This is a genomic window from Variovorax sp. GW823-FHT04B03 (genome assembly GCF_058796495.1).
This window is the reverse complement of sequence record NZ_JBXAIT010000001.1, coordinates 1,304,724-1,411,625: the sequence shown is the minus strand read 5'-3', so window position 1 is coordinate 1,411,625 and position 106,902 is coordinate 1,304,724. Positions and strand designations below refer to the sequence as shown.

At 68.9% G+C, this 106,902-nt stretch carries 111 protein-coding genes, 1 tRNA gene and 1 pseudogene (2 of these 113 running past the window's edge); 54 read left to right on the top strand and 59 right to left on the bottom strand.

What is annotated here, in order from left to right; all coding sequences use genetic code 11:
* Both AC1RAD_RS06470 and AC1RAD_RS06465 read left to right on the top strand, forming a co-directional pair.
* Positions 1-75 carry the end of a response regulator transcription factor gene (locus tag AC1RAD_RS06470; protein WP_492734222.1) on the top strand. 756 nt of this gene lie to the left of the window's left edge, so 75 of the gene's 831 nt are visible here — the last part of the coding sequence; its start codon lies off the left edge, out of view; the stop codon is at positions 73-75.
* A gap of 571 nt (positions 76-646) precedes the next feature.
* Positions 647-3,664: a transglycosylase domain-containing protein gene (locus tag AC1RAD_RS06465; protein ID WP_492734221.1), complete on the top strand. Its 3,018-nt coding sequence runs from the start codon at positions 647-649 to the stop codon at positions 3,662-3,664.
* Positions 3,665-3,725: 61 nt separating this feature from the next.
* Here the strand turns inward: AC1RAD_RS06465 and AC1RAD_RS06460 are convergent.
* The 5 genes from AC1RAD_RS06460 to AC1RAD_RS06440 form a co-directional block, all read right to left on the bottom strand.
* A tRNA-Ser gene (locus AC1RAD_RS06460) sits at positions 3,726-3,815 on the bottom strand.
* A 57-nt stretch (positions 3,816-3,872) separates the two neighbouring features.
* The gene (serS, locus tag AC1RAD_RS06455) at positions 3,873-5,204 is read right to left on the bottom strand and encodes a serine--tRNA ligase (RefSeq protein WP_492734220.1); all 1,332 of its coding nucleotides are present in this window, start codon (positions 5,202-5,204) and stop codon (positions 3,873-3,875) included.
* A gap of 63 nt (positions 5,205-5,267) precedes the next feature.
* Complete coding sequence (locus AC1RAD_RS06450; protein WP_492734219.1) at positions 5,268-6,224, bottom strand: threonine/serine dehydratase; 957 nt, start codon at positions 6,222-6,224, stop codon at positions 5,268-5,270.
* Between the two features lie 5 nt (positions 6,225-6,229).
* Positions 6,230-7,198, bottom strand: a complete 969-nt coding sequence (gene ispH, locus AC1RAD_RS06445; RefSeq protein ID WP_095743996.1) for a 4-hydroxy-3-methylbut-2-enyl diphosphate reductase — start codon at positions 7,196-7,198, stop codon at positions 6,230-6,232.
* Entirely contained in the window at positions 7,195-7,638 is a 444-nt protein-coding gene (locus AC1RAD_RS06440; RefSeq protein ID WP_062469447.1) for an FKBP-type peptidyl-prolyl cis-trans isomerase, read from the bottom strand. Before AC1RAD_RS06440 ends, ispH begins: the two co-directional genes overlap by 4 nt.
* 107 nt (positions 7,639-7,745) lie before the next feature.
* Between AC1RAD_RS06440 and radC the strand changes: the two genes are divergently transcribed.
* Together radC and AC1RAD_RS06430 are read left to right on the top strand one after the other, a co-directional pair.
* Positions 7,746-8,423: a RadC family protein gene (gene radC, locus AC1RAD_RS06435; RefSeq protein WP_492734218.1), complete on the top strand. Its 678-nt coding sequence runs from the start codon at positions 7,746-7,748 to the stop codon at positions 8,421-8,423.
* Positions 8,423-9,088 carry a Smr/MutS family protein gene (locus tag AC1RAD_RS06430; RefSeq protein ID WP_070061513.1) on the top strand — a complete coding sequence of 222 codons (666 nt, stop codon included), beginning with the start codon at positions 8,423-8,425 and terminating at the stop codon, positions 9,086-9,088. The genes radC and AC1RAD_RS06430 overlap by 1 nt, the downstream gene beginning before the upstream one ends.
* A gap of 24 nt (positions 9,089-9,112) precedes the next feature.
* Here the strand turns inward: AC1RAD_RS06430 and AC1RAD_RS06425 are convergent, their stop codons facing one another.
* The 4 genes from AC1RAD_RS06425 to fabV all read right to left on the bottom strand — a co-directional run bounded on the left by AC1RAD_RS06425 (position 9,113) and on the right by fabV (position 14,218).
* The gene (locus AC1RAD_RS06425; RefSeq protein WP_492734557.1) at positions 9,113-11,167 is read right to left on the bottom strand and encodes a bifunctional 2',3'-cyclic-nucleotide 2'-phosphodiesterase/3'-nucleotidase; all 2,055 of its coding nucleotides are present in this window, start codon (positions 11,165-11,167) and stop codon (positions 9,113-9,115) included.
* A gap of 152 nt (positions 11,168-11,319) precedes the next feature.
* Entirely contained in the window at positions 11,320-12,543 is a 1,224-nt protein-coding gene (locus tag AC1RAD_RS06420; RefSeq protein ID WP_492734217.1) for an NAD(P)/FAD-dependent oxidoreductase, read from the bottom strand.
* A 31-nt stretch (positions 12,544-12,574) separates the two neighbouring features.
* Complete coding sequence (locus AC1RAD_RS06415; protein WP_447741765.1) at positions 12,575-12,994, bottom strand: group II truncated hemoglobin; 420 nt, start codon at positions 12,992-12,994, stop codon at positions 12,575-12,577.
* 27 nt (positions 12,995-13,021) lie between these two features.
* The gene (fabV, locus tag AC1RAD_RS06410) at positions 13,022-14,218 is read right to left on the bottom strand and encodes an enoyl-ACP reductase FabV (RefSeq protein WP_492734216.1); all 1,197 of its coding nucleotides are present in this window, start codon (positions 14,216-14,218) and stop codon (positions 13,022-13,024) included.
* A gap of 191 nt (positions 14,219-14,409) precedes the next feature.
* Between fabV and AC1RAD_RS06405 the strand changes: the two genes are divergently transcribed.
* The 5 genes from AC1RAD_RS06405 (at position 14,410) to AC1RAD_RS06385 (ending at position 18,516) form a co-directional block, all read left to right on the top strand.
* On the top strand, positions 14,410-15,237 hold the full coding sequence (locus AC1RAD_RS06405; RefSeq protein WP_062469113.1) for an ABC transporter substrate-binding protein: 828 nt from the start codon (positions 14,410-14,412) through the stop codon (positions 15,235-15,237).
* A gap of 121 nt (positions 15,238-15,358) precedes the next feature.
* Positions 15,359-16,054 (top strand): amino acid ABC transporter permease, encoded by a 696-nt coding sequence (locus tag AC1RAD_RS06400; protein ID WP_099792089.1) that lies wholly within the window; start codon positions 15,359-15,361, stop codon positions 16,052-16,054.
* A 13-nt stretch (positions 16,055-16,067) separates the two neighbouring features.
* The gene (locus AC1RAD_RS06395) at positions 16,068-16,778 is read left to right on the top strand and encodes an amino acid ABC transporter permease (protein ID WP_095743981.1); all 711 of its coding nucleotides are present in this window, start codon (positions 16,068-16,070) and stop codon (positions 16,776-16,778) included.
* On the top strand, positions 16,775-17,518 hold the full coding sequence (locus tag AC1RAD_RS06390) for an amino acid ABC transporter ATP-binding protein (RefSeq protein ID WP_062469108.1): 744 nt from the start codon (positions 16,775-16,777) through the stop codon (positions 17,516-17,518). The genes AC1RAD_RS06395 and AC1RAD_RS06390 overlap by 4 nt, the downstream gene beginning before the upstream one ends.
* A complete protein-coding gene (locus tag AC1RAD_RS06385) occupies positions 17,515-18,516 on the top strand; it encodes an isopenicillin N synthase family dioxygenase (protein ID WP_492734215.1) in 1,002 nt (333 codons plus the stop codon). Before AC1RAD_RS06390 ends, AC1RAD_RS06385 begins: the two co-directional genes overlap by 4 nt.
* Before the next feature lie 23 nt (positions 18,517-18,539).
* Here AC1RAD_RS06385 and AC1RAD_RS06380 read toward each other — a convergent pair whose 3' ends face one another.
* Together AC1RAD_RS06380 and AC1RAD_RS06375 are read right to left on the bottom strand one after the other, a co-directional pair.
* On the bottom strand, positions 18,540-19,208 hold the full coding sequence (locus AC1RAD_RS06380) for an HAD family hydrolase (RefSeq protein WP_062469103.1): 669 nt from the start codon (positions 19,206-19,208) through the stop codon (positions 18,540-18,542).
* A gap of 85 nt (positions 19,209-19,293) precedes the next feature.
* On the bottom strand, positions 19,294-20,634 hold the full coding sequence (locus tag AC1RAD_RS06375) for an MFS transporter (RefSeq protein WP_070061504.1): 1,341 nt from the start codon (positions 20,632-20,634) through the stop codon (positions 19,294-19,296).
* Positions 20,635-20,824: 190 nt separating this feature from the next.
* Between AC1RAD_RS06375 and cyoA the strand changes: the two genes are divergently transcribed.
* From cyoA to trhA, 8 genes are all read left to right on the top strand, one after another.
* Positions 20,825-21,850, top strand: a complete 1,026-nt coding sequence (gene cyoA / locus AC1RAD_RS06370; protein ID WP_062469097.1) for a ubiquinol oxidase subunit II — start codon at positions 20,825-20,827, stop codon at positions 21,848-21,850.
* Between the two features lies 1 nt (position 21,851).
* Positions 21,852-23,858 (top strand): cytochrome o ubiquinol oxidase subunit I, encoded by a 2,007-nt coding sequence (gene cyoB, locus AC1RAD_RS06365; protein WP_492734214.1) that lies wholly within the window; start codon positions 21,852-21,854, stop codon positions 23,856-23,858.
* Positions 23,851-24,492 (top strand): cytochrome o ubiquinol oxidase subunit III, encoded by a 642-nt coding sequence (gene cyoC / locus AC1RAD_RS06360; RefSeq protein WP_062469091.1) that lies wholly within the window; start codon positions 23,851-23,853, stop codon positions 24,490-24,492. The genes cyoB and cyoC overlap by 8 nt, the downstream gene beginning before the upstream one ends.
* Positions 24,489-24,911, top strand: a complete 423-nt coding sequence (gene cyoD / locus AC1RAD_RS06355; RefSeq protein WP_062469089.1) for a cytochrome o ubiquinol oxidase subunit IV — start codon at positions 24,489-24,491, stop codon at positions 24,909-24,911. The genes cyoC and cyoD overlap by 4 nt, the downstream gene beginning before the upstream one ends.
* Positions 24,911-25,735 (top strand): SURF1 family protein, encoded by an 825-nt coding sequence (locus AC1RAD_RS06350; protein ID WP_492734213.1) that lies wholly within the window; start codon positions 24,911-24,913, stop codon positions 25,733-25,735. Before cyoD ends, AC1RAD_RS06350 begins: the two co-directional genes overlap by 1 nt.
* The gene (locus tag AC1RAD_RS06345) at positions 25,719-27,113 is read left to right on the top strand and encodes an ATP-binding protein (RefSeq protein WP_492728771.1); all 1,395 of its coding nucleotides are present in this window, start codon (positions 25,719-25,721) and stop codon (positions 27,111-27,113) included. Before AC1RAD_RS06350 ends, AC1RAD_RS06345 begins: the two co-directional genes overlap by 17 nt.
* Complete coding sequence (locus AC1RAD_RS06340) at positions 27,110-27,673, top strand: response regulator transcription factor (protein ID WP_159274905.1); 564 nt, start codon at positions 27,110-27,112, stop codon at positions 27,671-27,673. Before AC1RAD_RS06345 ends, AC1RAD_RS06340 begins: the two co-directional genes overlap by 4 nt.
* 62 nt (positions 27,674-27,735) lie before the next feature.
* Positions 27,736-28,443, top strand: coding sequence for a PAQR family membrane homeostasis protein TrhA (gene trhA, locus AC1RAD_RS06335; protein ID WP_492734212.1), 708 nt, complete (start codon positions 27,736-27,738; stop codon positions 28,441-28,443).
* Positions 28,444-28,453: 10 nt separating this feature from the next.
* Here the strand turns inward: trhA and AC1RAD_RS06330 are convergent, their stop codons facing one another.
* From AC1RAD_RS06330 to AC1RAD_RS06315, 4 genes are read right to left on the bottom strand one after another with little or no spacing between them, the layout of a single operon-like run.
* The gene (locus AC1RAD_RS06330) at positions 28,454-28,678 is read right to left on the bottom strand and encodes a SlyX family protein (protein WP_062469081.1); all 225 of its coding nucleotides are present in this window, start codon (positions 28,676-28,678) and stop codon (positions 28,454-28,456) included.
* A 48-nt stretch (positions 28,679-28,726) separates the two neighbouring features.
* Entirely contained in the window at positions 28,727-29,620 is an 894-nt protein-coding gene (locus tag AC1RAD_RS06325) for an SDR family NAD(P)-dependent oxidoreductase (RefSeq protein ID WP_492734211.1), read from the bottom strand.
* Between the two features lie 50 nt (positions 29,621-29,670).
* Positions 29,671-30,171: a DUF1097 domain-containing protein gene (locus AC1RAD_RS06320; protein WP_492734210.1), complete on the bottom strand. Its 501-nt coding sequence runs from the start codon at positions 30,169-30,171 to the stop codon at positions 29,671-29,673.
* Between the two features lie 36 nt (positions 30,172-30,207).
* On the bottom strand, positions 30,208-30,966 hold the full coding sequence (locus tag AC1RAD_RS06315) for an SDR family oxidoreductase (protein ID WP_492694142.1): 759 nt from the start codon (positions 30,964-30,966) through the stop codon (positions 30,208-30,210).
* A gap of 125 nt (positions 30,967-31,091) precedes the next feature.
* On the opposite strand from AC1RAD_RS06315, the gene AC1RAD_RS06310 reads away from it, so the two are divergent.
* From AC1RAD_RS06310 to AC1RAD_RS06300, 3 genes are all read left to right on the top strand, one after another.
* Positions 31,092-31,988 carry a LysR family transcriptional regulator gene (locus AC1RAD_RS06310; RefSeq protein WP_492734209.1) on the top strand — a complete coding sequence of 299 codons (897 nt, stop codon included), beginning with the start codon at positions 31,092-31,094 and terminating at the stop codon, positions 31,986-31,988.
* A 474-nt stretch (positions 31,989-32,462) separates the two neighbouring features.
* Positions 32,463-35,594, top strand: a complete 3,132-nt coding sequence (locus AC1RAD_RS06305; RefSeq protein WP_492734208.1) for a metallophosphoesterase — start codon at positions 32,463-32,465, stop codon at positions 35,592-35,594.
* Between the two features lie 87 nt (positions 35,595-35,681).
* Positions 35,682-36,866 (top strand): hypothetical protein, encoded by a 1,185-nt coding sequence (locus tag AC1RAD_RS06300; RefSeq protein WP_492734207.1) that lies wholly within the window; start codon positions 35,682-35,684, stop codon positions 36,864-36,866.
* 13 nt (positions 36,867-36,879) lie between these two features.
* Here the strand turns inward: AC1RAD_RS06300 and AC1RAD_RS06295 are convergent, their stop codons facing one another.
* Positions 36,880-38,406 carry an MFS transporter gene (locus AC1RAD_RS06295; protein ID WP_492734206.1) on the bottom strand — a complete coding sequence of 509 codons (1,527 nt, stop codon included), beginning with the start codon at positions 38,404-38,406 and terminating at the stop codon, positions 36,880-36,882.
* A gap of 125 nt (positions 38,407-38,531) precedes the next feature.
* Between AC1RAD_RS06295 and AC1RAD_RS06290 the strand changes: the two genes are divergently transcribed.
* The 3 genes from AC1RAD_RS06290 to AC1RAD_RS06280 are packed head-to-tail and all read left to right on the top strand — an operon-like array spanning position 38,532 to position 40,071.
* Positions 38,532-39,434, top strand: coding sequence for a LysR family transcriptional regulator (locus AC1RAD_RS06290; RefSeq protein ID WP_492734556.1), 903 nt, complete (start codon positions 38,532-38,534; stop codon positions 39,432-39,434).
* 44 nt (positions 39,435-39,478) lie between these two features.
* The gene (locus tag AC1RAD_RS06285) at positions 39,479-39,751 is read left to right on the top strand and encodes a type II toxin-antitoxin system Phd/YefM family antitoxin (RefSeq protein ID WP_070061494.1); all 273 of its coding nucleotides are present in this window, start codon (positions 39,479-39,481) and stop codon (positions 39,749-39,751) included.
* On the top strand, positions 39,748-40,071 hold the full coding sequence (locus tag AC1RAD_RS06280; protein WP_492734205.1) for a type II toxin-antitoxin system RelE/ParE family toxin: 324 nt from the start codon (positions 39,748-39,750) through the stop codon (positions 40,069-40,071). Before AC1RAD_RS06285 ends, AC1RAD_RS06280 begins: the two co-directional genes overlap by 4 nt.
* 39 nt (positions 40,072-40,110) lie before the next feature.
* Here the strand turns inward: AC1RAD_RS06280 and AC1RAD_RS06275 are convergent, their stop codons facing one another.
* The 3 genes from AC1RAD_RS06275 to selD all read right to left on the bottom strand — a co-directional run bounded on the left by AC1RAD_RS06275 (position 40,111) and on the right by selD (position 45,440).
* Entirely contained in the window at positions 40,111-41,577 is a 1,467-nt protein-coding gene (locus tag AC1RAD_RS06275) for an AAA family ATPase (RefSeq protein WP_492734204.1), read from the bottom strand.
* Positions 41,578-41,683: 106 nt separating this feature from the next.
* Positions 41,684-44,200: an ABC transporter permease gene (locus AC1RAD_RS06270; protein ID WP_492734203.1), complete on the bottom strand. Its 2,517-nt coding sequence runs from the start codon at positions 44,198-44,200 to the stop codon at positions 41,684-41,686.
* Between the two features lie 160 nt (positions 44,201-44,360).
* Positions 44,361-45,440: a selenide, water dikinase SelD gene (selD, locus tag AC1RAD_RS06265; RefSeq protein ID WP_492734202.1), complete on the bottom strand. Its 1,080-nt coding sequence runs from the start codon at positions 45,438-45,440 to the stop codon at positions 44,361-44,363.
* A gap of 111 nt (positions 45,441-45,551) precedes the next feature.
* Between selD and AC1RAD_RS06260 the strand changes: the two genes are divergently transcribed.
* From AC1RAD_RS06260 to mnmH, 5 genes are read left to right on the top strand one after another with little or no spacing between them, the layout of a single operon-like run.
* Positions 45,552-46,415, top strand: coding sequence for a putative selenate ABC transporter substrate-binding protein (locus AC1RAD_RS06260; RefSeq protein ID WP_062469048.1), 864 nt, complete (start codon positions 45,552-45,554; stop codon positions 46,413-46,415).
* A gap of 13 nt (positions 46,416-46,428) precedes the next feature.
* Positions 46,429-47,253 carry a phosphonate ABC transporter ATP-binding protein gene (locus AC1RAD_RS06255; RefSeq protein ID WP_492734201.1) on the top strand — a complete coding sequence of 275 codons (825 nt, stop codon included), beginning with the start codon at positions 46,429-46,431 and terminating at the stop codon, positions 47,251-47,253.
* Positions 47,250-48,086: a PhnE/PtxC family ABC transporter permease gene (locus tag AC1RAD_RS06250; RefSeq protein WP_492734200.1), complete on the top strand. Its 837-nt coding sequence runs from the start codon at positions 47,250-47,252 to the stop codon at positions 48,084-48,086. The genes AC1RAD_RS06255 and AC1RAD_RS06250 overlap by 4 nt, the downstream gene beginning before the upstream one ends.
* Positions 48,083-48,880, top strand: a complete 798-nt coding sequence (phnE, locus tag AC1RAD_RS06245) for a phosphonate ABC transporter, permease protein PhnE (RefSeq protein ID WP_492734199.1) — start codon at positions 48,083-48,085, stop codon at positions 48,878-48,880. Before AC1RAD_RS06250 ends, phnE begins: the two co-directional genes overlap by 4 nt.
* Before the next feature lie 35 nt (positions 48,881-48,915).
* On the top strand, positions 48,916-49,983 hold the full coding sequence (gene mnmH / locus AC1RAD_RS06240) for a tRNA 2-selenouridine(34) synthase MnmH (RefSeq protein ID WP_492734198.1): 1,068 nt from the start codon (positions 48,916-48,918) through the stop codon (positions 49,981-49,983).
* Here the strand turns inward: mnmH and fdhD are convergent.
* From fdhD to modB, 7 genes are all read right to left on the bottom strand, one after another.
* Entirely contained in the window at positions 49,920-50,825 is a 906-nt protein-coding gene (fdhD, locus tag AC1RAD_RS06235; protein WP_492734197.1) for a formate dehydrogenase accessory sulfurtransferase FdhD, read from the bottom strand. The two genes, mnmH and fdhD, sit on opposite strands and share 64 nt — an antisense overlap.
* A 19-nt stretch (positions 50,826-50,844) precedes the next feature.
* Positions 50,845-51,135: a helix-turn-helix domain-containing protein gene (locus tag AC1RAD_RS06230; protein WP_062479014.1), complete on the bottom strand. Its 291-nt coding sequence runs from the start codon at positions 51,133-51,135 to the stop codon at positions 50,845-50,847.
* Positions 51,132-53,474: an FdhF/YdeP family oxidoreductase gene (locus tag AC1RAD_RS06225; RefSeq protein ID WP_492734196.1), complete on the bottom strand. Its 2,343-nt coding sequence runs from the start codon at positions 53,472-53,474 to the stop codon at positions 51,132-51,134. Before AC1RAD_RS06225 ends, AC1RAD_RS06230 begins: the two co-directional genes overlap by 4 nt.
* Positions 53,475-53,552: 78 nt before the next feature.
* Positions 53,553-53,729, bottom strand: a complete 177-nt coding sequence (locus AC1RAD_RS06220) for a hypothetical protein (RefSeq protein WP_492734195.1) — start codon at positions 53,727-53,729, stop codon at positions 53,553-53,555.
* 34 nt (positions 53,730-53,763) lie between these two features.
* Positions 53,764-54,552 (bottom strand): ABC transporter ATP-binding protein, encoded by a 789-nt coding sequence (locus tag AC1RAD_RS06215; protein ID WP_492734194.1) that lies wholly within the window; start codon positions 54,550-54,552, stop codon positions 53,764-53,766.
* Positions 54,549-55,298: a molybdate ABC transporter substrate-binding protein gene (gene modA, locus AC1RAD_RS06210; RefSeq protein ID WP_492734555.1), complete on the bottom strand. Its 750-nt coding sequence runs from the start codon at positions 55,296-55,298 to the stop codon at positions 54,549-54,551. The genes AC1RAD_RS06215 and modA overlap by 4 nt, the downstream gene beginning before the upstream one ends.
* 37 nt (positions 55,299-55,335) lie before the next feature.
* Complete coding sequence (modB, locus tag AC1RAD_RS06205; protein ID WP_070061481.1) at positions 55,336-56,025, bottom strand: molybdate ABC transporter permease subunit; 690 nt, start codon at positions 56,023-56,025, stop codon at positions 55,336-55,338.
* 115 nt (positions 56,026-56,140) lie between these two features.
* Here modB and AC1RAD_RS06200 point away from each other — a divergent pair, with 115 nt between their 5' ends.
* A complete protein-coding gene (locus AC1RAD_RS06200) occupies positions 56,141-56,380 on the top strand; it encodes a hypothetical protein (RefSeq protein ID WP_235926764.1) in 240 nt (79 codons plus the stop codon).
* A complete protein-coding gene (locus AC1RAD_RS06195; RefSeq protein WP_492734193.1) occupies positions 56,377-57,060 on the top strand; it encodes a nitroreductase family protein in 684 nt (227 codons plus the stop codon). The genes AC1RAD_RS06200 and AC1RAD_RS06195 overlap by 4 nt, the downstream gene beginning before the upstream one ends.
* Here AC1RAD_RS06195 and tsaA read toward each other — a convergent pair.
* From tsaA to apbC, 4 genes are all read right to left on the bottom strand, one after another.
* Positions 57,021-57,518, bottom strand: coding sequence for a tRNA (N6-threonylcarbamoyladenosine(37)-N6)-methyltransferase TrmO (tsaA, locus tag AC1RAD_RS06190; protein WP_159274924.1), 498 nt, complete (start codon positions 57,516-57,518; stop codon positions 57,021-57,023). The two genes, AC1RAD_RS06195 and tsaA, sit on opposite strands and share 40 nt — an antisense overlap.
* A complete protein-coding gene (locus AC1RAD_RS06185) occupies positions 57,515-57,862 on the bottom strand; it encodes a winged helix-turn-helix domain-containing protein (protein WP_062478989.1) in 348 nt (115 codons plus the stop codon). Before AC1RAD_RS06185 ends, tsaA begins: the two co-directional genes overlap by 4 nt.
* A gap of 52 nt (positions 57,863-57,914) precedes the next feature.
* Positions 57,915-58,865, bottom strand: a complete 951-nt coding sequence (locus tag AC1RAD_RS06180; RefSeq protein ID WP_492734192.1) for a LysR family transcriptional regulator — start codon at positions 58,863-58,865, stop codon at positions 57,915-57,917.
* Positions 58,866-58,941: 76 nt separating this feature from the next.
* Positions 58,942-60,033 carry an iron-sulfur cluster carrier protein ApbC gene (apbC, locus tag AC1RAD_RS06175; RefSeq protein WP_062478984.1) on the bottom strand — a complete coding sequence of 364 codons (1,092 nt, stop codon included), beginning with the start codon at positions 60,031-60,033 and terminating at the stop codon, positions 58,942-58,944.
* A 107-nt stretch (positions 60,034-60,140) separates the two neighbouring features.
* On the opposite strand from apbC, the gene AC1RAD_RS06170 reads away from it, so the two are divergent.
* On the top strand, positions 60,141-61,346 hold the full coding sequence (locus tag AC1RAD_RS06170; RefSeq protein ID WP_492734191.1) for a patatin-like phospholipase family protein: 1,206 nt from the start codon (positions 60,141-60,143) through the stop codon (positions 61,344-61,346).
* 31 nt (positions 61,347-61,377) lie between these two features.
* Here AC1RAD_RS06170 and AC1RAD_RS06165 read toward each other — a convergent pair whose 3' ends face one another.
* From AC1RAD_RS06165 to AC1RAD_RS06155, 3 genes and pseudogenes are all read right to left on the bottom strand, one after another.
* Positions 61,378-62,637, bottom strand: a complete 1,260-nt coding sequence (locus AC1RAD_RS06165; RefSeq protein WP_370869605.1) for a M20 family metallo-hydrolase — start codon at positions 62,635-62,637, stop codon at positions 61,378-61,380.
* Positions 62,638-62,652: 15 nt separating this feature from the next.
* Positions 62,653-63,822, bottom strand: a pseudogene (locus AC1RAD_RS06160) (diaminopropionate ammonia-lyase); the annotation flags it as partial.
* A gap of 28 nt (positions 63,823-63,850) precedes the next feature.
* Positions 63,851-65,032: a M20 aminoacylase family protein gene (locus tag AC1RAD_RS06155; protein WP_492734190.1), complete on the bottom strand. Its 1,182-nt coding sequence runs from the start codon at positions 65,030-65,032 to the stop codon at positions 63,851-63,853.
* An 88-nt stretch (positions 65,033-65,120) separates the two neighbouring features.
* Between AC1RAD_RS06155 and AC1RAD_RS06150 the strand changes: the two genes are divergently transcribed.
* Positions 65,121-65,594 carry an Lrp/AsnC family transcriptional regulator gene (locus AC1RAD_RS06150; protein ID WP_095743953.1) on the top strand — a complete coding sequence of 158 codons (474 nt, stop codon included), beginning with the start codon at positions 65,121-65,123 and terminating at the stop codon, positions 65,592-65,594.
* Between the two features lie 6 nt (positions 65,595-65,600).
* Here the strand turns inward: AC1RAD_RS06150 and AC1RAD_RS06145 are convergent, their stop codons facing one another.
* The 4 genes from AC1RAD_RS06145 to AC1RAD_RS06130 form a co-directional block, all read right to left on the bottom strand.
* The gene (locus AC1RAD_RS06145) at positions 65,601-66,056 is read right to left on the bottom strand and encodes a hypothetical protein (protein ID WP_492734189.1); all 456 of its coding nucleotides are present in this window, start codon (positions 66,054-66,056) and stop codon (positions 65,601-65,603) included.
* A gap of 84 nt (positions 66,057-66,140) precedes the next feature.
* Complete coding sequence (locus AC1RAD_RS06140) at positions 66,141-66,842, bottom strand: YceH family protein (RefSeq protein WP_492734188.1); 702 nt, start codon at positions 66,840-66,842, stop codon at positions 66,141-66,143.
* Between the two features lie 47 nt (positions 66,843-66,889).
* Positions 66,890-67,615 (bottom strand): phosphodiester glycosidase family protein, encoded by a 726-nt coding sequence (locus AC1RAD_RS06135; protein WP_492734187.1) that lies wholly within the window; start codon positions 67,613-67,615, stop codon positions 66,890-66,892.
* Positions 67,616-67,638: 23 nt separating this feature from the next.
* Positions 67,639-68,670, bottom strand: a complete 1,032-nt coding sequence (locus AC1RAD_RS06130) for an isocitrate/isopropylmalate dehydrogenase family protein (protein WP_492734186.1) — start codon at positions 68,668-68,670, stop codon at positions 67,639-67,641.
* A gap of 226 nt (positions 68,671-68,896) precedes the next feature.
* On the opposite strand from AC1RAD_RS06130, the gene metG reads away from it, so the two are divergent.
* The gene (gene metG / locus AC1RAD_RS06125) at positions 68,897-70,993 is read left to right on the top strand and encodes a methionine--tRNA ligase (RefSeq protein ID WP_492734185.1); all 2,097 of its coding nucleotides are present in this window, start codon (positions 68,897-68,899) and stop codon (positions 70,991-70,993) included.
* 20 nt (positions 70,994-71,013) lie between these two features.
* Here metG and AC1RAD_RS06120 read toward each other — a convergent pair whose 3' ends face one another.
* Positions 71,014-71,685 carry a GntR family transcriptional regulator gene (locus AC1RAD_RS06120; protein ID WP_062478945.1) on the bottom strand — a complete coding sequence of 224 codons (672 nt, stop codon included), beginning with the start codon at positions 71,683-71,685 and terminating at the stop codon, positions 71,014-71,016.
* 58 nt (positions 71,686-71,743) lie between these two features.
* Between AC1RAD_RS06120 and AC1RAD_RS06115 the strand changes: the two genes are divergently transcribed.
* Genes AC1RAD_RS06115 through AC1RAD_RS06100 form a run of 4 tightly spaced genes read left to right on the top strand, consistent with a single transcriptional unit; the run spans position 71,744 to position 74,923 of the window.
* Positions 71,744-72,499, top strand: a complete 756-nt coding sequence (locus AC1RAD_RS06115) for an enoyl-CoA hydratase/isomerase family protein (protein WP_492734184.1) — start codon at positions 71,744-71,746, stop codon at positions 72,497-72,499.
* A 42-nt stretch (positions 72,500-72,541) separates the two neighbouring features.
* Positions 72,542-73,516, top strand: coding sequence for a Bug family tripartite tricarboxylate transporter substrate binding protein (locus AC1RAD_RS06110; protein WP_062478940.1), 975 nt, complete (start codon positions 72,542-72,544; stop codon positions 73,514-73,516).
* Positions 73,513-74,712 carry a CaiB/BaiF CoA transferase family protein gene (locus AC1RAD_RS06105; protein WP_369644461.1) on the top strand — a complete coding sequence of 400 codons (1,200 nt, stop codon included), beginning with the start codon at positions 73,513-73,515 and terminating at the stop codon, positions 74,710-74,712. Before AC1RAD_RS06110 ends, AC1RAD_RS06105 begins: the two co-directional genes overlap by 4 nt.
* Positions 74,699-74,923, top strand: coding sequence for a hypothetical protein (locus tag AC1RAD_RS06100; protein WP_369644462.1), 225 nt, complete (start codon positions 74,699-74,701; stop codon positions 74,921-74,923). Before AC1RAD_RS06105 ends, AC1RAD_RS06100 begins: the two co-directional genes overlap by 14 nt.
* A 7-nt stretch (positions 74,924-74,930) precedes the next feature.
* Here AC1RAD_RS06100 and AC1RAD_RS06095 read toward each other — a convergent pair whose 3' ends face one another.
* Positions 74,931-76,643, bottom strand: coding sequence for a hydrogenase maturation protein (locus AC1RAD_RS06095; RefSeq protein WP_492734183.1), 1,713 nt, complete (start codon positions 76,641-76,643; stop codon positions 74,931-74,933).
* Between the two features lie 134 nt (positions 76,644-76,777).
* Between AC1RAD_RS06095 and AC1RAD_RS06090 the strand changes: the two genes are divergently transcribed.
* Entirely contained in the window at positions 76,778-78,457 is a 1,680-nt protein-coding gene (locus AC1RAD_RS06090) for a SulP family inorganic anion transporter (RefSeq protein ID WP_492734182.1), read from the top strand.
* 3 nt (positions 78,458-78,460) lie between these two features.
* On the opposite strand, the gene AC1RAD_RS06085 is transcribed toward AC1RAD_RS06090, so the two are convergent.
* A complete protein-coding gene (locus tag AC1RAD_RS06085) occupies positions 78,461-78,964 on the bottom strand; it encodes a hypothetical protein (RefSeq protein WP_062477116.1) in 504 nt (167 codons plus the stop codon).
* A gap of 39 nt (positions 78,965-79,003) precedes the next feature.
* Here AC1RAD_RS06085 and AC1RAD_RS06080 point away from each other — a divergent pair, with 39 nt between their 5' ends.
* From AC1RAD_RS06080 to AC1RAD_RS06050, 7 genes are all read left to right on the top strand, one after another.
* Entirely contained in the window at positions 79,004-79,210 is a 207-nt protein-coding gene (locus tag AC1RAD_RS06080; protein WP_062477114.1) for a DUF3460 family protein, read from the top strand.
* Between the two features lie 68 nt (positions 79,211-79,278).
* On the top strand, positions 79,279-80,115 hold the full coding sequence (locus AC1RAD_RS06075; protein ID WP_056578351.1) for a segregation and condensation protein A: 837 nt from the start codon (positions 79,279-79,281) through the stop codon (positions 80,113-80,115).
* Positions 80,116-80,135: 20 nt separating this feature from the next.
* Positions 80,136-81,719, top strand: a complete 1,584-nt coding sequence (gene nadB / locus AC1RAD_RS06070) for an L-aspartate oxidase (protein ID WP_487847815.1) — start codon at positions 80,136-80,138, stop codon at positions 81,717-81,719.
* 72 nt (positions 81,720-81,791) lie between these two features.
* A complete protein-coding gene (gene panB / locus AC1RAD_RS06065; protein WP_492734181.1) occupies positions 81,792-82,697 on the top strand; it encodes a 3-methyl-2-oxobutanoate hydroxymethyltransferase in 906 nt (301 codons plus the stop codon).
* A 19-nt stretch (positions 82,698-82,716) separates the two neighbouring features.
* The gene (gene panC / locus AC1RAD_RS06060) at positions 82,717-83,559 is read left to right on the top strand and encodes a pantoate--beta-alanine ligase (RefSeq protein ID WP_492734180.1); all 843 of its coding nucleotides are present in this window, start codon (positions 82,717-82,719) and stop codon (positions 83,557-83,559) included.
* Positions 83,556-84,194: a 7-carboxy-7-deazaguanine synthase gene (gene queE / locus AC1RAD_RS06055; RefSeq protein ID WP_492734179.1), complete on the top strand. Its 639-nt coding sequence runs from the start codon at positions 83,556-83,558 to the stop codon at positions 84,192-84,194. Before panC ends, queE begins: the two co-directional genes overlap by 4 nt.
* Positions 84,195-84,233: 39 nt before the next feature.
* On the top strand, positions 84,234-84,596 hold the full coding sequence (locus tag AC1RAD_RS06050) for a 6-carboxytetrahydropterin synthase (RefSeq protein ID WP_062477101.1): 363 nt from the start codon (positions 84,234-84,236) through the stop codon (positions 84,594-84,596).
* A gap of 7 nt (positions 84,597-84,603) precedes the next feature.
* Here AC1RAD_RS06050 and nadA read toward each other — a convergent pair whose 3' ends face one another.
* The 6 genes from nadA to AC1RAD_RS06020 form a co-directional block, all read right to left on the bottom strand.
* Positions 84,604-85,719, bottom strand: coding sequence for a quinolinate synthase NadA (gene nadA, locus AC1RAD_RS06045; protein ID WP_492734178.1), 1,116 nt, complete (start codon positions 85,717-85,719; stop codon positions 84,604-84,606).
* 6 nt (positions 85,720-85,725) lie between these two features.
* On the bottom strand, positions 85,726-86,604 hold the full coding sequence (nadC, locus tag AC1RAD_RS06040; RefSeq protein ID WP_492734177.1) for a carboxylating nicotinate-nucleotide diphosphorylase: 879 nt from the start codon (positions 86,602-86,604) through the stop codon (positions 85,726-85,728).
* Positions 86,605-86,627: 23 nt separating this feature from the next.
* The gene (locus AC1RAD_RS06035; RefSeq protein WP_492734176.1) at positions 86,628-87,671 is read right to left on the bottom strand and encodes an NAD(P)H-dependent glycerol-3-phosphate dehydrogenase; all 1,044 of its coding nucleotides are present in this window, start codon (positions 87,669-87,671) and stop codon (positions 86,628-86,630) included.
* Positions 87,672-87,699: 28 nt separating this feature from the next.
* Complete coding sequence (gene secB / locus AC1RAD_RS06030; RefSeq protein ID WP_056578332.1) at positions 87,700-88,164, bottom strand: protein-export chaperone SecB; 465 nt, start codon at positions 88,162-88,164, stop codon at positions 87,700-87,702.
* Positions 88,165-88,292: 128 nt separating this feature from the next.
* Positions 88,293-88,553, bottom strand: a complete 261-nt coding sequence (gene grxC / locus AC1RAD_RS06025) for a glutaredoxin 3 (protein ID WP_062477087.1) — start codon at positions 88,551-88,553, stop codon at positions 88,293-88,295.
* Positions 88,554-88,573: 20 nt separating this feature from the next.
* Positions 88,574-88,957 (bottom strand): rhodanese-like domain-containing protein, encoded by a 384-nt coding sequence (locus tag AC1RAD_RS06020; protein ID WP_370681259.1) that lies wholly within the window; start codon positions 88,955-88,957, stop codon positions 88,574-88,576.
* 105 nt (positions 88,958-89,062) lie between these two features.
* Between AC1RAD_RS06020 and gpmA the strand changes: the two genes are divergently transcribed.
* The 3 genes from gpmA to AC1RAD_RS06005 all read left to right on the top strand — a co-directional run bounded on the left by gpmA (position 89,063) and on the right by AC1RAD_RS06005 (position 92,219).
* Positions 89,063-89,806, top strand: a complete 744-nt coding sequence (gene gpmA, locus AC1RAD_RS06015) for a 2,3-diphosphoglycerate-dependent phosphoglycerate mutase (RefSeq protein WP_013543140.1) — start codon at positions 89,063-89,065, stop codon at positions 89,804-89,806.
* Positions 89,807-89,929: 123 nt separating this feature from the next.
* On the top strand, positions 89,930-91,372 hold the full coding sequence (locus tag AC1RAD_RS06010) for a S41 family peptidase (RefSeq protein ID WP_062477129.1): 1,443 nt from the start codon (positions 89,930-89,932) through the stop codon (positions 91,370-91,372).
* An 82-nt stretch (positions 91,373-91,454) separates the two neighbouring features.
* Positions 91,455-92,219 (top strand): HesA/MoeB/ThiF family protein, encoded by a 765-nt coding sequence (locus AC1RAD_RS06005; protein WP_492734175.1) that lies wholly within the window; start codon positions 91,455-91,457, stop codon positions 92,217-92,219.
* A 28-nt stretch (positions 92,220-92,247) separates the two neighbouring features.
* On the opposite strand, the gene AC1RAD_RS06000 is transcribed toward AC1RAD_RS06005, so the two are convergent.
* Positions 92,248-94,269, bottom strand: coding sequence for an AsmA family protein (locus tag AC1RAD_RS06000; protein WP_492734174.1), 2,022 nt, complete (start codon positions 94,267-94,269; stop codon positions 92,248-92,250).
* Positions 94,270-94,526: 257 nt separating this feature from the next.
* Between AC1RAD_RS06000 and AC1RAD_RS05995 the strand changes: the two genes are divergently transcribed.
* Entirely contained in the window at positions 94,527-94,931 is a 405-nt protein-coding gene (locus AC1RAD_RS05995) for a response regulator (protein WP_095743933.1), read from the top strand.
* Between the two features lie 7 nt (positions 94,932-94,938).
* On the opposite strand, the gene AC1RAD_RS05990 is transcribed toward AC1RAD_RS05995, so the two are convergent.
* Entirely contained in the window at positions 94,939-95,571 is a 633-nt protein-coding gene (locus AC1RAD_RS05990; protein ID WP_007837167.1) for a response regulator, read from the bottom strand.
* Positions 95,572-95,701: 130 nt separating this feature from the next.
* Between AC1RAD_RS05990 and AC1RAD_RS05985 the strand changes: the two genes are divergently transcribed.
* From AC1RAD_RS05985 to AC1RAD_RS05965, 5 genes are all read left to right on the top strand, one after another.
* Positions 95,702-97,072 carry a CHASE3 domain-containing protein gene (locus tag AC1RAD_RS05985; RefSeq protein WP_492734173.1) on the top strand — a complete coding sequence of 457 codons (1,371 nt, stop codon included), beginning with the start codon at positions 95,702-95,704 and terminating at the stop codon, positions 97,070-97,072.
* A gap of 204 nt (positions 97,073-97,276) precedes the next feature.
* Complete coding sequence (locus AC1RAD_RS05980) at positions 97,277-97,441, top strand: DUF1328 domain-containing protein (protein WP_070063586.1); 165 nt, start codon at positions 97,277-97,279, stop codon at positions 97,439-97,441.
* Between the two features lie 54 nt (positions 97,442-97,495).
* Positions 97,496-97,870, top strand: a complete 375-nt coding sequence (locus tag AC1RAD_RS05975; protein WP_062477074.1) for a hypothetical protein — start codon at positions 97,496-97,498, stop codon at positions 97,868-97,870.
* 52 nt (positions 97,871-97,922) lie between these two features.
* Complete coding sequence (locus AC1RAD_RS05970) at positions 97,923-98,306, top strand: hypothetical protein (RefSeq protein ID WP_062477071.1); 384 nt, start codon at positions 97,923-97,925, stop codon at positions 98,304-98,306.
* Positions 98,293-98,805, top strand: coding sequence for a hypothetical protein (locus AC1RAD_RS05965; protein WP_492734172.1), 513 nt, complete (start codon positions 98,293-98,295; stop codon positions 98,803-98,805). The genes AC1RAD_RS05970 and AC1RAD_RS05965 overlap by 14 nt, the downstream gene beginning before the upstream one ends.
* A gap of 82 nt (positions 98,806-98,887) precedes the next feature.
* Here AC1RAD_RS05965 and AC1RAD_RS05960 read toward each other — a convergent pair whose 3' ends face one another.
* From AC1RAD_RS05960 to AC1RAD_RS05910, 11 genes are all read right to left on the bottom strand, one after another.
* A complete protein-coding gene (locus AC1RAD_RS05960) occupies positions 98,888-99,382 on the bottom strand; it encodes a BON domain-containing protein (protein WP_492734171.1) in 495 nt (164 codons plus the stop codon).
* 135 nt (positions 99,383-99,517) lie between these two features.
* On the bottom strand, positions 99,518-100,342 hold the full coding sequence (locus AC1RAD_RS05955) for a DUF429 domain-containing protein (RefSeq protein ID WP_492734170.1): 825 nt from the start codon (positions 100,340-100,342) through the stop codon (positions 99,518-99,520).
* Between the two features lie 13 nt (positions 100,343-100,355).
* Positions 100,356-101,237: a DMT family transporter gene (locus AC1RAD_RS05950; RefSeq protein WP_369631685.1), complete on the bottom strand. Its 882-nt coding sequence runs from the start codon at positions 101,235-101,237 to the stop codon at positions 100,356-100,358.
* Between the two features lie 16 nt (positions 101,238-101,253).
* Positions 101,254-101,676: a BLUF domain-containing protein gene (locus AC1RAD_RS05945; RefSeq protein ID WP_062477059.1), complete on the bottom strand. Its 423-nt coding sequence runs from the start codon at positions 101,674-101,676 to the stop codon at positions 101,254-101,256.
* Between the two features lie 3 nt (positions 101,677-101,679).
* Positions 101,680-102,411: a GTP cyclohydrolase I gene (gene folE, locus AC1RAD_RS05940; RefSeq protein ID WP_095743929.1), complete on the bottom strand. Its 732-nt coding sequence runs from the start codon at positions 102,409-102,411 to the stop codon at positions 101,680-101,682.
* A 73-nt stretch (positions 102,412-102,484) separates the two neighbouring features.
* On the bottom strand, positions 102,485-103,258 hold the full coding sequence (locus AC1RAD_RS05935; protein WP_070063590.1) for an endonuclease/exonuclease/phosphatase family protein: 774 nt from the start codon (positions 103,256-103,258) through the stop codon (positions 102,485-102,487).
* Positions 103,255-103,728, bottom strand: coding sequence for a dihydroneopterin triphosphate diphosphatase (gene nudB / locus AC1RAD_RS05930; RefSeq protein WP_492734169.1), 474 nt, complete (start codon positions 103,726-103,728; stop codon positions 103,255-103,257). Before nudB ends, AC1RAD_RS05935 begins: the two co-directional genes overlap by 4 nt.
* Positions 103,729-103,735: 7 nt before the next feature.
* Positions 103,736-105,544, bottom strand: coding sequence for an aspartate--tRNA ligase (gene aspS / locus AC1RAD_RS05925; protein ID WP_307584106.1), 1,809 nt, complete (start codon positions 105,542-105,544; stop codon positions 103,736-103,738).
* Positions 105,545-105,581: 37 nt separating this feature from the next.
* Positions 105,582-106,214: a DUF502 domain-containing protein gene (locus tag AC1RAD_RS05920; RefSeq protein WP_062477045.1), complete on the bottom strand. Its 633-nt coding sequence runs from the start codon at positions 106,212-106,214 to the stop codon at positions 105,582-105,584.
* A gap of 14 nt (positions 106,215-106,228) precedes the next feature.
* Positions 106,229-106,570: an FmdB family zinc ribbon protein gene (locus AC1RAD_RS05915; protein WP_062477042.1), complete on the bottom strand. Its 342-nt coding sequence runs from the start codon at positions 106,568-106,570 to the stop codon at positions 106,229-106,231.
* A gap of 106 nt (positions 106,571-106,676) precedes the next feature.
* Positions 106,677-106,902: the end of a high affinity choline transporter 1 gene (locus AC1RAD_RS05910; protein WP_492734168.1), read on the bottom strand. It continues 1,223 nt past the right edge of the window; 226 of the gene's 1,449 nt are visible here — the last part of the coding sequence; the start codon falls outside the window, past its right edge; the stop codon is at positions 106,677-106,679.

Genomic DNA, 106,902 nt, shown 5'->3' with positions numbered 1-106,902 from the left:
CCTCTGATCGACACCGCGGACTTCCCGGACACCTCGAACGAGCCCGTGTGGCTCGGCGAAAGCGCGCGGGCCTGAGCATGCGCCCGCGCGACAAGAAAACCGTGACGACCTCCGGCCTCGAGGAACCACCCCGAAGGGCGGGTGCCGAAGCGTCCTCTACCAACGCCAGAAGACCGTCGCCGCCAGTATCCGCGCCTTACCTGAAGACAGGCTGAAGCCCCGCACAAAACCCTTCTGCTTCCGCACTCAGCCGCCAGTCAGCGAACGTACGTTCAATGGCAGGCCACATCGTGAGGGGGAGATTCATTGCAGGACACCATGAGACTACTCGCAGAGGCATCGCTGATTCTTGCCCTGGCCATCGTCCTCGGCGGGTTGGTGCTCGGGCTGCTGGCGGGCCCGCAGGATTCCGACGACTAGTGGGGTGTCCGGGGTCGTGAAGGGTTAGCAGGTCAGTTCGCCCTGAGATAGATCCGCACGTCCGTGCAGATCGACATGCGCCATGTGTGTCGAGGTACCTCTTCTGCCGCACGGCGGAAGTGCATGGCTCCGGCCGATTGCGTCGTCGCACGCATGCCAAATCGCCTCAAAAAGCGCATCATCGTCACTGACGAACCCATGGTGTGGACTGTTCGCGAGGCAGAGCATGACTTGGTTCAAGAAGCTTGTCTGGATCGGCGCGGGACTCGCCGTGGGAGGCGGGTTTGCCCTGTTCGTGCTGGACGAATTGAAGACGTCCCGGCTGCAATCGGCCCTGTGGCGCGACCTGGCCGAGGGCGCCCGCTTCAGCGTCGAAGACGGTGCCAGCGATGCCATCCGCTTTCCCCGGACCGGGCCCTACGACGAGCGGCTGGGCTACCACCAGCTGCCGGACTACATCGAGCGCCTGGCGCCGCAGGGCTATGTCGTCACCCGCCAGGCCCGCATGTCACCGCGGCTGATCGAACTGCAGGACTACGGGCTCTTCGCGCCCTACCGTGAGAAAAACCAGGCCGGCCTGACCGTGCGCGACTGCCGGGACACGGCGCTGCTGCACACCCGCGTGCCCAAGCGCGCCTACGAGCGCTTCGAGGAGGTGCCGCCGCTGCTGGTGAGCGCCCTGCTGTTCGTCGAAGACCGCCACCTGCTGGACGCGCAGCCGCTGCAGCGCAACCCCGCGATCGATCCGGAACGCTTTGCCAAGGCGACGCTCGAGCAGGCGCTGCGCGCGGTCGGCCTGGGCCAGACGGCGACGGGCGGCAGCACGCTGGCCACCCAGCTCGAGAAGTACCGCCATTCGCCGCAGGGCCGTACCGGGTCGGTCGGCGACAAGCTGCGCCAGATGGCGTCGGCCTCGCTGCGCGCCTACCAGGACGGCGACGACACGCAGGCGCGGCGCCGCCAGATCGTCGTCGACTACCTCGACACCGTGCCGCTGGCCGCACGCCCGGGCATGGGCGAGGTGCACGGGCTGGGCGACGGCCTGTGGGCCTGGTACGGGCGCGACTTCGGTGAAATCAACCGCCTGCTCGCCGATCAGGCGGAAGAGGCGGCAGCGCCCACGGACGAGGCGCTGCGGCAGCAGGCCGAGGCCTTCAAGCAGGCGCTGTCGCTGATGATCGCGCAGCGCCGTCCGTCGCAGCACCTGCTCGGCGACGGCGTCGGCCTGGCGCGGTTGACCGACAGCTACCTGCGGCTGATGGCCGAGGCTGGCCTGATCTCGCCCACGCTGCGCGACGCGGCGCTGCCGCTGTCCTTGCACCTGCAGCCGCCGCTGCCGCCGACGCCCCGGCCCGACTTCGTGCAGCGCAAGGCCGCGACCGCGCTGCGCACCCACATCGGCACGCTGCTCGACGTGCCGCGGGCCTACGACCTGGAGCGCCTCGATCTCGAGGCCGAGACCAGCCTGGACGGCGAGGCGCAGGCGCTGGTGGCGCGCGTGCTGGCCGGCCTGCGCACGCCCGCCGCGACGAAGGCCGCGGGACTGGTGGGCTCCCACATGCTCGACCCGGGTGCCGACCCCAGCCCGCTGATCTACAGTTTCACGCTGTTCGAGCGCAGCGCCGGGAGCAACCTGCTGCGCATCCAGGCCGACAACATCGACCAGCCGTTCGACGTGAACCAGGGCGCGCGGCTGGACCTGGGCTCGACCGCCAAGCTGCGCACCCTGGTGAGTTACCTGGAGCTCGTGGCCGAGCTGCACGCGGGCTGGGTCGACCTGAGCCCGGCCCAGCTGTCGGCGCTGGCGCCGAACCCGCGCGACCCGCTGGGCACGTGGGCGCGGCAGTACCTCCTGCGCGCCAAGGATCGCCGTCTTGCGCCAATGCTGGAGGCGGCGATGGAGCGCAAGTACTCGGCGAACCCCGGCGAGGCCTTCTTCACCGGCGGGGGCCTGCACCAGTTCGAGAACTTCGAGCGCTCGCGCAACAGCAGCTCGATGACGGTGCGCGAAGGCTTCAAGCATTCGGTCAACCTGGTGTTCATCCGCCTGATGCGCGACCTGGTGCGCCACCGCATGTTCGGCGGCGCGTCGGGCGCCGAGCGCCTGCTGAAGGACCCCGCCGACCCGGGCCGGCGCGAGCTGCTCGCGCGCTTTGCCGACCGCGAAGGCTCGGCCTTCCTCACCCGCTTCCATCGCAAGTACCAGCACCTGCCGGCCGCGGACGCCGAGGCGCTGTTGCTGCGCGGCCTGAGGCCGTCGGCACCGCGCCTGGCGAGCGTGCTCTTCACCATCGAGCCCGAGGCCGACGACGCACGGCTCGACGCGCTCCTGGTGCAGCGGCTGGGCCGCGGCGCCGACTCGCCGCGCGCATTGGGGGCGCTGCGCCGCACCTACGCCGGCCTGTCGCTGGCCGATCGCGGGTATGTCGCGCGCGTGCATCCGCTGGAACTCTGGCTGGTCGGTTACCTGCGGCGTCACCCCGGCGCCTCGCTGACCGAGGTGCTGGACGCGAGCGTGCGCGAACGCCAGGAGGTCTACGCCTGGCTCTTCAAGACGCGCCACAAGAGCGCGCAGGACAGGCGCCTGCGCGAGCTGATCGAGCTCGACGCCTTTGCACAGATCCATCGCTCATGGCAGCGCGTGGGTTACCCCTTCGCATCGCTGACGCCGTCTTACGCGAGCGCCATCGGCGCGTCGGGCGACCGGCCGGCCGCCCTGGCGGAGCTGATGGGCATCCTCGCGAACGACGGCATGCGGCTGCCCACGCAACGGGTCGGCGCCCTGCACTTCGCGCGCGACACGCCCTACGAGACACGGCTGGAGCCGCGCCATGCGAGCGCGCAGCAGGTGCTGCCTGCCGAGGTGGCCGCCACGGTGCGCCGTGCCTTGGTCGAGGTGGTGAACGACGGCACCGCACGGCGGCTGAAGGGCGCGCTGGTGGACGAGAGCGGCCGCGCCCTCGAGATCGGCGGCAAGACCGGCACCGGCGACCATCGCTACGAACAGACCGGCCGCGGCGGACGGGTGATTTCGCAGCGCAAGATCGACCGCTCGGCCACCTTCGTGTTCATGATCGGCGACCGCTACTTCGGCACGATCCTGGCCTACGTCCACGAGCCCCACGCCGCGCGCCACCGGTTCACGAGCGCACTGCCGACGCAGCTGCTGAAGTCGCTGGGGCCGCAGTTGCTGCCGGTGCTGCAGCGCAGGGGGTGTGGGGAGCCGCAGCAGCGGGCGCCATGAGGCGACATGGGCGGCCCAAAGACAAAGCCCCTGTAGCAGGGCTGCTACAGGGGCTTGAATCTGGAGGAGAGGGAGGGATTCGAACCCTCGGTACTATCGCTAGTACGCCTGATTTCGAGTCAGGTACATTCGACCACTCTGCCACCTCTCCGGTGCTGTCGAGCCTCAGATTATAGCCAGAAAAATCTGACTTTTGACGCCCTGCGCTTCAACCGCGCAAAACTTCGAGGCCGCCGAGGTACGGACGCAACGCCGTCGGCACGTTGATCGAGCCGTCTTCGTTCTGGTGGTTCTCCAGCACGGCGACCAGCGCGCGGCCCACGGCCAGGCCGGAGCCGTTGAGGGTGTGCACCAGCTCGTTCTTGCCCTGGGCGTTCTTGAAACGGGCCTGCAGGCGGCGCGCCTGGAAGGCTTCGCAGTTCGACACCGAGCTGATCTCGCGGTACGTGTTCTGCGCGGGCAGCCACACCTCGAGGTCGTAGGTCTTCGTGGAACCGAAACCCATGTCGCCGGTGCACAGCAGCACCACGCGGTACGGCAGCTCCAGCGCCTGCAGCACGGCTTCGGCGTGACCGGTCATCTGCTCGAGCGCGTCGTAGCTCTTCTCGGGGTGCACGATCTGCACCATCTCGACCTTGTCGAACTGGTGCTGGCGGATCATGCCGCGCGTGTCGCGCCCGGCGCTGCCGGCTTCCGAACGGAAGCACGGCGTGTGGGCCGTGAGCTTGATGGGCAGTTGCGCCTCGGGCACGACCTCGTCGCGCACGAAGTTGGTCAGCGGCACTTCGCTGGTCGGGATGAGGTACAGCGCCGAATGGTCGGGCGCGGGCTCGCCGTCCTGGCCGCCCTTCTTCGCGGCGAACAGGTCGCCTTCGAACTTGGGCAGCTGGCCGGTGCCGCTGAGCGTGGCCGCATTGACCACGTAGGGCACGTAGCACTCGGTGTAGCCGTGCTGTTCGGTCTGCAGGTCGACCATGAACTGCGCCAGCGCGCGGTGCAGGCGGGCGATCGGGCCCTTCATGACGGTGAAGCGCGAACCCGAGAGCTTGGCGCCCATCTCGAAGTCGAGCCCCAGCGGCGCGCCGAGGTCGACGTGGTCCTTGGGCGCGAAGGCCAGCGGCGTGGCATTGGCGCCGGCGCCGCCCTTCGGGGCCCAACGGCGCATCTCGACGTTGCCGGCCTCGTCTTCACCGAGCGGCACGCTGGCGTGCGGCAGGTTGGGCACGGCGAGCAGCAGCGCGTGCAGCTCGGGCTGGATTTCCTCGAGGCGCTTGGACTGCGATTCCTGCTCGGCCTTGAGCGCGTTGACCTCGGCCATGAGCGCGTCGACCGACTCGCCCTTGGCCTTGAGCGGGCCGATCTGCTTGTTCAGCGTGTTGCGGCGCGCCTGGATTTCCTCGGTGCGGGTCTGCAGCGTCTTGCGCTCGGCCTCGAGCGCAGTGAACGCCGAGACGTCGAGGTAGGGCTGGTTCTTCTTGCGTTTTTCGAGGCCGGCCACAGCGGAGGCCAGGTCTTTGCGGAGCAGGGTGATGTCGAGCATGGGGAGATTTTAGGTGGGCGCCCGGCCCGCGCCCGCCCTCCCCGCTCGCACGCCTGCGGCGACTCAGGCGACCGTGGCCGGGTCGACGTTCGCCCCGCAGATGATCAGGCACACCTTCTCGCCCTCGCGCGGCACGTAGGCGCCGGTCTGCAGCGCCGCCAGCGGCAGCGCGGCGGCCGGTTCCACGGCGAGCTTCAGCTCCTTCCACAGCCACTGCTGGGCGGCGCGGATGGCGTCGTCGGACAGCAGCAGCGCGTCGCGCACCTGCTGCTGCGTGATCTCCCAGGCGATGGCGCCGATGCGGCGCGCGCCGAGCGAATCGGCCGCGATGCCGCCGACGTCCACGTCGACCGGCTCGCCGGCCTCGCGGGCGCGGAACAGCGTCGGGGCCTTCTCGGGCTCGAGTGCCACCACGCGGGCGCGCTGCTCGAACCAGCCGGCCAGGCCGCCGATCAGGCCGCCGCCACCCACGCTCACGAGCACGGCGTCGGGCAGGCCGCCCTGCGCCTCGATCTCGCGGCCGAGCGTGCCAGCGCCGGCCACCACTTCGGGCTGGTCGTAGGCGTGGGTGAGCAAGGCGCCCGTTTCCTTCTGGCGCGCCAGGCAGGCGGCCAGCGCGTCGGGGTACAGCTCGCCGACCACGACCACTTCGGCGCCCAGCGCCCGCAGGCGCGCGCGCTTGGCTTCGGGCGACACGCCCGGCAGGAACACCTGGCAGGGCACGCCCAGCGCCTTGGCGGCGGCCGCCGTGGCAATGCCGGCGTTGCCGCCCGAGGCCACGATCACGCCCGCGGCGGGGATGTCGTTGGCCAGCAGGCGGTTCATCATGCCGCGGGCCTTGAAGCTGCCGCTGACCTGCATGTGCTCCAGCTTGAGCCACACTTCGGCGCCCGGCGCGGCCACGCCCAGGGCGGCGGCCGGCAGCTTCCACAGCGGCGTTTCACGCAGGAAATGGCCGGCGCGTTCGCCCAGCCTGCGGGAGGCGCTCTCGATGTCGGAGCGCCAATCGGTGTTTTTCATGATGTTCAGGAGATGTGCCCGGGGGGCGGGATGTCGTCGAGCTTGAGGCCCTTGGGAAGCGGGAACTTGATGGTTTCCTCGATGCCGTCCATCTTGCGCACCGACACGGCGCCGAAGGCGCGCACGCGCTCGATCACCTCGTGCACCAGCACCTCGGGCGCCGAGGCGCCGGCGGTGAGGCCGATGCGCGACTTGCCCTCGAACCATTCGGGCTTGAGCTCGTCGGCCGAATCGACCATGTAGCTCTCGGTGCCCAGGCGCTGCGCCAACTCGCGCAGGCGGTTGCTGTTGGAGCTGGTGGGGCTGCCGACCACGATCACGAGGTCGACCTGCGGGCTCATGATCTTCACCGCGTCCTGGCGGTTCTGGGTGGCGTAGCAGATGTCCTGCTGCTTGGGCTCGCGCACGTTCGGAAAGCGCGCGCGCACGGCGGCGGCGATCTCCGCGGCGTCGTCCACGCTGAGCGTGGTCTGCGTGACCACGGCAAGCTTCTCGGTCTGCAGCGGCGACGCGTTGGCCACGTCGGCCACGTCTTCCACGAGGTGGATGCCGCTCGACAGCTGCCCCATCGTGCCTTCGACCTCGGGGTGCCCCTTGTGGCCGATCATGATGAACTCGTAGCCCTCTTTGGCGAGCTTGGCCACCTCGACGTGCACCTTGGTCACGAGCGGGCAGGTGGCGTCGAAGATCGAGAAGCCGCGGTCGCGCGCCTCCTGCTCCACGGCCTTGCTCACGCCGTGCGCGCTGAACACCAGCGTGGAGCCGGGCGGCACGTCGGAGAGCTCTTCGATGAAGATCGCGCCCTTGGCCTTGAGCTCGTTCACCACGTAGGTGTTGTGCACGATCTCGTGGCGCACGTAGATCGGCGCGCCGAACTTGGCGAGGGCGCGCTCGACGATCTCGATGGCGCGGTCCACGCCGGCGCAGAAACCGCGCGGCTCGGCCAACAGGACTTCCTCGATGTTCGGGTTCATAGCACGCCGATCAGCTTCACTTCGAAGGTGACCGGTTGCCCCGCGAGCGGGTGGTTGAAGTCGAAACGCACGCCGGTCTCGTTCGACTCGACGACCGCGCCCGCGTAGCTGCCCGAGCCGTCGGGCGTGGGAAATTGCACCACGTCGCCGACGGCGTACTGCTCGTCGGGATCGCCCATCTGGGCCAGCAGCTTGCGCGCCACCCATTGCTGCATGTCGGGGTTGCGCTCGCCGAAGGCCTCGCCGGCAGGCAGCTCGAAGGTGGCGTGCGCGCCCTCTTCCATGCCCATCAGGCGCTGCTCCATGGCCGGCGAGAGCTCGCCGGTGCCCAGCGACAGCGTGGCGGGCTTGTCGGCGAAGGTGTTGATGATGTCGCCCGCCGGACCGGCCAGCCGGTAGTGCAGGGTCAGGAAGGAGCCGGAAGTCACAACTTGGGACATGGGTGCAGCGAAGGTGGGCAAAGACGAGGGAGGTGTCCCGATAAACTGGCCCTCATTTTAAGGATCGGGGCAACACCTCGCCCCGGCCCAGGTTTCAGCAGGGTTTCATGGCATTCAAGGATCTCCCTCTCGACGCCCGGCCGCGCGAAAAGCTCATCGCGCGGGGCGCCGCCGCGCTGGCCGACGCCGAGCTGCTGGCGCTGCTGCTGCGCACCGGCGTGGCCGGCAAGAACGTGCTCCAGCTGGCCCAGCAACTGCTCGAACGCTTCGGCGGGCTGTCGGGGCTGCTGCACACGGCGCCCGATGACCTCAAAGAGGTCAAGGGCATGGGCGGCAGCGCCAAGCGCTCCGAACTCACGGCGGTGCTCGAACTGGCGCGCCGCGCCATGGGCGAGCGCCTGAAGGAGCGCACGGTGTTCGACTCGCCCGAAGCGGTCAAGCAGTACCTGCAGATGCACATCGGCTCGCGCCCGCACGAGGTGTTCGCGGTGCTGTTCCTCGACGTGCAGCACCGCCTGCTCACGCTCGAGGAGCTGTTTCGCGGCACGCTCACGCAGACCAGCGTCTACCCGCGCGAGGTCGTCACCCGCGCCCTGCACCACCAGGCCGCGGCCGTGGTGCTGGCCCACAACCACCCCAGCGGCAGCATCGAGCCCTCGCGCGCCGACGAATCGCTCACGCAAACCTTGCGCGCCGCGCTGGCGCTGGTCGACGTGCGCGTGCTCGACCACGTCATCGTGAGCCCGGGCCAGAGCTTCTCGATGGCGGAACGGGGGCTGCTCTGATGGCGTCGTCGTCTTCGCGTCCCCCGGCCCTGAAGAACCTGGCCGACCTCAAGCAGGTGCAGCGCGTGCTCGCCGAAACCCGCGAGCGCGAGGCCGCCGAGGCCGCCGCGCGCGCCGCGGCCGAGCGCAAGCGTGCCGCCGAGAAAGACCTGTTCACGCGCGCCATCGGTGCCACCGAACCGCTGCGCCGCAAGGCCGCCGTGGCGCTCGCGCCCGAGCCGCCCGCGCCCATTCCGTTTCAGCACCAGCTCGACGAGCAGCGCGTGCTGCGCGAGTCGCTCTCCGACGAGTTCGACGTGACCACGCTGCTCGACGTCGACGACGCCATGAGCTTTCGCCGCCCCGGCATCGGCACCGACATCACGGCGCGGCTGCGCAAGGGCGACTGGGCGATCCAGGGGCAGGTCGACCTGCACGGCCTGCGCAGCGACGAGGCGCGCGAGGCGCTGGGTGGCTTCATCCGCAACGCCCACAAGCAGGGGCTGCGCTGCGTGCGCGTGGTGCACGGCAAGGGCCTGGGCTCGCCCGGCAAGCAGCCGGTGCTCAAGACCAAGACGCAGCGCTGGCTGATCCAGAAGAACGAGGTGATCGCCTTCGTGCAGGCCAAGCCGGCCGAAGGCGGGGCCGGGGCGCTGGTGGTGCTGCTGGCGCCCGTGCGGCGCTGACACGGCGCCGCACGGGCCCTGCCCTTACTTGCTCAGATCGACCTTGTAGACCGAGCGGCCCTTGCCGCTTTCATCGTCCGCCTTCAGCAGCGAGATGTTCGTCAACCCCGCGTCCGTGGCCGCGCTCAATTGCCCCGGGCCCGACGTGATCGTCACGTTGCCCGCCGTCGTCACCTTGGTGAAGCGCCAGCTGCGCGCCGCGCCGTCGGCCGCGCGCGTGATCGTCTTCTTCGCCTTGATGTACGCGATCAGCACGTCGCGGTTCGCATCGGGCGAGGCGTAGATCGTTGCGCGCCCGTCCAGCGCCGGAATGAAGCTCGCACCGCTGGTCGCGCGGTAGTTGTTCGTCGCAATGACGAACTCCTTCGCCGAATCGATGGGCGCGCCCAGGTACATGAGGTTCTTGATGCGGCTGCCCACGGCCTGCGTCACGTCGATCTCGTACTGCATGTCGGGCGTGGTGAACATGTCGAAGTTATAGCCCGGGAAGGGGCTGACCAGCGACTGGTCGGTCGTGAGCGCCGGGTCGATCTTGTTGAAGCGCTTGGCCGCGGCCTCGAGCCAGCCCTTGATCTCGGCACCCGTCACCTTCACCGCGTACACCGTGTTCGGGTACAGGTACAGGTCGGCCGCGCTGAAGATCGCGAGGTTGCCCACGGCCACGTCGGTGTAGTCGCGTCCGCCCTCGAAGCCCGACTTGAAGGGCGCGCTCACCGACAGCACCGGCAGGCCCGCGTACTGCGGCAGGCTGGCCTGGAGGTAGGTCTTCACGTAGTCGGCCTGGGCCTGGTTCACGATCTGGATCGCGCCCGGGTCGCCGACGTCGGCAAAGAAGGTGTTCATGCGGAAGTCGGTGGTGCCGATCGGCGTCTTCACGTAGTCGATCGCGGCCTGGTGCTGGGTGTCGACCATCGGTGCCACGCTCGGGTCGGCATCGACGTACACGCCCTTGCCGATCTGGGTCGAACGCGCCTCGACCAGCGTCTTGCTCTTGTCCACGCCCCAGGCCTTGCCGTCCCACACGAGCTCGAGCTTCACGAGGCCCAGCGCCTTGCCCCACGAGCTGGGCATCACGGCCGGCACGCCGTTGACAGTGCCGGCGGCGTTGTCCACGCCGGGCTGCGTGTAGCCGGGCTTGGCGCCGCGGTCGGGGAACAGGCCGTGCTGGTGGCCCATCATCAGCACGTCGATGCCGGGCACCTTCGACAGGTACAGGCCCGGGCTTTCCATGGTCGGCGAGTACGGCGAGGCGTCGAGGCCGCCGTGCTGCAGCGCCACGACGATGTCGGCGCCCTTCTCGCGCAGCTCGGGCACGTAGCGCTTGGCGGCTTCGACCGCGCCTTCGGTGCGCAGCTTGCCTTCGAGAAAGCGCTTGTCCCAGTTCATGATGCCGGGCGTGGTGAAGCCGATCACGCCGACCTTCACCGGCACCGTCACGCTCTTGCCGTCCGGCGCGGTGGCGGTGAACTGCTTGGTGACGATGGTGTAGGGCGCCACGAGCGGCTTGCCGCTCTTGAGGCTGTGCACGTTGGCCACCACCATCGGGAAGCTCGGGCCTGCGCACTTCTTGCTGCCGTCCACGCCCTCGACATCGAGGCCGCCGCCGAGCACCTGGTTGAGAAAGTCCAGGCCGTAGTTGAACTCGTGGTTGCCCAGCGTGCCGGCGTCGTAGCCGGTGGCGTTCATCACCTTGTACATCGACAGCGGCTGCGTGCACGGGATGCGGCTGACCAGCGCTTCGTAGTCGGCCAGCGCCGTGCCCTGGATGGTGTCTCCGTTGTCGAACAGCATCGTGTTCGCGAACTCCTTGCGCGCGGCGTTGATGAGCGTGGCGGTGCGCTCGTAGCCGTACGACTTGTCTTCGGCGAGCTTGAAGTAGTCGTAGCTGCGCACGTTGAAGTGCAGGTCGGTCGTTTCGAGCAGCGCGACCGTGGTGCGCGTGCCGGCGGCCACGGCCACGGGCGCGGGGGCAGGCGCGGGTGCAGGAGGCGGAACGATCGGGGGGAACGTGGTGCCGCCTCCGTTGCCACCGCCACAGGCGGTGAGCACGGCGGCCAGGACGGCGGCACAGGTGGACATGGGGGCGAGGCGCGCCAGCGACGCGGCCACTGCGTTGTTCATCGAGAGGTCTCCCTGCGGATATGAGGAAGACCAGTCTCCGAAAGCCGGGTGACAGACCGGTGAATCCGGGCCTGCCGTGCAGCGCCGTTGCGACAGCCTTTAGGCCAGGTTCAGGCCAGGTGATTCTTTAGTGGTACCGCCGCATCCGCCATCGCCTCGGGCGCGGGGCTGCGGCCCGCTTCGAGCAGCTTGCGGCTCATCATGTGATCGACCGGCGCGTTCACCGATTCGACGCACACGAGCTGGCCGTCGACGTAGTGGAACAGCGAGAACGCCTCGGGCTTCGGCCCCGCGCGGCGCACGCTCACCAGGCCCGGCGTGCCTTCGGCCGGCATGAGGCCCGCCATCTGCAGGCGCAGGCCGCCCTGGTCGGACCAGAACCACGCCACCGCGTCGTGATCGCGCGCGGCGCCGGTCAGCGTGGCCACGGCCGTGCGCGCCTGGTCGTTCGCGTTCTGCACCGATTCGAGCCGCAGCGCGCGGCCCGCGCGGCGGTCGGGGAAGCGCGTGCAATCGCCCACCGCGAGCACGTCGGCCGCGCTGGTCTGCATGTGGCCGTCAACCACGATGCCGTCGGCGCACTCGAGGCCCGCGGCCTGCGCGAGCGCGGTCTCGGGCACGGCGCCGATGCCCAGCAGCAGCAGGTCGATCGGCTGCTTCACGCCGTTGACTTCGACCGACACGAGCCGGTCGCCCACGACCTCGAAGGCGCCGGTCTGCGCGCCCAGCACGATGTCGATGCCGGCCGTGCGGTGCGTGGCCAGCACGTGCGCCGACAGCTCGGGCGACACGGCACGGCCCAGCAGGCGCGGCGCGCATTCGATCACCTGCACGCGCTTGCCCAGCGCCTGCGCGGTGGCCGCCACTTCGAGGCCGATGAAGCCGCCGCCCAGCACCGTGACCTGCTGCGCATCCGCCAGCCGCGCGCGCAGGCGCTGCGCCTCGTCGGCGGCGCGCAGGCTCGCCACGTTCTCCAGGCCTTGCGGCAGGCCGGGCATCTGGCGCGCGCGTGTGCCGGTGGCCAGCACCAGGCGCTCCCACGGCAGCACCGCGCCCGAGCGCAGCGTGACGGTGTGCGCCTCGCGGTCGATGGCCACGGCGGCATCGCCCAGATGCAGCGTGATGCCCGCTTCGCGGTACCAGTCGGCGGCCTTGTGCGGCTGCGTGGTTTCTTCGGCGCTCTTGAGGAAGGCCTTCGACAGCGGCGGACGGTGGTACGGCTCGCAGGCCTCTTCGCAGACCAGGTGCACGCGCGCGCCCTGCCCGGCTTCGGCCAGGCCCGCGCAGAGCTGGGCCGCGGCGTGGCCGCCGCCGATGATGACGATGGAATTCATGGAGAACAGTCTTTCGTGAATCGTTGTCGGGTCACTCGCCGCGGTTGCGCATCCAGTCGGCGGTCTTGAAGAAGGAGTCTCTAAGACGTGCGCGCAGGTCTTCGGGCACGCCGGTCTCACCCATCGCCTGGTCCATGCAGGCCAGCCACTGGTCGCGTTCCTTGATGCCGATGCTGTGGCCGCCGATGGCCTGCGGCAAATGCCGCGCGCGCAGCATCGGGTGACCGAAGCGGTCGGTGTAGTGGGCGGGCCCGCCGAGCCAGCCGCACAGGAACCAGAACAGGCGCTGGCGCGCGTTGTCTAGGTCGGTGCCGTGCACGGCGCGCAGTTGCGCGTAGGCCGGCTCGAGGTCCATCAGGTCGTAGAAGCGCTCGACCAGCGCCGCCACCTTGGGCTCGCCGCCGATCCACTCGAAGGGCGTGCCGGCGGGCGGTTTGTCTTGAATCTGCATGAAAGCGAGTATCCCTTCGGGGGCACTCTAGAGTTGGATCAGATCGGGAATGCCCACATCGGTGCTCACGTCGGCCGTGTAGTCCACACCGTCGACGGCAAAGCCGAACAGGCGCAGGAACTCGGTCTTGTAGCCCGCGAAATCGGTCAGCTCGTTGAGGTTGGCGTCGGTGACCTGCGGCCAGAGTTCCTGCACGCGCGCCTGCACCTGCGGCGCCAGTTCCTTGTAGTCGGCGCGCAGGCGACCTTCGTCGTCCAGGTGCGGCGTGGCGCCGTACAGGCTGTCGGCGTACAGGCCGTGCACCTGCTCGATGCAGCCCTCGTGCGTGCCTTCGGCCTTCATCACCTTGAACAGCAGCGACAGGTACAGCGGCATCATCGGAATGGCCGAGCTGGCCTGCGTGACCACCGCCTTCAGCACCGACACGCGCGCGTCGCCGCCCTTGGCCGCCAGCTGCGCGCGGATGTCCAGCACCTTCTCGTCCAGATCCTTCTTGGCGGCGCCGATGGAGCCGTTCCAGTAGATGTCGTGCGTGATCTGCTCACCCAGGTAAGTGAAGGCCGTGGTCTTGGCGCCGTCGGCCAGCACGCCGGCCTGCTGTAGCGCGTCGATCCACATCTGCCAGTCTTCGCCGCCCATGACGGCGACGGTGTTGTCGATTTCTTCCTGCGTGGCGGGCTCGAGCACCGATTCCTTCACGGTCCCGCTGTCGGTGTCCAGGCCGCGCAGCGTCACGGCCTTGCCGATGGGCTTGAGCACGGAGTTGAAGACCTGGCCGGTCTTCGGGTGCGTGCGGCGCGGCGCGGCCAGGCTGTAGACCACGAGGTCGACCTGGCCGAGGTCGGCGCGGATGGTCTCGATGGCCTGCTGCTTCACCGCGTCGGAAAAGCCGTCGCCGTTGATCGTCTTGGCGTAGCGCCCTTCGGCCGTGGCGGCGCGGTGGAAGGCGGCGGTGTTGTACCAGCCGGGCGAGCCGGGCTTGGTCGCGCTGCCCGCGCGTTCGAAGCACACGCCCAGCGTGTCGGCGCCGCAGCCGAAGGCCGCGGTGATGCGCGCGGCCAGGCCGTAGCCGGTGGACGCGCCGATCACCAGCACGCGCTTGGCGCCGCCCGCGATGGGGGGTTTGGCTTTGACGTACGCGATCTGTTGCCGGACATTGGCTTCGCAGCCCACGGGGTGGGTGGTGACGCAGATGAAGCCGCGCACGCGGGGTTGGATGATCATGAAAAGCTCGCTCGGTAAGACATTCGGGGGACGGCGGCGGGGCACGTCGCGGCGTCGCGAATTTAACCCAGCCGGCAACAGGCCGATTCATCAGCCCCATATGCATATGTCGATTGACGATTTAATAATCTTGGGTTTTATTGATATGGTTCCGGCCTGAATTTCACTCTGGAGAGAGGACGATCCCCACCATGCGCCACACCCTGCTTGCCGCGGCCCTTGCCGCTTCCGCCCTGCTGACCGGCGTTGCCGCCCATGCGGACCAGCTCGCCGACATCAAGAAGAAGGGCGAACTCGTGGTCGGCGTGCTCGGCACCGACGAGCCCGCCACCTTCATCGATCCGAAGACGCGCCAGATCGTCGGCTACGAGGTCGACCTGGTGAACGCCATCGCGAAAAAGATCGGCGTGAAGCCGGTGCTCAAGCAGATCGCCGTGGCCGCGCGCATTCCCGAGCTGCAGCAGGGCCATGTGGACCTGGTGGCCGCCGGCCTCACGCACAACAAGGAGCGCGAGGCGCAGATCGACTTCTCGCTCACCACCTTCGTCACCGGCCAGAAGGCCATCGTGAAGAAGACCAGCGGCATCACCGAGGTGCCGCAGCTCGGCGGCAAGAAGGTGCTGACCATCCGCGGCGGCACGCAGGAGCCCAACATCCGCAAGGCCGTGCCCACCGCCGAGGTCGTGACCTTCGACACCAGCCAGCAGGCCTTCCAGGCGCTGCAGCAGGGCAAGGGCGTGGGCTACGTGGACGACGAGGCCGCGCTGCTGCGCAGCTACGCCAAGCTGGGCCCGCAGAAGGCGCAGTACGTGGTGCTCAAGCAGAACCTGAGCACCGAGTCGCTGGCCATCGGCATCAAGAAGGGCGAGAGCGGCCTGAAGACCGTGGTGGACGACACGCTGCGCGAGCTCGAGAAGTCGGGCGAAGCGCAGAAGATCTTCCTGAAGTGGTATGGCCCGAACACGGCGTCGGGCTTCCAGACGCGCGACTTCAAGCTCGAGACCGACAAGATCGACTGAGCCCGCGCGCTCGGCACACCAGGGGCGGGCCGCCATGCGACCCGCCCTTCGCTTTTGAGCGGCACGGCGCGCATGCGTACCATGTGCGCCCCGGCGCCTTTCGCCGTGCCTCCCGTTTCCCATGCCCCTGTTCGACTATTCGCTGCTGCTGACCGGCCAGTACCACGACATGCTGGTCGCGGGCCTGTGGCTGTCGCTGCAGCTGCTCGCGGTCTCGCTCGTCTTCGCGCTGCCGCTGGCGCTGGTGGTGGCGCTGCTGCGGCTCTCGCCGCTGGCGCCGCTGCGCTGGCTCGGTTTTGCGTACGTGGAATCGATCCGCAACATCCCGCTGCTGGCCCACATGCTGTTCTGGTATTTCGGCGCGCCCGAGCTGCTGCCCGAAGGTATCAAGACCTGGCTCTATGAAGGCCACATCGAGGCCTACAGTGCGATCGTGGCGCTGTCGCTGTACACGGCGGCCTTCATGGCGGAGGACATCCGCAGCGGCATCCGCTCGATCCCGGCGGTGCAGTTCGAAGCCGGCCGCGCGCTGGGCTTCAGCTTCCTGGCCACGATGCGCCGCGTGGTGCTGCCGCAGGCGCTGCGCGTGACCGTGCCGCCGCTCATCTCGCAGACGCTGAGCCTGTGGAAGAACACCTCGATCGCCACGGTGATCGGCGTGGCCGAGCTGATGTACCAGGCCGGACAGGTCGAGAGCGCGACCTTCCGCAGCTTCGAGTCGTTCGCGTTCGCGAGTGCGGCGTACCTGACGGTGTCGCTGGCCATCACCGGCCTGGCGACCTGGTACCACCACCGCTTCCCGGTGCGGACCATCTGAAGGCGGCGCGCTGATGCTCGAAATCATCCACGACTACTGGGTCTACTTCCTCATCGGCCAGTACCCGAACGGCCCGCTCGGCGGGCTGGTGCTCACGCTGCTGCTGGCCTCGTGCGGACTGGTGCTCGCACTGCCGCTGGGCATCGTGCTCGGGCTGGCGCGCGTGAGCCCGTGGCGCTGCGTGCGCTGGCCCGTCACGGCGCTGGTGTTCGTGGTGCGCGGCCTGCCGCTGTTGATGGTGATCTTCTGGGCCTACTTCTTCCTGCCCAGCGTCACGGGCGTGAAGACCGACCAGTTCACCACCATGCTGATCGCGCTGGTGATCTTCGATGCCGCCTACCTCGCCGAGATCGTGCGCGCCGGCATCCAGGGTCTGCCGCGCGGGCAGATGGAAACCGCGCGCGCGCTCGGCCTGAGCTACTTCGGCGCGATGCGCCTCGTGGTGCTGCCGCAGGCGCTGCGCAGCATGCTGCCCTCGCTGGTGAACCAGTTCGTCTCGACCATCAAGGAGACCTCGCTGGGCTACATCATCGGGCTGGCCGAGGTGTCGTTCATCGCCACGCAGATCAACACGCAGGTGTTCACCAAGCCGGCGCAGATCTACCTGATCCTGGGCCTGACCTACTTCATCCTGTGCTTCGGCCTCTCGCGCTTCGCCTACTGGCTGGAGCGCCGGCTCGCGCGCCGCGGCCTTCCCGCCGCGCCTATCAAGGTGCCCGCATGATCGAACTCCAACAAGTCAACAAGTGGTACGGCAGCTACCACGCGCTGGTCGACGTGACCGAGACCATCCACAAGGGCGAGGTGGTCGTGGTGTGCGGGCCCTCGGGCTCGGGCAAGTCGACGCTGATCCGCACCTTCAACCGGCTGGAGCCGATCCAGTCGGGCCGCATCACGCTCGACGGGCAGGACATCCACGCGCCGGGCCTGGACGTGAACGCGTTCCGCTCGCGCATCGGCTTCGTGTTCCAGCAGTTCAACCTGTTCCCGCATCTGAGCGTGCTGCAGAACTGCACCATGGCGCCGATGCAGCTGCACGGCCTGTCGCGCAAGGAAGCCGACGCGCGCGCGATGGCGCTGCTGGAGCGCGTGGGCCTCGCGAACAAGGCCAACGCGTGGCCCGGAGAGCTGTCGGGCGGCCAGCAGCAGCGCGTGGCCATTGCGCGCGCGCTCGCCATGAAGCCGCCGCTGATGCTGTTCGACGAGCCCACCAGCGCACTCGACCCCGAGATGGTCGGCGAGGTACTGCTGGTGATGCGCGACCTCACGCGCGACGGCATGACCATGGTGTGCGTCACGCACGAGATGGGCTTCGCGCGCGAGGTGGCCGACCGCGTGCTCTTCATGGACCAGGGCCAGGTGCTCGAACGCGCCACGCCCGACGATTTCTTCAACCGCCCGCAGCACCCGCGTGCGCAGCAGTTTCTGTCCGACATCCGTTCGCCTTTTTCGAGAGACGCATGACCGACTCCTCCCTCCCCCTCATCGACGTCGCGCCGCTGGTGGCCGGCACGCCCGAACGCGCACGCGTGGCGGCGCAGATCGGCGACGCCTGCCGCGCGCACGGCTTCTTTTACGTGACCGGCCACGGTGTCGACGCCGCGCTGATCCAGCGTCTCGAAGACCTGAGCCACCAGTTCTTCGACCTGCCCGAGGAAACCAAGATGCGATGGCGCATGGCGCTGGGCGGCCGGGCCTGGCGCGGCTTCTTCCCGCGCGGCGGCGAGCTGACCTCGGGCCGCCCCGACTGGAAGGAGGGCCTCTACCTGGGCGCCGAGCTGCCCGCCGACCACCCGCTGGTTCTGGCGAAGACGCCGGTGCACGGGCCGAATCTCTTTCCCGACGTGCCGGACTTTCGCGAGACCATCCTCGCGTACATGGACGCCGTCACGCAGCTGGGCCACCGGCTCATGGAAGGCATCGCGCTGAGCCTCGGCCTGCCCGCCTCCTATTTCGCCGAACGCTACACGGCCGACCCGCTGATCCTGTTCCGCCTCTTCAACTACCCGACACAAGCCGTGCCCGAGGGGCTGGACGTGCAATGGGGCGTGGGCGAGCACACCGACTACGGCCTGCTCACGATCCTGCACCAGGACACCGTGGGCGGCCTCGCGGTGCACACGCCGGGCGGCTGGATCGACGCGCCACCGGTGCCCGGCGCCTTCGTCTGCAACATCGGCGACATGCTCGACCGCATGACCGGCGGGCTCTACAAGTCGACACCGCACCGCGTGAAGCGCAACACCTCGGGTCGCGACCGGCTGTCGTTCCCGCTGTTCTTCGACCCGAACTTCGAGGCCCGCGTGCAGCGCATCGAGGGCCTGGCCGGCGCCGACGCGCTCGACGACAGCGCCGAGCGCTGGGACCGCGCCAACGTGCACGCCTTCAGTGGCCGCTACGGCGACTACCTGCTGGCCAAGGTGTCGAAGGTGTTCCCGCAGCTGCGGGACGAAGTGCTCTGAACTGAACCCGGGCCCTGACCGCGTCAGGGAAACCAGCGCGGCACGTGCGGCATCGCGTCGTGCAGCGAATCGAGCACATGGAAGGCCTGCGCGACGATCGCCTCGGGCGGGTGCTTGAGGTCGGGCACCACCACCACGCGCATGCCGGCGGCCAGCGCGGCCTTGGCGCCGTTCTCGCTGTCTTCGAAGGCAACGCAGTCCGCAGGGTCCACGCCCAAGCGCTCGGCCGCAAGGCGGTACAGCGCCGGGTCGGGCTTGGCGCGCGCCACCTCGTCGCCGCCCGCGAAGGCCTCGAAGTGGTGAAGCACGTCGAGGCTGCCCAGGCAGGCCGCGATCTGGCCGCGCGTGGACGACGAAGCCACCGCGCAGCGCGTGCCGCGTCCGCGCAAGGCGGCGAGCAGCTCGGCCGCGCCGGGCTTGATGGGAAAGAGCGGGCGGGCGTCGCCGTCGGCGCGTTCCAGCTGCAGCGCGGCGGTCACCTGCGTCGCCGCGTGCTGGTAGGCGGCGGGGCCGCCGAGCAACGCGGCAAGGATCTGCTTGGACTCGCTCATGGCCAACCCCACGCATTGCAGGTACTGGGCGTGCGAAAGCTCGACATCGAGCGTGCGGGCTGCGGCGATCCAGGCGGCCATGATGGGGCGCTCCGAATCGATCAGCAGCCCATCCATGTCAAAAATGGCGGCGGTGAACATCGAGGCGAATCCTAAGCGAGCGACGCAGCGGCCATGAAAAAAGGGGCCATCGGCCCCTTCTTTGCAAACACGGCGGCAACGCCGATCAGTCCCGCGCCAGCGCCCGGTTCAGCCCCAGCGCCGCCAGCGTGCCGAGCGCGCCCGACAGCAGGTAGACGCTCACGAAGGCCAGGCCGAAGTGCGCCGACAGGCCCAGGGCGACCAGCGGGGCGAAAGCCGCGCCGATCAGCCAGGCCAGGTCGGCCGTAAGGGCCGCGCCCACGTAGCGGTACTTGGGCGCGAAGTTGGAGGTCACGGCGCCGGCCGCCTGGCCGTACGACAGGCCCAGGAGTGCAAAGCCCAGCACGATGAAGATGTCCTGGCCGATGCGTCCGCCGTCGAGCAGCGTGGGCGCGAAGCCGCTGAACACGGCGATCATGGCGGCCAGGCCGCCGAGCGTGAAGCGACGGCCGATGCGGTCGGCGATCAGGCCCGAGGCCACGATGCCGATGGCGCCGAACACCGCGCCGACCATCTGCACGATCAGGAATTCGGTGATCGACTGGTCGGAGTACAGCGAGATCCACGACAGCGGGAACACCGTGATCAGGTGGAACAGCGCGTAGCTGGCCAGCGCGGCGAACGCGCCGATCAGCAGGTTGGCGCCCTGCGAACGGGTCAGCTCGACCACGCTGGTGGGCTGCAGCTCGCGCTCTTCGAGCAGGCGCGCGTACTCGTCGGTGGCCACCAGGCGCAGGCGCGCGAACAGCGCCACGACGTTGATGGCGAAGGCCACGTAGAAGGTGTAGCGCCAGCCCCAGTCGAGGAAGTCGGCCAGCGGCAGGCTGGAATACAGGTACGCGAACAGCGCGCTGGCCAGGAAGAAGCCCAGCGGTGCACCCAGCTGGCCCAGCATGGCGTACCAGCCGCGCTTGTTGGGCGGTGCGTTCAGCGCCAGCAGCGACGGCAGGCCATCCCACGAGCCGCCCAGCGCCAGGCCCTGGGCAAAGCGGAAGATCGACAGCAGCACGATGGCCGTGAAGCCGATGCTCGCGTAGCCCGGCAGGAAGGCGATACCGGCGGTCGAGGTGCCCAGCAGGAACAGCGCAATCGTCAGCTTGGTCTCGCGCCCGAAGCGCCGCTGGATCGCCATCGAGATCACGGTGCCGAAGGGGCGCGCGATGAAGGCGAACGAGAAGATCACGAAGGCCCAGAGCACGCCTTCCAGGCGCTGCTCGAAGGGGAAGAACACCGCCGGGAACACCAGCACCGAGGCGATGCCGTAGACGAAGAAGTCGAAATACTCGGAGGCGCGGCCGATGACCACGCCGACCGCGATCTCGCCCGGGGCGATGTGCGAATGGTCGGCGTCTGCGGCGCGGGCGCCGCCTTCGGTCGGGTGCGACACAGGCTGGGCGCCTGGTGGACTGATGCTGGACGTCGTCATCTTGCTAGCTGGCTGGCTGTAATTCGGGTGTCATGCCGGGGCACGACACAGGGGAAATTCTGGACACCCTGTAGCGTCTCACCGAATTGCGTTTACCGCCATAGGACAAAACGTCCAATAGGCGGAATCCCTTGGGCGGCGTAGATTGCAGGGTCATTTTTGCGCGGCCTTCGCACTTTCCTCTCCCGGCATGCACATCCTCAAGACCCTTCGCCGAGCACTTCTGCTGCTTTCCGCCATTTTCCTGGCGGGCTGCAACACGGTGCTGTTGAACCCCTCCGGCGACATCGCCAACCAGCAGGGACGCCTGATCGTCGTCTCCACGGTGCTGATGCTGATCATCATCATTCCGGTGATCGCCCTGACCATCTTCTTTGCCTGGCGCTATCGCCAGTCGAACAAGGAGGCCACCTACAGCCCCGACTGGGACCACTCCACGCAGCTCGAGCTGGCGATCTGGGCCGCGCCGCTCCTGATCATCATCGCGCTGGGCGCGATCACCTGGATCAGCACCCACACGCTGGACCCGTACCGCCCGCTGAGCCGCCTGGACGCGCAGCGCCCGATTCCCGCCGAAACCAAGCCGCTGGTGGTCGAGGTGGTGGCGCTGGACTGGAAGTGGCTCTTCATCTACCCCGAGCAGGGCATCGCCACGGTGAACGAGCTGGCCGCCCCGGTGGACCGCCCGATCAGCTTCAAGATCACGGCCTCGTCGGTCATGAACTCCTTCTTCATCCCCGCGCTGGCCGGCCAGATCTATGCCATGCCGGGCATGGAGACCAAGCTGCACGCGGTGATCAACAAGCCGGGTGAGTTCGACGGCTTCTCCGCCAACTACAGCGGCGCGGGCTTCTCGGGCATGCGCTTCAAGTTCCACGGCCTGAGCCATGACGGCTTCGACCAGTGGGTGGCCAAGGTCAAGACCGGCAAAGAGGGCGAGCTGACCCGCGAGCAATACAAGAAGCTCGAAGTGCCGAGCGAGCGCGAGCCCGTGCGCCACTACGCCGCGGTCGACCCGGCCCTGTACGACGCCATCCTGAACCTGTGCGTCGACCGCAACAAGATGTGCATGAAGGAAATGATGGCCATCGACGCCGACGGCGGCCTGGGCAAGCCCGGCGCCTTCAACGTCGCCACCAAGCAGGCCTGGCAGGCCGACTCCCTCGACACGCCCAAGCGCAAGTACGTCACCGCGATGTGCACCACCGAAGACTAAGATGTTGCAGAACCTAGACCTGACGAAGCTCGTCTTCGGCCGCCTCTCCTGGGAGGCGATTCCCCTTCACGAGCCCATCCTGCTCGTGACCTTCGCGGCCGTGATCCTGGGCGGCCTGGCGCTGCTGGGCGCCGTGACCTACTTCAAGCTGTGGGGCACCTTGTGGCGCGACTGGATCACCAGCATCGACCACAAGAAGATCGGCATCATGTACATCATCCTGGGCCTGGTGATGCTGCTGCGCGGCTTCGCCGACGCACTGATGATGCGGGCCCAGCAGGCCGTCGCCTTCGGCGACAACGCGGGCTTTTTGCCGCCGCACCACTACGACCAGATCTTCACCGCCCACGGCGTGATCATGATCTTCTTCGTGGCGATGCCGCTGGTCACGGGCCTCATGAACTTCGTGGTGCCGCTACAGATCGGCGCGCGCGACGTGGCCTTCCCGTTCCTGAACAACTTCAGCTTCTGGATGACCACCTTCGGCGCCGGCCTCGTGATGGCGTCGCTGTTCGTGGGCGAGTTCGCCAAGACCGGCTGGCTGGCCTACCCGCCGCTGTCGGGCATCCTGTTCAGTCCTGACGTGGGGGTGGACTACTACATCTGGTCCTTGCAGATCGCGGGGGTCGGCACATTGCTCTCGGGCGTGAACCTGCTGGCCACCATCGTGAAGATGCGCGCGCCCGGCATGACCATGATGAAGATGCCCGTCTTCACCTGGACCGCCCTGTGCACCAACGTGCTGATCGTGGCCGCCTTCCCGGTGCTCACGGCCGTGCTGGCCCTGCTGTCGCTCGACCGTTATGTCGGCACCAACTTCTTCACGAACGACATGGGCGGCAACGCCATGATGTACGTGAACCTGATCTGGATCTGGGGCCACCCCGAGGTGTACATCCTGATCCTGCCGGCCTTCGGCATCTTCTCGGAAGTGGTCTCCACCTTCTCGGGCAAGCGCCTGTTCGGCTACGCCTCGATGGTGTACGCCACGGTCGTGATCACGATCCTGTCGTACCTCGTGTGGCTGCACCACTTCTTCACCATGGGCTCCGGCGCCAGCGTGAACTCGTTCTTCGGCATCACGACGATGATCATCTCGATCCCCACGGGGGCGAAGATCTTCAACTGGCTCTTCACCATGTACCGCGGCCGCATCCGTTTCGAGCTGCCCATGATGTGGACCATCGGCTTCATGATCACCTTCGTGATCGGCGGCATGACCGGCGTGCTGCTGGCCGTGCCCCCGGCCGACTTCGTGCTGCACAACAGCCTGTTCCTGATTGCCCACTTCCACAACGTGATCATCGGCGGCGTGCTGTTCGGCATGCTGGCAGGCATCACCTACTGGTTCCCGAAGGCCTTCGGCTACAAGCTCGATCCGTTCTGGGGCAAGTGCTCGTTCTGGTTCTGGATCGTCGGCTTCTGGATGGCCTTCATGCCGCTGTACATCCTGGGCCTGATGGGCGTCACGCGCCGCATGAGCCACTTCCAGGACATGTCGCTGCAGATCTGGTTCCAGGTTGCCGCCTTCGGCGCGGTGCTGATCGCGCTGGGCATCGCCTCGTTCCTGATCCAGCTGGTGGTGAGCTTCATCCGCCGCGAGTCGCTGCGCGACACCACGGGCGACCCGTGGAACGGCCGCACGCTGGAGTGGTCGACCTCGTCGCCGCCGCCGGCCTACAACTTCGCGTTCACGCCGCGCGTGCATGACAACGACGCCTGGACCGACATGAAGGCCCGCGGCTACCAGCGTCCGCTGGACGGCTTCAGCCCCGTGCACATGCCCAAGAACACGGCCGCCGGCTTCGTCATCGCGGCGCTGAGCGCGGTGTGCGGCTTCGCCCTGATCTGGCAGATGTGGCTCGTGGCCGGCATCGGCTTCGTGGCCATGCTGGTCGCGATCATCGCCCACACCTTCAACTACAAGCGCGACTACTACATCCCCGCGGAAGAAGTCGTTCGCACCGAAGAAGCACGCACGCGCCTGCTGGCCACCGCCCATGTCTGATACCACCGCCCTCCCCTCCCGGAACGCGAACGCACCGGCGTTCGACCTGTTCCACGTCCGCAACGAGGACCACCACCCCGAGAACGGCACGCTGCTGGGCTTCTGGCTCTACCTGATGAGCGACTGCCTCATCTTCGCCTGCCTGTTCGCGGTGTACGGCGTGCTGGGCCGCAGCTACGCGGCCGGCCCCTCGGGCGCCGACCTGTTCGACCTCCCGCTGGTGGCGATGAACACCTCGCTGCTGCTGCTGTCGTCGATCACCTACGGCTTCGCGATGCTCGAGATGCAGCGCAAGCGCATGGGCGGCGTGCTGCTGTGGCTGGGCATCACGGGCCTGCTCGGCCTGGGCTTCATCGGCCTGGAGCTGTACGAGTTCGCGCACCTGCTGCACGAAGGCGCCGGCCCGCAGCGCAGCGCCTTCCTGTCGTCGTTCTTCGCGCTGGTGGGCACGCACGGCCTGCACGTGAGCTTCGGCATCATCTGGCTGGTCGTGCTGATGGTCCAGCTGCCCAAGCACGGCTTCACCGCCGCCAACCGCCGCCGCCTGATGTGCCTGTCGATGTTCTGGCACTTCCTGGACGTCGTGTGGATCGGCGTCTTCACCTTTGTCTACCTCATGGGATCGATGGCATGAGCGCCCCCGCACACACCGCCACCGCCGCGCACGGCCACGGCGCACACGACAGCCACGGTCACGGCGACCACCACGACGACGGCCCCGTGAGCCACAGCACCTTCAAGGGCTACATGACCGGCTTCGTGCTGGCCGTGATCCTGACCGCGATCCCGTTCTGGCTCGTGATGGGCAAGGTGATCGCCAACCCGAGCACCACCGCCCTCGTCATCCTCGGCTTCGCCGTGGTGCAGATCGTGGTCCACATGGTGTACTTCCTGCACATGGACGCCAAGTCCGAAGGCGGCTGGAACATGCTGGCGCTGATCTTCACGCTGGTGCTCGTGGTCATCACGCTGGCCGGATCGCTGTGGGTCATGTATCACATGAACACCAACATGATGCCGGCCATGGTCCACGACATGAAGAACATGCCCTGATGGCCCCGGCCGCCCGCCCGCGCTCCGTTGTCACGCGTGCGGCGCTGGCGGTCTGCGCCCTCCTGGCCTTTGCCGGCTTTCTTGCGCTCGGCACCTGGCAGGTCGAGCGCAGGGCCTGGAAGCTCGATCTCATCGCCCGCGTCGACCAGCGCGTGCACGCCCCGGCCGCCGACGCGCCGGCGCGACCCGAATGGCCCACAGTCAACGCGGCCAACGACGAATACCGACACGTGCGCCTTCGCGGCACGTTCCTCCACGACAAGGAAGCGCTGGTGCAGGCCAGCACCCGGCTCGGCGCCGGCTTCTGGGTGCTGACCCCGCTGCGCACCGCCGACGGCAGCGTCGTGCTCGTCAACCGCGGCTTCGTGCCGCCCGAGGCCCGCGAGCGCGCGGCGCGCACCGCCCCCGAGCCCCAGGGCGACACCACCGTGGCCGGCCTGCTGCGCCTGACCGAACCCAAGGGCGGCTTCCTGCGCACGAACGACCCCGCGGCCGACCGCTGGTTCTCGCGCGACGTGCAGGCCATTGCCGCCGCGCGCGGCCTGGCCGACGTGGCGCCCTACTTCGTCGATGCCGAGGCCGGGCCCGCGCCCGCACAGGCCGCGCCCACGTGGCCGGCCGGTGGCCTCACCGTCATCGCCTTCCCCAACAGCCACCTCGTCTACGCCCTCACCTGGTACGGGTTGGCGCTGATGGTGCTCGGCGCCTATGGGTTCGTGTGGCGCGACGACCGGCGCCGACGGGCATCGCAAGACGGTAACGGCGAAAATGCACCGCATGCCGACGCCGCACGCCCCGACCCCGCCGATGCCCGCCGCGACTGACAAGCTCGTCGCGGTGGCCGGCGAGCTGCACGCCCCGCGCGCGGGCGTCGCGAGCCTGGACAACGCCATCGGCCACCAGAACATGCAGCAGCTGATCCAGCTGCGCTGGTTCGCCGTGGTCGGGCAGGTGGCCACCATCCTCGTGGTGCACTACGGCTTCGGCATCCGCCTGCCGCTGAACCACATGCTGCAGGTGCTCACCTGCCTGGCGCTGTTCAACATGGTGAGCCTGCTGCGCCTGCGCATCCATGGCCGCGTGACCAACGAAGAGCTGTTCGTGGCGCTGCTGGTCGACGTGGCCACGCTCACGGCCCAGCTGTACCTCAGCGGCGGCGCCACCAACCCCTTCGTCTTTCTGTACCTGCTGCAGGTGATCCTGGGCGCGGTGCTGCTCAAGGCCTGGTCGACCTGGACCATCGTGGTCATCACCGGCCTGTGCTTCGCGGGCCTGGCGCTGTTCTCGCGCCCGCTGCCCTTGCCGCTGGACCACGACCGCGGCCTGTGGAGCCCCTACGTGCAGGGCATGCTGGTGTGCTTCGCGCTCAACGCGGCGCTGCTGGTGGTCTTCATCACCCGCATCAGCCGCAACCTGCGCGTGCGCGACGCGCGGCTGGCGGACCTGCGCCAGCGCGCCTCCGAAGAAGAACACATCGTGCGCATGGGCCTGCTGGCCTCGGGCGCGGCGCACGAGCTGGGCACGCCGCTGGCCACGCTGGCCGTGATCCTGGGCGACTGGCGCCGGCTGCCGCACTTCAGCTCCGACCCCGAGCTGCTGCAGGAAGTGGCCGAGATGGAAGTGCAGATTCAGCGCTGCAAGAGCATCGTGAGCGGCATCCTGCTGTCGGCCGGCGAGACGCGCGGCGAGTCCTCCGAAGAAACCACGGTGCGCACCTTCCTGGACGATCTCGTCGAAGAATGGCGCACCACGCGCCCGGTCGAGGAGTTCGACTACGAGAACCTGTTCGGGCAGGACCTGCCCATGGTGTCCGATTCGGCCATCAAGCAGATGGTGTGCAACGTGCTCGACAACGCGCTCGAGGCCTCGCCGCACTGGCTGCGCCTGGAAGCCACGCACGACGCCGACGCGCTCACCATCACCGTCACCGACGCGGGCCCCGGCTTCATGCCGGCCATCCTCGCGGAGTTCGGCAAGCCCTACCAGTCGAGCAAGGGCCGACCCGGCGGCGGGCTCGGCCTGTTCCTGGTCGTGAACGTGGCGCGCACCCTGGGCGGACGCGTCGCCGTGCGCAACCGCCCCGAGGGCGGCGCCATCGTGACCATCACGCTGCCGCTGGCGGCCATCGTGCTCGAAGAGGACGACGAAGCAGCCGCCCCCCTCGCGGACACCGCCGCCCCCCAAGCCCCGAGCAGCCCATGACCCACACACCCGACACCGCCGAGGTCCGCCAGCTGCTGATCGTCGAGGACGACGAGGCCTTCGCGCGCACGCTCGCGCGCTCGTTCGAACGGCGCGGCTACGTCGTGCTGCATGCGCGCAACCTCGAGGAAGTGGAAGCGCTGCTCGAGGAAGGCGACGGCCCCTCGCCCGGCTACGCCGTGGTGGACCTGAAGCTCAACGGCGAGGCCTCGGGCCTGGCCTGCGTGCAGATGCTGCACCGGCACGACGCCGAGATGCTGATCGTGGTGCTCACCGGCTTCGCAAGCATCGCCACCGCCGTCGAGGCCATCAAGCTCGGCGCCTGCCACTACCTGGCCAAGCCCTCGAACACCGACGACATCGAGGCCGCCTTCGGCCGCGCCGCCGGCACCACCGAGGTCGAACTGACCAACCGCTCCACCTCGATCAAGACGCTGGAGTGGGAGCGCATCCACGAAATGCTGGCCGAGACCGGCTTCAACATCTCGGAAACCGCGCGCCGACTCGGCATGCATCGGCGCACATTGGCACGCAAACTCGGCAAACAGCAGGTCAAGTAACATGATCTGCCGGTTTCGCGATTCTTGCGGAACCAACACCGATCCCGGAGGCTCTGTTCCTGATGACGAATAGCCCGCCGCTGCAGCTGCAGCCCGCCCGTTCCACCGATCTGCAGACAAAGCAGGCGTCCGCCGCGCGCGACCAGACCGCGATGGAAGAGCTCTTCAACGCCCTGAGCCACGGCCTGGGCCTGCTGCTGGCGATCGCCTCGCTGCCGATCCTGGTCTACAGCGCCGCCCAGAAGGGCCAGGCCGCGGCCGTGGTGGGCGCGTCGCTCTTCGCGGGCACGGCCATCGTGCTGTACCTGATCTCCACGCTGTACCACGCGCTGCCCATCGGCCGCGCCAAAGCCTGGTTCAACCGGCTCGACCACGCGGCCATCTACCTGTTCATTGCGGGCAGCTACATGCCCTTTTTGTTCGGCGTGCTGCGCGGGCCCTGGGGCTGGACGCTGTTCGGCGCCATCACCGCCGCGGCCGTGCTGGGCGTGGGCGCCAAGCTGTTCAACCGCCTGCAGCACCCGCTGTGGTCCACCGGCCTGTACGTGGCGATGGGCTGGATGGCGCTGATGGCGGCGGTGCCGCTGTACGAGCGCATGTCATCGGCGGGACTGGCCTGGCTCGTGGCCGGCGGGCTGTTCTACACGGCCGGGGCCGTGGTGTTCCTGTTCGACAACAAGGTGCGCTACGCGCATTCGGTGTGGCACCTGTTCGTATTGGCCGGCAGCACCTGCCACTTCTTTGCCGTGCTGTGGCACGCGCACGGCTGACCGATCTTTATCAATAGTGGGGTGGGAGTTCGTCGCGCAGGTTGCGCGCGCCCCCGTCCTGTCCCGCGTTCTGGCTTTGCAGCCTGAGTTGCGCGACCTGCAGGATCAGGCTGTCGATCTGTTGCTGTTGCCGGTAGATCGTCATGTTCAGCTGCTCGAGCAGGTCTTCGGCGTAGCTCGACTTGATCTCGAGGTCGTTCAGGCGCTCTGTCACGTCGTTCGGTGAATGTTCCATGCCGCTATTGGACAGGAAGATCCACCACCTTTCTTGACAGCGCCCCGCTCAGCGCCGGACCTTCGCCTCGAGCAGGTCGCCCATGCCGATGCGTCGGGCGAAGTCGATGCGCACGCGCTCCGACACCTCGAAGACCTCGGCCGCACCGTCGCCCACGAAGTCGATCAGCGAACGCATCGGCCGCGTGCCCGCCGGCAGGCCCACGATGCGCACGATGTCGTCGGCCACGGCCTGTGGATCGGCGTGCTCAGGCGTGAGGGCGGACAGGCACTCGCCGATGCGGTCCATCACGCCGTCGTAGCGGCTGTAGGCGGCGGCAATGGCCGCGTCGGAGGGCTTGCCCGCGCTCGGAAAGTGATCGGTGCCCCGGGTGAACGCGCCCGGCACGACGATCGAGGTCTCGATGCCGAAGCGCGCGATCTCGTAGGCCAGCGTCACGGCCAGCGAATCCATGGCCGCCTTGGCCGCGCCGTACGGGCCCATGAACGGCGGAAAGCCGCCCTTGGTGGTCGTGCTGCTGATCCACAGCATCAGCCCCGACTCCTGCTGCCGCAGGTACGGCAGCACCGCGCGGTTCACGCGCTGGGCACCGAGCACGTTGGTGTCGAACACCTGGGTGATGTCTTCCGGCGTGAAGGCCTCCGTCGGCCCGACCACCAGATGGCCCGCGTTCTGCATCACCACGTCGAGGCGGCCCTGCGCCTGGACGATGGTCGCCGCAGCGGCGTCGGCGGAGGCCTGCGACAGCACATCGAGTTCGAGCGGATGCAGCTGAAGCCCCTGGGCCGCGGCCAGGGCACGCAGCTCGGCCGCGCGCGCCTTGTTGCGGCCCGCGATGTCGCGCATGGAGGCATAGACGATGTGGCCTGCTTCGGCGAGCGCCTGCGCGCTGAGCTTGCCGATGCCGGAGCCGGCGCCAGTGACGAGGATGACGGATTGCATGAGGGAACCCCTTGAATGAAGGTGAGAGGGAAGAAAGGAAAGTCCGGGGGTCAGTGCACGCGGCGCTGCAGCAGGTGGGCCACCCACGCCGCCATCGATCCGAGTGCCGCCGCGCCGGCCAGCGTGGCGAACAGCGACAGCGAAGGGGGCTGGTGGACCGCGAAGAACGCGATCAGCCCGAGGAAGTAGCACAGCAGGTTGTTCAGTCGCGGCACGCTGCGCATCGACACCACGAGGAGCGCCACGAACAGCACCACCACCGGCAGCGCCGCGGCGCCCGCGATCGGGGCCAGCGCGGCGATGGCGAGCGCCGCGCCCTTGCCGATCAACAGGCCCAGGCTCACGCAGACGAGGTTGAACACGCCGTCACGTGCGGTGGCGCCGCGGGTGTAGAACGCCACCCAGCCGACGAACATCGCCCACACGGGCAGTTCGAGCACGAGCGCCATCGCCGAGGCGACAGCGGCCACCACGGCCGCGGCGGCCGTGAACGCCGCGTAGGCGAGGCTGAAGAAGCGCGGGGTGGCCGCGTGGGGTGAAGGCGGATGCATGGTGCGTGCTCCGTGGATGTCGTGGGAGGCGGCCATTCAGGCCACGCCGCCGTTGGCCCGCAGCACCTGCCCGTTGACCCATCCCGCATCCGGCCCCGCCAGGAACGACACCACCGAGGCGATGTCTTCCGGCTGGCCCAGGCGCTGCAGCGGCGGCATCTGGGCGAAGGCCTGGATCTGTTCGTCGGTCTTGCCGTCCAGGAACAGCGAGGTCGCGACCGGCCCCGGCGCCACGGCGTTCACCGTGATGCGTCGGCCGCGCAGCTCCTTGGCGAAGACGTGCGTGAAGGCCTCGACCGCCGCCTTGGTAGCGTTGTAGATCGCGTAGCCGGGCATGTGCAGCGCGAGCGTGGTGCTCGAGAAGTTGACGATGCGCCCGCCCTCGGCGAGGCGGGTCGCTGCCTCGCGCAGGGTGTTGAAGGTGCCGCGCACGTTGATGTCGAAGGTCTGGTCGTACAGCGCGTCGCTGTGTGCGGCCAGCGGCGCGGTCTGGAGCACGCCGGCGTTGTTGACCAGCACGTCGACCGGGCCGAGCTGCGCTTCGACGGTGTCGAACATCGCGCGTACCGCGTCGGCGCTCGCCACGTCGGCCTGCACCGCGAGGGCGCGCGCGCCCGCGGCCTTCAGTTCGGCGACCAGCGCTTCAGCCGGCGCGGCGCCCGCGGCGTAGTTGACGGCAATGGCAAAACCGTCGGCAGCAAGCCGGCGGGCGATGGCGGCGCCGATGCCGCGCGAGGCGCCGGTGACGAGGGCGACGCGGGTGGGCAGCGAAGCAGAAGTGGCGGTGGTGTTCATGGCGCGATTCCTTGGGGTGGTGAGTGGATGAAGCGAATGGTCGGCCATTCCACCCAAAAGATAATCAGCACCAATTCGTCAATAAAATTCCATTTACTTAAACAATAGGCGCGAAGGGCGACCCCATGGACCGCTTCCAGGAAATGCAGGCCTTCGTGCGCATCGCCGAGCGCCAGAGCTTCACGCAGGCCTCGGACGACCTGCAGATTCCGCGCGCCACCCTCACCACGCTGATCCAGCGGCTCGAATCGCGCCTGGGCGCCCGGCTGCTCGAGCGCACCACGCGCACGGTGCGCCTCACGCAGGACGGCGAGGCCCACTACCAGCGCTGCGTGCGGCTGCTGGCCGACGTGGAAGAGGCCGAGGGCGCGTTCACCCACGCCGCGCCCCAGGGCCTGCTGCGCGTGAACCTGCAGGGCACGCTGGCGCGGCACTTCGTGGTGCCGGCGCTGCCCGCCTTCCTCGCCCGCCATCCGGGCCTGCAGCTGCACATCGGCGAGGACGACCGGCTGGTCGACCTGGTGCGCGAAGGCGTCGACTGCGTGCTGCGCGCCGGCCCACTGCAAGATTCGTCGCTGGTCGCGCAGCGCGTGGCGCTGCTGCCGCAGGTGACGGTGGCGAGCCCCGGCTACCTCGCGGCGCACGGCGAGCCCGCCGACCTCGCGGCGCTGGCTTCGCACCGCGCGGTGCATTACGTGTCGAGCAGCACGGGCAAGGCGCTGCCGCTCGAGTTCACGGTCGACGGCCAGGTCCGGCCCGTGCAGCTGGCCGCCACAGTGTCAGTCACAGGCGCCGACCTGTACACGGGCGCCGCCGTCGCGGGCCTCGGACTGGTGCAGGTGCCGCGCTACCGCGTGGCGGCCGAGCTGGCGGACGGGCGCCTGCGGGCGGTGCTGCCGGGCTTTGCGCCGCCGCCGATGCCGGTGTCGGTGCTGTATCCGCAGAACCGGCAGCTGTCGTCGCGCGTGCGGGTGTTCACGAGATGGCTGCGGGACATCTTCGGGGCTGCGCAGGCCAGCTAGCGTCACGCGCCGCCGCGATGAGCACCCCACTTTTCCACGCGCATCGCAATTTTCTAAGACACGCCCGCTTGGGGTGACGATTGTTCGCAGTGCGTGCGACGGCATGCCCGCAGACTGCTTCGACCTCTTGGTTTGTCACGGAAGACGTCGATGCCGCGCCCCCTTTCCATTGAACCGCCCCTGATCCCCCTTCTCCTGAGACAACGCGTGCTGGAACTCGTTCGGCTGGCGAACCAGGAGGGACTCAGCCAGCTGTTTGCACATGAGCTTCTGCTCAAGACGCCGAATCCCGGATCACGCTGGGTGGCTACCGTCCCCATCAGATCAACGCAGTGATCGCCGAAGGCGAAGCCTGGGCATGCGACCGCAAATCGCTGTTCGTCATGGCTTCGCGACGCGCAGGCCCGAATGTCCCTCTCACCCCACTCCTCACCGGCCAACGCTTCAGCGCATGGTCCCAGAACGCGGTACTCCATGACCAACGAACCCAACACAGGCACTTCGGTGTGCGATTGCAGCGACCCGGCGCAAAAGGTGGCAGTGATTCTGTATCCGAGCCTGGGAGCCCCGCTGCTGATTGGCCCTGGCCAGAAGAAATGCAGCCTCTTCATCGCCACCGCATCGCTTGGCGTCGCCAACAACAACGGAGCGCGGGACACGCAGGACAAGCGCTCTCAGGTCATCCCCATGGACGGCGACAGCGAGAAAATCGCTGCCGCCACGGTGGCACGGCACCTGCGTCTCGTCGGGATGAAAGGTCCCAAGCCCGACGCCGACATCCAGTCCGGCGAACTCACCGGTGACGGCAAAGACTGCGCCACGGCCAAAAGTGCTATCAGAGTCTGGCGAGTCGCAAGGTTCGATGCAGGCGCGCTCATCTACAACCAGAAAGGCGAGGTGTTCGCCACCCTCAGCCCACAGGCAGTCAAGGCGTACACCGAATCGGGCTTCGCGGGAGGCTATGTGTATGAGGTCGAGCTTGACCTGGCCACGCTGAGCGTGCAGCCGGAGTCCGGCAGCTTCAAGAGCTTTGCATGGATGGTCGAACCCACCCAACAGCAAAAGGAGAACCTGCCCACGCTCTGCGCTGCCAGCACGGTGCACTCGCAGGATCTGCTGGTCGAATCCTTCCTCATCGCCCAGGTCGAAGACCTTCGCTACCGGCACCAAGCGGCCAATGCCACGAGCGCGCGCCAGGGCAAGGAAACCTGCCTGCTCGAATACGACGTCCCTCAGACCGCGCAGAAGGCCCGCACCCTGATCACGAACAGCGCCGAGCGCCTGGCCGCCTGGCACCCAGTCATCAAGCTGGCCGGCAACGAACCGCTCAATCTCGGACACCTGAGCGATGTGCACATCAACGTGCGACACAACGCGCTGGCCAAGTCGCCCGCGCGCGTCATCGAAGACGCGCAGTACACAAGCCTTCCGGTGGGCTCACGCGTGTGCAACAGCTTCAATGCGCTCAAGGAACTCTTCGACAAGATCGGTGCCGGCAAGAAGCCGGACACGGCCCTGCTGCTGACCGGTGACCTGATCGACTTCAATCGCAACATCGATCCCGCCCAAGTCCCTGATGGCATTGGTGAGCAATGGAAAAAGTTCAACGTGCTCAACAATGTCAACACACCTGGCCTGTACCCCCGCGGGCAGGACGACATGCTGGCCTTCAGCCTCGTGCGCTACGCCTACAACGAGCTGCTGCTGCCCGTGTTCATGACCAGCGGCAATCACGAGGCGTATTCGGTTCCCTACGGCATCAGCCCGCGCCTGAACGAATGGGCTGCCTCCATGGGCGTCATGGAGGACACCACCGACGCGCTGGGCGACAGCTACGGGCGCGATCGCCCCTTCACCGCAACCCGGACCGTGAACACCCCGCGCGGTGGCACGCACCAGGTCAGCACCATCGGCCTCAAGGCCGAGGTCGGGCGCAGGCTGGTCAACAAGAACAAGAACCTCGGCATCAAGGACCTGGAGACGTCCTACCTTGACTTCGACGGCGCCAGCAAGTGGAGCGCCAACATGCCCAACGAAGGCATCTCGGCCGACCACAACATGACCATCTACGAGACCACGCTGGCCTACGGTCCAACCTATGGTCAGGCGCTCACCGGAAACAACTACAAGGTGGACAACTACGATTGGTTCTACACGCTGTTCACTCCGCTGGAAGACATGCTGATCGCTCTGGGCGTCGAGCCTGACGAGAGCGGCCCCGCCACACAGGTGATTGCGGCGTTGGGTTGGGGCCAGGGCGAGAACTTCAAGAACATCGTCACGGGCGCGATCTTTACGTCCATCGACAAGCAAGGTGCAGGCATCCTGCCACGTGCACCGCAATCCTTCAGCACCAATCAGCTGCGATTGCTCGGTCAGGCACAACGCCATAAGCGCACCAGCCCCGGCGCGAGCCTCACGGTTGCGAGCCACTTCACCATCATCAATTACGACGAGCCCATTGCCTATTCGGCCAAGCCGCAAGACATGCGCTTCAGGCCCGCCAGCAACACCTACACGCTTCTGCCCGGAGGCCGGCCGGGCTTCAACACCGTGAACACCGGCACCTGCGAGATCAACCAGGACAAGTACTTCGAGCACTGCGTGCGAACCGAAGGCAGCGGCAATGCCGCCGATCGTAACGACGCACCCGCGGTGACGCCAGACACCATGGTCGACTGGCACTTCAGCGGCCACAGCCACCGCAGTGGCGTCTACACCGTGGCTTGGCGCCAGCCGGCCAGCGGGGGGCGGGTCATCGAGGTCACGAGTGCGATCGACCCCGGCATCCAGAAGGAGCAGAAAGCACCGGCGCGCCAACACACGCGCTTCATCGTCAGTAGCTGCGGCGGCCCCATTGGCCGCCAGAACCTCGATCATGAACTCGATGGCTGGACCCTGCGACCACCCTCGGGTTCACTGCTGGAACCGACCAGCGGGGTGATCAGACAGGTCAGCACGCAACGCGCCAGCCGAAGCGCTGGCGCGCCGCTGAACGAGGTGCCTCGGCTTTGTGTGGCGCTGGACTACATGACGGTGATGAAGCGGAACAAAGACAAGGCGAAAGAGACGCCGCTGGAATTCGAACCTGCCGAACTGAGTGCCGGGGGCGGACGCGTGCCGGTGGTGCTCAGTCGCACGATGGCGAAGCTGGAGTGCATTGCGGGGATGCGGATTTGGGCGTTCGAGGGCGGCACAGATGAATTCGAAAAACCCCGCCCCCCAACATGGCACCTCCTGACGCCGACCTTTCACGCGGACACCAAGAGCCCATCGATCGAATTCACAGCCGAAGACTTGAAGACCCTGCTCGGCGCCATCGATGCCAATGGCGGAGAAGCTCTGGCGCAAGGATTCTGCGAAGTGCTGCTCAAGCAACCCAAAGTCGGCGAGCACGATTGGAGCAAAGACATCGACTGCACAGACACGTGGATGTTTCCGCTCAGCGTGAGGCTGGGATCGGCCAGCTTTGGTGGGTGCACGTGGAATTTTCTGCGCCCTCCCGAGGAGCGCGGGGAGGTACCCGATTGGGACTGGCTCGCATCAATGTATGCCGACAAGGGGTACATCCCTTCCAAACAAGCCATAGAACGAAAAGGCAGCTGAGGCTCAGCCATGGCGACCCGTCGCAATCTCCTCATCGCACTTCCACTGGGATGGGCATCTGCGCTACTTTCCATATCAGGACACAGCATGACGACCAAACCAAAAATCACAAGCTTTGGAAAGCCATTTTCCTATCTCAAGGATCCCGAGCTACGTCGCAAAGAGACAAGCGATTCTCTTTTGAGGATTGAAGGAGCCTTGTTCAGTGGTGAACATTTTGAGGATGTTGAATGGCGCAATATCAATTTCGTAAGCTGCGACTTTGTCGGCGGATACGAGATTAGCCTTAGTGCCTGCATCAATGTCACCTTTACTGATTGCAATTTTTCTGGCGTGCTGAGTTGGGGCGACACACTCGATGTCCGATTCTTGCGCTGCGGCTGGATCGGCCAGTCAGTGATGTATGGCGAGAGGCATAGCAAAAACACAGTTTTTGAATCCTGCGACTTCCGCGGGACCAGCAGCGACAAAAATCACTGGGGTGCCGTGGGGACACACGGAGAAGCTCTGTTCATCAACTGCAACGCCAAGTGGTTTAACTTGGATGGAGACGCCAAGCTTGGTCTTCAGGGTTGCGTACTGGAAGACGTGATCTGCGAACCATCAAGGAAATATGGTGGATCACATGTCACGATCGAAAACTGCAAGCTTCGCGGACTCTTTCGGATGGCAGGAGGCGGAACGCTTGTGCAGTCACTCACCATCCGCGACACCGTGCTGGAAAATATCGATCTCTTCAACGCCACAGTCAAAGAGGATGTAGTGATAGAAAGAGTAAGGGGTGGCACGTTGAGAATTTCTGTGAAAGAAGGCGCACGCAACTTTGTGCTCAAGGACAGCCAGATCTACGGCAACGCCAACGCCAACGCCAACGCCAACGCCATTTGCAGCGTATACGCGGGGGCCTTCAACACCCTTCTTATCGAAAACAATATTTTTGGTGGCGGTCCGGGCAAGCGCACAGGTATCGGAGGTGGTTTTGAACCTGGCGACAAGAGTCCGCAACCCGTTCTGACGCAAAGTCTCGTGTTCAGGAACAACAAGATCCCATCGCTGCGTAGCGGCCGGCTGAATGCCGCTCAGGTACTGCTCGAAGACAACACCATCGATTCGTTGGAGCTTCAACAGGGCCGCATTGGCAGTTTGAAGATCGTTAGCAACACCATCAGTCGTTCGGTCGACTTCACCAACACGCAGGTCAAAGAAAGCAATGTGCAGTCGCTCGCAAGCGGACAGGCCAAGCTCGAAGGCTCCAACATCAAGCTGAACTGAGGTGACGCCCCGCTCAGGACGTTGAGCATTTCAGCGCAGCCTCCGCGCCGTGCGACTCGACCTCCCCGCGCAGGAACAGGAACACCACCACCGCCGTCAACACCGTCACGCCAGCCAGCAGGCACAGCAGCGTCCCGAACGCCACGCCATACGCATGCAGCAGCGCCGCGCGATCCATGCCCGGCAGCAAAGCCAGCGCCTGCGCCATGTCGCCCGTCGCCACGCGCTGCGCCGCCTGCGACACCGCCACGGACGAAGGCGACGATGACGCCTTCAGCTGCAGCGCCACGAGTGCCGTGAGCCCCGCCCCCACCAGCGCCAGCGCAATGCCCTCCCCCGCGACGCGCACCGTGTTGAAGATGCCCGACGCCATGCCCGCCCGCTCGCGCGGCACCACGCTCACGGCCAGGCCGTCCATCAGCCCCCAGGGCAGGCCGATACCCGCGCCGATCAGCAGCAGCGGGCCCACGAGGCCGTGCAGCGACGTGCCCGGCGCGCAGCGGGCGAACCACACGAGCCCCGCCGCGCACACCAGCAGCCCCACCGCCGAAATCACGCCCGCAGAGAACCGGTGCGCGAGCCACGCCGCCAGCGTCGGCACGATGAGGATCGGCCCCGACAGCGCGAACATGAAGCCGCCCGCCTCCAGCGCGCTGCGCCCTTCGAGCCCGATGAAGCGGATCGGCAGCAGCACCAGCAGCACGACAAAGCCATAGGCCGGCGCCGCGGCCAGCAGCTGCACGCCGACGAAGCGCGGAAAGCGGAACAGCGACAGGTCGAGCATCGGATGCGCCACGCGCCGCTCGATGGCGATGAAGGCCGCGCCCATGGCCAGCGCGCCGGCCAGCGCCGCGAGCACCCACGGGCTGCCCCAGCCGCTGTCGGGCGCCTGCAGCACGCCCAGCGTGAGCAGGCTCAGCGCGGCCGTGAAGCTCAGCGTGCCCGGCACGTCCAGCCCCATCGCCTGCGGGTTGCGCGACTCGCGCATGCGCGGCGCGGCCAGGCACAGCGCGACGAGGCTCACGGCGCCGGGGCTCAGCATCACGGCGTGCCAGCCGACGGTGTCGGCCAGCCAGCCCGAGAGGATCGATCCGCACGACAGCCCCACGCCGAACGAGGTGCCGATGAGGCTGAACGCCCGCAACCGCGCGGGCCCGTCGAACATCTGCGCCAGCGCCGCCGTGCCCGCCGCGAAGGCCGCCGCCGAGCCCAGCCCCTGCACGGCGCGCGCGAGATCGAAGGCGACGATGCCCGGCGCCAGCGTCAGCAGCGCGCTGCTCAGCGCCACCACCGCCAGGCCCAGCAGGAAGACGCGCTTGCGCCCGTACGCATCGGCCAGCGCGCCGGCCGCCATCAGCGTGGCACCGAAGCTCAGCATGAAGGCGTTGGTCACCCAGTTGAGCTGCACCGGCGTGCCGCCCAGCGCGTCGCGGATCGCGGGCAGCACCACGGCCGGACCGGTGAAGCTCAGCGGCATGCCGAGCGCGGCCAGGCAGACGGCGGCGAGCAGCCAGGCCTTGTGGGAATCGGAGGAGGACATCGGGAGGGCTTTCACGCGGGAGAAGGAAAAGGGAAATGCGTGAAGCGAAGATAAAAAGGATTCAATGAAACGAAAATGGGCCCTCAGCTCCTCACACTGCCAACCCCAGGTTGCCAATCAAGCCCATGGACAGCTTCAGCGGACTCGAATCCTTCGTGCGGGCGGCCGACCTGCAGAGCTTTGCGCGGGCAGGCCGCGACCTGGGCATCTCGGCCTCGGCCGTGGGCAAGAACGTCGCGCGGCTCGAGGCGCAGATGGGCGTGCGGCTGTTCCACCGCACCACGCGGCAGGTGCGGCTCACGGCCGAGGGCGCGATGTTCCACGAGCGCTGCCGCCGCATCCTCGACGAGCTCGGCGATGCGCGCGCCATGCTGCAGGACGCCGTCGCCACGCCGCGCGGCCGCCTGCGCGTGAGCCTGCCGACCATCGGCTACCGCTTTCTGCTGCCGATCCTGCCGGCGTTCAAGGCACGCTTTCCCGAGATCGAACTCGACCTCGACTTCAACGACCGGCTGGTCGACGTGGTGGCCGAGGGTGTCGACGTGGCCATCCGCAGCGGCGAGCTGGTCGATTCGCAGCTCGTCGCGCGCCGCCTCGGCCCGTTCAGCTTCGTGCTCGCGGCCTCGCCGGCCTACCTGGCACGGCACGGCGTGCCGCAGGTGCCGGCCGACCTCGCCCACCACAGCTGCCTGCGCTACAAGTTCGTGACCGGCGGAAAGATCGAGGACTGGGACCTGCCCGGCCTGCCGCCCCAGCTGCCGCCGGGCCTGGTCTGCAACAACATGGAAGCCATGCTGGGTGCCGCCGTCGCGGGCCTGGGCATTGCGTACATGCCTGACTTCCTGGCGCGCGACGCGCTGCGCCGCGGTGAGCTGCAGCGCGTGCTGGCCGCGCACCTCGTGCGGCAGGGGCAGTTCTCGGCGCTGTGGCAGTCGAGCCGGCAGTTGTCGCCGAAGGTGCGGGCGTTTGTCGACTTTGCGGGTGAACACATGTTCAGGGACGATGGCTCGGAAACATCGAAAGACTGAATTCAGACCATAATCGGTCCGATCGACAACCGCAGGTGAGCCCCATGAATTTCTCCACGCAGGTCAAACCCATCAGCTATCTCAAGAGCCATGCCGCGGACATCGTGAAGACCCTCTCGGACACCCGCGAGCCGCTGGTCATCACACAGAACGGCGAGGCCAAGCTCGTGGTGATGGACGTCCGCTCTTTCGAAGAGCAGGAAGCGACCCTCGCGCTGCTGAAAGTGCTGGCACTCGGCAACCGCGAAATCGAACAGGGCCAGTTCCGTTCCGCGGACGATGTGTTCGCCGACCTGGACCAAGAAGACGCCCCATGAAGGTGGTGTTCCTGCGGTCCGCCGAAGCCGACCTGAAGGACCTGAGGCGCTACCTGCTCAAGAACTTCGGCACGGACACCTGGGGGGCGAGCTACGCAAAGATCAAGCAATCCGTCGCGATGATCGCTGCCCATCCCCAGGCAGGCCGGATTCCCGAGGAACTGGAAGACCTGAACGCGGCCCAGTACCGGCAGGTCATCTCGGGCATGAACCGCATCATCTACGAGGTGCGACTGGACACCGCCTACATCCACGTCGTCTGCGACACGCGCAGGGACCTGAAGGGCCTGCTCATGCGGCGCCTCGTGGGCGCCGTGTGAGCCCGATGCAGTACGCGGCCTGAGACGTCCGGCGTACGCCTACGCCGCCGCTTCCACCAGCTGACGCTCCGCCTGTTCGCCGACAGTCACGGCGGGTGCCTCGACAGGCGCCACGGGCTTCGCCTGGCTCAGCGCCAGCGCCACCTGCAACGGATACAGCGTGCGCACATCGCCCTCGGCCTTGTTGCTCACCGTCGTGCCGGCGGCCTCGCTCATGCGGGCCGTGCGCACCGCGTCGAGCCGGTGGGTCGGCACCATGAACGGCGAGTGCGTCGTGTAGAGGATCTGGTTGGCGAAGTCGTGCTCCAGATGCGCCAGCAGATCGGCCTGCGAATGCGCGTGCAGGTGCAGGCCGGGCTCGTCCAGCAGCAGGATCGCATCGGCCGCGCCCTTCGTGTCCGCGAAGAACGCGACGTAGAACGAGAAGAACCACTGGAAGCCGCGGCTGCGTTCGTCGAGGTTCACTTCCACCTCGTAGGCGGCGTTGGGGTCGGACACCAGCGTCTCCAGGTGCTGCCCGTCGAGGTTGAAGCGGACCTTGAGTTCGCGGTCCTTCCACACGCGGCGGATTTCCGACGTGACGACCGAGCCCGCCCGGTTCACCAACTGATTGCGCGTCGCCAGGTCGTTCTTCGCCAGCAGGTCCTGCAGCTGCTGCGGGTCGAGCCCCGCCACCTGGCACAGCTTCTCGAAATTGCGCTCGCCCGCCGTGCGCTCGCCCCAGCCCTTGCGCGTGAGGTACTCGGCGATGTTCTGGCGGCCGGGCAGCGAGGCGTAGTCCTCGACGTAGATGAAGCGCGGCAGCTTCTCCAGCACCCAGGCGCGGGCGCGGGCCAGCGCGGGCTGGTCGTTGTCGATCGTGCGTGCCAGCTCCTCGAGCTCGGTCAGCATCTGCGCCTGCTTGTCGGCGATCTCGGCGCCGGCCGTGGCCAGTGCCTGGCGCAGCGCCTGCAGTGCCAGCAGCGCGCCGGCCGACCACTTGACGAAGTCGGGGCTCGGGATCATGGCGGCGTCGAAGGCGTCGGCCTCCTGCTCGAGCGCTGCCTTCAACTCGTCGGCGACCTTCTCGGCCGCGGCCTTCACGGCGGGCACGATCTTGCGCACCTTGGCCTTGATGTCGCTCACGTCGATCGACAGCGGGCCCAGGCCCTCGAAGCCGGTCGTGCGCGTGGCGCCGTAGCCGCGCCCGGCCGTGACCTGGCGCACGCCGGCTGCGCGCGGCAAGATGGCGGCGAGCGCCAGCTGTTCGGAGGCGTCCAGGTCCCAGCGCGTGTGCACGACGGGGGTGTCGTCGGTGCATTCGTCGAGACGGCGATGCCGCGGAAAGTCCTTGATGGGGCTGAGTGCCGTGAGCCCGTCGGTCGGGTTCAGGCTGTGCAACGCGCGCAGCAGGTTCGACTTGCCGCTGTCATTTCGGCCGAGGATCGCTGTGATCTGGGAGGAATCGATGGAGCCGCTGTCGTGGATCGAGCGATAGTTGGTGATCTGGAATGACGCCAAGCGCATGCAGGAATTTCTCTTCTGAATTGAATACGGGGCCGGGGAATGTATTGCATCCCCGGCCCCGTCCTGCCGATCGCGGAAGAAAAAAACTGTACGGGCCTGCGCAGCCCTACTCGGCCGCGCGGCGCAGCGTGTCGACCACCGGCCGGCGCAGCACATCGCGCAGGCCCCACCACCCCGCCGCCAGCGCGAGCACCGCGCCGGCCAGCGCGCCCGCCACCGGCACGAGCGGCGACGCGGTCCAGGTGAACTCGAACACGTAGCGCGCCAACCCCCAGCCGATCACCGAGGCCACGATGCTCGCCAGGAAGCCCGCGAGCAGGCCGACGCCGATCAGCTCGGCGCGCTGCACCTGCCGCAGCAGGCTGGCGCGCGCACCGACCGCGCGCATCACGGCGAACTCGCGCGCACGCTCCTCGCGCGTGGCGGTGACGGCGGCGAACAGCACCACCAGCCCGGCCGCCAGCGTGAAGCCGAACAAAAACTCGACCGCGCGCACCACCTGGTCGAGCACGCGCTGCACCTGGTTGATGGTGGCGCTCATGTCGACGTTGGTCACATTGGGGAAGCTGCGCACCAGCGCGTTGTCGAAGCCGCGCGTCTCGGGCGCGCGGAAGGCGCCCATGTAGGTCACGGGCACGTCGGCCAGCGAGGCCACGGTGTACATCACGAAGAAGTTGGCGTGCAGCGAGCCCCAGTCGACCTTGCGCAGCGAGGTGATGCGCGCGTCGTTCTGCATGCCACCGATGTCGAAGCGCAGGGTATCGCCCAGCTTCAGGCCCAGCGTCTGGGCCAGGCCTTCTTCCACGCTCACCTCGTTCTTCGCCTCGGGCGTCCAGGCGCCGGCGGTGACGCTGTTGTGCGCGGGCGCCTCGGTGCTGTTGCTCAGGTTGAACTCGCGGTCCACCAGGCGCTTGGCGCGGTCCTCGGTGTAGTCGTCGGGTGTCACGGGCTTGTCGTTGATCGCCACCAGCCGGCCGCGGATCATCGGGTACCAGTCGAACTTGGCGACGCCCGCGTCGCGCAGCGTCTTCTGGAACGCCTCGCTCTGCTCGGGCATCACGTTGATGACGAAGCGGTTGGGCGCGTCGGGCGGCGTGGCCTTGCGCCAGCTCGCCACGAGGTCGGTGCGCAGCAGCACGAGCAGCACCAGCGCCAGCAGGCCCACGGCCAGCGCGCTCACCTGCACCACGGCGTAGGCCGGCCGCGCCGAGATCTGCCGCGTGGCCAGCACCAGCCAGCGCGGCGCGGTGGTCTCGCTGACGCTGCGGCGCAGCACCTTCACGGCGAGCCAGCTCAGCAGCGCGAACACGGCCACGGCGCCGGCAAAGCCGCCGACCGCAATGAGGCCCAGCTTGAGGTCGCTGCTGGCCGCCATCAACAGCGCCGCGAAGCCCGCCACGCCGATGCCGAGCACGGCGAGCGACGCGGGCTTGAGCCCGCCCACGTCGCGACGGATCACGCGCAGCGGCGGCACGCGCGCCAGCTGCAGCACCGGCGGCAGGCCGAAGGCGAACAGCAGCGTGAGCCCCATGCCCAGGCCGAAGGCCACGGGCCACAGCGTGGCGGCGGGCAATGCGGTCTCGACCAGCCCCGCCAGCAGCAGCACGAACACATAGTGCACGGCGAAGCCGATGGCCACGCCGATCGCGCTGGCCACGGTGCCGATCACGGCGAACTCGAAGGCGTAGGCCGCGGCGATGGTGCGCTGGCTCTGGCCCAGCACGCGCAGCATGGCGCAGTCGTCCAGGTGGCTGGCCGCGAAGCCGCGCGCGGCCAGTGCCACGGCCACGGCCGACAGCAGCGCCGCGAGCAGCGCGACCAGGCTCAGGAATTTTTCGGCGCGGTCCAGCGTCTGGCGCATCTCGGGCCGGCCGCCCTCGAAGGAGTCGAGCCGCACGCCGCGCAATTCGCCCTTCTTGATGGTGGCGTCGGCCCATTCGGTGAAACGCTTCACGGCGGCGTCGTCGCCCGCCACGGCGTAGCGGTAGCCCACGCGGCTGGCCGGCTGCACGAGGCCGGTGCGCGCCACGTCGGCCTGGTTGAGCATCACGCGCGGCGAAAAACTCATGAAGCCCGCGCCCCGATCCGGCTCGAGCGTGATCACGCGGCCCACGCGCAGGCCGGTGTCGCCCAGCAGCAGCGTGTCGCCGACCTTCAGGCCCAGCGAGTCGAGCAGCGAGGCATCGACCCAGACCTCGCCCGACGCCGGCACGTCGCGGGTCACCGTGCCCGCGCCCTCGGCCGTGGTCGCCGTCTGCAGGTTGCCGCGCAGCGGGTAGCCCGGCGTCACGGCCTTCAGGGCCACGAGCTTGCTGGCACCGCCCTGGGCGTCCTCGGCCCGCGCCATGGTGGGGAAACCGAAGGTGCCGGTACCCGCGAGGCCGAACGATTTCGCCTGCGCGATGAAAGTTTCGGGCGTCGGGTTGTCGCTCACGACCACCGCGTCGCCGCCCAGCAGCTGGCGCGCGTCGCGCTGCAGCCCGCCCTGCAATCGGTCGGCGAAGAAGCCGACCGCCGTGAGCGCGGCCACGGCCAGCACCACGGCCACGATCAAGAGGCGCAGCTCGCCGGCGCGCAGGTCGCGCCAGAGCGTGCGCCAGCCAAGGCGAAGGGAAGCGTTCATGGCGCGAACGATAGCCGACGCCTACCGGCACCGGCGGACTCAAGGGTTATTGAATGAAGGGGCCGCCAGGTGTTGCCCGCTGCGCGGACCTGTCGCACGATGCGAAAAAACGAAGGAGCGCTTGTCGATGACGACCCCACCCGCCCGGCGGCGCCCCGGCTCAGGGCAGCACGACGAGGCCCGGCGCGCCAGCTTCCACGTGGCCGATGACCGCCGCCTGCCCGAAGCCTTCGTTGCGGAAGGTCTCCAGCACCGCCTCGACCGCCTCGGGCGCGCAGCTCACGAGCAGGCCGCCCGAGGTCTGCGGGTCGGTCATGAGCGCCTGCGCGGTGGCCGGCAGGCCCTCGTGCAGTTGCACGTCGGCGCCGTAGCCCGCCCAGTTGCGGCCCGACGCGCCGGTGACCAGCCCGCCGCCGGCCATGGCGATCACGTTGTCGAGCAGCGGCACGCGCGACCATTCGACCACCGCCGCGAGCCCCGCGCCGCGCGCGAGTTCGAGCGCGTGGCCGGCCAGGCCGAAGCCGGTGACGTCGGTCAGCGCATGCACGCCGTCGAGCGCCGACAGCGCGATACCGGGCGTGTTGAGCTTGGTCGTGTTCTCGATCAGCTGGCGGTAGCCGGCCTCGGACAGCTGCTGCTTCTTGAGCGCCGCCGACAGCACGCCCACGCCCAGCGGCTTGCCCAGCACCAGCACGTCGCCGGCCTGCGCATCGGCGTTGCGCCGCACGCGCTTGGGGTGCACCAGCCCCATCGCGACCAGCCCGTAGATCGGCTCGACCGAATCGATGGTGTGGCCGCCCGCAATGGGAATGCCGGCCGCGCGGCACACGTCCTGCCCGCCGCGCACGATCTCGGCGATGACTTCCACCGGCAGCTGGTTGATCGGCATGGCGACCAGCGCCAGCGCCATGATCGGGCGCCCGCCCATCGCGTAGACGTCGCTGATCGCGTTGGTCGCGGCGATGCGGCCGAACTCGTAGGGGTCGTCCACGATGGGCATGAAGAAATCGGTGGTGGCGATCAGCGCCTGCTCGTCGTTGAGCCGGTAGACTGCCGCGTCGTCGGCGGTCTCGATACCGACCATGAGCTCGGGCGGAATCAGCCCGCCCGCATGGTTCTTGAGGATCTGCGACAGCACGCCCGGCGCGATCTTGCAGCCGCAGCCGCCCCCATGCGAGAAGCTGGTGAGCCGCAGCGGCGCCAACGGATTCAGGAGCTTGGAAGGTGCGGCTTCGATCATGGCGGCAGGTCGGTCGAATGGAACAAGCCGCGATTATCGAAGCCTGCACCGCCGTCTGCCCGAGTGCCCCGACACACCCTTTTCTTTTTCCACTGAACGCGTCATCACACCATGCAAACGAAACAAACCGTGTCCCGGCTCGCGCTCGCGCTGGCCCTGTCCCTCACCGCCGTGGGCGCCTTCGCCCAGGGCGTGCTGCGCGTGTCGGCCATTCCCGACGAGGCGCCCACCGAGCTGCAGCGCAAGTTCACGCCGCTGGGCGACTACCTGAAGAAGGAAACCGGCATGGACGTGCAGTTCACGCCCGTGACCGACTACGCCGCCGTGGTCGAGGGCCTGGCCACCAACAAGATCGACCTGGCCTGGCTGGGCGGCTTCACCTTCGTGCAGGCGCGCATCCGCACCAACGGCGGCGCGGTGCCGATCGTGCAGCGCGCGGAGGACGAGGTGTTCACCAGCAAGTTCATCGTGCCGATCGACAGCCCCGCCAAGACGCTGGCCGACCTGAAGGGCAAGACCTTCGCCTTCGGCGCGCCCTCGTCCACCTCGGGCAGCCTGATGCCGCGCTACTTCCTGCTGCAGGCCGGCATCAATCCCGAGAAGGACTTCAAGACCGTCGCGTTCTCGGGCGCGCACGACGCCACCGTGGCCTTCGTGGCCGCCTCGCGCGCCGAAGCGGGCGTGCTCAACGCCTCGGTGTGGGACAAGCTGGTCGAGGCCAAGAACCCCAACGCCGCCAAGGTGCGCGTGCTGGCCACCACGCCGACCTACTACGACTACAACTGGACCGTGCGCCCCGGCCTGGACGCCGCCGTGACGAAGAAGCTGACCGACGCCTTCCTGAAGCTGGACCCGGCCAACCCGGCGCACAAGGAGATCATGGCGCTACAGCGCGCGAGCAAGTTCATTCCCACCAAGTCGTCGAACTACGACGGCATCGAGACGGCGGGCAAGTCGGCCGGCCTCATCAAGTGAGCGGACTGCGCGGATGAGTTTTTCGCTCGACAGCGCGGGCGTGGTGCACCCCAACGGCCAGCGCGCGCTGGCCGGGGTGACGCTGGCCGCGCGCGACGGCGAGCGCATCGCCGTCATCGGGCCCTCGGGCGCGGGCAAGACCACGCTGCTGCGCGTGCTCGGCGCGGCGCTGCGGCCCGGCGAAGGCCAGGTGCAGGCGCTGGGCCAGCACCCGTGGCGGCTGCCGGCGCGTGCGCTCAAGCAGCTGCGCGCGCGCATCGGCACCGTGCACCAGGCACCGCCGATCGCGCCGCGCCTGCGCGTGGTCACGGCCGTGCTCGCGGGCCGGCTCGGCCAATGGTCGACGGCGCGTGCGCTGGGCTCGCTCTTCTATCCGTCCGACATCGCGGGCGCGCACGCGGCGCTGGCCCGGCTCGCGCTCGAAGACCGGCTGTTCGACCGCTGCGACCGCCTCTCGGGCGGCCAGCTGCAGCGCGTGGGCATCGCGCGCGTGCTGTACCAGCGCCCCGCGCTGCTGCTGGCGGACGAGCCGGTGTCCGCGCTCGACCCCACGCTCGCGCACGCGGCCGTGGGCCAGCTGGTGGCGCAGAGCGAATCGACGGGCGCCACGCTGGTCGCGTCGCTGCACGCGGTCGACCTGGCGCTGCGCTGGTTTCCGCGCATCGTGGGCATGCGCGACGGGCAGGTCGCCTTCGACCTGCCGGCCGCGCAGGTGACGCCGGCGCTGCTCGAGGCGCTCTATGCGAGCGAAGGCGGCGTGGCGACGCAAGGGCCGCTGCCGGTCGCGCCGCCGGTCGGCACCGCCGAGCCAGCCTTCCATCGACCGGACTGCCCGTGACGGCGACACTCGCCCGCCCCGCCCTGCGCGATCCGCACGCGGGCCGCCGCCTGGCCGGCTGGCTCGCGGCGCTGGCCGTTGCGTGGCCGGTGCTCGCGCTCTCCGAATTCAAGCCCTGGGCGCTGTTCGGCAGCGGCAACCTCGCGGTCATCGGCGGCTTTCTTGCGGGCTTCTTTCCGCCCGACAGCTCGCCGGCCTTTCTCGCGCTGCTTGCCAAGGCCACGCTCGAGACCCTGGCCATGGCCACGGCCGGCACCGCCATGGCGCTGCTGATCGGCACGCCGCTGGGCTTCGTGACCACGCGCGCGCTCTCCATCTCTCGCATCGGACCCGGCCCTGGCCGGCTGCAGGCCGGCGTCGTCCGGCAGGCGGCGCGCTGGCTGCTGATGGTGCTGCGCGCCATTCCCGAGATCGTGTGGGCGCTGCTGTTCGTTCGCGCGCTCGGGCTCGGCCCCGCGGCCGGCGTGCTGGCGCTGGCCATCACCTACGGCGGCATGCTGGGCAAGGTCTACGCCGAGATCCTCGAATCGACCGACACGCGCCCCGCGCGCGCGCTGCTCGAAAGCGGCAGCGGCCGGCTCGCGGCGCTGTGCTACGGCCTGCTGCCGCACACGGCGCAGGAGCTGGCCTCGTACACCGTGTACCGCTGGGAATGCGCGGTGCGCGCCTCGGTGGTGATGGGCTTCGTGGGCGCGGGCGGCCTCGGGCAGCTGATGGACCAGTCGATGAAGATGCTCAACGGCGGCGAGGCCAGCAGCATCCTGCTGGTGTTCCTCGCGCTCGTGCTGCTGGCCGACATGCTGAGCAACGCGCTGCGAAAGCTCCTGGCATGACGACGCTGCCACCACGCCCTCCCCTGTGCCTGCGCTGCTGGCTCGCCGTAGCGCTGATCGCCGCGGCCGTGGTCGCGAGCTTCGTCTACCTGGGCATCGACTACGGCGCGCTGGGCTCGGCCGAATCGCTCCGGCTGATGGGCAAGTTCATCGCCGAGTTCTTCCCGCCCGACGTGTCGCCCGAGTTCCTGGCCAAGGTCGGCCACGGCGCGCTGCAGACGCTGGCCGTGTCGGCGCTGGGCACCGTGCTGGCCGCCATGGCGGGCGCCGTGCTCGCGCTGCCGGCGTCGGGGCGCATCGGCGGGCCGCTGCGCCATGGCGCGCGCTTCGTGCTCAACTTCCTGCGCAGCGTGCCCGAGCTGGTGTGGGCCGCACTGATGGTGCTGGCCGCCGGCATCGGGCCGTTCGCGGGCGCGCTGGCGCTGTCGCTGCACACGACCGGCGTGCTCGGGCGCCTCTTCGCCGAAGCGCTGGAGAACGCGCCGCGCGAGCCCGAGCAGGCGCTGGCGCTCTCGGGCGCCGGCCCGGTCGCCGCCTTCAGCTATGCCAGCCTGCCGATCGTGCTGCCGCAGTGGGTGGCCTACACGCTCTACCGCTGGGAAATGAACATCCGCATGGCGGCCGTGCTGGGCTTCGTGGGTGGCGGCGGGCTGGGGCAGCTGCTGTACTTCCACCTGTCGATCTTCCAGCAGCAGCAGGCGATGACGGTGCTGATCGCGATGTTCGTGCTGGTCACCTTCGTCGACTTGGCGAGTGCTCGCTTGCGAAAAGGCTTAGGTCCCGCCTACGCCTGAGTGGCCGACAATGGCGGCATGAGGTCCCTTCAGCCATGAGTCATCGCCAGCCCGTCCGGGTGGCGGACCGCCACGCCTTCGATTCGATCATCGACGCCCGCTCGCCCGCCGAGTTCGCGCTCGACCACATTCCCGGCGCCATCAACTGCCCCGTGCTCAACGACGAGGAGCGCCACATCGTCGGCACGGTCTACGTGCAGACCGGCGCCTTCGAGGCGCGCCGCATCGGCGGTGCCATGGTGGCGGCCAACATCGCGACGCACCTGCGCGACACGCTGGCCGACCGGCCCGAGAAGTGGAAGCCGCTGGTCTACTGCTGGCGCGGCGGCATGCGCAGCGGCTCGATGGTCACCTGGCTGCGGCTCGTGGGCTGGGACGCGCAGCAGCTCGCGGGCGGCTACAAGAGCTTTCGCCGGCACGTGATCTCGCAGCTCGACGCGCTGACGCCGCAGCTCGACCTGCGCGTGGTCTGCGGCGCCACCGGCAGTGCCAAGACGCGCGTGCTGCACGCGCTGGCCGAACGCGGCGCGCAGGTGCTCGACCTCGAAGACTTCGCCAACCACAAGGGCTCGCTGCTCGGCGCGCTGCCGGGCGTGCCGCAGCCTTCGCAAAAGCACTTCGAGACGCGCATCGCGACCGTGCTCGAAGCCATCGACCTCTCGCGCCCGCTGTATGTCGAGGGCGAGAGCGTGCGCATCGGGCGGCTGTCGCTGCCGCTGTCGCTCGTGGCGCAGATGCGCGCCGCGCCGTGCATCGAGGTGGAGGCCACGCCCGAGGCGCGGCTGGCCTACCTGCTGCGCGACTACGCCTACCTGGGCGACGACCGCGCGGCGCTCGCCGAGAAGATGGGCGTGCTCAAGGAACTGCAGGGCAAGGAAACGGTGACGCGCTGGCAGCAGTGGGCCCATGAGGCCGACCTGCCGCACCTGTTCGCCGAGCTCATGTCCTTGCACTACGACCCGCACTACCAGAAGTCGCAAGAGACGCACTTTCGTGCGTGGACGAAGCGCCAGCGCGTGGGGGCGTCCGACCTGTCGGATCAGGGCATCGAGGCCGTGGCCGACGCGGTGCTGGCGCTCGGCGCACCAAGCCCGTTGGCGTAAAGCACACCGCGCGGCGCGCGGCACAGCCCCCAGAACCGCAGGCCGCTGAGCTCGGCCATGCGCACGCCCATCGCGGTCGGCGCCGAGATGGTCGCCATCGCCGCGATGCCCAGGCGCGCGCACTTGCGCACCAGCTCGTGGCTGCCGCGGCTGGACATCAGCACGAAGCCGGGCTCCTGCAGCCGATTCGCGCGCGCCAGCGCGCCGAGCAGCTTGTCGAGCGCGTTGTGGCGGCCGACGTCTTCCATCAGGTCGGTGAGTTCGCCGTCGACCGTGGCCCAGGCCGCCGCGTGGATCGCGCCGGCCTCGGCATTGAGCACCTGGCGCGGCGGCATGGCGGCGAAGGCGCGCAGCACGGTGGCGAGGTCGATGCGCTCGATCCAGTCGCGCGGCGGCACGCGCTGCGGCGACAGGTCGAGCCCCGCGAAGCTTTCGACGCCGCACACACCGCAGCCGGTGCGGCCCGCGAGGCTGCGGCGGCGGTCCTTCAGGCGTTCGAAGCTGCGCGTGGACACTTCGAGCTGCACCTCGATGCCCGGCATGCCCTCGGGCAGGCCCGCATCGAGCGCCTCGACCGTTCGCACGTCGATGCCGCGGCAGTCGGCGGCGCTGTCGAGGATGCCTTCGCTCAGCGCAAAGCCCAGCGCGAAGGCCTCGAGGTCCTGCGGCGTGGCCATCATCACCGCGTGCGAGACGCCGTTGAACACCAGCGCCACCGGCACCTCGGCGGCCAGCGTGTCGTCGCGCACCACGCCTTCGGGCGCGAGGCCGCGCTCGCCGAAGACGTGCACGGCATGCCGCGCGAGGGGCGGCAGGGCGTCGGGTTCGGGGGTGTTTTCCATGGCCGCGGCCATTGTCCGCTCAGTCTCGGCTGTCGTCAGCCGGCAGGCTCTCGGCGACCGCGCGCCCGGCGTCGGTGAGGTGCGCGACCCAGCGATCGTCCAGCTGCACCACGCGCACCCAGCCCGGTCCGCGCACGCCGCCCAGCGCGGCATCGCCCATCAGCGTGAGCTGGCGCATGACCACGCTCGCGCCCTGCCCCAGCCGCTTGCCCAGCCGCGGCAGCGACATGCCGCCCTCGCCCGGGGCTTCGGCCAGCGCGCGCAGGATCGCGATGGAGAAAGCGTCGGCGTCGAACCCGGAATCGCTCATGCCGCCACGGCGTCGGCCTCCGCCGCGACCGGCGCCACATGCAGCGACAGCACCACGGGAATCGACTTGGAGGTCGGCGTGCCCGCGTTCTCGGCCACCGACGACAGCGGCACCAGCGGGTTCGTCTCGGGGTAGTAGGCCGCGAGGTTGCCGCGCGGGATGTCGTAGGCCACCAGCTTGAAACGGTCGGCGCGACGCTCCTGCCCGTCGCTCCACACGGTCTGGATGTCGACCCAGTCGCCGTCCTTCATGCCGAGCTGGCGGATGTCGTCGGCGTGGATGAACACCACGCGGCGCTGGCCGAACACGCCGCGGTAGCGGTCGTCCATGCCGTAGATGGTGGTGTTGTACTGGTCGTGCGAGCGCGTGGTGAGCAGCGTGAACACCAGCGTGTCGCGCTGCGACGCGAAGCGCGCGCGGGCCCGGTGGGCGTGCGTGTCCAGCGGCACGGCGTGCGTGAAGAACACGGCCTTCTTCGACGCGGTGGCCCACACGCGCTCGCTCGCCGTGTTGCGCAGGCGGAAGCCGCCGGGGTGCGCCACGCGCGCGTTGAAGTCCTTGAAGTCGTCGAACACGGCTTCGATCTTGTCGCGGATGCGGGCGTAGTCTTCGACCAGCCAGAGCCACGGCGTCCTGCTGCGCGCGCCGATGGTGGCCGCTGCCAGGCGCGCCACGATGGCGGGCTCCGACAGCAGGAGTTCCGACGCCGGCGGGTTGATGCCCACCGAGATGTGCACCATGCTCATCGAATCTTCGACCGTCACGCCCTGCGGACCGTTGGCCTGCATGTCGATCTCGGTGCGGCCCAGGCACGGCAGGATGAGCGCCTCGCGCCCGTGGATGATGTGGCTGCGGTTGAGCTTGGTGGTCACGTGCACCGTGAGGTCGCACTGCTGCAGCGCCTTCCAGGTCTGGTAGGTGTCGGGCGTGGCGGCCGCGAAGTTGCCGCCGAGCGCGAAGAACACCTTGCCCTTGCCGTCGAGCATGAGCTGGATCGCCTCGACCGTGTCCACGCCGTTCTGGCGCGGCGGCTCGAAGCCGAACACCTGCTGCAACCGGTCGAGCAGCGCGGCCGGCGGCTTTTCCCAGATGCCCATGGTGCGGTCGCCCTGCACGTTGCTGTGGCCGCGCACCGGGCAGGCGCCCGCGCCTTCGCGGCCCATGTGGCCGCACAGCATGAGCCAGTTGCCGATCATCTGGATCGTGGCCACCGAATGCTGGTGCTGCGTGATGCCCATGCCCCAGCAGGCGATGACGCGCTTGGCGCCCAGGTACACGTCGGCCGCCGCGCGGATCTGCGCTTCGCTCAGGCCCGACTCCTGCACCAGCAGCGGCCACGATTCGGCGCGCAGGTCGTCGGCCAGCGCCTCGAAACCCAGGGTGTGCTCGGCGATGAACGCGTGGTCGAGCACAGAGGGTTCGCCGCGCGCCACCGCCGCGTCTTCGCGCTCGATGACGTGCTTCATCATCCCCTTCACCGCTGCGAAGTCGCCGCCCACGCGCAGCTGGAAGTAGTGCGTGCTGATCGGCGTGGAGCCCAGCGTGGCCATCTCCAGCTTGTCCTGCGGGTCGGCAAAGCGCTCCAGCCCGCGCTCGCGCAGCGGATTGAAGCTCACGATGCGCGCGCCGCGCTTGGACGCCGCGCGCAGCTCGCCGAGCATGCGCGGGTGGTTGGTGCCCGGGTTCTGGCCGAAGATGAAGATCGCGTCGGCCTTCTCGAAGTCTTCCAGCGTGACCGTGCCCTTGCCCACGCCCAGCTGCGGGCGCATGCCGCTGCCGCTGGGCTCGTGGCACATGTTCGAGCAGTCGGGAAAATTGTTGGTGCCGTACTCGCGCACGAACAGCTGGTACAGAAAGGCCGCCTCGTTGCTCGCGCGGCCCGAGGTGTAGAAGATGGCCTGGTTCGGGTCGGGCAGCGCGTTCAGGTGCTGCGCAATGCGCGCGAAGGCGTCGTCCCAGTCGATGGGCACGTACTTGTCGCTGGCCGCGTCGTAGGCCATGGGGTGCGTGAGGCGGCCCTGGTCTTCGAGCCAGAAGTCGCTCTGCTGCGCCAGCTCGGCCACCGTGTGCTTCGCGAACAGTTCCGGGCCGGCGCGGCGCGCGGTGGCCTCGGCGGCCACGGCCTTCACGCCGTTCTCGCAGAACTCGAAGGTCGAGGCATGGTTGCGGTCGGGCCAGGCGCAGCCCGGGCAGTCGAAGCCGTCGGGCTGGTTGGCCGAGAGCAGCGTCTTCGCGCCCTTAACCGGAATGTCCTGCCGCAGCAGCGCATTCGTCACGCTGCGCAACGCGCCCCAGCCACCGGCGGGGCCCTTGTAAAACTCGATCTTCTGCTCGCTCATGGCGGCAGTGTTGGCCTGCGGGGGCGTGGCGTCAAATTGAATCGCGACATGCGGCGATTCAAAATGGAAATGACGGGCTCAGCGATGAGTCGGCTTCTGTCGCTTCGCCGCCAGATCGAGCTTCGCCGTGAGGCGTCGCATCAGCTCGTTCGCGTCGACGTACCCACCGCTGCGACGCGCTTCAGCCAAGGACGCCAAGCCTCGCGCCAGAAATGCAGGTTTCGAACGCGCGGAAGAGACGTTGACTGATTTCATCGCCCGACTGTAGCGTCGATGCCGTGCACAGCCATCAGCTGCGCGCGCCACCCATCAACAAGCCCCGCAGCTTGCTGCGCAGCGGCGTCTCCTCCACCTCCTGCACCCCGGCAATCTCCCGCAGCGCAAAGTCGCGGCTGTCGGCGTTGTGCAGGTCGATCTCGCGCACCACCTGCCCGTCCTTGTAGACAAAGGCCACGTCGGCCAGCGCCAGCACGTCCTCGATGTCGTGCGTGATCATCAACACCGGAATGCCCCATTGCTTGCGCACCTGCGCGAGCTCGTTGCGCAGCTCGGCGCGCAGCATGGGGTTGAGCGCGGCAAAGGGTTCGTCGAGCAGCAGCACCTGCGGCTCGCAGGCCAGCGCACGCGCCAGGGCCACGCGCTGCTGCTGGCCGCCCGAGAGTTTCTGAGGCCGGCTGTCGGCCAGCGCGGCGAGGCCGAAGCTGGCCAGCAGCGCCTGCACGCGCTCGGCGTCGCGGGCCGGCAGCGTGCGGCGGTGCCACGCGGTGAGTCCGAAGGCCACGTTCTCGCGCACCGTGAGGTGCGGGAACAGCGCGTAGTTCTGGAACAGGTAGCCGATGCGGCGCGCCGGCGCGGGCACGTCGATGCGCTGCGCCGCGTCGTACAGCGTGCGGCCATCGAGCCGCACATGGCCCGCCGACGGATGCAGCAGGCCGGCGATGGCCTGCAGGGTGAGCGACTTGCCGGCCCCCGAGGGGCCGTAGAGCGCGGCGAAGGGAACGTCGGTCTGGAAGCGCACGGCGAGGTCGAAGCGCCGGGCCCCGTCCTTCACCGTGAGCTGCAGATCGACATCGATCATGGCTTGCCGAAACCGTAGCGCGTGAGCACTTCCTGGGCCGCTGGCGTCGACAGGAAGGCGATGAAGTCGCCGGCCAGCGCCTTCTGCTTGCTCTCGGCCACCACGGCGATGGGGTAGGTCACGGGCGTGTGGCCGGTGGGCGTGAAGGCGACCTTGACCTTGTCGCCGGCCACGGCCGCGTCGGTGCGGTAGACGAAACCGGCCTCGACCTCGCCACGGCTCACGTAGTCGAGCACCTGGCGCACGCTGTCGGCCTGCACGAACTTGGGTTCGAGCGCGGTCCACAGGTTGGCGTTGTCCAGCACCTGCTTGGTGTAGCGGCCGACCGGCACGGTGGCAGTCTTGCCGACGGCGATCTTCTTCACGCTTGCGGCGCTCAGGTCCTGCAGCGACTTCAGGCCGACAGCGCCCTGCGCGGGCTCGACCAGCACGAGGCTGTTGGTGACGAAGTCCTTGCGGGTGGCGGTGTCGATGAGCTTCTGGTCGTTGCCGCGGTTCATCGTCTCCTGGTCGGCGCTGGCGAACACGTCGACCGGCGCGCCCTGCCCGATCTGCTGCAGCAGCACGCCCGAGGCGGCGAAGTTGAAGCGCACGGTGCTGCCGGCCTTGGCGGCTTCGAACTTGGGACCGATTTCCTTGAACGCGTCGGTCAGGCTCGCGGCGGCGGACACGGTGATCTGCTGCGCGGCGGCCGCAAACGGCAGGGCCAGGGCAAGCACGACGGACAAAAGACGCAACGGACGCAACGGACGCATGGGCACAGTCTCCTGGAAAAAGGGGGAATCAACGAAGCGAAAAGAAGCGGTTCGACACGACCAGCACGGCAATCGACAGCACCGACGTGACGACCACCAGCAGCAGCGCCAGGTCGTCATGGCCGGCCTGCACGGCGTCGTAGATGGCCATCGACAGGGTCTGGGTCTGCTTGGGAATGGAGCCGGCCACCATCAGCGAGGCGCCGAACTCGCCCATGGCGCGCGCGAACGCGAGCAGCGTGCCGGCCAGGATGCCGGGCCAGGCCAGCGGCAGCGTGACGCGCAGGAACACCGAGAACGGCGACTGGCGCAAGGTGCTCGCAGCGGCTTCGAGCGAGCGGTCGACGTTCGAGAACGCCGCGCTGGCCGACTTGAGCACCAGCGGCAGCGCCACCACGGCCGAGGCCACCACGGCGCCGTGCCAGCTGAAGATGATGGTGTAGTCGAAGTGCTCGCGCAGCCAGGCGCCGAGCGGGCTGCGCCGCCCCGCCGCCACCAGGATGGCGTAGCCGATCACCGTGGGCGGCAGCACCAGCGGCAGCATGAACACGGCCTCGAGCACGCCCGAGCCGGTGAACTGCTTGCGTGCGAACACCCAGCCCAGCGCCACGCCCGCGACCAGCGCGAGCAAGGTCGCGACCGCGGCGACCTGCAGCGACAGGACCAGCGGCGACCAGTCGGTGGTGGCGATGAGCGAAGAGGTGGTCGTCGTGTTCATTGAGATACGGCGTAATTGTTACATGAGCGGCCTTCTGGTTCCCACGGGGATGCACGGATGCGCCGGTCTTCATATACTGGCGAATACAGCGTTGGAGACTTTGTCCATCCGCCCCATGCGCCTTTCCCCTCATGACACCGTTGTCCGCTCGACCTCCGGCAGGCCCGAGCTTCGCCATGTGACGCAGGTGCACGAATGGCGCATCGAGCGCACGCTGGACGCCGGCGGCTTCGTGCTGTCGATCATCGCGCCGGGCGGCGAGAGCCAGTCGTTCCTGGTGGCGCCGGGCGACGCGCAGGACATCGGCGAGGTGCTGCGCCGCAGCGCCGCGTGGACCGACCGGCGCGGGCAATGACCACCATGTGGCACCACATGACGGGTGCGGAACGCATCCTCGAAGTCCTGCTGACGCGGCGCTCGGTGTCGCCGCGGCGGCAGCAATCGCCCGGCCCCAACCCCGACGAACTCGACGCCATCCTCCAGGCCGGCCTGCGCGCGCCCGACCACGGCGGGCTGCATCCGTGGCGCGTGATCGAGTTCCGCCCGCAGAACCGCGAGGCGCTGGCCTGGTGCTTCGAACAGGAGAAGCTGCGCCGCGATCCGCTCGCCAGCCCCACCGATCTGCGGCGCGCCCGCGAGCACGCCACGCGCCCGCCGCTGCTGTTGGGCTTCGTGGTGTCGCCGCGCGAGCGCAGCAAGATCCCCGCGCGCGAGCAGTGGCTGGGCGCCGGCGCGGCGCTGGGCAACCTGCTGGCGGCCGCGCACCAGCTGGGCTACGGCGCCATCGTGCTGAGCGGCGAACGCTGCTTCGACGAGACGCTGGTGCGCCAGGTCGGCGTGCAGCCGGGCGAGTACCTGGCGGGTTTCATCAGCATGGGCACGATCCGCGAGGCGCCGCCGCAGGCGCGCGAAACGCTGTCGCAGGACGTGTGGTCGTGCTGGCAGGGCGACCTGCTGCCGGGCGCGGCCGGCGGCGATGCGTCAGGCGACGGCGATCAGTCCATCCGACCGTCGGAGCGCGTGCGCGGCAGCTGATCGAGCCGCGCGCCGAACCAGCCCACGCGCTCGGTCTCGCGCACGTCGAAGCGCGGCACGTAGGGCTTGATGTCGAGCACGGGCGTGCCGTCGATCATGTCGTTGCCGCTGAAATGCAGCGTCGTGCCCTCCACCGCCGTGAGCCGCACGATCGACAGGCCCAGCCGGTTGGGCCGCGCGGGCGCGCGCGTGGCGAACACGCCGTGCGTGGCGTCGTCCAGGAACGGCACCACCTCGAGCCGCTCATGCGCGCAGCGGTGCAGGTGCGTCACGAGGATCAGGTAGTCGAAGCCTTCGATGTCACGCAGCCCCGGCGCGAACTCGGCGAACACCTCCAGGCGCCCCACTTCGTCGGGTGCACCCGCCGTCTGGATGGGCATGCCCGAGGTCTCGGTGAAGCGGCTGCGCACGATGCCGACCGGGCGGCAGACGACAGGATCGATGTCGGCGGCGTTCATGGGGCCAGCAGCCGCGTGAGCGCGCGAACGTCCGCCGCCGTCGCCAGGCGCGCGGCGTTCTCGATGGCGCGGTAGCGCTTCACGATGTCCTCGCCCACGGGCGTGAGCGCCGTGCCGCCGCCGCGCGAGCCGCCGGCGGCGGTGTTCACGGCCGGCGAGGCCAGCGTCTGGTTCATCTCGTCGATCAGCATCCACGCGCGGCGGTACGACATGCCGAGCAGGCGGGCCGCCGCCGAGATCGAACCGGTCTCGGCCACGGCTTCGAGCACGGCGATCTTGCCGGGGCCGATGGCGATGGTGTCGTCCCGGTAGATGCGCAGGCGGAACTGGGCTTTGGATTTCATGATGGCGGGAAGGGTAAACCATCCAGGTGCCATCGGCACCCGTGGGCCCGGGCTACGCGGCGTCGAGCGCGCCGCTGTGCTGGCGCGCCTGCGCCTGCCATTCGGGCGTCTGCAAGAAGGCCAGCGCCGCATCGAGCGCCCGCGCGGGCCGCACGCCCTCCTGCGTCATGAAGCCGATGGGCGTGCGCACCTCGGGCGCCACCAGCGGCAGCGCCTCCAGTTCGCGGTGGCTGCGCACGGCCGCGACCATGGCGCCGGGCAGCACGCTGCTGACGGTGCCCGCGCTCACGGCCAGCGCGAGCGTGAGCACCGAGTTGGTCTCGATGGCCGGCGCCACGGCGGCCACGCCAGCCTCGCGCAGGGCCTGGTCGATGATGGCGCGGTTGTGCATGTCGGGCGTGAGCAGGCACAGCGGCAACTTGCCGGCCTCGGCCCAGGGGACGGGGCGGCCGATGCGCAGCCGGTCGGCCGAGGGCTTCTTGGCGCGCCGCAGCAAAAAGTAATGCTCGATGCTCTGCGGCCAGGCCTTGAGCTTGACGCCCGGCAGGTGCATGCGCTCGGTGTAGCCCAGCGCGAGGTCGACCGAGAGGTTTTCCAGGCCTGTTTCCAGCTCCTGCGAACTCATGGAAAGCACGGCCGGCACGATGCCCGGATGGCGCTGCTGCAGCATCGCGGCAAAGCGCGACAGCATCGGGATCGCGGTGGGCACGGCGGCCATGCGCAGCCGCCCGCGCGGGTCGCCGGCCTCGCTGCGCAGCTCCTGCAGCAGCACCTCGTTGTCGCGCAGCATGCGCTGTGCCGTGGCCAGCACGCGCTCGCCTTCGTGCGTGAGGCCCACGTACACGCGGGAGCGCTTGACGATGACGACGCCGAATTCGCCTTCCAGCGCGCGCAGCGCGTTGGACAGGGCCGGCTGCGTGATGTGGCAGGCCTGCGCGGCGCGGCCGAAATGCTTGTGCTCGCTGAGTGCGACGAGGTAGCGCATCGAGGCGAGCAGGTTCATTGCGTGCGTCCTTTTTCTTCTTGCGGGCTCGCGTCCGGGGCGCCTGCGCAGGCCCTCGCCCTGCCCCGCCCCGGCCTCAGGTGTTCTTGCTGATCGAGATCGTCGGGAACTTCGCGGAAAAGTCCTTCGCCTTCTCCGCGATCCCCACCGCCACGCTGCGCGCCACGGCCTTGTAGAGCCCGGCCACCTCGCCGTCGGGGTCGGACACCACCGTGGGCGCCCCGCTGTCCGCCTGCAGGCGGATGTTGATGTCCAGCGGCAGCGCGCCCAGGTAGGCCATCTGGTACTCGGCCGCCATCTTCTTGCCGCCGTCGGCGCCGAAGATGTGCTCGGCATGGCCGCAGTTGGAGCAGATGTGCACCGCCATGTTCTCCACGATGCCCAGGATCGGCACGCCGACCTTCTCGAACATCTGGATGCCCTTGCGCGCGTCGAGCAGCGCGATATCTTGCGGCGTGGTGACGATCACCGCGCCCGTCATCGGCACGCGCTGGCTCAGCGTGAGCTGGATGTCGCCGGTGCCCGGCGGCATGTCGACGATCAGGTAGTCGAGGTCTTTCCAGTTGGTCTGGCGCAGCAGCTGCTCGAGCGCCTGCGTGGCCATGGGGCCGCGCCAGATCATGGCCTGGTCGGCGTCGACCAGGAAGCCGATCGACATCACCTGCACGCCATGGCGCTCCTTGGGCTCCATGTTCTTGCCGTCGATGCTCTCGGGACGCCCGTCCAGGCCCATCATCATGGGCTGGCTCGGGCCGTAGATGTCGGCGTCGAGCAGGCCCACGCTGGCGCCCTCGGCGGCCAGCGCCAGCGCCAGGTTGGCGGCCGTGGTGCTCTTGCCCACGCCGCCCTTGCCCGAGGCCACGGCCACGATGTTGCGCACGTTGGGCATCAGCTGCACGCCGCGCTGCACCGCATGGCTGATGACCTTGGTGACGATGTTGACCGACACGTTCTCCACGCCCGGCACGGCCTTGGCCGCGGCCACGAGCGACTTGCGGATGGCCGCGTGCTGGCTCTTGGCGGGGTAGCCCAGTTCGAGGTCGAACGAGACATCGCCCTCGGCGATCTGCAGGTTTTTGAGCGAGCGGGTCGCTGCGAATTCTTTGCCGGTGTTAGGGTCCGTGACGCTCTTGAGTGCGTCCATGAGCCCGTCGGGGGTGAGTGCCATTGATCAAACTCCTGAATGGCGGGTAGTCTATTCCGCCCGCCAAGCCCGTACCGGGACGCGCTCATTTCCCGTCCGAAAAACGCCGAAGAAGAAAAGACACCGACGCAATGCCCGAGACAAGCCCCGCCACCGGCCTGCTGCTGACAGGCGGCGGCGCCCGCGCCGCCTACCAGGTCGGCGTGCTCGAAGCCATCGCCGAGATCCGGCGCGACGCCGTGGCGGCGGGTGCGGCCATCGGCGGCGGCAACCCGTTCCAGATCATCACCGGCACCTCGGCCGGCGCCATCAACGCCGCGGCGCTGGCCTGCGGCGCCGACGACTTCGACCGCGTGGTCGCGCACATCGCGCAGGTGTGGGGCGAGTTCCGCGCCGAGCAGATCTACCGCGCCGACTCGCTCTCGGTGCTCGGCAGCGGCGCGCGCTGGCGCATGCTGCTCGGCCTGGGGCGCTTTGCCGCCAACTGGATGCGCATCAAGCCGAAGTCGCTGCTCGACAACTCCCCGCTGGCCGGCCTGCTGCAACGCCTGGTGCCGCTGGACCGCCTGCCGACGCTCATGCAGCAGGGCCACGTGCAGGCGCTGGCCGTCACGGCCTCGAGCTACAGCTCGGGCGAGCACGTGACCTTCTTCGAGGCGGCGGTGCCGATGGAGCCCTGGGTGCGCTCGCAGCGCCTGTCGGTGCGCGACCGCATCACGCACGCGCACCTGATGGCCTCGTCGGCCATTCCCTTCGTATTCCCGGCCACGGCGCTGCCGATGCCGCCGGGCCACACCGAGTACTTCGGCGACGGCTCGATGCGCCAGTCGGCGCCCATCGCGGCGGCGATCCACCTGGGCGCGCAGCGCATCGTGGTGATCGGCGCGGGCCGCATGCACGAGCCGCGCGACGAGGCCGCGCCCAACACCCACAGCGGCTACCCGACCATGGCGCAGATCGCCGGCCATGCGCTGTCGAGCATCTTTCTGGATGCGCTGGCGGTCGACATCGAGCGCCTGCGCCGCATCAACCACACGCTGGGCCTCATTCCCGAAGAAGCGCGCGCCGCGAGCACGCTGCGCCCGCTCGACCTGCTTGTGATCTCGCCCTCGGAGCGCATCGACATGATCGCAGCGCGCCACGTCGACGCGCTGCCGGGCGCCGTGCGGCACCTGCTGGGCGGCTCGAAGGTCGCGGCCGACGTGAAGGGCGGCGCGCTCGCGAGCTACCTGCTGTTCGAGTCGGCCTACACGCGCGAGCTCATGGCGCTGGGGCGCGCGGACGCGATGCGCCAGCGCGACGAGGTGCTGCGGTTCTTCGGGTGGGTGCCGAAGTGACGGCGCACGCGGCCGGCTGAGCTCCCGCCGCTCAGTCCGCCTCGTCCAGCAGCCCCAGCACCACGTCCAGCAGCACGTTCGCGCCCTGCGCCAGGTCGGCGCTCGCCGTGTGCTCCTTCGGGTTGTGGCTGATGCCGCGCGCGCTCGGCACGAAGACCATGGCGGCGGGCGCGATGCGCGCCATCATCTGTGCGTCGTGGCCCGCGCCCGAGGTCATGCGGCGGTGGCTCAGGCCGCGGGCGTGCGCGCTGGCCTCGACGAGGCGCACCAGCCGTTCATCGAACTGCACCGGTTCGAAGCGCGCCAGCGTGCGGGCTTCGATGGTCACGCCTTCGGTTGTTTCGAGTTGCCGCAGGTAGTCCGCCAACTCGCCTTCGGCGTCCTTCAGCGTCGCCTCGTCGGTGTTGCGCAGGTCGACCGTGAGCGTGGCGCGCGCCGCGATCACGTTGATGAGATTCGGGTGCAGGTCGATCGCGCCGACGGTCGCGACCTGGCTGCCGCCGTAGCGGCGTGCCAGCTCGCGCACGAACACCGCGATGGCGGCGGCGCAGTAGCCGGCGTCGTGGCGCAGGTGCATGGGCGTGGTGCCCGCGTGGTTCGACTGGCCGGTGACGACGATCTCCTGCCACGAGATGCCCTGCAGGTCGGCCACCGCGCCGATGGTGACGCCCTCGGCCTCCAGCACCGGGCCCTGCTCGATGTGCAGTTCGACGAACGCATGCGGCACCAGCGCGCCGCAGGCCATGTTGCCCGCGTAGCCGATGCGCGCGAGCTCGTCGCCCAGCCGCGCGCCGTCGGTGGCGACGGTGTCGAGCGCCGCGTCGAGCGCCAGGCCGCCCGCGTGCACCAGCGAGCCCATCATGTCGGGCATGAAGCGCACGCCCTCCTCGTTGGTGAACGCGGCGACCACGAAGGGGCGCAGCGTCTGGCGCTGGCGTTCGTTGAGCCAGCGCACCACCTCCAGGCCCGCCAGCACGCCGTAGTTGCCGTCGTAGCGCCCGCCCGTGGCGACGGTGTCGATGTGGGAGCCGGTCATCACGGGCTTCGCATCGGGCAGCTGGCCGGGGCGGATGCCGAAGATGTTGCCGATGCGGTCGATGCGCACGGTGAGGCCCAGGTCGCGCATCCACTGCACGAGCCGGTCGCGGCCCGCGCGGTCGGCGTCGGTGAGCGCGATGCGGCAGACGCCGCCTTGTGCCGTCGCGCCGATGGCGGCGTGCTCGTCGATGCGCGCCATCAACGCCGCTTCGGCGATGCCTTCGCGCTGCAGCCATTGCGCCTGCGCCGCCACGACTTCTTTGCCCGTGCGGCCGGTCAGCGCGCGGTACACGCCGGGCGCGGTCGCGCCTTCGGTGCTGAACAGCAGCACGCGCGAAGTGGCGTCGAGGCCGGCGGCGCGCGCCAGTTCGGGGTCGGCCGCGAGCACTTGCAGCGCGGCCAGGCCGGCCGCGCCCGATTCGCCGACCAGCACGGGCACGTCGCCCGCCTCGCCGGTGGCGAAGGTGCGCATGGCGTGCTCGGCGTCGGCATCGGTGACGGTCATGAAGAGATCGACCGAGGGCTGCAGGAAGCGCCACGCGAGCGGCGAGGTCTCGCCGCAGGCCAGCCCCGCCATCACGGAATCGACGCTGCCGGTGGCGCGGTCGGGGCGACCGCTGCGCGCGCTCTGCAGCAGGCAGTCGGCCTGTTCGGGCTCGACGACGATCAGCGTCGGCCGCGCGGCGCCGTAGCGCTCCCAGAAATGGCTCGCCACGCCGGCCGCGAGCCCGCCAACGCCGCCCTGCACGATGACGTGGGTGAAGGGGCACGGCGCGCCGGGCGCGGTGTTCTCGAGCAGCTCGTCGACGAGGATGCCGTAGCCCTGCATCACGTCGCGCGGAATCTCTTCGTAGCCTTCGTAGGAGGTGTCGGAGACCACCTCCCAGCCGTTCACCCGGGCCAGGCGCGCGGCCTCTTCGACCGAAGCGTCGTAGTTGCCGGCGATGCGCACGATCTCGGCGCCGAGCGCGGCGATGGGCGCCTCACGCTCCTCGCTGACCTGCGCGTGCAGCACGATCACGCAGCGGCAGCCCATGCTCTGCGCAGCAGCGGCCAGCGCGCGGCCGTGGTTGCCATCGGTCGCACTGATGACGACGAAGTCGCGCAGCGCCTCGGCGTGCCGGCCCGCGAACAGGTCGGCGGGCGTCCAGCCCCGCTCGGGCCAGCGGCGCAGCACCAGGCGCAGCAGGGCCACGGGCGCACCGAGCACCTTGAAGCTGCCGAGCGCGGAGCGGCGCGATTCGTCTTTCACGACCACCTGCGCGACGCCCAGTTGCGCCGCGAGCCGGCGCAAGGGCCAGGCCGGTGTCGGTTGCGGCGAGAGCCGGTTCCAGGTGGACAGCCACTGGCGGCTCTCGCGGCCGCGTGCGATGTTCATGACGGCCTGCAGGGCCGCGTCGTAGCCGCGCCGTTGCGCGTGGGGATTGGCGAAGAGCATGGGAAGAAAACCGGAAAAGAAGAATGGATCAGGCGGCGGTGCGCACAGGAAGCCGCTGGCGCACGATTTCCGCGAAGTAGCGCGCGCCCGTCGTCAGCACCGCGTCGTTGAAGTCGTAGCGGCCGTTGTGCAGCGGCGTGCCGCCGGGCTCGCCCTCGGCGCCGTTGCCCAGGAAGACGAAGGCGCCCGGCACGGCGCGCAAGAAGGCACCGAAGTCTTCCGAGATCATCATCGGCGCCACGTTCGCATCGACCTTCTCGGCGCCCACCACGGCCGTGGCGGCGGCCACCGCGGTCGGCACGCATTCGGCCCAGTTCACGGTGGGCGCGAACTCGTGCGTGTAGCTGAAGGTGCACTCCGCGCCGTGCATGCGGCAGATGCCTTCGCTGATCTCGCGCATGCGCGCCTCGAGCATGCGCTGCACGGCGGGGTCGTAGCTGCGCGTGTCGCCCTTGATGACCACGTTCGACGGAATCGCGTTGCGGATGCCGTCGGTGATGAACTCGGTGCACGACACCACGGCCTGCGCGCCGGGGTCGAGCGTGCGCGAGACGATGGTCTGCAGCGCCAGCACGATCTGCGCGCCGATCACGATCGGGTCGATGCCCATGTGCGGCCGCGCGGCATGCGTGCCCCGGCCGTGGATGTGGATGACGAAGTTGTCCTCGCTCGCCATCAGGCCGCCCGCGCGCGTGGCGAAGGTGCCGGCGGGCAAGCCGGGCATGTTGTGCAGGCCGTAGATCTCGTCGACCGGAAAGCGCTCGAACAGGCCGTCGTCCATCATGGCCCGGGCGCCGCGGCCGTGTTCTTCGGCGGGCTGGAAGATGAAGCGCACGGTGCCGTCGAAATCGCGCCGCTCGCGCAGCAGCTGCGCGGCGCCGAGCACCATCGCCATGTGGCCATCGTGGCCGCAGGCGTGCATGCGCCCGGGCGTGACGGAGGCGTAGGGCCGCTCGGTCGCCAGCTCGGTGATGGCCAGCGCGTCCATCTCGGCGCGCAGGCCGATCACGCCGGTCCCGCTGCCGACCGTGAGGCTGGCGACCAGCCCGGTGCCGCCGATGCCGGTGTGCACCTCGAGCCCCAGCGCCCGCAGCGCGCTGGCAATGAAGGCCGAGGTCTTCGCCTCCTCGAAGCCTGTCTCGGGCATCGCATGCAGTTGGTGCCGCCAGCCGGCCAGCTGGTCGCGCAGGGGTGCGTCAGGAAACTTCATGGCGAGATGCTATTGACAACGCAGCGGGACAGGTGCGCAAAATGAGCCGCTGCCACGCAACGTTTTTGCGTGAAGCCCGCCCTTTCTCATGACGCCCCTCGACGCCCTCGACCTGCACCTGCTCGAACTGATCCAGGCCGACAGCCGCCTCTCGCAGGGCGAACTCGGCGAGCGCATCCACCTGTCGACGGCGGCGGTGAACCGCCGGCTCAAGCGCCTGCGCGACGAGGGCGTGATCCAGCGCCACGGCGCCGTGCTGTCGCCGGCCGCGCTCGGGCACCCGCTCACCATCGTGGTCGAGGTCGAGGCCGAGAGCGAGCAGATCGAACGGCTCGACGCCATGAAGCAAAGCTTTCGCGACTGCCCGCAGGTGCAGCAGTGCTACTACGTGACGGGCGAGTGGGACTTCATCCTCGTGTGCGTGGTGCGCGACATGGCGCAATACACGGCGCTCACCCGCCAGCTGTTTTTCCAGAGCAACAACGTCAAGCGCTTTCGCACGCTGGTGACGATGGACCCGGTGAAGGTGAGCCTGGATGTGCCGGTGTCGGCGGGGGCGTGAGCCTGCTCAGCGCGCCGACAACATCGACCGCAGCATCAGCAGCACCGCGCCGACGATCGGTGCCAGCGCCAGCAACCGACCGGGTTCGAAGGCCAGCCCGGCGATGGCGCCGATGAAGCAGCCAACCTTGATCCACATCGCCACTGCGCCCCAGCCGCGCCCATGGGTCACGGCGAGCGCAACCAGCGCGACCCAGCCGATCGCGCCGCCGAGGACCGACAGCGTCCAGCTCAGCAGGTAGAGCGCCGAGTCCGCGTCGCGGAACGCGAGGGCCGTGCCCAGGCCGCGCCAGGTGTGCCACCAGCCGTCGAACAGCAGGAAGCCGGTGGCCGAGGCTGCCCACCAGAAGAAGGCGTAGAGGCTGGCCACGCCGGCCAGGGCCGCCAGCCCGCCCAGCAGGCGGCGGGTGATGTCGTCGAAGGGCGCGGGGTCGCGCCAGGCGGCTGTTTGTCCGTGGTCCATGGTCGGAGCTCCATTGGGTTCGCAATGGGTCCGACGGTAGGCGGCGAATGTGCGGGCTGGATGAAGCCTTTGTGAAGCGGGGGATCAGGCCTCGGGTACGTCCGGCGCGTCAGGAGAAATGCCCAGCTCCGAGCACACGCGCCCCAGCAGCGCCTTCAGCGACGCCACCTCGGCCTCGAGCCGCGCCACGTTGGCCCTGAGCGCCGCGACCTCGCCGAGCGAATCGCCGTGCGTGGCGAAGGCGCCGTCGCCCGAGGCGCCCGGCCCCGCCACCTCTTCCGCCGGCGGGCCGCTCAGCAGGTGCGCCCAGCGGCTTTCGCGCGAACCGGGCAGGCGCGCCAGCTTCACCACCAGCGCGCCGGCCGGGCGTTCGGCGAGTTCGTTGAGGAAGCCTTCGACCGACGAGATGTCGGCGAAGTTGTGCATGCGGTCGCAGGCGATGCGCAGCTCGCCGGCCGTTTGCGGGCCGCGCAGCATCAGCACGGTGAGCAGGATGACCGACTGCGACGGAATGCGCAGCACGCGGTCGGTGTTGTGCTCGTAGCGGAAAGCGCGCCCGCCGCTGGTCTCGGCCACGAGGCTGTAGCCCTTCAGGCTGTCGATGGCGGCCTGCACCTGCGACTCGCTGAGTTCGAGCACCGGGTTGCGGCTGGTCTTCTGGTTGCAGCCCGACACCAGCGAATTGAGCGTGAGCGGGTAGCTGTCGGGCACGGTGCGCTGCTTTTCGGCCAGCACGCCGAGGACGCGGGTTTCGAGGAGGGACAGGACGGGCAGCGGTGTGGACATGGCGCAGGAAGAAGAGACAGGGACAGAAGTGAAAAGGCAGCCGGGCCTCAAGGCGCCACCACGGCCAGCATCGGCCCGAGGTCGCGCACGAAGTCGTTGCGCTGCAGTGTCTTCGAATAGATCGCCGACACGGTGCCGTCGAGGTACAGCGCGTCGCGGCAATGCAGCACATCGCGCAAGTACAGCGCGAAGTCGTAGAAATTCACCGGTGTCTCGGCAAGGACGAAGACCGCGGCGGTGCCCGACACGCACACGCCGTTGCGCGTCTTGCGCGAATCCGAATTCGGAATGAGCGCCGGGTGCACCGCGCCGTGGCGCAGCAGCAGCGGGCCCGACTGGGTCGCCAGCTGCACACCGCCCTTCGCAGCGATCGACGGGTATTCCAACGCCTCGACGATGCGCGGCCCCTCGGCCGTCACCAGGAACACGCCGTTGGGCTTGCGAAAGAAATTGCCGACGCCGTCGGCCAGATTCAAAGGTGCTTCCTCGCGGCCTTCGCGCACCAGCAGCCCAACGGGTGCGAAGTCGGCGTGGTACATGCCGGCGTTCGCCGCGAACAGCAGTTGTTTGTTGCGCGCCTTCAGCCAGGCCTCGAGCCGGTCGAAGCGCTTGAAGGCGGTGCCGGTGTCGTCGTTCAGGAACAGCGCCAGCTTGTCGGTGCGCAGGTCGACCTTGACGACGGTGTAGCGCGGCGGCGCGTCCACGGCGCCGGCGGCGGACCACGCCAGGCCGGCGAGCAGGAAGACCAGCGCAGGCAGCAGCAGTTTTTTCATGCGACCTGCACTGTCTGCTTTTCTCAGCCGCCGTGGATGCGCGCGACCAGCGCCTTCGTGAAGGCCGCCGTGCCGGCGCTACCGCCGAGGTCGCCGGTGCGCACGTTGTCCAGGTTGAGCGTCTGGTCGATGGCGGTGCGCAGGCGCGTGGCCAGTTCGGGCCGCTTGACGTGGTCGAGCATGAGCGCGGCCGCCAGCATCAGCGCGATCGGGTTGGCGATGCCCTTGCCGGCGATGTCGGGCGCCGAGCCGTGCACGGCCTCGAAGATCGCGGCGTTGGTGCCGATGTTGGCGCCGGGCGCCATGCCCAGGCCGCCGACCAGGCCGGCCACGAGGTCCGAGAGGATGTCGCCGAACAGGTTGGTGGTCACCAGCATGTCGAACTGCCAGGGGTTGAGCACCAGCTTCATCGCGCAGGCGTCGATGATCACGGTGTCGAGCTCGAACTGGCCCTTGTACTTCTCTTCGTACAGGTCCAGGCCGGTCTCCAGGAAGATGCCGGTGAGCGCCTTCATGATGTTGGCCTTGTGCACCAGCGTGACCTTCTTGCGGCCGGTGGCCACGGCGGTGTCGAACGCGTATTCGAGGATGCGCCGGCTGCCCTTGCGGGTGTTGACGCCGGTGGCCATGGCCACGGCGTGCGGGTCGCCGTCGATGGGCACGTAGTGCTCGTGGCCGATGTACAGGCCCTCGAGGTTCTCGCGCACCACGGTCAGGTCGATGTTGTCGTAGCGCCCGCCCGGGATGATGGTGCGCGCGGGACGCAGGTTGGCGTACAGCTGGAACTCCTCACGCAGGCGCACGTTCGACGAGCGGTAGCCGCCGCCCGAGGGGGTTTCGAGCGGGCCCTTGAGCGCCAGGCGGGTGCTGCGGATGCTGTCCAGCGTGGCCTTGGGCAGCGGGTCGCCCGAGGCCTTGACGCCGCCCAGGCCGGCGATCTGGGTGTCCCACACGAAGGGCGCCTTCAGCGCGTCGAGCGCCGCCAGGGTCGCGTCGACGATCTCGGGGCCGATGCCGTCGCCGGGGATGAGGGTTGCGGGGATCGAGGTGGTCATCGGCGGCGGCTCACTTTCAGTAAAGAGGCTGCGAGCATACGTCGCACGGGCGACACCCCCGTGGGCTCAGGGGTCACTCCGGGTACCCCGCCGGCGGGGTGAGCAGCCCCATGGCGGCGCCCCCGGGACGGGCCGCCTAAAATGCCCGGTTCCCGGACGCGGCCCCTGGCCGCCTCCACGGGCCCCGCGCCCCTTCCGTTCGTCACTCCCGAAAGCGCCCTCCCCGATGTCCGCCCCGCGCAAGCTCTTCGTCACCACCGCCCTGCCGTATGCCAACGGCAAGTTCCACATCGGCCACATGATGGAATACATCCAGGCCGACATCTGGGTGCGGAACCAGCGAATGAATGGCGCCGACGTCAACTTCGTGTGCGCCGACGACGCGCACGGCGCGGCCATCACCATCGCGGCCGACAAGGCCGGCGTGACGCCGCAGGCCTTCGTGGCCGAGATCGCCGCGGGCCGCAAGCCCTACCTCGACGGCTACCACATCGCCTTCGACAACTGGCACTCGACCGACGCGCCCGAGAACCACCAGCTCGCGCAGGACATCTACCGCGACCTGCGCGCCAACGGCCTCATCGAGACCAAGAGCGTCGAGCAGTTCTACGACCCGGCCAAGGGCATGTTCCTGGCCGACCGCTTCATCAAGGGCGAGTGCCCCAACTGCCACTCGAAGGACCAGTACGGCGACAACTGCGAGGTGTGCGGCGCCGTGTACGCGCCCACCGAGCTGATCAACCCGTACTCGGCGCTGTCGGGCGCCAAGCCCGAGCTGCGCAGCTCGGAACACTTCTTCTTCAAGCTGTCGGACCCGCGCTGCGAGGCCTACCTGAAGGAATGGACCGCCGCCCCCGGCCACGTGCAGCCCGAGGTGCAGAACAAGATCCGCGAGTGGCTCTACAAGGACGACGAAGGCAAGGGCGGCCTGGGCGACTGGGACATCAGCCGCGACGCGCCCTACTTCGGCATCGAGATCCCCGATGCGCCGGGTAAGTACTTCTACGTGTGGCTCGACGCGCCCGTGGGCTACCTGGCGTCGCTCAAGAACCTGCTGGACAAGCGCTGCATCGAGCTGGGCGGCGACGGCATCTCGTACACCGAGTACATGGCCGACCCCGAGCTGGAGCAGGTGCACTTCATCGGCAAGGACATCATCACCTTCCACACGCTGTTCTGGCCCGCGATGCTGCATTTCAGCGGCCGCAAGGCGCCCAACGCCGTGTACGTGCACGGCCACCTGACGGTGAGCGGCGAGAAGATGAGCAAGAGCCGCGGCACCGGCATCGATCCGCTCAAGTACCTGTCGATCGGCCTGGACCCCGAATGGCTGCGCTACTACATCGCTGCCAAGCTCAACGGCCGCAACGAGGACATCGACTTCAACCCCGACGACTTCGTGGCGCGCGTGAACAGCGACCTCGTGGGCAAGTACATCAACATCGCCAGCCGCGCGGCCGGCTTCATCGGCAAGCGCTTCGGCGGCCAGCTGGGCGCGGTGTCGGCCGACGGCGAAACGCTGTTGTCCACGCTGCGTGCTGCGGCCTCGCAGGTGCAGTCGCTGTACGACGGCCGCGACTACGCCCGCGCGCTGCGCGAGGTGATGGCGCTGGCCGACAAGGTGAACGAGTACGTCGACCAGAACAAGCCCTGGGAACTGGCCAAGAAGGAAGGCGCCGAGGCGCGCCTGCACGACGTGTGCACGGTGTGCATCGAGGCCTTCCGCCTGCTCACGCTGTACCTGAAGCCGGTGCTGCCGGCGCTGGCCGTGAACGTCGAGGCCTTCCTGAAGATCGCACCGCTGGTCTGGGCCGACGCGGCGCAGGCTCTGCCGGCCGGCCACGCCATCGGCGACTACAAGCACCTGATGCAGCGCGCCGACCCCAAGCAGGTCGACAAGCTGTTCGACGTGCCCGAAGCCGCGGCTGCCGCACCCGTCGCCACCGAAGCGCAGGAGCTGCCCGGCGGCGAAGCCATCGCGCCGACCATCACCATCGACGACTTCGCGAAGATCGACCTGCGCATCGCGAAGATCGTGGCCTGCGAGAAGGTCGAGGGCTCGACCAAGCTGCTGCGCCTGACGCTCGACGCGGGCGAAGGCAAGACGCGCAACGTGTTCAGCGGCATCGCCTCGGCCTACCAGCCGGAACAGCTCGTGGGCAAGCTCACCGTGCTGGTCGCCAACCTCGCGCCGCGCAAGATGAAGTTCGGCGTCAGCGAAGGCATGGTGCTGGCCGCGAGCCACGGCGACGAAAAGGCCCACCCGGGCATCCACGTGCTCGAGCCCTGGGCGGGCGCGACGCCGGGCATGCGCGTGCGCTGACCCGACGACGCAAAGAAGAACTAGCCGAACTTGTTGTTCAACACGAGGTCGGCAAACACCTTGCCGCCCACCGAGATGTGGTCACGCATCGCCTCCGCGGCGTTGTCCGCGTGGCCTTTCAGAATCCACTCGACCACCCGTTCGTGCTCCCGCTGTGAAGCGGCGAGCCGGCCGGGCTTCTCGAACATCCGCCCGCGGTAGGCCGAGATGCGCAGCCGCACGGTCTGCGCCTGCTCCACGATGAAGGGGTTGCCGCTGGCGCGGTAGATCACGTCGTGCAGCGCGGCGTTGGCCTGCTGGTAGGCCTCGGCGTCGTCCGCCTGCGCCTGCGCGGCGGTGCCGGCCAGGGCGCGCAGCAACTCCTCGCGCAGCGCCGGGCCGATGCGCAGCGCGGCCAGCCGCGCCAGCACGCCTTCGAGCTCGCCGAGCGCTTCCATCATCGCCACCAGTTCGTTCGCCCGCAGCTGGCGCACGTAGATGCCGGTGCGCGGAACGATGTCGACCAGCCCGCGCGCACTGAGCAGCAGCAGCGCCTCCCGCACCGGCGTGCGCGAGGTGTTGAAGCTCAGGGCCAGGGCCTTTTCGTCGATGGCCATGCCGGGCGACAGCACGCCGCCCAGGATGTCTTGTTCGAGCCGGGCGCGGATGCGGTCCTGCAGGCTGTGGGTGTCGAGGGTTTTCGCGGGTTGCATGGCGATCTGGATATTAGCTAACCTTACAGATATATCAATTCATCTGTTTGGTACATCAATGTCTCCCACCCTCGCGATCGACGGCCACGTGGCCTATCTGACGCTGCACCGTCCCCAGGCCGCCAACAAGCTCACGCCGGACGATCTTCCCGTGCTGATCCAGCATGTGGACACAGTGAACCGCACGCCCGAGGTGCTGGTGCTGGTCCTGCGCGCCGAGGGCAAGTACTTCTGCAGCGGATTTGATATATCAGAAGTGGCCACCCAGAGCCAGACCGAGGGCCGCAGCTTCGGCGAGATGGTCGATGTGTTCGAAAACTGCCGCGCCGTCACCATCGCGGCGGTGCACGGCGGCGTCTACGGCGGCGCGACCGACCTCGTGCTGGCCTGCGACTTCCGCGTAGGCGCCCGCAGCGCCGAGATGTTCATGCCGGCCGCCCGGCTCGGCCTGCACTACTACCAGAGCGGCATGGAACGCTACGTGTCGCGGCTGGGGTTGGACACGGCCAAGCGCCTCTTTCTCACCGCCGAGAAGTTCGACGGCGCCGCCATGCGCGACTGCGGCTTTCTCACGCAGCTGGTCGACGACGCCGCCGCGCTCGACACCGAGGTGCAGCGCCTGCGCACCGTGCTCGCCGGCATGGCGCCGCTGGCGCTGCTGGGCATGAAGAAGCACCTGAACCAGATCGCGCGCGGCACCGCCGACGCCGCCGCGATCTCGCGCGAGGTGCAGCGCACCGTCGCCTCCGAAGACCTCGCCGAGGGCGGCCGGGCCTGGCGCGAGAAGCGCACGCCGGTGTTCCAGGGCCGCTGAGCGCGCCCGCCCCTTCCCCATACAAGACCCAGGAGACAACCCATGAAGCAAGAACTGCGAGCCCTCTCGTTCGCCGCCGCCGCGCTGCTGGCCTCGGCCGGCGCACTGGCCGACACCTACCCCTCGCGCCCGATCACGCTGCTGGTGGGCTTCCCCGCCGGCGGCGGCGCCGACACCGTGGCGCGCATCGTCGGCGACAAGCTGGGCAAGCTGCTCGGCCAGCCGATCGTCATCGACAACAAGCCGGGCGCGGGCACCACCATCGCGTCGGACCAGGTCGCGCGCGCCGCACCCGACGGCTACACGCTGCTGCTGGGCAGCGCCAACCTCTACGGCAGCGACAAGCTGCTCTACAAGAGCGTGAAGTACGACGGTGCGAAGAGCTTCGTGCCGATCTCGCGCTGGAGTTCCGCGCCAATGCTGCTCGCGGTGAACAAGGACGTGAGCGCCAAGACCGTGCAGGCGCTGATCGCCGAGGCGCGGCAGAACCCCGGCAAGCTGGCGTACTCGTCGTCGGGCGCGGGCGTGGTGACGCACCTGGCGGGCCTGTCGTTCGAGAAGGCGGCCGGCGTGCAGATGCTGCACGTGCCGTACAAGGGCGGCGCGCCGTCGATCCAGGCCGTGGCCGCGGGCGACGTGCAGCTCACCTTCGGCACGCCGCCCTCGGTGCTGCCGATGGCGCAGGGCCAGAAGCTGCGCGTGCTGGCCGTTACCTCGGGCCAGCGCTCGCCGCTCTTTCCCGACGTGCCCAGCGTGGCCGAGGCCGGCGTGAAGGGCTACGACTACACCTTCTGGTTCGGCCTCTTCGGCCCGGCCGGCCTGCCGCCGGAGGTGGCGCAGAAGCTGTTCGACGCCAGCGTGGCGGCGCTGAACGATCCCGAGGTCAAGGCGCGGATGGAGAAGTCGGGCAACGAGTCGGCGCCGTCGAAGTCGCTGGCCGAATTCCGCGCCTGGGCTCTGGCCGAAGGCGCGAAGTCGAAGGAACTCACCGAGCGCTCGGGCGCGAGCGTCGAATGACCGCGCACGCACCCAAGGCAGGCCCGCTGCAGGGCTTCACCGTCATCGACCTCACGCGCGTGCTCGCGGGCCCGTACTGCACGCTGCTGCTCGCCGACCTGGGCGCGCGCGTCATCAAGGTGGAACAACCCGGCCTGGGCGACGACGCGCGGCAGATCGGCCCCTTCGTCGAGGGCGATTCGGCCTACTTCATGTCGGTCAACCGCAACAAGGAGTCGATCGCGCTCGACCTGAAGGCACCGGCCGACCGCGCGGTCTTCGAGCAGCTGCTGGCCACGGCCGACGTGCTGGTCGAGAACTTCCGGCCCGGCACGATGGAAAAGCTGGGCTACGACTGGCCGACGCTGCACGCGCGCTTTCCGAAACTCGTGTTCACTTCGGTCTCGGGTTTCGGCCAGACCGGCCCGTACAGCAGGCGCCCCGCCTACGACATGGTGGTGCAGGCGATGGGCGGCATCATGAGCCTCACCGGCCACCCGGGCGCGCCGCCGACGCGCGTGGGCGTGTCGATCGGCGACCTGGGCGCCGGGCTGTACGCGGCCGTCGGCACGCAGGCCGCGCTGCTGCAGCGCGGGCGCACCGGGCTGGGGGACCGGGTCGACGTGGCGATGCTCGACTGCCAGGTCGCGCTGCTCGAGAACGCGATCTCGCGCATGGAGGCCGAAGGCCGCGCGCCGGGGCCGATCGGCTCGCGGCACCCGTCGATCACGCCCTTCGACGTGTTCCGCGCGGCCGACGGCTGGTTCGTGATCGCGGCGGGCAACGACGCGCTGTTCCAGCGCCTGTGCACGGCCCTCGAGCTGCCCGCGCTCGCCGGAGACGCCCGCTTTGCCACCAACCCGGCGCGCTGCCAGCACCACGAGGCGCTCAAGCAGTTGCTCGAAGAGCGCCTGTCGACCGCGCCCTGCGCGCACTGGCAGGCGCTGCTGATGCAGCACAACATCCCCACCGGCGACTACAACGACGTGGCGGCGGTGGTGAACGACCCGCAGGTGCAGGCGCGCGAGATGCTGGTGCAGGTGCGCACGCAGGGCGGCCAGCCGCTCACGGTGGCGGGCAACCCGGTGCACGTCGGTGGGCTGCGCACGCAGGTGCGACGGCAACCGCCGCGGCTGGACCAGGACCGCGAGGCGATCCTGGCGTCACTCGCCCGATCCAGCGCTGCGGGTGCAGAATCCGCCCATGCAACGCCGTGACCGCCTCCGCCCCTTCGTCCTTTCCGCACTCGGCCTCGCGGGTGCGCTGCTGCTGAGCGGCTGCGCGGTGGTCAGCGTCGCGAGCACGGCCGTGAGCGTGGGCGCCGGCGCAGTCGGCCTCGCGGCCGATGCCGCCATCGGCACCGCGCGCATCACCGGCAAGGCCGTGGGCGCGGCGGCCGACGCGGTGATTCCCGACAGCAAGGACTGACGGCCGTTCAGCGCGGCAGGCCCAGCGCCGCGAGGTGCGCGGGCGTGTGCTGTGCTTTCTCCTTGCGCACGAAGGCCGAGCGCAGCGCCGCGTGCGGCTCGGCGGGATCGAAGAAGTTGCGCCGCATGTGCGCCAGCTCCTCGTCGCGGTACGCCTGCAGCGGCTTGGCCGCTTCATCGCGCACACGCGCCGCTTGCTTGCCCGCCAGGCGCGCGGCCAGGTCCGGCGATGCCGCCAGTTGCGCGGCCAGCCGGCCGACCTCGTCGCCCAGTTCTTCCGGCGCAGCCTGCAGCACGCGCTGCGCCAAGCCCAGCGCCACCGCGCGCTTGGCGCTCACGGGCAGCGCCGACTGCGTGAGCCGCGCGGCCTCATCGGCGCCCACGCGGCGCGGCAGGCTGTAGGTCCAGTACTCGGAGCCATGCAGGCCCATGAGTTTGTAGTGCGGGTTGAGCACCACGCCGTCGCGGCACCACACCTCGTCGGCCGCGAGCGCGAGCATCACGCCGCCGGCCGCGGCATTGCCGCCCAGCGCGGCCACGGTGAGTCGGTCGGTGGTCGTGAGCACGGCCTCGACCAGGTCGTTCATGGCGTGGATGTTGGCCCATGACTCTTCGGCCGGATCGGCCGCCGCCTCGATCACGTTCAGGTGGATGCCGTTGGAGAAGAAGTCGCGCAGCCCGCCGAGCACCAGCACCGAGGTCGGGCGGGTGCAGGCGAAGCGGTAGGCAGCGAGCAGGCGCCGGCATTGCGCGGTGCTCATGGCCCCGCCCGCGAAAGAGAAGTTCAGCACGCCGACAGCGCCGTGCTCGCTGTAACGCATGTCGGTCCACGTGCGGCGACCGGCCGGCAACTCGAGCGGCGCAGGCACCTCGGGCAGGCCGGCGGGCAGCCGCGCGCCCAGCGCCTCGACGGCCGGCAGCTTATAGCTCGGCAAACCGGACCCCGGTTCGCGCCAGGGCCGCAGTTGGGTGAGCCAGACCGCACCGTCGACGGTGGCTCGGCAGACGGCGCCGGCGCGGGTGGCGATCAGTTCGCCGGGCGTGCCGCGCAGCTCGTCCTCGGCATGGCCGCCATGCAGGTACCACGGCGCGCCCAGCAGCTCGTCGAGCACGCCGGGCTGCGAATCGGCCGCGCGCAGCTGCCGCAGCACCGATTCGGTGGTCTGCGTGGCCCAGTCGATGCGGCGCTCGGCCTGCTTCATGAAGGGCCGCCAGCCGGCGGCGAGGTCGGCCGCCTTCTGCCGCTTCGGCTTGTAGGTGCCCGAGGCGAAGCGCTCGACGGCCAGCAGCACGGCGTCGACGGCGGCATCGGCCACCTCGCCGCGGTAGAGGTCGCTCTTGCCGGCCTGCGGCGGCACCTTCAGCGGCGACCAGGCCCAGACATCGCCCGCGTCCATCTCGGCCACGGCCTCGAGCACGGTGACGCCCCAGCTGTCGACGCCGCCCTGCAGCGTCCGGTCGAGCGAGGACGGGCCGCGGTCGCCGGGCGGGCCCGGATGCACGATCAGGCAGGTGTGGGCGCGCCAGACGTCCTCGGGAATCGCCGTGGTCAGCATCGGCGCGACGATCAATGCCGGCGCGTGCTGGCGCACGGCTTCACGCAGCGCCTCGTCATCGCCGAGCGCCAGCACGAGGCCCGCGGTGTGGCCCCGGTCCTGGAGCTCGGCCAGCACGCGCTGCGTGAGGCTGTTGAACGCGCTCGCGACGAGCAGGATGTGCATGGGCGACCTCATTGACGTTTGTTTCTAAACGTCAAAAATGTATCTTTCAGCCTCGCCGCCGATAAGCTGACTGAAAGTACTCACCGCCGGGAAATCGCCGGGCCGCCGCGGCGGCCGGGCCACAATGACCGCACATGTCGTCGCCGCTGAACCTCACCCGCTTTCGCCCCCGCCTGCTGGACACGATGGCCGGCTACGACCGGGGGCGGTTCCTGGGGGACCTCGGCGCGGGCGCCACGGTGGGCATCGTCGCGCTGCCGCTGGCCATGGCCTTTGCCATCGCCTCGGGGCTCAAGCCCGAGGCCGGCATCTGGACGGCGATCATCGCGGGCTTCCTGATCTCGCTGCTGGGCGGCTCGGCCGTGCAGATCGGCGGCCCGGCGGGCGCGTTCATCGTGATCGTCTACGGCATCGTCGAGCGCTACGGCGTGGCCAACCTGCTGATCGCCACCGCCTGCGCGGGCGTGCTGCTGTTCATGGCGGGGCTGTTCGGGCTCGGGCGGCTGGTGCGCTTCGTGCCGCTGTCGATCGTGGTGGGCTTCACCAACGGCATCGCGGTGCTGATCCTGCTGTCGCAACTGAAAGACCTGCTGGGCCTCACGGTGGAGCGCATGCCGGCCGACATGTTCTCGCAGCTGCACGCGATGGCGCTGCGGCTGGACACCTTCAACCCGCACGCCTTCGCGCTCGGGGTGGCCTGCGTGCTCGGGCTGCTCGCGTGGTCGCGGCTGTTTCGCGGCGACTCGGCGCTGGCGCGGGCGGTGCAGCGCGTGGGCGGACGCTGGGTGCAGACGCGCCCGGTGCAGATCGTCGGGCGCATCCCGGGGCCGATCGTCGCGCTGGTGTCGCTCACGCTGGTGTCGTGGGGCTTCGCGCTGCCGGTGGAGACCATCGGCACGCGCTTCGGCGGCATTCCCGAGGGCGTGCCGGCCTTCGCGCTGCCCGATTTCTCGTGGGAGACCGTCAAGCAGCTGGTGACGCCGACGCTGACCATCGCGCTGCTCGGCGCCATCGAGTCGCTGCTGTGCGCGCGCGTGGCCGACCAGGTCAGTGGCCAGCCGCGCCACGACCCGAACCAGGAGCTGATGGCGCAGGGCATCGCCAACCTGGTCACGCCCTTCTTCGGCGGCATGCCGGCCACGGGCACCATCGCGCGCACCGTGACCAACATCCGCTCGGGCGGCAGCTCGCCCATCGCGGGCATCGTGCATGCGGTCACGCTGCTGGTCGTGGTGCTGCTGGCGGCGCCGCTGGCGCGCCACGTGCCGCTCGCGGTGCTGGCGGGCATCCTGGTGTTCGTCGGGCTGAACATGGGCGAATGGCGTGAGTTCACGCCCGGCCAGCTGCGCCACTTCAGCCGCCACTACCGCCTGCTGATGCTCGGCACCTTCTTCCTCACGGTGGTGTTCGACCTCACGGTGGCGGTGCAGGTGGGCATCGTGCTGGCGTGCGCGCTCTTCATCCGCCGCATGAGCGGGCTGTTCAGCGTCGAGCTGGTGACGCTGCAGCCGCCGGTGCTCACCTACCGGCTGTACGGCGCCATGTTCTTCGGCGCGGCGGCCAAGCTCGACGAAGCAGTGAACGCCGCGGAGCGCGCGCCGCGCGGCATGACGCTGGTGCTGGACGCCACGCACCTGATCTACATCGATGCCACCGGCGTCGATGCGCTGCGGCAGTTGCACCGGGCGGTGCTGGCGCGCGACGGATTGCTGCGCATCGAGTCGCCGCAGCCGCAGCCGCTCGAGGTGCTGGAGCGTTCGGGCTTTGCCGAGGAATTGACGACGGGCCAGCCCGGCGCGTCGCACGGCGCGTAGCTGTCAGGGCGCCTCGGTGCCCCGATCAGGCGACGACCCGCTGCGCACCACGCGCTGGTCGTCGTTCAGCGTGGCGGTGAAGACCATCGACGAATTCGGTGGCTGCACCCAGCGCCATTCCCATTCGGTCTCGCGCTTGAGCGCATAGGGCGTGACCTTGGCCGGCTTGCCCAGCAGCTTGCGCAGGTCTTCCATCATCATGCCGGGCTGCACCTTGGCGAAGTTCTCGGGCGTGAGCACCTGGCGCAGCGCGCTCATCTTGCCGTCGGCGCCGATGGTGATCATGTAGTTCTTCTGGCCCTGCGGCTGGCGGTTGAACTCCAGCACGCGGCCGTTGGGCACGTCCCAGACGTTCTCGGGTTCGCCGAAACGCGCACGCACGTCGGCCTCGGTCGAGACGCCCTCTTCGAGCTCGCTGATGCGCTGCGGATCGCAGCCCGCGAGCCCGATCAGCGCCGCCAGCAGTCCTGCCACGAGGCCGATCCGGCCCTTCTGAAATCGTTGCATGCCGTCCCCGGTAAAATTCGAGCGATAAAGGTCCAGTCTATGTCCATCTTCCGCCGCCCCCACTACACCTCCGAGATCACGAACTTCATCGAGGAGATGAAGCAAAAGAAGCCGACGCTCGAGGCCGAACAGCGCGCCGGCCGCGCCCTGCTGTGGGACAAGCACCTCGACCGCAGCCTGCTCGAGGAGTACAGCGAAGCGCGCGTGCCGATGCAGCCGTACGTCTACCAGACCCAACCCAAGTGAATGGTGCCCACCCGGCATCCCGCCGCCCAGCCTGCGCGCACAGCTATTAAGTTGATAGCAACTTCCGCATGAGCGCAGACGAGGACAACGGCACGATCGTGGCCAGCATGCCCGAGGTCGTCGACCAGGTCGCCCTGGCCCGGCTCTACGGCGAGCCGCTGTTCGCGATGCCGAAGGACCTGTACATCCCGCCCGAGGCGCTGCAGGTTTTCCTGGAGGCCTTCGAGGGCCCGCTGGACCTGTTGCTGTACCTGATCCGCAAGCAGAACTTCAACATCCTCGACATCCCGATGGCGGGCCTGACGCGGCAGTACCTGAGCTACGTCGACGAGATCCGCCAGACCAACCTCGAACTCGCGGCCGAATACCTGCTGATGGCCGCGATGCTGATCGAGATCAAGTCGCGCATGCTGCTGCCGCCCAAGAAGGTGGCCGACGGCGAAGAGGCCGAAGACCCGCGCGCCGAGCTGGTTCGCCGGCTCATGGAGTACGAGCAGACCAAGCTGCAGGCCGCCGCCATCAGCGCGCTGCCGACCTACGGGCGCGACTTCTGGAAGGCCCAGGTCTACATCGAGCAGTCGATCAAGCCGCGCTTTCCCGATGTCGACGTGGTCGAGCTGCGCGACGCCTGGGCCGACATCATGAAGCGCGCCAAGCTCGTGCAGCACCACAAGATCTCGCGCGAGGAGCTCAACGTGCGCGAGCACATGAGCATCGTGCTGCGCCACCTGCAGGGTCAGCGTTTCGTCGAGTTCGAGAAGCTCTTCGACGTCTCGCGCGGCGTGCCGGTGCTGATCGTCACCTTCATCGCGATGCTCGAGCTCGCGAAGGAGACGCTGATCGACATCACGCAGGCCGAGGCCTTCGCCCCTATTTACGTCCGACTGGCCTACTCGCCGGCCTGACCCAACCGGTTCCCACGCCTGTGACTTCCGCCGTTCGCGACTTCGACGTCCTCATTGTCGGCAGCGGCCTCGCAGGCCTCTCCGCCGCGCTGCACCTGGCCCCCACGCACCGCGTGGCCGTGCTCACCAAGCGCGCGCTGAACGACGGCTCCAGCGCCTGGGCCCAGGGCGGCATCGCGGCCGTGCTGGCGGCGGGCGACAGCTTCGACGCCCACGTGGAAGACACGCTGGTCGCCGGCGCCGGCCTGTGCGACCCCGAGGCCACGCGCTTCGTGGTCGAGGGCGCGCCGCAGGCCATCGGCTGGTTGCGCGAACTGGGCGTGCCCTTCTCGGAAGAAGGTGGCGACCTGCACCTGACGCGCGAAGGCGGCCACAGCCAGCGCCGCATCGTGCACGTGACCGACGCCACCGGCGCGGCCGTGCAGCAGGTGCTCATCGAGCGCGTGCGCCGCACGCCCAACATCACGCTGTTCGAGCACCACACGCTGGTCGACCTGGTCACCGGCACCAAGCTCGGGCTGGCCGACCCGTCCTGCCAGGGCCTGTACGCGCTGGACGACGAGACCGACGAGGTGCTGGCCTTCCGCGCGCCGCACACCATCCTGGCGACCGGCGGCGCGGGCAAGGTGTACCTGTACACCACCAACCCCGACACCGCCACCGGCGACGGCATTGCCGCCGCCTGGCGCGCGGGCTGCCGGGTGTCGAACCTGGAGTTCATCCAGTTCCACCCGACCTGCCTGTACCACCCGCACGCCAAGTCGTTCCTGATCAGCGAGGCGGTGCGCGGCGAAGGCGGGCTGCTCAAGTTGCCCGACGGCACGCGCTTCATGCCCAAGCACGACGAGCGCGCCGAACTCGCACCGCGCGACGTGGTGGCCCGCGCCATCGACTTCGAGATGAAGAAGCACGGCCTGGACTGCGTGTACCTCGACATCTCGCACCAGCCGCCCGCGTTCCTGAAGGAACACTTCCCCAACATCCTGGCGCGCTGCCTGGAGCTGGGCATCGACATCACGCGCGAGCCGATTCCCGTGGTGCCCGCCGCGCACTACACCTGCGGCGGCGTGCTCAGCGACCTGGCCGGTCGCACCGACATCCCGGGCCTGTACGCCATCGGCGAAACCGCCTGCACCGGCCTGCACGGCGCCAACCGGCTGGCCAGCAACTCGCTGGTCGAGTGCATGGTGTTCGCACGCGCCGCGGCCGACGCCATTGCGCAGGCGCCGTCGCGCGATCGCGCCGCGCTGCCCGCCTGGGACGAAAGCCGCGTCACCGACGCCGACGAAGCCGTGGTCATCTCCCACAACTGGGACGAGCTGCGCCGCTTCATGTGGGACTACGTCGGCATCGTGCGCACCAACAAGCGCCTGGAGCGTGCGAGCCACCGCATCGCGCTGCTGCAGGCCGAGATCCAGGAGTTCTACGCGAACTTCCACGTCACGCGCGACCTGCTCGAACTGCGCAACCTGGTGCAGGTGGCCGAGCTGATCGTGCGTTCCGCGCAGGCCCGCCACGAGAGCCGTGGCCTGCATTTCAGTCGCGATTACCCTTCGCTGGCCGAGCCCACCGCACCCACCGTGCTGGTGCCGCCGGTCGACTGAGCCCACCCTTCGTCACCTTTCGATCACCCTCAGGATGCCCGGCCACCGACGCCCGCAGGGAGAAAGCCAACCATGTCGAACACCCCTACCCCACCCACCCCACCGTCCGAAGTCCCGGCCGCCACGCCCTACGGCACGTTGCCGCCCGCCTCGCCCCTGGCACAGCGCAAGCCCGTGAGCCTGCCGCGGCTGGCCGACATGCATGCGCGCGGCGAGAAGATCGCCATGCTCACCGCCTACGACGCCACCTTCGCGGCCATGGCCGACGCGGCCGGCATCGACTGCCTGCTGGTCGGCGACTCGCTGGGCATGGTCTGCCAGGGCCTGAACAGCACCGTGGGCGTGAGCCTGGAAGCCATGCGCTATCACACCGACAGCGTCTCGCGCGGCCTGCGCCGCGTGCAGGGCACGACCTGGCTCATCGCCGACCTGCCCTTCGGCAGTTATCAGGAATCGCGCGAGCAGGCCCTGGCCAGCGCCACCGTGCTGATGCAGGCCGGTGCGCACATGGTCAAGCTCGAAGGCGGCGGCTGGACCACCGAAACGGTGCGCTTCCTGGTCGAGCGCGGCATTCCCGTGTGCGCCCACCTGGGACTGACGCCGCAGACTGTGCATGCGCTCGGCGGCTACCGCGTGCAGGGCAAGGGCGACACCGCCGGCGCGCTGCTCAAGCAGCAGGCCCACGCGCTGCAGGACGCGGGCGCCGCCATGCTGGTGCTGGAGATGGTGCCGGCCGCGCTGGCCGCCGAACTCACGGCCGAGCTGACCCGCTGCGCCACCATCGGCATCGGCGCCGGCAAGGGCACCGCGGGCCAGGTGCTCGTGCTGCACGACATGCTGGGCATCAACCTCGGGAAGATGCCGAAGTTCGTGCGCAACTTCATGGCCGACGCGCCGGGCGTGCTGCCCGCGCTGCAGGCCTACGTGCAGGCCGTGAAGAACGGCAGCTTCCCCGACGACCGCCTCCACGCCTGGTAAGCCCAGAAGGACACCGACCATGTACATCGCCAAGACCATCGACGAACTGCGCCAGCACCTGTCTTCCAGCCAGCGCCCCGCCTTCGTGCCCACCATGGGCAACCTGCACGAGGGCCACCTCGCGCTCGTGCGCCAGGCCAAGCCGCTGGGCGACGCCACCGTGGCGAGCATCTTCGTGAACCGCCTGCAGTTCCTGCCGCACGAAGACTTCGACACCTACCCGCGCACCTGGGACAGCGACTGCGAGAAGCTGCGCGCCGCCGGCTGCGACGTGCTGTTCGCGCCCGACGAGAAGGCGCTCTACCCCGAGCCCCAGACCTGCAAGGTGCACCCCGACCCGGCGCTGGCCGACCTGCTCGAAGGGCACTTCCGCCCCGGCTTCTTCATCGGCGTGTGCACGGTGGTGATGAAGCTGTTCCAGTGCGTGCAGCCGCGCGTGGCCGTGTTCGGCAAGAAGGACTACCAGCAGCTCATGATGATCCGCCACATGGTGCGGCAGTTCGCGCTGCCCATCGAGATCGTGGGCGGCGAGACCTTCCGCGCCGACGACGGCCTGGCGCTCTCCTCGCGCAACGGCTACCTGAGCGCCACCGAGCGCGCCGAGGCCGTGCAGCTGTCGAAGGCGCTGCGAGACATGGCAGAAGCCGTGCGCGCCGGCGAGCGCGACGTGGCCGCCCTCGAGGCGCGCGCCATGCAGTCGCTCGCGCAGCGCGGCTGGCAGCCCGACTACCTCGTGCTGCGCCGCCGCGCCGACCTGCAGGCGCCGCAGCCCGGCGATGCGCTCGTGGCCCTGGCCGCCGCGCGGCTGGGCAGCACGCGGCTCATCGACAACCTCGAAATCGACACCCCGCTCGCCGCATGACCTACAGCGTCAAGGAAATCTTCTACACGCTGCAGGGCGAAGGCGGCCAGGCCGGCATGCCGGCCGTGTTCTGCCGCTTCGCCGGCTGCAACCTCTGGACCGGCCGCGAGGAAGACCGCGACACGGCCGTCTGCCGTTTCTGCGACACCGACTTCGTCGGCACCGACGGCACGCTGGGCGGCAAGTTCAAGAGCGCCGGCCAGCTCGCCGACACCATCGCCGCGCAATGGCCCGCCGGCGACACCGCGCACCGGCTGGTCGTGCTCACGGGCGGCGAGCCGCTGCTGCAGGTCGATGCGGCGCTGGTCGACGCGCTGCACGCGCGGCACTTCCGCATCGCGGTCGAGAGCAACGGCACGGTCGTCGCGCCCGCGGGCATCGATTGGCTGTGCATCAGCCCCAAGGCCGGCGCGCCCTGGGTGCAGCAGCGCGGCCAGGAGCTGAAGCTGGTGTGGCCGCAGGCCGGCATCGACCTCGATGCGATGGCACGCACCGGCGAATTCACCCACCGCTTCCTGCAGCCGATGGACGGGCCCGACCGGCTCGCCAACACCGAGTTGTGCATCGCCGAATGCATGAAGCAGCCGGTGTGGCGCCTGAGCGTGCAGACCCACAAGATCACGGGCATCCGCTGACGCGCGGCCCCTTTATTTCAGAGTTTCTTTTTTCCGACGATGCGCTTCACCATCAGCCAACGCTTCTTCTTCGACGCCGCCCACACGCTCAAACGCGAGATCGAGGTCGAAGGCAGCCGCCGCATTCACGGCCACACGTACCACGCGGAGGTGTGGCTGGCAGGCGAGCGCGATCCGGTGACGGGCATGGTGATCGACCTGGGCCTGCTGCGCCGCCGGCTCGAAGACGTGCGCGAGCAGCTCGACCACCACCTGCTGGACGACGTGCCGGGGCTGCATCCGCCGACGCTGGAGAACCTGTGCGTGTTCATCGCCGACGCGCTGCCCGACCTGCGGCCGTCGCTGGCGCGCGTGCGCGTGTGGCGCGAGGCGCTGGGCGACAGCTGTACGGTGGAGTTCTAGCCGCCGGTCAGGCGGCGCCGATACCGGCCACCAAGCTGCCCGGCGCCTGGCCGTTCTTCAGCCCGGCGGTGAACGCCAGCATGCGGTCGATCGGCACGCGCGCGCGCACGCCGAGCGCCGGATCGACGTGGATCTCGCCCGCGCCGGTCTCCAGCGCGTTCGCCAGTTCGACCAGCCCGTTCATCGCCATCCACGGGCAGTGCGCGCAGCTCTTGCAGGTGCCGCCGTTGCCCGCCGTGGGCGCTTCGATGAAGGTCTTGCCGGGGTTCAGCGTGCGCAGCTTGTGCAGCATGCCGGTGTCGGTCGCGACGATGAACTCGGTCGCGTCGAAGCGCTGCGCCGCGTTCAGGATGGCCGAGGTGGAGCCCACCGCATGCGCCAGCGCGATCACGTCCGAGGGCGACTCGGGGTGCACCAGCACCTTGGCCTTCGGGTGTTCCTTCATGAGCAGCTCGAGTTCGAGCGCCTTGAATTCGTCATGCACGATGCAGGCGCCGTTCCAGCTGACCATGTCGGCGCCGGTCTGGCGGCGGATGTAATCGCCCAGGTGGCGGTCGGGGCCCCAGAGGATCTTCTGGCCGGCTGCGTGCAGCGCGTTCACCACGTCGAGCGCGCAGCTGGAGGTGACGAGCCAGTCGGCGCGCGCCTTCACGGCGGCGCTGGTGTTGGCGTAGACCACCACGGTGCGGTCGGGATGCGCATCGCAGAAGGCGCTGAAGGCGTCGACCGGGCAGCCCAGATCGAGCGAGCAGTTGGCGTCCAGGTCGGGCATCAGCACGCGCTTTTCGGGCGAGAGGATCTTCGAGGTCTCGCCCATGAAGCGCACGCCCGACACCACCAGCGTGGCGGCGGCGTGGTCACGGCCGAAGCGTGCCATCTCGAGCGAATCGCTCACGATGCCGCCGGTTTCCTCGGCCAAATCTTGCAGGTCGGGGTGCACGTAGAAGTGCGACACCATCACCGCGTTGCGCTCGCGCAGCAGGCGGCGGATGCGCGCCTTCAGCGCAATGCGCTCGTCGGGCGAAGGCTCGGGGGGCACGCGGGCCCAGGCGTGGCGCGTGTCGCAGACCGCGCCTTGCGCGGGCTGTTCGTAGTCGACATCGATGACGGAAGCGGTCGTCATGGCGGTTCAGTGGGTCAGGAAGCGCATCGAGTAGTCGATGGCCTTCACGTCCTTGGTCAACGCGCCGATCGAGATCCGGTCGACACCGGTCTCGGCCAGGGCACGCAGGCCGTCCAGTGTGACGCCGCCGGAGATCTCGAGCACGGCCTTGCGGCTCTCGCCCACGGCGTCGTTCAGGCGCACGGCCTCGCGCAGCGTGGACAGGCCCATGTTGTCGAGCAGCACCATGCGGGCGCCGGCGTCCAGCGCTTCCTGCAGCTGGGCCAGGGTCTCGACTTCGACTTCGACAAAGGCGGCCTGCGCGGCCACGGGCGCCACCGCGCGCAAGGCGGCGGCCACGCCACCGGCCGCGGCAATGTGGTTTTCCTTGATGAGCACCGCGTCGTACAGGCCGATGCGGTGGTTCAGCCCGCCTCCCGTGCGCACCGCGTACTTCTGCGCCAGGCGCAGGCCCGGCAGGGTCTTGCGGGTGTCGACGATGCGGGCACGGGTGCCCTTCACGGCGTCGGCGTACAGCGCGGTCTTGGTGGCGACCGCGCTCAGCAGCTGCAGGAAGTTGAGCGCGGTGCGCTCGGCCGTCAGCAGCGCGCGGGCGCCGCCTTCGATTTCGAGCACGGGCTGGTCGGCGGCGCAGCGCTGGCCCTCGCCGCAAAGCCAGGTGATGCGCGCCTGCGGATCGAGCCGCCGCACGGTGGCCTCGACCCAGGGCGCGCCGCACACCACGGCGGTTTCGCGCGCGAGCACGCGGGCATGGGCGGTGCGGGAGGCATCGACCAGCGAGGCGGTCAGGTCGCCGTCGGCGACGTCTTCCTGCAGGGCGCGGGCGACGTCGGACTCGGCCAGCGCGGCGACGGCCGACGCCGAGAAATCAAAGCGAGGGCTCATGTCTCTGGAATCTCTAATCTTCTTCAGGAGGAATGGCGCGAGGCCGGGCCGGCGGGCGGCTGCTGCACCGACTCGGGCACCGGGTCGCGCCCGGTCAGCGCCGCGACGGCGTCGCGCGGACTCACCTGGCCGTCGAGCAGCGCGACCACGCCTTCGGCGATGGGCATCTCGATGCCCAGGCCGCGCGCGCGCTGCACCACGGTGCGGGCACAGTACACGCCCTCGGCCACGTGGCCCAGCGAATCGACGGCCTGCGCAAGCGTGCGGCCCTGGGCCAGCAGCAGCCCGACCTTGCGGTTGCGCGACAGGTCGCCGGTGGCGGTCAGCACGAGGTCGCCCAGGCCCGACAGGCCCATGAAGGTGTCGGCGCGGGCGCCGAGCGCCAGGCCGAAGCGGGTCATTTCGGCCAGGCCGCGGGTGATCAGCGCCGCGCGGGCGTTGAGCCCGAGCGCGAGGCCGTCGCACAGCCCGGTGGCGATGGCGAGCACGTTCTTGACGGCGCCGCCGACTTCGACGCCGACGATGTCGTCGTTGGCGTACACGCGCAGGGCCGGGCCGTGGAAGGCGTCGACCAGCGCATCGCGCACACCGGCGTGCGGGCTGGCGGCCACCAGCGCGGTCGGGCGCCCTTCGGCGACCTCCTGCGCAAAGCTGGGGCCGCTGAGCACGCCCGCCTTCAGTTCAGGCGCGACCTGCGCCCAGATCTCGTGGGCGAGCAGGCCGTAGGTGGTGGGAGAGGCATCGAGCGCGGGCTCGACGCCCTTGCACAGCCACGCCACCTGGGCGGTGGTGCCGCGCAGGGCGATCAGCTGTTCGCGCAGGGCGGCCATGGGCGTGGCCACGATGACGAGGTCGGCCCCGGCCTGCGCCTGGGCGATGTCGCCCGCGCGCACGGCCAGCGAGGCCGGCAGGGCCAGCCCGGGAAGGTAGCGGGTGTTTTCACGCGCGGCCGACATGGCGTCGGCCTGGGCGGCGTCGCGCGCCCAGAGGGTGACCTCGTGGCGGGCCGCCGCGTTGACTGCGACGGCCGTGCCCCAGGCACCGGCGCCATGAACGCAGATCTTCATCGTGCGCTGGCGGCGTCGTGCGGCCGGTTTACTGGGCCAGGGTGGGGGCAGCCTGGCCGGCGGCCTGGGCTTGCTGCTGCTCGTACATGGCCTGGAAGTTGATTTCGGCCAGGTGCACGGGCGGGAAGCCGCCGCGCTGGATCACGTCGGCGACGTTGCCGCGCAGGTACGGGTAGACGATCTGCGGGCAGGCGATGCCCAGGATCGGACCCATCTGGTCTTCCGGCAGGTTGCGGATCTCGAAGATGCCGGCTTGCTTGGCTTCGACCAGGAACACGGTGCGGTCTTCGATCTTGGTCTGCACGGTGGCCGACACGGTGATCTCGAAGATGCCGTCGGCCACGGGCTGGGCGTCCACGCCGAGCTGGATGTCGACGGTGGGCTGCGTCTGCTCCAGCAGGATCGCGGGCGAGTTGGGTTGTTCGAGCGACAGGTCCTTGAGGTAGACGCGCTGGATCTGGAACACGGGATCTTGGGCTTGCTGGTCGGCCATGGCTGAACTTTCGAGGATCAAAACAATGCCCGCCGGGGAGAGGGTCCCGCAGCGGGCTGCAGATGAGGGAACAAACGATTATCGCCCGACGGCCCGCGCACTTTCGTGACGCCCGGCCGCGAAAGGCTTCAGGCGCCTTGCAGCAGCGGAACGAGGCCGCCGCGGCTGTCCAGGGCCATGAGGTCGTCGCAGCCGCCCACGTGGGTGTCGCCGATGAAGATCTGCGGCACCGTGCGGCGCTGGGTGATCTCCATCATGGTGGTGCGGGCTTGCGGGTCGGTGTCGATGCGGATCTCTTCGATCTGCTCGACGCCCTTGGCCTTGAGGATCTGCTTTGCACGCGTGCAGTACGGGCAGACGGCGGTGGTGTACATCTTGACGGCTTGCATGCGCTCTACCTTGGGAACAATCAGGCTTTTTCAACCGGCAGGTTGGCCTCTTTCCAGGCCTTGAGCCCGCCAGCGACGGCTTGGGCCTGCTCGTAGCCGAGCTTCTTGGCCGTGGCCACGGCGCGCTGGGCGCGGGCGCCGGTGGCGCACACCAGCAGCAGCGGCACGTTCTTGTTCTTGACCGTGCTGGCCAGCTTCTCGTCCAGCAGGTTCAGGGGCACGTTCTTGGCGCCGATCATGTGGCCGGTCGCAAATTCTTCGGGTTCGCGCACGTCGACCAGCACCGCGCGTTCGCGGTTGATGAGCTGCACGGCGCCCTGGGCCGTGAGCGTGCCGCCGCCCGCACCCCGGAGCATCGGCCAGGCCAGCATGCCGCCCGAGGTGAGCGCCATCAGGATCAGCATCCAGTTCGCGGTGACGAATTCGATCAATTTCACGGGGGTTCCTTGGATGGCAAACCCGGGATTTTAGAATGCTGGTTTTCCCACGCGCTGCCAAAGGCCTCCGACATGCACAAACTGGTACTGATCCGCCACGGCGAATCGACCTGGAACCTCGAAAACCGCTTCACCGGCTGGACCGACGTCGACCTGACCGAAACCGGCGTCGAGCAGGCCAAGCAGGCCGGCCGGCTGCTCAAGGCCGAGGGCTACGACTTCGACGTGGCCTACACCAGCGTGCTCAAGCGCGCCACCCGCACCCTCTGGCACACGCTCGACGAACTCGACCGCACCTGGCTGCCCGTGGTGCACTCCTGGCGCCTCAACGAACGCCACTACGGCGGCCTGCAGGGCCTGAACAAGGCCGAAACGGCCAAGAAGTACGGCGACGAGCAGGTGCTGGTCTGGCGCCGCAGCTACAGCACCCCGCCGCCGCCGCTGGAAGCCGACGATCCGCGCAGCGAGCGCTCCGACGTGCGCTACGCCAAGCTCTCGCCCGAGCAGATCCCGCTGACCGAATGCCTGAAGGACACGGTGGCGCGCGTACTGCCGTTCTGGAACGAATCGATGGCCCCGGCCATCCGCACCGGCCGCCGCCTGGTCGTGGCCGCGCACGGCAATTCGATCCGCGCGCTGGTGAAGTACCTGGACGGCATCTCGGACGACGCCATCGTCGGCCTGAACATCCCGAACGGCATTCCGCTCGTGTACGAGCTGGACGACGACCTCAAGCCCCTGCGCCACTACTACCTGGGCGATGCCGCGGCCGCCGAAAAGGCCGCCGCCGCGGTGGCTTCGCAGGGCAAGGGCTGAAGACGTAAGCAAAAGAAGAAAACCCCGCCTGCCGGTTCCTCCGTGGAACCCCGGCAGGCAATTTGCTTCCAAGCTGTGTATATTGGTTCGACAGCCGTCGACATACAGGACATTTCACTCATGATGGGCCAGAAACTGAAGATCACCGGCTGGGTCGCCGCCGGCGCCGTTGCTGGCGTCCTGACCACCGTCTCGCTGCAGACGGTCGCGCGGGGTTCGCTCGCGCCGCTCCCGCTCGAGGAGTTGCAGCAGCTCGCGGCCGTCTTCGGGATGGTCAAGAGCGACTATGTCGAGGCGGTCGACGAGAAGAAACTCATCTCGGACGCCATCTCGGGCATGGTCGCCGGGCTCGATCCGCACTCGCAGTACTTCGACAAGAAGTCCTTCAAGGAATTCCGCGAGGGCACCACGGGCCGCTTCGTCGGCGTGGGCATCGAAATCTCGCAGGAAGACGGCCTCATCAAGGTCGTCTCGCCCATCGAGGGCTCGCCGGCCTTCCGCGCCGGCTTGAAGCCGAACGACCTGATCACCAAGATCGACGACACCGCCGTGCGCGGCCTGTCGCTGAACGAAGCCGTCAAGCGCATGCGCGGCGAGGCCAACACCAAGGTGCTGCTGACCATCTTCCGCAAGGACGAGAGCCGCACCTTCCCGGTCACGATCACGCGCGAGGAAATCCGTACCCAGTCGGTGCGCGGCAAGATGATCGAGCCGGGCTACGGCTGGATCCGCCTGTCGCAGTTCCAGGAGCGCACGGTCGACGACTTCGTCAAGAAGATCGAGGAGCTCTACAAGGAAGACCCGAACCTCAAGGGCCTGGTGCTCGACCTGCGCAACGACCCGGGCGGCCTGCTCGACGCGGCGGTGGCGGTGTCGGCGGCCTTCCTGCCCGAGAACGTCACGGTGGTCACCACCGACGGCCAGCTGGCCGAAAGCAAGTCGATCTACAAGGCGGCGCCGGAGTACTACCAGCGCCGTTCGGGCAGCGACCCGCTGCGCAACCTGCCGGCCGCGCTCAAGAACGTGCCGCTGGTGGTGCTGGTGAACGAAGGCTCGGCCTCGGCCAGCGAGATCGTGGCCGGCGCGCTGCAGGACCACAAGCGCGCCACCATCATGGGCAGCCAGACCTTCGGCAAGGGTTCGGTGCAGACCGTGCGCCCGCTCGGCCCCGACACCGGCCTGAAGATCACCACCGCGCGCTACTACACGCCCAGCGGCACCTCGATCCAGGCCAAGGGCATCGTGCCCAACGTGCTGGTCGACGAAAGCGCCGAGGGCAGCCCCTTCGCCGCCCTGCGCATGCGCGAGGCCGACCTCGAGAAGCACCTGGCCAGCGGCCAGGGCCCCGAGGTCAAGGACCCCGAGCGTGAAAAGGCACGCGACGAAGCCCGCAAGCGCCTCGAGGAAGAAGCCAAGAAGCCGCCGCAGGACCGCAAGGTGCCCGAGTTCGGCACCGACAAGGACTTCCCGCTGGTGCAGGCGCTCAACCGCCTGAAGGGCCAACCGGTGCTCGTCAGCAAGACGCAGGTCATCGTCGACAACAAGGACGAGAAGAAGGAAAACTGATCCCGGCGAGCGGGCCGCACGCACCGTGCGGTTCGCGCCACCGGCGTTTTCCCCTCCCCCGCACAGGCCCAGGCAGGCGCGCATGGACGATCACGACCTGCTGCGCTATTCGCGGCACATCCTCCTCGAAGAATTCGGCATCGACGGCCAGGAACGCGTCAGTGCCGGGCGGGTGCTCGTCATCGGCGCCGGCGGGCTGGGCTCGCCGGTGGCGCTGTACCTCGCGGCAGCGGGAGTCGGCTACATCGTGCTGGTCGACGACGACGAGGTCGATCTCACCAACCTGCAGCGGCAGGTCGCCCACACGCAGGCGCGGGTGGGCCAGCCCAAGGTCGCATCGGCCGCGCAGGCCATGCGCGACATCAACCCCGGCATCGCCATCGAGACCCACGCCGTGCGCGCCGACGAGGCGCTGCTGTCGCGGCTCGTGGCCGAGGCCGACGTGGTGGTCGACTGCTGCGACAACTTCGCCACCCGGCAGGCCGTGAACCGCGCCTGCGTGGCGCATGCCAAACCGCTGGTGGCGGGCGCGGCGATCCGCTTCGACGGCCAGTTGAGCGTCTACGACACCCGCGACGCCACCTGCCCCTGCTACGCCTGCCTGTTCCCGCCCGAGGCCAGCTTCGAGGAAACGCGCTGCGCGGTGCTCGGCGTGTTCGGCCCGGTGGTCGGCACCATCGGCACGCTGCAGGCCAGCGAGGCGCTCAAGCTGCTGGCCGGCATCGGGCCGTCGCTGGCGGGCAAGCTGCTGATGTTCGACGGGCGCAGCACCGGCTTCGACACGCTGCGCGTCTCGCGCGACCCGCACTGCAGCGTCTGCGCGCAGCGGCCCCAGGCCGGCGCCTGAGCGCCCGCCTGCCCTCTTCTTTCTTTCGTTAAGGCTGGCGAGCCCCCTTGGCCCGCGCGGCACCGCGCGCGGCGGCCCCGGCCGTGGGCCGGTTCGCCAGCGCCAGCACGCCCGTGCAGTCGGCGTTCTCGCCGGGGCCGGTCTCGATGGTCGCGGCCAGTGCCAGCAGCGGGTTGATGGCGCCCAGCGCCAGCGCCGCCAGACCGCGGCCGGCCAGCGGCCCGATCTCGACGCCGCCCTTGGGCGCGCCGAAGGTGCCGCTCACGACCAGCGGCGTGCGAAGCGACAGGAAGCTCGCGCTCTTGGGCTCGGGCCGGATCACGAAGTCCAGCGACTCGGTCGCGAGGTTGGCCTGGCCGGTGGCGGTGAAGACGGCGTTGGTGGTGTCCAGCACCAGCGTGCGCCCGTTCATCACGCCCTTGTTCACGTCGAAGGCCAGCGCGGCGCAGCGCAGCTCGACGTCGCGGTCGCCGCGCAGCAGGAACTTGAGGATGTCGCCGCCCACCAGCGTCGCGAACACGGGCATCAGGTTGCCGAACTGGCCGCGCCCCGACAGCACCGCCATGTCGCCCGACGCGCCGCCGAGCCAGCTGGCCACCGAATTGCCGGCGCCCGACAGGTTGATGCGCCCGTCGAGCCGGCCGACGCTGTTGCCCGAGTTCTCCAGCTTGGGAATCAGCCGCGCCAGCCGCAGCCCGCGCACGTCGAGCGAGGCGCGGATGTCGGCCGGCGTCTTGGTGGCGTCGATGCGGATCGCGCCCACGAGCTTGCCGTTGGCCACGCCCAGGTCCAGTGGGTCGAGCGACAGCACGCCGTCGGTCAGCTTGATCTTGGCGCTGCCGCGGTCCAGCGGCACCTCGCGCACGTTGCGGATGGTTTCGGCGGTGTAGCTCACGTCGGCGTTCATGGCGTGCAGCCGCGCGAAGTCGAAGGGGTTGGTCGGCAGCACCTTGCCGCCAGGCGGGCGCTTGGGCTGGGCCGAGGCGACCGGCGCCACGCCTTCCACCGCGTTGGCCGAACGCGCCGTGGGCGGCAGGCCGATCAGCGGGCCGAGGTCGTCCATGTCCATGACGCGCGAACGCAGCGTGCCCGACAGGCGCGGCACCTTGCCGGCCTGGTCGAAGGCCATGTCGCCGCCGATGTCCGACAGGCCCAGCCGGCCGTTGAGCCCCGCCGCCTCCCAGAGCTTGCCGCGCTTGCGCAGGCCGCCGCTCAGCGCATAGGGCGGGGTCTGCGGCAGCACGATGCCCAGCAGCGGGTACAGCGCGCTCAGCGTCTGGCCCTTGATCTGGAACGTGGCGTCGATGCCGTCGAAGCCCGCGAGCTGAGCCACCGTGCCATTGGCCTTGAGCCGGGTCTGGCCGGCGGCGGCGTTGATCTCCAGCGGGAACGGCGGCGCACCCGCGGCGTTGATCTGCAGCACGTTGCCGGTGCGCCCGTCGGCCGTGAGCGGCTGGCCCTTGTAGCGGCCCTTGATGCGGTAGTGCAGCGGCAGCTCGCCGCGGGTGCTGTCGTAGTCCAGGTCGGCGTGCACGTCGACGCCCAGGTGCTGGGCCAGGAAGTCGACGGCGCCCTTGTCGACCTGGATCAGGCCGATGGTGGGCACGGTGCCGGTGTCGGAGGTGTCCTTGCCGAAGGCCCAGGTACGGCGCCCGTCGGGCTCCATCTGCAGGCCGACGGTGGGCGCGGTCAGCGCCAGGCTCGGAATGACCACCCGCTTGTCGATCAGCGGCCAGAGGCGAATCTCGAAGCTCGCGCGCTCGGCCTTCACCAGGTAGGGATCGCGCGCCCAGTCGGGGTTGGCGAATTCGATGCCGTCGACGTGGATGGTGGCGGCCTTCCAGCCCAGGTCCACGTCGAGCCGGCGGGTGATCTCGAACTTGCGCCCGGTCTTCTCGCTCACGAAGCGGTTGAGCGGCTCGCGCAGCGTGTCCCACGGAAAGAAGGCCACGAGGAGCGCGAACGCGGTCAGCAGGACGGCGACCAGCAGCACGAAGGCCGCCAGCAGCTTCTGCCAGCGCGGCCGGGTGCGAAGGGATTGGGTTGCCATGGTCGATTCTTACCCGGATGCGCGCCCGAACCGGGTCGGCGGCGGGCCGCAGACCCCGTGCGGCTTGGCCTACGGGCGGGCGCGAGGCGGCGTGGAGACAGCCGCCTGCACATGCGTCAGAACCCGCCTACAACGCGCGGCCCTTGAACCCTGCATGATCCGCTGCGGGAAAGCCTCAATGTCCATGGGCAGGCTCTCTCCTCCGCAGGGCGCTTGGACACGAGCACCTGCCCACCTCAGAGGAAGCGCGGTTCGGCATGGATTCCAGATTGCAGACCTACGTTGTCGAAGACAACCCCACGATCCGTGAAAACCTCATCGGCACTCTGGAAGAGCTCACCTGCACCACGGTCGTGGGCTTTGCGGAAACCGAGCAGCACGCGCGCGACTGGCTGCGCGACCATGCCGACGAGTGGCACCTGGCCATCGTCGATCTCTTTCTCAAGCAGGGAAGTGGCCTGGGCATCCTGCAGGCCTGCCAGTCGCGCAAGCCCGGCCAGAAGGTGGTGGTGCTCAGCAACTATGCGACGCCCGACATCCGGCGCCGCTGCGCCGAGTTCGGGGTCGACGCGGTGTTCGACAAGTCGAACGAGATCGACGCACTGGTCGACTTCTGCATCCGCCAGGCCGCCGCGCTGCGGTCCGCACCCGGCGATGCCTAGGCGCAGCTCAATCGATGAGCTTGTTCTTCAGCGCGTAGTAGGTCAGGTCGCTGTTGGAGGACAGGTTCATCTTCTCCATCAGCCGCGTGCGGTAGGTGCTCACCGTCTTCACCGACAGCGACAGCGTCTTGGCGATGTCGCCGGCGGTCTCGCCCTTGGCCAGCTTCAGGAACACCTGGAACTCGCGCTCCGAGAGCTGCTCGTGCGGCGCGGCGTCGTCCTTGCGGTCGAGCTGGCGGGCCAGCAGTTCGGCCACGGCGGGGGTGATGTAGCGCCGGCCCAGCGAAATGGTGCGAATGGCGTTCACGATCTCGATCGGATCGCATTCCTTGTTGAGGTAGCCGCTGGCGCCCTGACGGATCAGGTTCATCGCGTAGTGCTCCTCGGGGTAGCCGCTGAGGATCAGGATGCCCACGTCCGGCGCCTTGGCGCGGATCATGGCGAGTGCATCGATACCACTTTGTCCCGGCATGGAGAGATCCATCACCAGCACGTCCAGTTCGGTGGTGCGTACCAACTCGATGGCTTCACGGCCGCTCGCTGCCTCGCCCGCCACGCGCAGGTCCACGTGCTCGGAGAAGAACTGCCGGAGGCCCGATCGCACGATGGCGTGGTCGTCCACAATTCCAATTTTGATCATCTGTTACTTTCGTCGTTGTGCCGCAGCTTTGGAAGCCGCAGCATGCCGGTCCCTGATTGTTATCAATTATTCACGAAGTTGCATTGAATGCGACCCTAAGGGTGTCATGCACTGGTTAGCCCCCCAAAAAATGGCCGTGAGCCTCTTGCTCGCGGCGCTGGCCGCACTGGCCCTCGTGGGCATCAACGAGGCAGGATACCGGCAATCGAGCCGCGCCCTGGCGGACATCGACGAGGCGCAGCAGATCCGCGGCACGCTCAACCAGATCCTGCAGAACATGCTGGACGCCGAAACCGGCCAGCGCGGCTTCCTGCTCACGGGCGAAGCCGCCTACCGCCAGCCCTACGACATCGCGGTCAAGCAGGTGGACGGCAACCTGGCCACGCTGCGCCAGCTGTACGCCGAACGCCCGGCCGAACGCACCCAGCTGTCCGAGCTGTCCAAGCACGTGCTGCGCAAGATCGCCGAGATGGACATGAGCGTGCGGCTGCGCCACGAGGGCAACGAGGACGCCTGGAAGTTCGTCATGACCACCGACGTCGGGCGCGAGGAGATGGAAGCCATCCGCGCCACCGCCAACGAGCTGGTGAAGACCAGCAACGCGACGCTGCAGGCCGGCCAGCTGCAGGTGATGAAGTCGCTGCAGCTGGCGCGCGTCGGCACCGGCATCGTGGCGCTCGCGGCGCTGATCGCCTTCTTCCTGTACCTGCGCCAGACGCACGCGCTGCGCTCGGTGGGCGAGCGCCAGCAGGAGGCGCTGCAACGCGAACGCAACGCCCTAGAAGACGAGGTGCGCGAGCGCACCGCCTCGCTGGCCGAACTCGCCACCCACCTGCAGGACGTGCGCGAGACCGAGCGCGGCTACCTGGCGCGCGAGCTGCACGACGAACTGGGCTCGCTGCTCACGGCTGCCAAGCTCGACGTGGCGCGGCTGAAGTCGCGCCTGGCCGACTCGCCCGACGCGATCCAGCGGCTGCAGCATCTGACCGAGCTGCTCAACAGCGGCATCGCGCTGAAGCGCCGCATCATCGAGGACCTGCGGCCTTCGTCGCTCTCCAACCTCGGGCTGGTCGCCTCGCTGGAAATCCTGGGGCGCGAGTTCGGAGAGCGCTCGGGCCTGGAGATCGAGATGGCGCTGGAGCCCGTGAGCATGGACGAATCGCGCCAGCTCACGATCTACCGCATGGTGCAGGAGAGCCTGACCAACATCGGCAAGTACGCCGAGGCGAGCGAAGCCACCATCGTGCTGAAGAACTACGCCAACCACGTGATCGTGGAGGTGGCCGACAACGGCAAGGGCTTCGACGCGCAGCGCATGCGCCCGTCGACGCACGGCCTGGCGGGCATGCGCCACCGGGTCGAGGCGGCGCGCGGCAAGCTCACCATCACCTCGGCGCCCGGCCAGGGCACGCGGCTCACCGCGATGCTGCCGGTGGTGAAGCCGGCACCGCAGGCCGGCACGACGGCGAGCCCCGACACCCCCGCGTCGCGCGGTGCCTGACGCAGGCGCTGGCATTTCTTCACGCCCCGGGCCTGCGGCGACTCGGTCGCCTCCTACGCACCCCCGCCCCGGTCGCTGACAGGGCCGATGCGGCCCTGCCCTTAAGGTGGGTCCTGTGTCATCCGGCACCGGGCCGCGTCTTCAGCGATGCGCCCGGATGCATGGTTTCAAACCACAAAGAGGGAAGCCTCGAAGGAGTTCCGCATGCTGCACTACGCCGTGGTATTTCTGGTCATCGCACTCATCGCTGCCGTGTTCGGCTTCGGTGGCATTGCCGCCAGCGCGGTGGGGATCGCCAAGGTCCTTTTCATCATCTTTGCCGTGCTCGCCATCGCCAGCTTCCTGGCCGGCTTGCTACGACGCAAGTAGCGTAGTTACGATCCACAGGCTCCCGCATTTCATCTTCCCGGAAAGGACTCTCCCATGAACACGACCAAGACCCCTTCGCAACTCGCCGACGACGTGCGCCAGACCGCCCAGGAAGCGGCAGAAACCACCCGCGCCTACGCTCAGAACGCGGTGAATGCGGCGGGCGAAAAGGTCCGCGAACTGCGCCGCGACGCCGAACCGGGTGTCGAGCAGTTGGCCGCACGCGTGCAGCAAGCCGTGCAGCGCGGTCTCGACGCCGCCTCGACCACCAGCGCCCGCGCGCACCGCCGCATCGAACAGGCCGCCGACGTGACCGGCCGCTACATCTCCGACCAGCCCGTGCGCTCGGTGCTGCTGGCCGCCGCTGCCGGCGCCGCCATCACGGCGCTGATCGTGCTGGCCAGCCGCCGCAACCGCGACGACTACTGATCCGCTGTTGCATCGCCACTGAACGACCGACCCCGCCCGACCACCCTCGCACATGCTTCATCCGATCTTCTCGACGGTGCTCGGGCACCCGGAGCTCATTGCCGATCACATCGCCAACTACGCCGCCCTTGTCCGGCAGGAGAGTGCCGTGGCGGGACGCGGCCTGGTTGCCCGACTGGTCGCGGGCGTCCTGGCCGTGGCCACCGCCGTGCTCGCCCTCGGGCTGATCGGCGTGGCCGTGCTGCTCGGCGTGCTGCACGGCAGCTTCCACTGGGTGCTGGTGGCCGTGCCTGCCGTGGCAGTGGTCATCGCGGCGATCTGCACCTGGATCGCCACCCGCCCGAGTCCGAACTACGGCTTCGACGATCTGCGCGCCCAGCTGGCCGCGGACCTCGACGCGCTGCATGCCGCCGGAGCCCGCCATGAGCAGCCCTGATCCCCGCCGCCCTGCCGCACCGCAACTCACGCCGCAACAGCGGCTGGCCCTTTCTCGCCGCGCACTCGTGCGGCAACTGAACGGCGGCGAGCCGGACGCACCGGCGCCCCATCGCGCCTTTGCCGCCGGCGACGCCGACGACGATCTCGAATACGCACACACCGACGCGGGTGATGCGCCGCCCGCCTCGCCCGGGCGCCGCCACAACGTCTGGAGCGCGATGGCGCGCGGCGTGGTGCAGCGCTGGTGGCGCCGCCATCCCGCGCACGCGGCCGGCCAGCTGGCCCGCCCCCTGCTCGAACACTACGCCCGCACCGAGCCCGTCAAGCTCATGGCCGCCGCGGCCGCCACGGGCTCGCTGCTGGTGCTCGTGCGGCCCTGGCGGCTGCTCTCGGCCACGGCCGTGATCGCGGCGGTGCTCAAGACCTCCGACGTGGCCGACCTGCTCAACACGCTGCTGCAGAAGCCTGCGCGGCCGCCACGGCAAGACCCGCCCTGACGTCGCGCCAACGCGTGCCGCACGCAGACAAGAAAAAGCCCGGTCGAACCGGGCTTTTTGCTGGGCGCGGCGGAAGGGCCGATCAGCCCTTCACTTCGAGCTGGTTGTTCACCGACTTCACGCCCTGCACGGCCTTGGCGATCTCCTCGGCGCGCGACTTGGCGGCGGCCGTCGGTGCCGGGCCCTTGAGGCTCACGGTGCCGCCCTTGGTGTCGACGTCGATCTTGATCGCGCTCAGGTCCGGGTCCTTGGCCAGGCCGGCCGAGACCGAGGCGGTGATCGCGGCATCGTCGACCGTGGCGGTCACGGCGGCGGTGGCGTCCTTGGCGGCTTCCTTCACATCGGCGGTGGCGCCGGCCATGCCGGTCTTGGCGTCGGCCGCGGCCTGTTCGGTCTTGGCCTTGGCATCGGAGGCCGCCTGCTCGGTCTTGGCGACGGCGCTGTCGAGCTTTTCACCGGCGGTCTGGTTGCCCGGCTTGTCGCAGGCGGCCAGGGTCAGCGCGGCGCCGGCTGCGAGCACGGCGAGCCAGGTGCGCGAGGTGGCAAAGGGAGCGAGGGAACGGTTCGACGTTGTCATGGGAAATCCTCCTGCGGTCGGAATGGGTGCATGGACCGGCTTGGTCCACGCCAGTCAATCTAGTCCCCACCGCCTGCGCCCGGGTGTCGCCGCAGGCCCGAAGCGCTGTAGGACAAGCAAGCGACGGCAGGCGGCTCAGGCGCTGACGATCCAGCCTTCGAGCGGGTCCATGGATCCCGGCAATCCGTAGCCCGGCCCGGGGCTGCCGGCGCGCTGCTGGGCCCAGGCGGCCTGCAGCAGGCACAGCACCGCATCGAGTTCGTCGCCCTTGGCGTCGGCGCGCAGCCCGTCGCGCTGCGCGGCCGTGAGTTGGAGGCGCAGGCCGAGCCGCGTGCGTCCGGCCTCGAGCGCGGCCAGCAGGTCGGCGCGCGCGGCTTCGCGCTCGGGCGACTGGCGCGCGAGGTCGTCGCTCTTGTAGCTGCGCCGGCCGATCAGCTCGCGGGCCAGCAGGCCGGGATACGCCTCCAGCGCGATGCGCTCCTTGTGCGTGCCCGCGTGCAGGCCCGGCAAGGTGGCGCCGACGGCGAGCAGGCGCGGCACACCGGCGTGCAGCATGTAGGCCACCGGCGGGTTCACCCACTTCATCGACGGGCTCGAGCCCGCCGGCGCATCGGTCGCACGGTGCGCGAACTTGCCGCCGACCGGACGCGCCGCGCAGAAGGCGGCGAAGGTGTCGCGGATTTCGGCGCGGCTCAGGCCGGCGTAGTGGGCGATCAGCGCATCCCATGCGGTGGGCCACTGCAGGTGCTCGACCAGTTCGCGCGGCAGGCCGAAGGGAAAGTCGAAACCGCCGACCCAGGCGGGCGTGCTGCTGTCGAGCCACTGGCCCCAGGCGTCGAGCGTGGCGAAGCGGTGCAAGCCGGTCAGCGTGACGGCGTCCGGGCCGGCCAGCTCGCCGACGGCCACAACGACGGGTTTGCGGGCGGTCGGTGCGCTAGAGAAATCGCAGCCGAAGAGCATCGCCCGCCTTCGGTCAACCCAGTGCGAGCGCGATCACGCCGGCCGCGATGAACAGCGCACCCAGCAGCCGCAGCATGCGGTCGCCTTCGCGCAGCAGGTGCCCGCCGATCAGCGCGGCGAACAGCATCGACACCTCGCGCGCCGGCGCGACGTGCGAGATGGGCGCCTGCTGCACCGCGTACAGCACCAGCACGTACGAGACGGGGCTGATCGCCGCCACCAGCAGCGCGTACTTCCACTGCTCACGCCACATGCGCGCGGTGGTCGCGCGGTCCTGCAGCGCGGCGGGAAGCAGCAGCACAAGACGCACGAAGTTGCTCATGTAGTCGAGCAGGATCGGCGACATGGCGAGGAACTTGACGGCGTAGCTGTCGGTGACCGTGTAGGCCGCGATGAAGGCGCCGGTCAGCACACCGTAGCGCATGCCCTTGTGCACGCGTTCGCGCTGCACCGGGTCATGCTTCTTGTGAAAGAGGCGCGGGCCGCCGGCCACCAGGAACACGCCGAGCACCACGCCGAAGATGCCGGCCACGCCGACGAGGCTGATCTTCTCGCCCAGGAACAGGATCGCGACCAGCGACGACAGCAGCGGCCCCGAGCCGCGCGCCAGCGGGTAGACCACCGTGAGATCGGACTTGCGGTAGCCGCGCAGCAGCACGACGTAGTAGAAGACGTGCAGCACGCCGCTCAGCACGATGAAGGCCCACTCCTTCGTGCCCCAGGTCGGCACGACGCTCCAGCCGAGCGTGATGCCCACGGGCGCCCACACCACGGCCATGAACACGCCGCTCTGGAACGCGAAGCGCGAATCGCCGTTCGCCTTCTTGGCGGCGATGTTCCAGCTGGCGTGGATGACGCCAGCCAGCAGGATCAGTGCGAACGCGGAAAGGGGCACCCCGGTCGAACCGGGATCAGTGGCGGCCGACGATGGCGGCGGTGGCCATCAGTTCTTCGAGCAGCGCGAGCGAGACCTTGCCCGAGACCTTGTACGGGTCGAGTTCGGGCTTCTCGGAGTACTTCAGCAGCGTCGAGGCATTGAGCTTGGAGAGGTTGACCTGCCCCATCGTCCAGCCGCCGAAACGGCGCTCGGAGATTTCTTCGTAGTGCAGCAGCACCACGTCCTTGTGGCGCGGATCGCGCTGGATGTGGCCGTAGAGGTCGCTGATGGCGTCGCGACCACCCTCGATCGCCTGCAGGAAGGTGCCGGCGCCGTAGCAGAGGATGCCCGTGATGCCGCAGGCCGGGTTGTGCGTGCGCGATTTCGCGAGGATCGCCTCGATGGCCTCGGGGCTGGTATCGACGGCGCGACTGGCGTAGAGAAGTCGGACCAGCATGGCTCAGCTCTTTCGTGGCAGGAGGGAGAGGAATTCGCGGCGCAGGCTCGGGTCTTTCAGGAACACGCCGCGCATGACGGAGTTGATCATCTTGCTGTCCATTTCCTTCACGCCGCGCCAGGCCATGCAGAAGTGCTCGGCCTCCATGACCAGCGCCAGGCCGTCGGGCTGCGTCTTTTCCTGGATCAGGTCGGCCAGCTGCACCACGGCTTCTTCCTGGATCTGCGGACGGCCCATGACCCATTCGGCCAGGCGTGCGTACTTGGACAGGCCGATCACGTTGGTGTGCTCGTTGGGCATCACGCCGATCCACAGCTTGCCGATGATCGGGCAGAAGTGGTGCGAGCAGGCGCTGCGCACGGTGATCGGGCCGACGATCATCAGCTCGTTCAGGTGCTCGGCGTTGGGAAACTCGGTGAGCGGAGGCGCCGGCACGTAGCGGCCGCGGAACACCTCGTTGAGGTACATCTTGGCCACGCGGCGCGCGGTGTTGTCGGTGTTGTGGTCGTTCTCGACATCGATGACCAGGCTCTCGAGCACGGCCTTCATCTTGACCTCGACCTCGTCGAGCAGCGACTCCAGTTCGCCCGGCTGGATGAACTCGGCGATGTTGTCGTTGGCGTTGAAACGCTTGCGCGCTGCATTCAGTCGCTCGCGGATCTTGACGGAGACGGGGGTGCCCTCGTCATCGTCTTTTCGATCGGGAAGCGGTTCGACGTCGGTTTTCCTCAGCATGGCGGGGATCGTACCAGTGAATGGCCCCAGGGGATTCGGGCTGCAACGCCCGCCCCTTCTCGGAGCAATGCTATCAATTAGGTAGCGCGAAGTCGGCTACCAGCGGAAGGTGGTCGGACATGCGGGCCCAGATGGGACCCCGCGGCACGTTGCAGGCCAGCGGTTCGAGCTGGCGGCCGTAGACGAAATCCAGCTGCGTCACGGGCAGCCGCGAGGGGTACGTGAGCGTGCGCGGGCCGCGCAGGTCGCTGGTGTCGCGCAGGCCCATGGCGTTCATGGCGTAGCGCATGCGCGCGCCCCAGTCGTTGAAATCGCCGGCCACCACCACGGCCTCGTCGGCCGGCACCTCGCGCTCGATGAACTCGCGCAGCCGGGCCACCTGCCGCACGCGGCTGCCCTTGATGAGCCCCAGGTGCACCACGATGGCGTGCACCCGGCGCCCTTCGATGTCGATCACGGCATGCAGCAGGCCGCGCTGCTCGAAGCGGTGGTCGGAGATGTCCTGGTGGCCAGTGCGGATCACCGGCCAGCGCGTGAGCAGCGCGTTGCCGTGCTCGCCATGGCGCGTGACGGCGTTGGTCTCGTAGACGGCCGTGTAGCCCTCGGGCGCCAGAAAGTCGGCCTGCGGCAGCTCGGGCCAGCGCGGAAAGCGGGCAGCGGCCTGGCGGTTCATCTTGCGCACTTCCTGCAGGCAGACGATGTCGGCGTCGAGCTGCTCGATGGCGTGGCCCAGGTTGTGGATCTCGAGCCGACGCGCCGGCCCGATCCCCTGCACACCCTTGTGGATGTTGTAGGTCGCGACCCGGAGGTTCTGCGTTGCTGCTGCTGCGGCGGCCGGTGGGTTCATCGCGCAAATTCTGGCAGCAACAGAATGGCTTCGGCGTTCGACGGGGAAAAGCAGGCGTCGGCCGCCTCGTGGTACGGCAGCCATTGCCAGTCGGTGTGCTCGCGCGGATCGAGCACGGGCGTCAGGCGTTCGGGCACGCACAGGCCGAACAGGTGCTCGGTGTTGTGGGTGACGCCGGGTTCGTAGCGCGCGCGCCAGCCGGGGTAGATCTCGTAGACGTTGCGCAGCTGCCAGTCGACCAGTTGCGACGCCAGCGGCGTGCCCTCGCCGCACTGGATGCCGGTTTCCTCGGCCACCTCGCGCGCCGCGGTGAGCGCCAGCGGCTCATCGAGGGCATCCTTGCTGCCGGTGACCGATTGCCAGAACTCGTGGGCATCGGCGCGCCGGATCAGCAGCACGTCGAGCACGGGCGTGTGGATCACGACCAGCACCGACTCGGGGATCTTCCAGGGTCGGGTGCCAGTCGTCATGCCGGCATCAGGCTGCGGCTTGGGGCGTGTTGCGCAGCTTGATGTGCAGTTCGCGCAGTTGCTTCTCGTCGACCGGGCTCGGCGCCTGCGTCAGCAGGTCTTGCGCGCGCTGGGTCTTGGGGAACGCGATCACGTCGCGGATCGACTCGGCGCCGGTCATGAGCATGACCAGGCGGTCCAGGCCGATGGCGATGCCGCCGTGCGGCGGGGCGCCGTACTGCAGCGCGTCCAGCAGGAAGCCGAACTTGAGCTGCGCGTCCTCGGCGCTGATCTTGAGCGCGCGGAACACCTTGCTCTGCACTTCCTCGCGGTGGATACGCACCGAACCGCCGCCCATCTCGATGCCGTTGAGCACCATGTCGTAGGCCTTGGCGATGCACTTCTCGGGTGCGGTGTCCATGAGGTCTTCATGGCCGTCCTTCGGTGCGGTGAACGGGTGGTGCACGGCACTCCAGCGCTGGCCTTCCTCGTCGAACTCGAACATCGGGAAGTCGACCACCCACAGCGGTGCCCAGCGGTCGTCGAACAGGCCCGCCTTCTTGCCGAAGGCGCTGTGGCCGATCTTCACGCGCAGCGCGCCGATGGCGTCGTTGACGACCTTTTCCTTGTCAGCACCGAAGAACAGGATGTCGCCGTTGCGCGCACCCGTGCGGGCGATGATCTCGGCCAGCGTGGCGTCGTCCAGGTTCTTGACGATCGGGCTTTGCAGGCCTTCGCGGCCGGCGGCGGCGTCGTTGACCTTGATGTAGGCCAGGCCCTTGGCGCCGTAGATCTTCACGAACTCCTGGTACGCGTCGATCTCGCCGCGCGACAGGCCGCCCTCGGCACCGCCGCCGGGCACGCGCAGCGCGACCACGCGGCCGCCGGCCATGGTGGCGGCGTTGGAGAACACCTTGAACTCGACGCGCTTCATCAGCTCGGTGAGTTCGGTGAACTCGAGCTTCACGCGCAGGTCGGGCTTGTCCGAGCCGTACTTGAACATCGCGTCGGCGTAGCTCATGGTCGGGAACACCGGCAGGTCGATGTCCGCGGCGTTGCGGAACACGTTGCGGATCATGCCTTCGAACATCTCGCGGATTTCTTCTTCGGCGAGGAACGAGGTCTCGATGTCGATCTGCGTGAATTCAGGCTGGCGGTCGGCGCGCAGGTCTTCGTCGCGGAAGCACTTCACGATCTGGTAGTAGCGGTCGTAGCCGGCCACCATCAGCAGCTGCTTGAACAGCTGGGGCGACTGCGGCAGCGCGAAGAAGCTGCCGTCGTGCACGCGGCTGGGCACGAGGTAGTCGCGCGCGCCTTCAGGCGTGGACTTGCCCAGCATCGGCGTCTCGATGTCGATGAAGCCGTTGGCATCGAGGAACTTGCGCGTTTCCATCGTCACCTTGTAGCGCAGCATCATGTTGCGCTGCATGGCCGGGCGGCGCAGGTCGAGCACGCGGTGCGTGAGGCGGGTGGTTTCCGACAGGTTGTCGTCGTCCAGCAGGAACGGGGGCGTGACCGAGGGGTTCAGCACCTTCAGTTCGTGGCACAGCACTTCGATCTTGCCGCTCTTGAGACTGTCGTTGGTCGTGCCTTCGGGGCGCGCGCGCACCAGGCCGGTGATCTGCACGCAGAACTCGTTGCGCAGGTTCTCGGCCACGGCGAAGGTCGAGGCGCGGTCGGGGTCGCACACCACCTGCACGTAGCCTTCGCGGTCGCGCACGTCGATGAAGATCACGCCGCCGTGGTCGCGGCGACGGTTGACCCACCCGCACAGGGTGACGGTCTGGCCCAACAGGGCTTCGGTCACAAGACCGCAATAGTGAGTACGCATGGCCATAGAGATGACTTCCGGCGCCGTCGTGGCGCGTTCGTTTTTATGAGTTGGATGGCTTGATCGCCACCGAGGAGGGGCCGCCTGGAACGACCACGCCCATCGAGACGATGTACTTGAGCGCTTCGTCCACGCTCATCTTCAGTTCGACGCAGTCACTGCGCTTGAGCATGACGAAGTAGCCGCCCGTGGGGTTGGGCGTGGTCGGCACGTAGACGCTGAGGAATTCCTCACTGCCCAGGTACTCGGCCACCTCGTTGCCCGGCGCGCCGGTCACGAAGGCAATGGTCCACACGCTCTCGCGCGGCCACTGGATCAGCACTGCCGTGCGGAATGCGTTGCCGTTCTCGGAGAACAGCGTGTCCGACACCTGCTTGACGCTCGAGTAGATCGAGCGCACGACCGGAATGCGGCGCACCACGGCGTCGCCCCAGCCGAGCAGGCGCTTGCCGACGAAGTTGCTCGCAATGGCACCGACCACCAGCAGGATGGCCAGCGTGAGCAGCACACCGAGCCCGCGGATGTTGTTGTCGTAGAGCCAGCGCTGCCATGCGCCCGGCAGCACCCACAGCGTCTGGTCGAGCGTGTCGATGATCCACTTCAGCACCGCCAGGGTGATGAACAGCGGAACGATCACCAGCAAGCCGGAGAACAACCATTTGCGCAGGGCGGACATGGGAGAGGGTTCCGTCAGTCGCCGCTCTTGGCGGCAGCCGTTGCAGCGGGGGCCGGCGCGGGAGCGGGCGCCGGTGCGGGGCTGGAGGCGGGGGACGAAGAAGAAGCGTCGGCCGATTTGGCGCCGTCGCCGGACGCAGCGGGCGCGGTGGCGGCCTCGGACTTCTTGCCGCCGCCCTCGCGGAAGTCGGTCACGTACCAGCCCGAGCCCTTGAGCTGGAAGCCGGCGGCCGTGACCTGCTTTTCAAATGCGCTCGCACCGCATTCCGGGCACACCGAGAGCGGCGTGTCCGACATCTTCTGCAGAACGTCCTTGGCAAAGCCGCAGGAACTGCACTTGTAGGCGTAAATGGGCATGGGAAATCGGGGGTGGGAATGAGCGACGCAGCTGCCGCTCGCAAAGCCCTCGATTATAGGGGCGCCCCCGCCCGCAGGGGCCGTGGGGGCGCGGCCCAGCCCGCCGTCAGGCCGGCTCGGTCGCCAGGAGGCGGTGCGGCGTGTGAGTGTTCGCTATCCATTGCGGCAGCAGCGAGCCGATGACCATGCCCGCGAAGGAGGACAGCACGCCCGCCAGCTGGGCCGGGAAGGCGGTACCCCAGGGCATGGCCATGAACAGCAGCCAGACGCCGATGCCCCCCACGATCGAGGCGATGGCGCCCTGGGTGGTGGCGCGGCGCCAGTACAGGCCG

What these genes read in the sequence shown, in the direction of transcription:
- AC1RAD_RS06465 (WP_492734221.1), top strand. Translation starts at nt 647, where the DNA reads ATGACTTGGTTCAAGAAGCTTGTCTGGATCGGCGCGGGACTCGCCGTG.
- serS (WP_492734220.1), bottom strand. Translation starts at nt 5,204, where the DNA reads ATGCTCGACATCACCCTGCTCCGCAAAGACCTGGCCTCCGCTGTGGCC.
- AC1RAD_RS06450 (WP_492734219.1), bottom strand. Translation starts at nt 6,224, where the DNA reads ATGAAAAACACCGATTGGCGCTCCGACATCGAGAGCGCCTCCCGCAGG.
- ispH (WP_095743996.1), bottom strand. Translation starts at nt 7,198, where the DNA reads ATGAACCCGAACATCGAGGAAGTCCTGTTGGCCGAGCCGCGCGGTTTC.
- AC1RAD_RS06440 (WP_062469447.1), bottom strand. Translation starts at nt 7,638, where the DNA reads ATGTCCCAAGTTGTGACTTCCGGCTCCTTCCTGACCCTGCACTACCGG.
- radC (WP_492734218.1), top strand. Translation starts at nt 7,746, where the DNA reads ATGGCATTCAAGGATCTCCCTCTCGACGCCCGGCCGCGCGAAAAGCTC.
- AC1RAD_RS06430 (WP_070061513.1), top strand. Translation starts at nt 8,423, where the DNA reads ATGGCGTCGTCGTCTTCGCGTCCCCCGGCCCTGAAGAACCTGGCCGAC.
- AC1RAD_RS06425 (WP_492734557.1), bottom strand. Translation starts at nt 11,167, where the DNA reads ATGTCCACCTGTGCCGCCGTCCTGGCCGCCGTGCTCACCGCCTGTGGC.
- AC1RAD_RS06420 (WP_492734217.1), bottom strand. Translation starts at nt 12,543, where the DNA reads ATGAATTCCATCGTCATCATCGGCGGCGGCCACGCCGCGGCCCAGCTC.
- AC1RAD_RS06415 (WP_447741765.1), bottom strand. Translation starts at nt 12,994, where the DNA reads ATGCAGATTCAAGACAAACCGCCCGCCGGCACGCCCTTCGAGTGGATC.
- fabV (WP_492734216.1), bottom strand. Translation starts at nt 14,218, where the DNA reads ATGATCATCCAACCCCGCGTGCGCGGCTTCATCTGCGTCACCACCCAC.
- AC1RAD_RS06405 (WP_062469113.1), top strand. Translation starts at nt 14,410, where the DNA reads ATGCGCCACACCCTGCTTGCCGCGGCCCTTGCCGCTTCCGCCCTGCTG.
- AC1RAD_RS06400 (WP_099792089.1), top strand. Translation starts at nt 15,359, where the DNA reads ATGCCCCTGTTCGACTATTCGCTGCTGCTGACCGGCCAGTACCACGAC.
- AC1RAD_RS06395 (WP_095743981.1), top strand. Translation starts at nt 16,068, where the DNA reads ATGCTCGAAATCATCCACGACTACTGGGTCTACTTCCTCATCGGCCAG.
- AC1RAD_RS06390 (WP_062469108.1), top strand. Translation starts at nt 16,775, where the DNA reads ATGATCGAACTCCAACAAGTCAACAAGTGGTACGGCAGCTACCACGCG.
- AC1RAD_RS06385 (WP_492734215.1), top strand. Translation starts at nt 17,515, where the DNA reads ATGACCGACTCCTCCCTCCCCCTCATCGACGTCGCGCCGCTGGTGGCC.
- AC1RAD_RS06380 (WP_062469103.1), bottom strand. Translation starts at nt 19,208, where the DNA reads ATGTTCACCGCCGCCATTTTTGACATGGATGGGCTGCTGATCGATTCG.
- AC1RAD_RS06375 (WP_070061504.1), bottom strand. Translation starts at nt 20,634, where the DNA reads ATGACGACGTCCAGCATCAGTCCACCAGGCGCCCAGCCTGTGTCGCAC.
- cyoA (WP_062469097.1), top strand. Translation starts at nt 20,825, where the DNA reads ATGCACATCCTCAAGACCCTTCGCCGAGCACTTCTGCTGCTTTCCGCC.
- cyoB (WP_492734214.1), top strand. Translation starts at nt 21,852, where the DNA reads ATGTTGCAGAACCTAGACCTGACGAAGCTCGTCTTCGGCCGCCTCTCC.
- cyoC (WP_062469091.1), top strand. Translation starts at nt 23,851, where the DNA reads ATGTCTGATACCACCGCCCTCCCCTCCCGGAACGCGAACGCACCGGCG.
- cyoD (WP_062469089.1), top strand. Translation starts at nt 24,489, where the DNA reads ATGAGCGCCCCCGCACACACCGCCACCGCCGCGCACGGCCACGGCGCA.
- AC1RAD_RS06350 (WP_492734213.1), top strand. Translation starts at nt 24,911, where the DNA reads ATGGCCCCGGCCGCCCGCCCGCGCTCCGTTGTCACGCGTGCGGCGCTG.
- AC1RAD_RS06345 (WP_492728771.1), top strand. Translation starts at nt 25,719, where the DNA reads ATGCCCGCCGCGACTGACAAGCTCGTCGCGGTGGCCGGCGAGCTGCAC.
- AC1RAD_RS06340 (WP_159274905.1), top strand. Translation starts at nt 27,110, where the DNA reads ATGACCCACACACCCGACACCGCCGAGGTCCGCCAGCTGCTGATCGTC.
- trhA (WP_492734212.1), top strand. Translation starts at nt 27,736, where the DNA reads ATGACGAATAGCCCGCCGCTGCAGCTGCAGCCCGCCCGTTCCACCGAT.
- AC1RAD_RS06330 (WP_062469081.1), bottom strand. Translation starts at nt 28,678, where the DNA reads ATGGAACATTCACCGAACGACGTGACAGAGCGCCTGAACGACCTCGAG.
- AC1RAD_RS06325 (WP_492734211.1), bottom strand. Translation starts at nt 29,620, where the DNA reads ATGCAATCCGTCATCCTCGTCACTGGCGCCGGCTCCGGCATCGGCAAG.
- AC1RAD_RS06320 (WP_492734210.1), bottom strand. Translation starts at nt 30,171, where the DNA reads ATGCATCCGCCTTCACCCCACGCGGCCACCCCGCGCTTCTTCAGCCTC.
- AC1RAD_RS06315 (WP_492694142.1), bottom strand. Translation starts at nt 30,966, where the DNA reads ATGAACACCACCGCCACTTCTGCTTCGCTGCCCACCCGCGTCGCCCTC.
- AC1RAD_RS06310 (WP_492734209.1), top strand. Translation starts at nt 31,092, where the DNA reads ATGGACCGCTTCCAGGAAATGCAGGCCTTCGTGCGCATCGCCGAGCGC.
- AC1RAD_RS06305 (WP_492734208.1), top strand. Translation starts at nt 32,463, where the DNA reads ATGACCAACGAACCCAACACAGGCACTTCGGTGTGCGATTGCAGCGAC.
- AC1RAD_RS06300 (WP_492734207.1), top strand. Translation starts at nt 35,682, where the DNA reads ATGACGACCAAACCAAAAATCACAAGCTTTGGAAAGCCATTTTCCTAT.
- AC1RAD_RS06295 (WP_492734206.1), bottom strand. Translation starts at nt 38,406, where the DNA reads ATGTCCTCCTCCGATTCCCACAAGGCCTGGCTGCTCGCCGCCGTCTGC.
- AC1RAD_RS06290 (WP_492734556.1), top strand. Translation starts at nt 38,532, where the DNA reads ATGGACAGCTTCAGCGGACTCGAATCCTTCGTGCGGGCGGCCGACCTG.
- AC1RAD_RS06285 (WP_070061494.1), top strand. Translation starts at nt 39,479, where the DNA reads ATGAATTTCTCCACGCAGGTCAAACCCATCAGCTATCTCAAGAGCCAT.
- AC1RAD_RS06280 (WP_492734205.1), top strand. Translation starts at nt 39,748, where the DNA reads ATGAAGGTGGTGTTCCTGCGGTCCGCCGAAGCCGACCTGAAGGACCTG.
- AC1RAD_RS06275 (WP_492734204.1), bottom strand. Translation starts at nt 41,577, where the DNA reads ATGCGCTTGGCGTCATTCCAGATCACCAACTATCGCTCGATCCACGAC.
- AC1RAD_RS06270 (WP_492734203.1), bottom strand. Translation starts at nt 44,200, where the DNA reads ATGAACGCTTCCCTTCGCCTTGGCTGGCGCACGCTCTGGCGCGACCTG.
- selD (WP_492734202.1), bottom strand. Translation starts at nt 45,440, where the DNA reads ATGATCGAAGCCGCACCTTCCAAGCTCCTGAATCCGTTGGCGCCGCTG.
- AC1RAD_RS06260 (WP_062469048.1), top strand. Translation starts at nt 45,552, where the DNA reads ATGCAAACGAAACAAACCGTGTCCCGGCTCGCGCTCGCGCTGGCCCTG.
- AC1RAD_RS06255 (WP_492734201.1), top strand. Translation starts at nt 46,429, where the DNA reads ATGAGTTTTTCGCTCGACAGCGCGGGCGTGGTGCACCCCAACGGCCAG.
- phnE (WP_492734199.1), top strand. Translation starts at nt 48,083, where the DNA reads ATGACGACGCTGCCACCACGCCCTCCCCTGTGCCTGCGCTGCTGGCTC.
- mnmH (WP_492734198.1), top strand. Translation starts at nt 48,916, where the DNA reads ATGAGTCATCGCCAGCCCGTCCGGGTGGCGGACCGCCACGCCTTCGAT.
- fdhD (WP_492734197.1), bottom strand. Translation starts at nt 50,825, where the DNA reads ATGGAAAACACCCCCGAACCCGACGCCCTGCCGCCCCTCGCGCGGCAT.
- AC1RAD_RS06230 (WP_062479014.1), bottom strand. Translation starts at nt 51,135, where the DNA reads ATGAGCGATTCCGGGTTCGACGCCGACGCTTTCTCCATCGCGATCCTG.
- AC1RAD_RS06225 (WP_492734196.1), bottom strand. Translation starts at nt 53,474, where the DNA reads ATGAGCGAGCAGAAGATCGAGTTTTACAAGGGCCCCGCCGGTGGCTGG.
- AC1RAD_RS06220 (WP_492734195.1), bottom strand. Translation starts at nt 53,729, where the DNA reads ATGAAATCAGTCAACGTCTCTTCCGCGCGTTCGAAACCTGCATTTCTG.
- AC1RAD_RS06215 (WP_492734194.1), bottom strand. Translation starts at nt 54,552, where the DNA reads ATGATCGATGTCGATCTGCAGCTCACGGTGAAGGACGGGGCCCGGCGC.
- modB (WP_070061481.1), bottom strand. Translation starts at nt 56,025, where the DNA reads ATGAACACGACGACCACCTCTTCGCTCATCGCCACCACCGACTGGTCG.
- AC1RAD_RS06200 (WP_235926764.1), top strand. Translation starts at nt 56,141, where the DNA reads ATGCGCCTTTCCCCTCATGACACCGTTGTCCGCTCGACCTCCGGCAGG.
- AC1RAD_RS06195 (WP_492734193.1), top strand. Translation starts at nt 56,377, where the DNA reads ATGACCACCATGTGGCACCACATGACGGGTGCGGAACGCATCCTCGAA.
- tsaA (WP_159274924.1), bottom strand. Translation starts at nt 57,518, where the DNA reads ATGAACGCCGCCGACATCGATCCTGTCGTCTGCCGCCCGGTCGGCATC.
- AC1RAD_RS06185 (WP_062478989.1), bottom strand. Translation starts at nt 57,862, where the DNA reads ATGAAATCCAAAGCCCAGTTCCGCCTGCGCATCTACCGGGACGACACC.
- AC1RAD_RS06180 (WP_492734192.1), bottom strand. Translation starts at nt 58,865, where the DNA reads ATGAACCTGCTCGCCTCGATGCGCTACCTCGTCGCACTCAGCGAGCAC.
- apbC (WP_062478984.1), bottom strand. Translation starts at nt 60,033, where the DNA reads ATGGCACTCACCCCCGACGGGCTCATGGACGCACTCAAGAGCGTCACG.
- AC1RAD_RS06170 (WP_492734191.1), top strand. Translation starts at nt 60,141, where the DNA reads ATGCCCGAGACAAGCCCCGCCACCGGCCTGCTGCTGACAGGCGGCGGC.
- AC1RAD_RS06155 (WP_492734190.1), bottom strand. Translation starts at nt 65,032, where the DNA reads ATGAAGTTTCCTGACGCACCCCTGCGCGACCAGCTGGCCGGCTGGCGG.
- AC1RAD_RS06150 (WP_095743953.1), top strand. Translation starts at nt 65,121, where the DNA reads ATGACGCCCCTCGACGCCCTCGACCTGCACCTGCTCGAACTGATCCAG.
- AC1RAD_RS06145 (WP_492734189.1), bottom strand. Translation starts at nt 66,056, where the DNA reads ATGGACCACGGACAAACAGCCGCCTGGCGCGACCCCGCGCCCTTCGAC.
- AC1RAD_RS06140 (WP_492734188.1), bottom strand. Translation starts at nt 66,842, where the DNA reads ATGTCCACACCGCTGCCCGTCCTGTCCCTCCTCGAAACCCGCGTCCTC.
- AC1RAD_RS06135 (WP_492734187.1), bottom strand. Translation starts at nt 67,615, where the DNA reads ATGAAAAAACTGCTGCTGCCTGCGCTGGTCTTCCTGCTCGCCGGCCTG.
- AC1RAD_RS06130 (WP_492734186.1), bottom strand. Translation starts at nt 68,670, where the DNA reads ATGACCACCTCGATCCCCGCAACCCTCATCCCCGGCGACGGCATCGGC.
- metG (WP_492734185.1), top strand. Translation starts at nt 68,897, where the DNA reads ATGTCCGCCCCGCGCAAGCTCTTCGTCACCACCGCCCTGCCGTATGCC.
- AC1RAD_RS06120 (WP_062478945.1), bottom strand. Translation starts at nt 71,685, where the DNA reads ATGCAACCCGCGAAAACCCTCGACACCCACAGCCTGCAGGACCGCATC.
- AC1RAD_RS06115 (WP_492734184.1), top strand. Translation starts at nt 71,744, where the DNA reads ATGTCTCCCACCCTCGCGATCGACGGCCACGTGGCCTATCTGACGCTG.
- AC1RAD_RS06110 (WP_062478940.1), top strand. Translation starts at nt 72,542, where the DNA reads ATGAAGCAAGAACTGCGAGCCCTCTCGTTCGCCGCCGCCGCGCTGCTG.
- AC1RAD_RS06105 (WP_369644461.1), top strand. Translation starts at nt 73,513, where the DNA reads ATGACCGCGCACGCACCCAAGGCAGGCCCGCTGCAGGGCTTCACCGTC.
- AC1RAD_RS06100 (WP_369644462.1), top strand. Translation starts at nt 74,699, where the DNA reads ATGCAACGCCGTGACCGCCTCCGCCCCTTCGTCCTTTCCGCACTCGGC.
- AC1RAD_RS06095 (WP_492734183.1), bottom strand. Translation starts at nt 76,643, where the DNA reads ATGCACATCCTGCTCGTCGCGAGCGCGTTCAACAGCCTCACGCAGCGC.
- AC1RAD_RS06090 (WP_492734182.1), top strand. Translation starts at nt 76,778, where the DNA reads ATGTCGTCGCCGCTGAACCTCACCCGCTTTCGCCCCCGCCTGCTGGAC.
- AC1RAD_RS06085 (WP_062477116.1), bottom strand. Translation starts at nt 78,964, where the DNA reads ATGCAACGATTTCAGAAGGGCCGGATCGGCCTCGTGGCAGGACTGCTG.
- AC1RAD_RS06080 (WP_062477114.1), top strand. Translation starts at nt 79,004, where the DNA reads ATGTCCATCTTCCGCCGCCCCCACTACACCTCCGAGATCACGAACTTC.
- AC1RAD_RS06075 (WP_056578351.1), top strand. Translation starts at nt 79,279, where the DNA reads ATGAGCGCAGACGAGGACAACGGCACGATCGTGGCCAGCATGCCCGAG.
- panB (WP_492734181.1), top strand. Translation starts at nt 81,792, where the DNA reads ATGTCGAACACCCCTACCCCACCCACCCCACCGTCCGAAGTCCCGGCC.
- panC (WP_492734180.1), top strand. Translation starts at nt 82,717, where the DNA reads ATGTACATCGCCAAGACCATCGACGAACTGCGCCAGCACCTGTCTTCC.
- queE (WP_492734179.1), top strand. Translation starts at nt 83,556, where the DNA reads ATGACCTACAGCGTCAAGGAAATCTTCTACACGCTGCAGGGCGAAGGC.
- AC1RAD_RS06050 (WP_062477101.1), top strand. Translation starts at nt 84,234, where the DNA reads ATGCGCTTCACCATCAGCCAACGCTTCTTCTTCGACGCCGCCCACACG.
- nadA (WP_492734178.1), bottom strand. Translation starts at nt 85,719, where the DNA reads ATGACGACCGCTTCCGTCATCGATGTCGACTACGAACAGCCCGCGCAA.
- nadC (WP_492734177.1), bottom strand. Translation starts at nt 86,604, where the DNA reads ATGAGCCCTCGCTTTGATTTCTCGGCGTCGGCCGTCGCCGCGCTGGCC.
- AC1RAD_RS06035 (WP_492734176.1), bottom strand. Translation starts at nt 87,671, where the DNA reads ATGAAGATCTGCGTTCATGGCGCCGGTGCCTGGGGCACGGCCGTCGCA.
- secB (WP_056578332.1), bottom strand. Translation starts at nt 88,164, where the DNA reads ATGGCCGACCAGCAAGCCCAAGATCCCGTGTTCCAGATCCAGCGCGTC.
- grxC (WP_062477087.1), bottom strand. Translation starts at nt 88,553, where the DNA reads ATGCAAGCCGTCAAGATGTACACCACCGCCGTCTGCCCGTACTGCACG.
- AC1RAD_RS06020 (WP_370681259.1), bottom strand. Translation starts at nt 88,957, where the DNA reads ATGCTGATCCTGATGGCGCTCACCTCGGGCGGCATGCTGGCCTGGCCG.
- gpmA (WP_013543140.1), top strand. Translation starts at nt 89,063, where the DNA reads ATGCACAAACTGGTACTGATCCGCCACGGCGAATCGACCTGGAACCTC.
- AC1RAD_RS06010 (WP_062477129.1), top strand. Translation starts at nt 89,930, where the DNA reads ATGGGCCAGAAACTGAAGATCACCGGCTGGGTCGCCGCCGGCGCCGTT.
- AC1RAD_RS06005 (WP_492734175.1), top strand. Translation starts at nt 91,455, where the DNA reads ATGGACGATCACGACCTGCTGCGCTATTCGCGGCACATCCTCCTCGAA.
- AC1RAD_RS06000 (WP_492734174.1), bottom strand. Translation starts at nt 94,269, where the DNA reads ATGGCAACCCAATCCCTTCGCACCCGGCCGCGCTGGCAGAAGCTGCTG.
- AC1RAD_RS05995 (WP_095743933.1), top strand. Translation starts at nt 94,527, where the DNA reads ATGGATTCCAGATTGCAGACCTACGTTGTCGAAGACAACCCCACGATC.
- AC1RAD_RS05990 (WP_007837167.1), bottom strand. Translation starts at nt 95,571, where the DNA reads ATGATCAAAATTGGAATTGTGGACGACCACGCCATCGTGCGATCGGGC.
- AC1RAD_RS05985 (WP_492734173.1), top strand. Translation starts at nt 95,702, where the DNA reads ATGGCCGTGAGCCTCTTGCTCGCGGCGCTGGCCGCACTGGCCCTCGTG.
- AC1RAD_RS05980 (WP_070063586.1), top strand. Translation starts at nt 97,277, where the DNA reads ATGCTGCACTACGCCGTGGTATTTCTGGTCATCGCACTCATCGCTGCC.
- AC1RAD_RS05975 (WP_062477074.1), top strand. Translation starts at nt 97,496, where the DNA reads ATGAACACGACCAAGACCCCTTCGCAACTCGCCGACGACGTGCGCCAG.
- AC1RAD_RS05970 (WP_062477071.1), top strand. Translation starts at nt 97,923, where the DNA reads ATGCTTCATCCGATCTTCTCGACGGTGCTCGGGCACCCGGAGCTCATT.
- AC1RAD_RS05965 (WP_492734172.1), top strand. Translation starts at nt 98,293, where the DNA reads ATGAGCAGCCCTGATCCCCGCCGCCCTGCCGCACCGCAACTCACGCCG.
- AC1RAD_RS05960 (WP_492734171.1), bottom strand. Translation starts at nt 99,382, where the DNA reads ATGACAACGTCGAACCGTTCCCTCGCTCCCTTTGCCACCTCGCGCACC.
- AC1RAD_RS05955 (WP_492734170.1), bottom strand. Translation starts at nt 100,342, where the DNA reads ATGCTCTTCGGCTGCGATTTCTCTAGCGCACCGACCGCCCGCAAACCC.
- AC1RAD_RS05945 (WP_062477059.1), bottom strand. Translation starts at nt 101,676, where the DNA reads ATGCTGGTCCGACTTCTCTACGCCAGTCGCGCCGTCGATACCAGCCCC.
- folE (WP_095743929.1), bottom strand. Translation starts at nt 102,411, where the DNA reads ATGCTGAGGAAAACCGACGTCGAACCGCTTCCCGATCGAAAAGACGAT.
- AC1RAD_RS05935 (WP_070063590.1), bottom strand. Translation starts at nt 103,258, where the DNA reads ATGAACCCACCGGCCGCCGCAGCAGCAGCAACGCAGAACCTCCGGGTC.
- nudB (WP_492734169.1), bottom strand. Translation starts at nt 103,728, where the DNA reads ATGACGACTGGCACCCGACCCTGGAAGATCCCCGAGTCGGTGCTGGTC.
- aspS (WP_307584106.1), bottom strand. Translation starts at nt 105,544, where the DNA reads ATGGCCATGCGTACTCACTATTGCGGTCTTGTGACCGAAGCCCTGTTG.
- AC1RAD_RS05920 (WP_062477045.1), bottom strand. Translation starts at nt 106,214, where the DNA reads ATGTCCGCCCTGCGCAAATGGTTGTTCTCCGGCTTGCTGGTGATCGTT.
- AC1RAD_RS05915 (WP_062477042.1), bottom strand. Translation starts at nt 106,570, where the DNA reads ATGCCCATTTACGCCTACAAGTGCAGTTCCTGCGGCTTTGCCAAGGAC.